104 protein-coding genes (2 of these 104 running past the window's edge) are annotated in these 115,343 nt (G+C 29.8%); 27 read left to right on the plus strand and 77 right to left on the minus strand.

Annotated features, from left to right (window positions below; translation table 11 throughout):
* The 7 genes from KQI18_RS03850 to KQI18_RS03880 form a co-directional block, all read right to left on the minus strand.
* On the minus strand, positions 1 to 202 hold the 5' end (the start) of the coding sequence (locus KQI18_RS03850; protein ID WP_216466365.1) for a DUF3793 family protein. The gene continues 434 nt to the left of window position 1, outside the view; only the first 202 of its 636 coding nucleotides appear in the window; the start codon lies at positions 200 to 202; the stop codon falls past the left edge of the window.
* Positions 203 to 209: 7 nt separating this feature from the next.
* The gene (locus tag KQI18_RS03855) at positions 210 to 626 is read right to left on the minus strand and encodes a flavodoxin (RefSeq protein WP_216466366.1); all 417 of its coding nucleotides are present in this window, start codon (positions 624 to 626) and stop codon (positions 210 to 212) included.
* 108 nt (positions 627 to 734) lie between these two features.
* Positions 735 to 1,454 (minus strand): MBL fold metallo-hydrolase, encoded by a 720-nt coding sequence (locus KQI18_RS03860; protein ID WP_216466367.1) that lies wholly within the window; start codon positions 1,452 to 1,454, stop codon positions 735 to 737.
* Between the two features lie 232 nt (positions 1,455 to 1,686).
* A complete protein-coding gene (locus KQI18_RS03865) occupies positions 1,687 to 2,670 on the minus strand; it encodes an NrtA/SsuA/CpmA family ABC transporter substrate-binding protein (RefSeq protein WP_216466368.1) in 984 nt (327 codons plus the stop codon).
* 16 nt (positions 2,671 to 2,686) lie between these two features.
* The gene (locus KQI18_RS03870; protein WP_216466369.1) at positions 2,687 to 3,418 is read right to left on the minus strand and encodes an ABC transporter ATP-binding protein; all 732 of its coding nucleotides are present in this window, start codon (positions 3,416 to 3,418) and stop codon (positions 2,687 to 2,689) included.
* A complete protein-coding gene (locus KQI18_RS03875) occupies positions 3,411 to 4,196 on the minus strand; it encodes an ABC transporter permease (RefSeq protein ID WP_236887636.1) in 786 nt (261 codons plus the stop codon). Before KQI18_RS03875 ends, KQI18_RS03870 begins: the two co-directional genes overlap by 8 nt.
* Positions 4,197 to 4,450: 254 nt before the next feature.
* Positions 4,451 to 5,011 carry a nitroreductase family protein gene (locus KQI18_RS03880; protein WP_216466370.1) on the minus strand — a complete coding sequence of 187 codons (561 nt, stop codon included), beginning with the start codon at positions 5,009 to 5,011 and terminating at the stop codon, positions 4,451 to 4,453.
* Positions 5,012 to 5,457: 446 nt separating this feature from the next.
* On the opposite strand from KQI18_RS03880, the gene ybaK reads away from it, so the two are divergent.
* The gene (gene ybaK, locus KQI18_RS03885; protein ID WP_216466371.1) at positions 5,458 to 5,928 is read left to right on the plus strand and encodes a Cys-tRNA(Pro) deacylase; all 471 of its coding nucleotides are present in this window, start codon (positions 5,458 to 5,460) and stop codon (positions 5,926 to 5,928) included.
* A gap of 145 nt (positions 5,929 to 6,073) precedes the next feature.
* On the opposite strand, the gene KQI18_RS03890 is transcribed toward ybaK, so the two are convergent.
* The 5 genes from KQI18_RS03890 to KQI18_RS03910 all read right to left on the minus strand — a co-directional run bounded on the left by KQI18_RS03890 (position 6,074) and on the right by KQI18_RS03910 (position 12,299).
* A complete protein-coding gene (locus KQI18_RS03890; RefSeq protein WP_216466372.1) occupies positions 6,074 to 6,556 on the minus strand; it encodes a C-GCAxxG-C-C family protein in 483 nt (160 codons plus the stop codon).
* A 54-nt stretch (positions 6,557 to 6,610) separates the two neighbouring features.
* Positions 6,611 to 7,546, minus strand: coding sequence for a TDT family transporter (locus KQI18_RS03895; protein ID WP_216466373.1), 936 nt, complete (start codon positions 7,544 to 7,546; stop codon positions 6,611 to 6,613).
* A 202-nt stretch (positions 7,547 to 7,748) separates the two neighbouring features.
* Positions 7,749 to 8,987, minus strand: a complete 1,239-nt coding sequence (locus KQI18_RS03900) for a diaminopimelate decarboxylase family protein (RefSeq protein ID WP_216466374.1) — start codon at positions 8,985 to 8,987, stop codon at positions 7,749 to 7,751.
* A gap of 64 nt (positions 8,988 to 9,051) precedes the next feature.
* Entirely contained in the window at positions 9,052 to 9,717 is a 666-nt protein-coding gene (locus tag KQI18_RS03905; RefSeq protein WP_216466375.1) for an ABC transporter ATP-binding protein, read from the minus strand.
* 11 nt (positions 9,718 to 9,728) lie between these two features.
* Positions 9,729 to 12,299, minus strand: coding sequence for an ABC transporter permease (locus tag KQI18_RS03910; RefSeq protein WP_216466376.1), 2,571 nt, complete (start codon positions 12,297 to 12,299; stop codon positions 9,729 to 9,731).
* 204 nt (positions 12,300 to 12,503) lie between these two features.
* On the opposite strand from KQI18_RS03910, the gene KQI18_RS03915 reads away from it, so the two are divergent.
* The 6 genes from KQI18_RS03915 (at position 12,504) to hcp (KQI18_RS03940) (ending at position 19,195) form a co-directional block, all read left to right on the plus strand.
* A complete protein-coding gene (locus KQI18_RS03915; protein ID WP_236887637.1) occupies positions 12,504 to 13,442 on the plus strand; it encodes a sensor histidine kinase in 939 nt (312 codons plus the stop codon).
* A 15-nt stretch (positions 13,443 to 13,457) separates the two neighbouring features.
* The gene (locus KQI18_RS03920; RefSeq protein WP_216466377.1) at positions 13,458 to 14,195 is read left to right on the plus strand and encodes a LytR/AlgR family response regulator transcription factor; all 738 of its coding nucleotides are present in this window, start codon (positions 13,458 to 13,460) and stop codon (positions 14,193 to 14,195) included.
* 521 nt (positions 14,196 to 14,716) lie between these two features.
* Entirely contained in the window at positions 14,717 to 15,610 is an 894-nt protein-coding gene (locus tag KQI18_RS03925) for an ABC transporter permease (protein WP_216466378.1), read from the plus strand.
* Complete coding sequence (locus tag KQI18_RS03930) at positions 15,597 to 16,352, plus strand: ABC transporter ATP-binding protein (protein WP_216466379.1); 756 nt, start codon at positions 15,597 to 15,599, stop codon at positions 16,350 to 16,352. Before KQI18_RS03925 ends, KQI18_RS03930 begins: the two co-directional genes overlap by 14 nt.
* Before the next feature lie 78 nt (positions 16,353 to 16,430).
* The gene (locus KQI18_RS03935) at positions 16,431 to 17,441 is read left to right on the plus strand and encodes an ABC transporter substrate-binding protein (RefSeq protein WP_216466380.1); all 1,011 of its coding nucleotides are present in this window, start codon (positions 16,431 to 16,433) and stop codon (positions 17,439 to 17,441) included.
* Positions 17,442 to 17,536: 95 nt separating this feature from the next.
* A complete protein-coding gene (gene hcp, locus KQI18_RS03940) occupies positions 17,537 to 19,195 on the plus strand; it encodes a hydroxylamine reductase (protein ID WP_216466381.1) in 1,659 nt (552 codons plus the stop codon).
* A 146-nt stretch (positions 19,196 to 19,341) separates the two neighbouring features.
* Here hcp (KQI18_RS03940) and KQI18_RS03945 read toward each other — a convergent pair whose 3' ends face one another.
* Positions 19,342 to 20,079, minus strand: a complete 738-nt coding sequence (locus KQI18_RS03945) for an alpha/beta hydrolase (RefSeq protein ID WP_216466382.1) — start codon at positions 20,077 to 20,079, stop codon at positions 19,342 to 19,344.
* Positions 20,080 to 20,097: 18 nt separating this feature from the next.
* Positions 20,098 to 20,955, minus strand: a complete 858-nt coding sequence (locus tag KQI18_RS03950) for a helix-turn-helix domain-containing protein (protein WP_216466383.1) — start codon at positions 20,953 to 20,955, stop codon at positions 20,098 to 20,100.
* 252 nt (positions 20,956 to 21,207) lie between these two features.
* Between KQI18_RS03950 and KQI18_RS03955 the strand changes: the two genes are divergently transcribed.
* From KQI18_RS03955 to KQI18_RS03965, 3 genes are read left to right on the plus strand one after another with little or no spacing between them, the layout of a single operon-like run.
* The gene (locus KQI18_RS03955) at positions 21,208 to 22,296 is read left to right on the plus strand and encodes a FecCD family ABC transporter permease (protein ID WP_216466384.1); all 1,089 of its coding nucleotides are present in this window, start codon (positions 21,208 to 21,210) and stop codon (positions 22,294 to 22,296) included.
* Positions 22,297 to 22,306: 10 nt separating this feature from the next.
* Complete coding sequence (locus KQI18_RS03960) at positions 22,307 to 23,065, plus strand: ABC transporter ATP-binding protein (RefSeq protein WP_216466385.1); 759 nt, start codon at positions 22,307 to 22,309, stop codon at positions 23,063 to 23,065.
* 32 nt (positions 23,066 to 23,097) lie between these two features.
* On the plus strand, positions 23,098 to 24,132 hold the full coding sequence (locus KQI18_RS03965; RefSeq protein ID WP_216466386.1) for an ABC transporter substrate-binding protein: 1,035 nt from the start codon (positions 23,098 to 23,100) through the stop codon (positions 24,130 to 24,132).
* A gap of 69 nt (positions 24,133 to 24,201) precedes the next feature.
* Here the strand turns inward: KQI18_RS03965 and arsM are convergent, their stop codons facing one another.
* The 6 genes from arsM to KQI18_RS03995 all read right to left on the minus strand — a co-directional run bounded on the left by arsM (position 24,202) and on the right by KQI18_RS03995 (position 30,863).
* The gene (gene arsM / locus KQI18_RS03970) at positions 24,202 to 24,960 is read right to left on the minus strand and encodes an arsenite methyltransferase (protein WP_420372062.1); all 759 of its coding nucleotides are present in this window, start codon (positions 24,958 to 24,960) and stop codon (positions 24,202 to 24,204) included.
* 284 nt (positions 24,961 to 25,244) lie between these two features.
* The gene (locus KQI18_RS03975; RefSeq protein WP_216466388.1) at positions 25,245 to 26,783 is read right to left on the minus strand and encodes an ABC-F family ATP-binding cassette domain-containing protein; all 1,539 of its coding nucleotides are present in this window, start codon (positions 26,781 to 26,783) and stop codon (positions 25,245 to 25,247) included.
* 567 nt (positions 26,784 to 27,350) lie between these two features.
* Complete coding sequence (locus KQI18_RS03980; RefSeq protein WP_216466389.1) at positions 27,351 to 27,905, minus strand: helix-turn-helix domain-containing protein; 555 nt, start codon at positions 27,903 to 27,905, stop codon at positions 27,351 to 27,353.
* A 290-nt stretch (positions 27,906 to 28,195) separates the two neighbouring features.
* Positions 28,196 to 28,798, minus strand: a complete 603-nt coding sequence (locus tag KQI18_RS03985; protein WP_216466390.1) for a ferritin-like domain-containing protein — start codon at positions 28,796 to 28,798, stop codon at positions 28,196 to 28,198.
* A 92-nt stretch (positions 28,799 to 28,890) separates the two neighbouring features.
* Positions 28,891 to 30,192 (minus strand): sensor histidine kinase, encoded by a 1,302-nt coding sequence (locus tag KQI18_RS03990; RefSeq protein ID WP_216466391.1) that lies wholly within the window; start codon positions 30,190 to 30,192, stop codon positions 28,891 to 28,893.
* The gene (locus tag KQI18_RS03995; RefSeq protein WP_216466392.1) at positions 30,189 to 30,863 is read right to left on the minus strand and encodes a response regulator transcription factor; all 675 of its coding nucleotides are present in this window, start codon (positions 30,861 to 30,863) and stop codon (positions 30,189 to 30,191) included. Before KQI18_RS03995 ends, KQI18_RS03990 begins: the two co-directional genes overlap by 4 nt.
* A 145-nt stretch (positions 30,864 to 31,008) precedes the next feature.
* On the opposite strand from KQI18_RS03995, the gene KQI18_RS04000 reads away from it, so the two are divergent.
* The 5 genes from KQI18_RS04000 to KQI18_RS14125 all read left to right on the plus strand — a co-directional run bounded on the left by KQI18_RS04000 (position 31,009) and on the right by KQI18_RS14125 (position 37,065).
* Entirely contained in the window at positions 31,009 to 33,396 is a 2,388-nt protein-coding gene (locus tag KQI18_RS04000; protein WP_216466393.1) for an ATP-binding cassette domain-containing protein, read from the plus strand.
* Between the two features lie 520 nt (positions 33,397 to 33,916).
* Positions 33,917 to 34,156 (plus strand): hypothetical protein, encoded by a 240-nt coding sequence (locus KQI18_RS04005; RefSeq protein ID WP_216466394.1) that lies wholly within the window; start codon positions 33,917 to 33,919, stop codon positions 34,154 to 34,156.
* A gap of 67 nt (positions 34,157 to 34,223) precedes the next feature.
* Entirely contained in the window at positions 34,224 to 34,742 is a 519-nt protein-coding gene (locus KQI18_RS04010) for a DUF4342 domain-containing protein (protein ID WP_216466395.1), read from the plus strand.
* A 96-nt stretch (positions 34,743 to 34,838) separates the two neighbouring features.
* Complete coding sequence (locus KQI18_RS04015) at positions 34,839 to 35,522, plus strand: response regulator transcription factor (protein ID WP_216466396.1); 684 nt, start codon at positions 34,839 to 34,841, stop codon at positions 35,520 to 35,522.
* Positions 35,512 to 37,065: a sensor histidine kinase gene (locus tag KQI18_RS14125; protein WP_236887640.1), complete on the plus strand. Its 1,554-nt coding sequence runs from the start codon at positions 35,512 to 35,514 to the stop codon at positions 37,063 to 37,065. Before KQI18_RS04015 ends, KQI18_RS14125 begins: the two co-directional genes overlap by 11 nt.
* Before the next feature lie 102 nt (positions 37,066 to 37,167).
* Here the strand turns inward: KQI18_RS14125 and KQI18_RS04025 are convergent, their stop codons facing one another.
* Positions 37,168 to 38,355 (minus strand): multidrug efflux MFS transporter, encoded by a 1,188-nt coding sequence (locus tag KQI18_RS04025; protein ID WP_216466397.1) that lies wholly within the window; start codon positions 38,353 to 38,355, stop codon positions 37,168 to 37,170.
* Positions 38,356 to 38,523: 168 nt separating this feature from the next.
* On the opposite strand from KQI18_RS04025, the gene KQI18_RS04030 reads away from it, so the two are divergent.
* Positions 38,524 to 39,093: a TetR/AcrR family transcriptional regulator gene (locus tag KQI18_RS04030; RefSeq protein WP_216466398.1), complete on the plus strand. Its 570-nt coding sequence runs from the start codon at positions 38,524 to 38,526 to the stop codon at positions 39,091 to 39,093.
* 132 nt (positions 39,094 to 39,225) lie between these two features.
* Here the strand turns inward: KQI18_RS04030 and KQI18_RS04035 are convergent, their stop codons facing one another.
* From KQI18_RS04035 to KQI18_RS04055, 5 genes are all read right to left on the minus strand, one after another.
* A complete protein-coding gene (locus tag KQI18_RS04035) occupies positions 39,226 to 41,250 on the minus strand; it encodes a Na+/H+ antiporter (RefSeq protein ID WP_330648035.1) in 2,025 nt (674 codons plus the stop codon).
* Positions 41,251 to 41,466: 216 nt separating this feature from the next.
* Positions 41,467 to 44,076: an ABC transporter permease gene (locus tag KQI18_RS04040; protein ID WP_216466399.1), complete on the minus strand. Its 2,610-nt coding sequence runs from the start codon at positions 44,074 to 44,076 to the stop codon at positions 41,467 to 41,469.
* Positions 44,063 to 44,749, minus strand: a complete 687-nt coding sequence (locus KQI18_RS04045; protein ID WP_216466400.1) for an ABC transporter ATP-binding protein — start codon at positions 44,747 to 44,749, stop codon at positions 44,063 to 44,065. Before KQI18_RS04045 ends, KQI18_RS04040 begins: the two co-directional genes overlap by 14 nt.
* Before the next feature lie 107 nt (positions 44,750 to 44,856).
* A complete protein-coding gene (locus KQI18_RS04050) occupies positions 44,857 to 45,885 on the minus strand; it encodes a sensor histidine kinase (RefSeq protein WP_216466401.1) in 1,029 nt (342 codons plus the stop codon).
* Positions 45,886 to 46,572 (minus strand): response regulator transcription factor, encoded by a 687-nt coding sequence (locus KQI18_RS04055; protein WP_330654352.1) that lies wholly within the window; start codon positions 46,570 to 46,572, stop codon positions 45,886 to 45,888. It abuts the gene before it with no gap.
* A gap of 143 nt (positions 46,573 to 46,715) precedes the next feature.
* Between KQI18_RS04055 and KQI18_RS04060 the strand changes: the two genes are divergently transcribed.
* Positions 46,716 to 47,756 (plus strand): YdcF family protein, encoded by a 1,041-nt coding sequence (locus tag KQI18_RS04060; RefSeq protein WP_216466403.1) that lies wholly within the window; start codon positions 46,716 to 46,718, stop codon positions 47,754 to 47,756.
* Positions 47,757 to 47,916: 160 nt separating this feature from the next.
* On the opposite strand, the gene hydA is transcribed toward KQI18_RS04060, so the two are convergent.
* The 5 genes from hydA to KQI18_RS04085 all read right to left on the minus strand — a co-directional run bounded on the left by hydA (position 47,917) and on the right by KQI18_RS04085 (position 53,947).
* Positions 47,917 to 49,284, minus strand: coding sequence for a dihydropyrimidinase (gene hydA / locus KQI18_RS04065; RefSeq protein WP_216466404.1), 1,368 nt, complete (start codon positions 49,282 to 49,284; stop codon positions 47,917 to 47,919).
* Positions 49,285 to 49,314: 30 nt separating this feature from the next.
* A complete protein-coding gene (locus KQI18_RS04070) occupies positions 49,315 to 50,535 on the minus strand; it encodes a Zn-dependent hydrolase (RefSeq protein WP_216466405.1) in 1,221 nt (406 codons plus the stop codon).
* 90 nt (positions 50,536 to 50,625) lie between these two features.
* Entirely contained in the window at positions 50,626 to 51,879 is a 1,254-nt protein-coding gene (preA, locus tag KQI18_RS04075; RefSeq protein ID WP_216466406.1) for an NAD-dependent dihydropyrimidine dehydrogenase subunit PreA, read from the minus strand.
* Positions 51,872 to 53,116, minus strand: a complete 1,245-nt coding sequence (locus tag KQI18_RS04080; RefSeq protein ID WP_216466407.1) for an FAD-dependent oxidoreductase — start codon at positions 53,114 to 53,116, stop codon at positions 51,872 to 51,874. The genes preA and KQI18_RS04080 overlap by 8 nt, the downstream gene beginning before the upstream one ends.
* 351 nt (positions 53,117 to 53,467) lie before the next feature.
* Positions 53,468 to 53,947 (minus strand): DUF1097 domain-containing protein, encoded by a 480-nt coding sequence (locus KQI18_RS04085; protein ID WP_216466408.1) that lies wholly within the window; start codon positions 53,945 to 53,947, stop codon positions 53,468 to 53,470.
* A gap of 797 nt (positions 53,948 to 54,744) precedes the next feature.
* On the opposite strand from KQI18_RS04085, the gene yjeM reads away from it, so the two are divergent.
* Positions 54,745 to 56,244 carry a glutamate/gamma-aminobutyrate family transporter YjeM gene (gene yjeM / locus KQI18_RS04090; RefSeq protein WP_216466409.1) on the plus strand — a complete coding sequence of 500 codons (1,500 nt, stop codon included), beginning with the start codon at positions 54,745 to 54,747 and terminating at the stop codon, positions 56,242 to 56,244.
* A 123-nt stretch (positions 56,245 to 56,367) separates the two neighbouring features.
* Here yjeM and KQI18_RS04095 read toward each other — a convergent pair whose 3' ends face one another.
* From KQI18_RS04095 to KQI18_RS04120, 6 genes are all read right to left on the minus strand, one after another.
* Complete coding sequence (locus KQI18_RS04095; protein ID WP_216466410.1) at positions 56,368 to 57,351, minus strand: lipoate--protein ligase; 984 nt, start codon at positions 57,349 to 57,351, stop codon at positions 56,368 to 56,370.
* The gene (gene lipA / locus KQI18_RS04100) at positions 57,348 to 58,235 is read right to left on the minus strand and encodes a lipoyl synthase (RefSeq protein ID WP_216466411.1); all 888 of its coding nucleotides are present in this window, start codon (positions 58,233 to 58,235) and stop codon (positions 57,348 to 57,350) included. Before lipA ends, KQI18_RS04095 begins: the two co-directional genes overlap by 4 nt.
* A gap of 249 nt (positions 58,236 to 58,484) precedes the next feature.
* Positions 58,485 to 59,291: a DUF169 domain-containing protein gene (locus KQI18_RS04105; RefSeq protein ID WP_216466412.1), complete on the minus strand. Its 807-nt coding sequence runs from the start codon at positions 59,289 to 59,291 to the stop codon at positions 58,485 to 58,487.
* Positions 59,292 to 59,299: 8 nt separating this feature from the next.
* Positions 59,300 to 59,959, minus strand: coding sequence for a methionine ABC transporter permease (locus KQI18_RS04110; protein ID WP_216466640.1), 660 nt, complete (start codon positions 59,957 to 59,959; stop codon positions 59,300 to 59,302).
* A gap of 54 nt (positions 59,960 to 60,013) precedes the next feature.
* Positions 60,014 to 60,817, minus strand: a complete 804-nt coding sequence (locus KQI18_RS04115; protein ID WP_216466413.1) for a MetQ/NlpA family ABC transporter substrate-binding protein — start codon at positions 60,815 to 60,817, stop codon at positions 60,014 to 60,016.
* A 67-nt stretch (positions 60,818 to 60,884) separates the two neighbouring features.
* Positions 60,885 to 61,847 carry a methionine ABC transporter ATP-binding protein gene (locus KQI18_RS04120; RefSeq protein WP_216466414.1) on the minus strand — a complete coding sequence of 321 codons (963 nt, stop codon included), beginning with the start codon at positions 61,845 to 61,847 and terminating at the stop codon, positions 60,885 to 60,887.
* A gap of 445 nt (positions 61,848 to 62,292) precedes the next feature.
* Here KQI18_RS04120 and KQI18_RS04125 point away from each other — a divergent pair, with 445 nt between their 5' ends.
* Entirely contained in the window at positions 62,293 to 63,123 is an 831-nt protein-coding gene (locus tag KQI18_RS04125; RefSeq protein WP_216466415.1) for an EFR1 family ferrodoxin, read from the plus strand.
* 237 nt (positions 63,124 to 63,360) lie between these two features.
* On the opposite strand, the gene KQI18_RS04130 is transcribed toward KQI18_RS04125, so the two are convergent.
* Both KQI18_RS04130 and KQI18_RS04135 read right to left on the minus strand, forming a co-directional pair.
* Positions 63,361 to 63,966 carry a TerD family protein gene (locus tag KQI18_RS04130; protein WP_216466416.1) on the minus strand — a complete coding sequence of 202 codons (606 nt, stop codon included), beginning with the start codon at positions 63,964 to 63,966 and terminating at the stop codon, positions 63,361 to 63,363.
* Positions 63,967 to 64,311: 345 nt separating this feature from the next.
* Positions 64,312 to 65,667 carry a peptide MFS transporter gene (locus KQI18_RS04135; RefSeq protein WP_216466417.1) on the minus strand — a complete coding sequence of 452 codons (1,356 nt, stop codon included), beginning with the start codon at positions 65,665 to 65,667 and terminating at the stop codon, positions 64,312 to 64,314.
* 1,270 nt (positions 65,668 to 66,937) lie between these two features.
* On the opposite strand from KQI18_RS04135, the gene KQI18_RS04140 reads away from it, so the two are divergent.
* Positions 66,938 to 67,561, plus strand: a complete 624-nt coding sequence (locus tag KQI18_RS04140; RefSeq protein WP_216466418.1) for a lactate utilization protein — start codon at positions 66,938 to 66,940, stop codon at positions 67,559 to 67,561.
* A 201-nt stretch (positions 67,562 to 67,762) separates the two neighbouring features.
* On the opposite strand, the gene KQI18_RS04145 is transcribed toward KQI18_RS04140, so the two are convergent.
* Together KQI18_RS04145 and cdr are read right to left on the minus strand one after the other, a co-directional pair.
* Positions 67,763 to 68,125: a C-GCAxxG-C-C family (seleno)protein gene (locus KQI18_RS04145; protein ID WP_216466419.1), complete on the minus strand. Its 363-nt coding sequence runs from the start codon at positions 68,123 to 68,125 to the stop codon at positions 67,763 to 67,765.
* Positions 68,126 to 68,244: 119 nt separating this feature from the next.
* Entirely contained in the window at positions 68,245 to 70,725 is a 2,481-nt protein-coding gene (cdr, locus tag KQI18_RS04150) for a CoA-disulfide reductase (protein WP_216466420.1), read from the minus strand.
* Positions 70,726 to 71,048: 323 nt separating this feature from the next.
* Between cdr and KQI18_RS04155 the strand changes: the two genes are divergently transcribed.
* Positions 71,049 to 72,491, plus strand: a complete 1,443-nt coding sequence (locus KQI18_RS04155; protein ID WP_236887641.1) for an MDR family MFS transporter — start codon at positions 71,049 to 71,051, stop codon at positions 72,489 to 72,491.
* A 105-nt stretch (positions 72,492 to 72,596) separates the two neighbouring features.
* Here the strand turns inward: KQI18_RS04155 and KQI18_RS04160 are convergent, their stop codons facing one another.
* Together KQI18_RS04160 and KQI18_RS04165 are read right to left on the minus strand one after the other, a co-directional pair.
* Positions 72,597 to 72,764 (minus strand): hypothetical protein, encoded by a 168-nt coding sequence (locus tag KQI18_RS04160; protein ID WP_216466421.1) that lies wholly within the window; start codon positions 72,762 to 72,764, stop codon positions 72,597 to 72,599.
* Entirely contained in the window at positions 72,764 to 72,913 is a 150-nt protein-coding gene (locus KQI18_RS04165) for a hypothetical protein (protein ID WP_216466422.1), read from the minus strand. The genes KQI18_RS04160 and KQI18_RS04165 overlap by 1 nt, the downstream gene beginning before the upstream one ends.
* Before the next feature lie 210 nt (positions 72,914 to 73,123).
* Between KQI18_RS04165 and KQI18_RS04170 the strand changes: the two genes are divergently transcribed.
* Positions 73,124 to 73,504, plus strand: a complete 381-nt coding sequence (locus KQI18_RS04170; protein WP_216466423.1) for a YxeA family protein — start codon at positions 73,124 to 73,126, stop codon at positions 73,502 to 73,504.
* A gap of 76 nt (positions 73,505 to 73,580) precedes the next feature.
* Here KQI18_RS04170 and KQI18_RS04175 read toward each other — a convergent pair whose 3' ends face one another.
* The 9 genes from KQI18_RS04175 to KQI18_RS04215 form a co-directional block, all read right to left on the minus strand.
* Positions 73,581 to 74,633 (minus strand): cell wall-binding repeat-containing protein, encoded by a 1,053-nt coding sequence (locus tag KQI18_RS04175; protein WP_216466424.1) that lies wholly within the window; start codon positions 74,631 to 74,633, stop codon positions 73,581 to 73,583.
* Between the two features lie 293 nt (positions 74,634 to 74,926).
* Positions 74,927 to 75,643, minus strand: a complete 717-nt coding sequence (locus tag KQI18_RS04180) for an amino acid ABC transporter ATP-binding protein (RefSeq protein ID WP_216466425.1) — start codon at positions 75,641 to 75,643, stop codon at positions 74,927 to 74,929.
* Complete coding sequence (locus KQI18_RS04185) at positions 75,631 to 76,296, minus strand: amino acid ABC transporter permease (RefSeq protein ID WP_216466426.1); 666 nt, start codon at positions 76,294 to 76,296, stop codon at positions 75,631 to 75,633. The genes KQI18_RS04180 and KQI18_RS04185 overlap by 13 nt, the downstream gene beginning before the upstream one ends.
* Entirely contained in the window at positions 76,297 to 77,124 is an 828-nt protein-coding gene (locus tag KQI18_RS04190) for a transporter substrate-binding domain-containing protein (protein WP_216466427.1), read from the minus strand.
* Positions 77,125 to 77,160: 36 nt separating this feature from the next.
* Complete coding sequence (locus KQI18_RS04195; RefSeq protein ID WP_216466428.1) at positions 77,161 to 77,700, minus strand: CD3072 family TudS-related putative desulfidase; 540 nt, start codon at positions 77,698 to 77,700, stop codon at positions 77,161 to 77,163.
* Between the two features lie 464 nt (positions 77,701 to 78,164).
* On the minus strand, positions 78,165 to 78,314 hold the full coding sequence (locus tag KQI18_RS04200; RefSeq protein WP_216466429.1) for an AgrD family cyclic lactone autoinducer peptide: 150 nt from the start codon (positions 78,312 to 78,314) through the stop codon (positions 78,165 to 78,167).
* Entirely contained in the window at positions 78,298 to 78,900 is a 603-nt protein-coding gene (locus tag KQI18_RS04205; protein WP_216466430.1) for an accessory gene regulator B family protein, read from the minus strand. Before KQI18_RS04205 ends, KQI18_RS04200 begins: the two co-directional genes overlap by 17 nt.
* A 24-nt stretch (positions 78,901 to 78,924) precedes the next feature.
* A complete protein-coding gene (locus KQI18_RS04210; RefSeq protein WP_216466431.1) occupies positions 78,925 to 80,130 on the minus strand; it encodes an ATP-binding protein in 1,206 nt (401 codons plus the stop codon).
* A gap of 331 nt (positions 80,131 to 80,461) precedes the next feature.
* A complete protein-coding gene (locus tag KQI18_RS04215; RefSeq protein WP_216466432.1) occupies positions 80,462 to 81,820 on the minus strand; it encodes a peptide MFS transporter in 1,359 nt (452 codons plus the stop codon).
* A 739-nt stretch (positions 81,821 to 82,559) separates the two neighbouring features.
* Between KQI18_RS04215 and KQI18_RS04220 the strand changes: the two genes are divergently transcribed.
* On the plus strand, positions 82,560 to 82,994 hold the full coding sequence (locus tag KQI18_RS04220) for a helix-turn-helix domain-containing protein (protein ID WP_216466433.1): 435 nt from the start codon (positions 82,560 to 82,562) through the stop codon (positions 82,992 to 82,994).
* A gap of 344 nt (positions 82,995 to 83,338) precedes the next feature.
* Here the strand turns inward: KQI18_RS04220 and KQI18_RS04225 are convergent, their stop codons facing one another.
* The 12 genes from KQI18_RS04225 to trkA form a co-directional block, all read right to left on the minus strand.
* Positions 83,339 to 83,836, minus strand: a complete 498-nt coding sequence (locus KQI18_RS04225; protein ID WP_216466434.1) for a CarD family transcriptional regulator — start codon at positions 83,834 to 83,836, stop codon at positions 83,339 to 83,341.
* A 397-nt stretch (positions 83,837 to 84,233) separates the two neighbouring features.
* Positions 84,234 to 85,079, minus strand: coding sequence for a YitT family protein (locus KQI18_RS14135; protein WP_330654353.1), 846 nt, complete (start codon positions 85,077 to 85,079; stop codon positions 84,234 to 84,236).
* 276 nt (positions 85,080 to 85,355) lie between these two features.
* Entirely contained in the window at positions 85,356 to 86,183 is an 828-nt protein-coding gene (locus KQI18_RS04235; protein WP_216466435.1) for a phosphoenolpyruvate hydrolase family protein, read from the minus strand.
* A 35-nt stretch (positions 86,184 to 86,218) separates the two neighbouring features.
* Positions 86,219 to 87,439, minus strand: coding sequence for a Tm-1-like ATP-binding domain-containing protein (locus KQI18_RS04240; protein ID WP_216466436.1), 1,221 nt, complete (start codon positions 87,437 to 87,439; stop codon positions 86,219 to 86,221).
* A 122-nt stretch (positions 87,440 to 87,561) separates the two neighbouring features.
* Positions 87,562 to 88,746 carry a phosphoenolpyruvate hydrolase family protein gene (locus tag KQI18_RS04245; protein WP_216466437.1) on the minus strand — a complete coding sequence of 395 codons (1,185 nt, stop codon included), beginning with the start codon at positions 88,744 to 88,746 and terminating at the stop codon, positions 87,562 to 87,564.
* A gap of 374 nt (positions 88,747 to 89,120) precedes the next feature.
* The gene (locus KQI18_RS04250; protein ID WP_216466438.1) at positions 89,121 to 89,555 is read right to left on the minus strand and encodes a hypothetical protein; all 435 of its coding nucleotides are present in this window, start codon (positions 89,553 to 89,555) and stop codon (positions 89,121 to 89,123) included.
* A 70-nt stretch (positions 89,556 to 89,625) separates the two neighbouring features.
* Entirely contained in the window at positions 89,626 to 90,690 is a 1,065-nt protein-coding gene (locus tag KQI18_RS04255) for a sulfurtransferase (RefSeq protein ID WP_216466439.1), read from the minus strand.
* Between the two features lie 315 nt (positions 90,691 to 91,005).
* On the minus strand, positions 91,006 to 92,415 hold the full coding sequence (locus KQI18_RS04260; protein ID WP_216466440.1) for a VWA-like domain-containing protein: 1,410 nt from the start codon (positions 92,413 to 92,415) through the stop codon (positions 91,006 to 91,008).
* A 7-nt stretch (positions 92,416 to 92,422) separates the two neighbouring features.
* Positions 92,423 to 93,553 carry an ATP-binding protein gene (locus KQI18_RS04265; RefSeq protein ID WP_216466441.1) on the minus strand — a complete coding sequence of 377 codons (1,131 nt, stop codon included), beginning with the start codon at positions 93,551 to 93,553 and terminating at the stop codon, positions 92,423 to 92,425.
* Between the two features lie 12 nt (positions 93,554 to 93,565).
* Positions 93,566 to 94,369, minus strand: a complete 804-nt coding sequence (locus KQI18_RS04270; protein WP_216466442.1) for a hypothetical protein — start codon at positions 94,367 to 94,369, stop codon at positions 93,566 to 93,568.
* Positions 94,370 to 94,591: 222 nt separating this feature from the next.
* A complete protein-coding gene (locus KQI18_RS04275) occupies positions 94,592 to 96,040 on the minus strand; it encodes a TrkH family potassium uptake protein (protein ID WP_216466443.1) in 1,449 nt (482 codons plus the stop codon).
* Positions 96,041 to 96,050: 10 nt separating this feature from the next.
* On the minus strand, positions 96,051 to 97,418 hold the full coding sequence (trkA, locus tag KQI18_RS04280) for a Trk system potassium transporter TrkA (RefSeq protein WP_216466444.1): 1,368 nt from the start codon (positions 97,416 to 97,418) through the stop codon (positions 96,051 to 96,053).
* A 166-nt stretch (positions 97,419 to 97,584) separates the two neighbouring features.
* Between trkA and KQI18_RS04285 the strand changes: the two genes are divergently transcribed.
* Positions 97,585 to 98,220 carry a hypothetical protein gene (locus KQI18_RS04285; protein WP_216466445.1) on the plus strand — a complete coding sequence of 212 codons (636 nt, stop codon included), beginning with the start codon at positions 97,585 to 97,587 and terminating at the stop codon, positions 98,218 to 98,220.
* A 78-nt stretch (positions 98,221 to 98,298) separates the two neighbouring features.
* On the opposite strand, the gene KQI18_RS04290 is transcribed toward KQI18_RS04285, so the two are convergent.
* From KQI18_RS04290 to KQI18_RS04305, 4 genes are all read right to left on the minus strand, one after another.
* Positions 98,299 to 98,586: a hypothetical protein gene (locus KQI18_RS04290; protein WP_216466446.1), complete on the minus strand. Its 288-nt coding sequence runs from the start codon at positions 98,584 to 98,586 to the stop codon at positions 98,299 to 98,301.
* Positions 98,587 to 99,063: 477 nt separating this feature from the next.
* Positions 99,064 to 100,425, minus strand: coding sequence for a Na+/H+ antiporter NhaC family protein (locus KQI18_RS04295; protein ID WP_216466447.1), 1,362 nt, complete (start codon positions 100,423 to 100,425; stop codon positions 99,064 to 99,066).
* A gap of 113 nt (positions 100,426 to 100,538) precedes the next feature.
* Positions 100,539 to 101,732, minus strand: coding sequence for a methionine gamma-lyase (gene megL, locus KQI18_RS04300; RefSeq protein WP_216466448.1), 1,194 nt, complete (start codon positions 101,730 to 101,732; stop codon positions 100,539 to 100,541).
* Between the two features lie 333 nt (positions 101,733 to 102,065).
* Positions 102,066 to 103,640, minus strand: coding sequence for a sigma 54-interacting transcriptional regulator (locus KQI18_RS04305; protein WP_216466449.1), 1,575 nt, complete (start codon positions 103,638 to 103,640; stop codon positions 102,066 to 102,068).
* Between the two features lie 284 nt (positions 103,641 to 103,924).
* On the opposite strand from KQI18_RS04305, the gene KQI18_RS14540 reads away from it, so the two are divergent.
* Entirely contained in the window at positions 103,925 to 104,167 is a 243-nt protein-coding gene (locus tag KQI18_RS14540; RefSeq protein WP_420372063.1) for a PhzF family phenazine biosynthesis protein, read from the plus strand.
* A 246-nt stretch (positions 104,168 to 104,413) separates the two neighbouring features.
* Here KQI18_RS14540 and KQI18_RS04315 read toward each other — a convergent pair whose 3' ends face one another.
* From KQI18_RS04315 to KQI18_RS04325, 3 genes are all read right to left on the minus strand, one after another.
* A complete protein-coding gene (locus KQI18_RS04315) occupies positions 104,414 to 105,817 on the minus strand; it encodes an alanine/glycine:cation symporter family protein (RefSeq protein ID WP_216466450.1) in 1,404 nt (467 codons plus the stop codon).
* Between the two features lie 516 nt (positions 105,818 to 106,333).
* Positions 106,334 to 106,669: a cupin gene (locus KQI18_RS04320; RefSeq protein WP_216466451.1), complete on the minus strand. Its 336-nt coding sequence runs from the start codon at positions 106,667 to 106,669 to the stop codon at positions 106,334 to 106,336.
* A 3-nt stretch (positions 106,670 to 106,672) separates the two neighbouring features.
* Positions 106,673 to 107,011: a cupin domain-containing protein gene (locus tag KQI18_RS04325; RefSeq protein WP_216466452.1), complete on the minus strand. Its 339-nt coding sequence runs from the start codon at positions 107,009 to 107,011 to the stop codon at positions 106,673 to 106,675.
* Between the two features lie 222 nt (positions 107,012 to 107,233).
* Here KQI18_RS04325 and KQI18_RS04330 point away from each other — a divergent pair, with 222 nt between their 5' ends.
* Positions 107,234 to 108,019, plus strand: a complete 786-nt coding sequence (locus KQI18_RS04330; RefSeq protein WP_216466453.1) for an EFR1 family ferrodoxin — start codon at positions 107,234 to 107,236, stop codon at positions 108,017 to 108,019.
* Between the two features lie 118 nt (positions 108,020 to 108,137).
* Here the strand turns inward: KQI18_RS04330 and pepI are convergent, their stop codons facing one another.
* Positions 108,138 to 109,019 carry a proline iminopeptidase gene (gene pepI, locus KQI18_RS04335; RefSeq protein WP_216466454.1) on the minus strand — a complete coding sequence of 294 codons (882 nt, stop codon included), beginning with the start codon at positions 109,017 to 109,019 and terminating at the stop codon, positions 108,138 to 108,140.
* A 458-nt stretch (positions 109,020 to 109,477) separates the two neighbouring features.
* Positions 109,478 to 110,419 carry a helix-turn-helix transcriptional regulator gene (locus tag KQI18_RS04340; protein ID WP_216466455.1) on the minus strand — a complete coding sequence of 314 codons (942 nt, stop codon included), beginning with the start codon at positions 110,417 to 110,419 and terminating at the stop codon, positions 109,478 to 109,480.
* Between the two features lie 373 nt (positions 110,420 to 110,792).
* Here KQI18_RS04340 and KQI18_RS04345 point away from each other — a divergent pair, with 373 nt between their 5' ends.
* Positions 110,793 to 111,209 (plus strand): pyridoxamine 5'-phosphate oxidase family protein, encoded by a 417-nt coding sequence (locus tag KQI18_RS04345; RefSeq protein ID WP_216466456.1) that lies wholly within the window; start codon positions 110,793 to 110,795, stop codon positions 111,207 to 111,209.
* Positions 111,210 to 111,435: 226 nt separating this feature from the next.
* Here KQI18_RS04345 and KQI18_RS04350 read toward each other — a convergent pair whose 3' ends face one another.
* The 4 genes from KQI18_RS04350 to KQI18_RS04365 all read right to left on the minus strand — a co-directional run.
* A complete protein-coding gene (locus KQI18_RS04350) occupies positions 111,436 to 112,680 on the minus strand; it encodes a radical SAM protein (RefSeq protein WP_216466457.1) in 1,245 nt (414 codons plus the stop codon).
* A gap of 352 nt (positions 112,681 to 113,032) precedes the next feature.
* Positions 113,033 to 113,224: a ferredoxin gene (locus tag KQI18_RS04355; protein WP_216466458.1), complete on the minus strand. Its 192-nt coding sequence runs from the start codon at positions 113,222 to 113,224 to the stop codon at positions 113,033 to 113,035.
* A gap of 97 nt (positions 113,225 to 113,321) precedes the next feature.
* On the minus strand, positions 113,322 to 115,037 hold the full coding sequence (gene hcp, locus KQI18_RS04360; RefSeq protein WP_216466459.1) for a hydroxylamine reductase: 1,716 nt from the start codon (positions 115,035 to 115,037) through the stop codon (positions 113,322 to 113,324).
* A gap of 282 nt (positions 115,038 to 115,319) precedes the next feature.
* A protein-coding gene (locus KQI18_RS04365; RefSeq protein WP_216466460.1) for a hypothetical protein crosses the window boundary here: on the minus strand, positions 115,320 to 115,343 show its end. It continues 423 nt past the right edge of the window; 24 of the gene's 447 nt are visible here — the last part of the coding sequence; the start codon falls outside the window, past its right edge; it ends in the stop codon at positions 115,320 to 115,322.

Below are 115,343 nucleotides of genomic sequence, written 5' to 3' on the forward strand. Positions count from 1 at the left end.
ATTTCAAATTAATTTCGGCAATAAAGTCTTTTCCATATCGTAACCATCTATTGTATAATATATCGTTTTTCTTCTTGATAGTTATAGTAGATGCAGGCTTTAATTTAGAAATAACCGGAGAAATTGAATACAGCAAAAACATTTCTATGTATTCTTTATCTGAGAGAGAGTTTAGCTTATCGTAAAAATTTAAATACTTCATATTTTACTTACTTAGCAATATCCCTTCCAAACTCTTTGCACTTCTCAGAACCTTCTGCATCTGGATCTTCATTTACAATTAGACCATCGTCAATTAAAATAGCTCCGTATCCAGACATTCTATCTTGCCATTCTCTCATCCATTGTCCATCTCCCCATCCATATGATCCAAATAAAGCAACTTTTTTGTTTGCAACCTTACTTGCAATGCTATCTATAAACGGTTCGAATTCTCCTTCTTCTAAAACCTCATCACCCATAGCTGAGCAACCTAGGATAACTATTTCTTCATCATCAAATATATCAGGATTTGCATCACTTACACTTATTACTTCTGCTTTTTTACCACTTTCTTCTATTCCTGATGCGATTAATTTTGCCATTGTTTCTGTATTTCCTGTTCCTGACCAATATACTATTTTCATAACATAGCCTCCATATTTATTTAATAATTAATATTGAAATTCATTCTCAAATACATTTTAAAGCAGATTTTTTAAATTGTCAATATAAATTTAAAATAAAAAAAGAATCTATATTCTTTTTATAGATTCTTTTATATTCTTTGCGCATTCTCCACCGTGATAACAAATTATTTTTTCAATATCATAATTTAGTAATTTTTTAGCAGATTTTTTAGCAAGTCTATTATCAATATTTGTTTTTGGATTTGCAGTTAAAATTCGCCCTTTATAAAGAACTAGCGCATCTCCAGTGACAAGAGTTTTACTCTCTTTAAGATAAACAGATATATGTCCCGGCATATGACCTGGAGTTGATATTATTTCTATACCACCACACCAGTCAAATGTATCTCCACCAGTTACACATCTATCTATATTAACTTTTTTAAGTATATTATATTTTCTTTTAGAATGCTCACTCATTGCCCTATCAGTTCTCGACATCGAATGTCTTCTCGCTCTGGCATTTACGACTCTTATTGAAGTTTCCTCTCCACTTATAAATCTCTTATCATAAGACGATGAAATAGTTTCAATATGTGGGTATTTCTCTTTAAATTCCGCTAAAGCACCAAAATGATCAAAATCATGGTGTGTAACTATGATCTTTGTAAGTTTACCTAAATCAATTCCTTTTTTTTGTGCAGCATACTCCAACAATTCTAAACTACCAGGATATCCACAATCTATCATTACCATTTCTTTATTATCGCTAATTATTGCAGGGAAAACTCTATCAACATGCTTATTTAGTATAAAGTCTAATTCTAAAACTGTAATTTTACTCATTTTGTCATCCTCTCAGTGATGTTAATTTGTACAAATTATTCATCTATTAAATTAATATTTATCTCTTAATCAGATTTACTGATTTAGAACTATTTAGTAATTAAAAATAGCCAATAATAAATTATATCACCTTTTATACAATATGAGCAATACTAGTAATACCAATAAGTCTGTTATTTTATTATCGATTTTTAAATTGCTTTTTTTGTTCAATTCAATCAATTTTTGTCTTTTATTTGTTTTTATATATTAATTTTTGAATATCTATCTCTTTATCTTGCATTTTGTTCTTTATAAGAAAATCTTGAGTATCTTCTAGCGACTTAATGTCTTTATCAGTAATATCGATATTAAAATCGTACCAAGAATACATTTCTTTTGTTTCCTCTACAGTAAGTCCGACTTCTTTTGATACTTTTTTAATTGCCTCTTCATTATTTTTATCCATATAATCTAAAGTTTCTTTTTCTACATTTTTAAATCTTTCTACTACCTCAGGATACTTATCAGCGAAAGTTTTGCTAACTGCAGTAACTATTACACCATCGACTAAACCTTCGCCACTTGTAACCATCTTTGATCCAGAGTTTAAAGCTTTTAGAGCTGCTGGTCCTGCGACAAGTGCAGCATCCACACTATCATCAGAAAGAGCTGCTGTTGCTTCTGGAATACCCATATTTAAATATTCTACATCGTCTATACTTTTACCATCTTTATTAAGTGCAGCAATTAAAACTTGGTGTAGTATAGTTCCTTTTGGACCTGCTACTTTTTTACCAACTAAGTCCTTTGCAGATTTAATTGAATCGTCATTTGTAACTATCATAAACCCTTTTGGTGATCTACTGTATGTATTTATTATCTCTAAATCAACTCCATTTGACGCTGCTATTATAGCTGATGTTCCACCTAGTGCGTGGAGAATGTCAATCTCACCTGCAGCAAGAGCTTGTGTTTGGTCTGGTCCTGCAGTTATTTCATGAAAATTTACTTTTATATTCTCTTTTCTAAACTCTTTCCCAAACAAATCATCTTGTTTTTGTAGTATAGATGGTACATTCAGGGGAGCTTTTACATATGTAACATTTATTTCTTTTGGATAAGATACTGTCTTTTCTACTTTTTCTTTATCATTATTCTCTGTCTTTGAACACCCTACTGTAACTACAGTAAGTGCTAATATTGTAATACCTGATAATATTTTCTTGAATTTCATATGAATCTCTCCTTTTTTATATTTTTAGCAAACTCAAGATTTCTTTTTTTAGATTTATAAAGTATTCATTAGTTAAATCTCTCGTGTAACTTTTATCTATATAAAACTCTTTAACCCAGCTATTTCCGGTAAAAACAATTATTTTTTTACCTATTTTAAGTGCTTCTTCAATATCGTGAGTAACAAAAACTACACCTTTGTCAGTTGTTTCGTGTACTTTTATTACCTCATTTTGCATGTCAATTCTTGTAAAATAATCTAGTGAAGAAAACGGCTCGTCCATTAGCAAAATATCCGGATTAAACGATAAAGCTCTTGCAATACTTACTCTTTGAGCCATACCCCCAGAAAGTTCATTTGGATATGCTTTTTTAAATTTCTGTAAGTTCATTATATCTAAGTACTTATCTAAATCATTATTTTTGTTTTTAAATTCTCTGTTCCTGTGAAACAAAATATTCTCGCTTATATTTAGCCAATCCATAAGCCTACTCTCTTGAAATACAAAACCAACCTTTGGTTTACACTCAATTCCATTTTTTATAAAAGATATTTTACCACTACTTACATCTTCCAAGTATGCTATGAGCCTTAACAATGTGGTTTTTCCACATCCGCTAGCCCCTAAAACTACAGTTATATCTCTTGTATCAATTTCTAAAGATAAATTATCTAAAACTACGTGAATTTCTCCATCTACTAAGTAACTTTTGCAAACAGAATCTATAAGATAGCCAGAATTAATCATATGAACCCACAGCCTTTCTTTTTCCAACCTTATTTACTAATCTAGTAAATACACGGTCAGTAATTATACCCAAAGCACCAATTACAATAATTCCAACTATTACAACATCTGTCCTAGACAATTCTTTGCCATCAGATATGAGGTAACCAAGACCAGAAGATGCCGCTATTAATTCTGCACCAATTATGGCTCTAAAGCTATATCCAAGTGATAACTTTAAACCTATAGCAATATCTAAAATTGCATTTGGTATTATTATCTTTAAAATTATTTGAAGATCTGAAAGTTCAAATATCTTACCCACTTCAATTAGCTTTGGATCACAGTCTCTAATTCCTTTTAATGTGTTCGTAAATATTGGGAAAAACGACGCTAAAACTATTATTATTATCTTTGACCCCTCACCTATTCCAAACCATAGTATAAGCATTGGAATCAACGCTAGTGGTGGCGTATTTCTGATAAAATTTAATAGAGGTCTAAAGTACTCGTAAGCTTTTTTATTTAAACCAAATAATATTCCAAGAGGAATTCCTAATAAAGCACTAATCAAAAATCCTATAATAACTCTTTTAAAGCTCACAAATATATTTATAATTAAACTACCATCAATTATCATATTTACAAAAGTATTAAATACTTTTTCTGGAGGCGGCAGTATATAGCTATTCCATATTCCCATAAAGGTAACAACCTTCCATGAGATCAAGATTATTATAAATACTATAGCACCTTTGAAATTGTACGAATATGATGAGCTTTTCTTTTTTTCTATCATAAAAACAACCTCCATTAGCCGACTATTTTTATAGTAAAATAAACTATGAATTATAACAAATTTATAAACAAACCATTAAACCGCCAATTATTTATACCCCTTTTATTTATTTTAAATTATTATTTCAAAAAATAAAAGTACCTAAAGCTAGTCTACAAATTGTTTCAACAAAGCTCTAGATACTTATATGCTTCTATAAATTAATCTTACTTTAATATATAAATCTAATAGAATAAAATAATATTGCTATTATATTATTTACAATAAAAAACTTTCGGTTCTTTTCTAACAGGTGGATCTAACTCTTTTTTCATATATCCCATTGTAAGAGTTGTAACTAGACTATAATTTTCAGGCACATTGTACTTTTCTTTAAACTCTTTAGTATCGCAAACATCTTCGGCAAAACCTATCCAACATGTAGCAATACCCATAGAATGAGCAGCGAGCATTATATTACTAGCAGCCAATGTGCAATCGTAAACATGCCAATGAGAATTTGTATTCCCGTAAATAAGCAATAAATAAGGACTTCTATACAATAGATCCATTTTAGGATTATGTAACCATGATTCATACTGTTTAAAATAAGGTAGATTCTCTAAATTTTCTGCTACATATTTCTTAATTTCAAGATTTAATTTTTCAATCTCTTCCTTATCTTTAATAATTACAAATCCCCAAGGTTGTTCATTTGATCCTGTTGCGGCTTTAACTCCAAGATTTAAAAGTTCGTTAAATGTGTCGTCAGTTATTTCTTGATCAGTATAAGAACGACCACTTCTTTTACTGCTAATGCACTCTAAAATATCCATAATTCACACCTCTTTACATTATTTATTTAGCTTTAAACCCTATATTTACTTAAATAAACTGCAAATATCTCTATGACAATTATATATTAGAAACTAAGAGTTGTAAAATGATTGCATACATATTTCTTGTAAAAATTTAGTACATTATAAAAAAATATGTATTATTCTCGAATGATTATACATATTTGATCAATTTATTTCGACTTTTCAGTTTTTTTGTCATGTTCCTATTTCACGATTGCAGTAGACTATACGTCTTAACTATTTATTTAATCGTCAATTATACTGATAATATCTTTATTGATCCGTCTACTGAATAGTGCTTATTAAATTGTTTATGATTTGCATAAGTTACTTTAATTTCACTTCTATTGAGATTTAAATAAAGCTGATATTGTGTATAATAGAAATATATAAATAAAGATGTTCTATTGGAGGTATTATATATGAATCAAAAGACAAATGTTATGAGATTATTAGATGGAAAGAAAATAGATTATAAATACCATACATATGTTGATACTGATGCAATAAGTGGTATTGAAGTTGCTACTGTGTTAGGACAAGATCCTAAATGTGTTTTTAAGACTTTGGTAACAGTAGGTAAATCTAAGCAAAACTATGTATTTGTAGTTCCTGTTGAGAAAGACCTCGATCTTAAAAAAGCAGCGCAAAGTGTAGGTGAAAAATCTGTAGCTATGATAAAATCAAAAGACCTATTAGGTTTAACAGGGTATATTCACGGTGGATGTTCTCCTATAGGTATGAAAAAATTACTCTCAACAGTAATTGATATTAGCTCAGAAAACCTTGAAACAATTATTGTAAGTGGTGGTAAAATAGGCTACCAGGTCGAACTTACTTTGGACGATCTAAAGAAATTAGTCAATTTTAAACTTTGTGATATTACTGATTAAACTAACTAGTTTAAATATACTAGTTAGTTTTTAATCCAATTTAAAGCTGTATAAATAAAAATAAAACAGTCCTAAAAACTTAAAATAATTTTTAGGACTGTTATATTTCAAATAATTGTATTCTATTTTCTGATACTACTATTTACTATTTTATTTCCATTTTTCCATCATCAATAAGCTTATCAGCAACCCATTCAGCTACTTGTCCAGTTATTTTTATACAATGTTTTTTTCTCTCTGGAGACATAAAATTATCACCATTCCACTGTTTAGTTATAACTCTACAACATGTAGCTCCATACTCTTTTTTAATAAAATCGTGTAGGTCTTTTGATAATTCAAACATTTTTGGATCCATAGCTTGACCGTGCACTCTTCCGTAAACTATACCAAGAGCCATCTCTCCTCCAGATACAGCACCACATAGACATTGTGCTTTACCTAAACCTATTGGGAAACTTGATGCCATTTTTGTTATTTCTGGACTGAAAGGTTGTCCCAAAGCATCGTTAACAGTTTGTAATACTGCTTCTGAACAGAAGAATTCCCCTCTTTGGAAATATCCTTCAGCTGTATTTTTAATTTCTTCTAAATATTTATCCTTTGAACATACTGCATTTGATTCCATTACATTACCTCCAATATTATATTTTTTGATTTATTAGCCTTGTTTTTATCTATATTACTTTGCCTTACTCTCAACCTTTTCAGTTTTAAGTAAACTTGACATATATAAAACAAATACATATAAAACTAGACAAATAGCCAAAATTTCCTGAAATTTGACTATGTATACAAGCCAGCTTATATCACTTCCAGATTTAACTAAAAATCCATTTAGTTGTTTTGTTGCAATAGCACTTATAACCATCGGGAATGTAAAACTTGAATAGCTAGGATAAAATTTAAGCTTTAATAACTTTGGTAAGTAAGTTAAAGCTAAAATATAGAACACTATTGAAAACGCGAACAGTATATATAACATTGCTGTACTTTTATTTTCAAAAGTATTTAAATAACCTGCCAATAATAGCGATCCCGGAGCTGCTAATATAATTAATGTAGGTAGTGAGGGCTCTGGCATTTCTTTTACAACCCAAACTCTTTTTAAAACAACTGGGATAAGAGCTAGATAAGTTATAAATCCAAACCAAAATGCAACTTTACCAACTGTTATTTGTCCAAAAACGGGTGCTGTTACACTTGCTACAACTATTCCAACATAAACTATAAACCACGATGGAAATACTTTTTTTATTGAGAAATTTGACAAAAATTTCTTACTAAACAATATCAAAAGTACTATATGGCCTATAACCCCAATCCACCATATAAAAAGTCCTATTGTTGGTGATAACGGCTTTACATAAGTAGCAAATAACATTGTAGCCATAGTTATTGTTAGAAATACACTCCCTATCAAAGGATTTTCTAACTGCTCTTTAACTCCCTTTTTAAGTACTATCAACTTGATGATATAAATCGCATACAAAATAAATCCTACAGCACCAATAACATTTCTAATTGAATCTCCATAGGATTGAAGCAGGTTTCCTAAAGCAAATAGCGCTAGTATTAAACCTGCTATAGGAATAGGATATTTCTTTAACAAATTCAAATTTTACCTCCTAATTTTTTAAATTTAGTTTATGTTTTGATTATAACAAATAGATATACAATAAAGTCGAATTAGATAAAAAAATAATGTATTATAGAAAATTACAATATACTATAATACATTATCGTTAGAAACTATATTCGATTTTGTCGAAAACATTGACTTTTTATATATTACTGATTAGTTTTTATCTGTTTTTACATTAAATAATTTCTCCACTCTTTGTTAAGAAGAACTCTTGAGGTACAATCATAGAAGCAAATTGTCTTGGTGATAATACAGCTGCATAACTTCCAGCATTGGTAACTACTAAGACATCTTCAATATTTATCGTTGGTAAATCAATATCATCTGCAATAATATCCGCTGATGTACACAGATTACCAACTAGTGTTACATTTTCTCGATCTACTTTGTCTTTGTGTTTAGTTTCTGCTGAATTAGCTAGTACTATAAAATCAAATGCATTTTTTTGTGTGAACAAGGGTTCATTTCCACTTGGATTTTCATCTTTTGAATAACTCATAATCAAATGTGCAAGTGATGGTCTAATAAATCCATTTAAAGTATTATCTAGTATTACGAACTTCTTTCCGTTAGAAGTCTTTATATCTAATACCTTCGTTGCATAAACACCACTTTTACAAACAGCATAACGTCCAGTTTCTATATATATCTTAACCCCTGCTAGCTTTTCTTTAAATTGTTCTAACAGTTCAGCGGTTTGTCTACCAAGTTCTTTTGTATCGATCTCTTCATCTTTCGAAGAATAAGGTATTCCAAGTCCTGATCCTAAATTAATGAACTTAAGTTGGATACCAAGCTTATCTTGGACACTGCACGATAAATTAAACATATTTGTATAATATTTTTTCATTACTTCAACATCTAACTCTTGGCTTCTCGAATGAACATGTATCCCAACTATATTTACTCCACTAAGACTATTTATCCAATCAAAGTGTTTATAAAAATCATCTTCATCTATGCCAAACTTAGATGGCAAGCCCCTGTCTGAATAAAATGTAAAGTTTGGATTTATTCTTACACCTATTTCCACAACAATGTTCTTATCATTTGCAATAGTATTAATTCTTTCTATCTCGGTTAAACTATCCGCTATAATAATTGATTTATCTATAGAATTTAAAATATCATTATCAGACTTTCCAGGAGCAGAATAGTATATTTCGTCTTTTGAAAGCCCTAATTTACTGCCTAATAACACTTCTCCAAGGCTTGCAGCATCAGCACCAAAACCTTGTGAAAAAACACTCTTAATAACATGTTTATGTGGATTGGCTTTAATTGAATATAATAAGTTTATATCTGGAAAATGCTCCTTTAGTCGTTGTGTATACTTTAGTATAGATTTTTCGTCATATAGATAAAAGCTATTGTATTTTTGAGCCTTATTTAAAACAGCCTGTTCATTAAACATAACATTACCCCTTTATTTAAGAATTACTGTAATTTTAACATAGATAAATAGATAACGTAATGATTTAGACAATTAATCTTCCATCAACTATATTTATAATTCTATCAGCACTTTTTGATATGTTTTCGTTATGAGTTATCATAATAAGTGTTTGATTGTATTTTTTTATTGATAATTTTAGTAATTCTACTACTTCTTGAGTAGTTTTTGTATCAAGATTTCCAGTTGGTTCATCAGCTAGTATTATGCTTGGCTTTGCTGATAGAGCCCTTGCTATTGCAACCCTCTGCTGTTGCCCACCTGATAACTGATTAGGCAAATGATTTTGTCTATCTTCTAATCCTAGAGTTTTAATAATTTCATCTAAATAGTCGTTGTCTATAGGTTTATTGTCAAGTTTTAGAGGAAGTTCTATATTTTCTCTGACATTTAAAACTGGTATTAGATTGTATTGTTGAAATATGAAACCTACTTTTTGTCTTCTGTATTTTGCCAGTTCTTTATCTGAAAGGCATGATATATCTCGTCCATCTACTTTAATTGTTCCGGCACTTGATCTTTCAAGTCCGCCTATTAAGTGTAGAAACGTGCTCTTTCCACTACCACTCGGCCCTACTACTGCCACAAATTCACCCTTGTTTACAGTTAAGTTTGCATTTTGTAAAGCCCTTACTGCTGTCTCTTTTTTTCCGTATATTTTACTTAGGTTTATTGTCTCTAATATAATCATAGTTCCTCCCCCTATTCTACTATATTTATAGATTCAACTATATCTACTTTTTTGATTTTTCTCGCTGGTATGTATGTGGCAAGTAGACCTATTATTATGTTTAATCCTATGATACCTAAATATATCTTGTAGTTAACAGTAAAATCTAATCCATATCCTTCAAATCCATATGTCTTGTACATGCGGCTTTGTATTATTAGACCTCCAATTACTACAAATATACTTGAAACGGCTCCATACACTACTCCTTCAAATCCTATTATTTTTACAAAATTTTCTTCAGTTATACCAACAGCTCTTAACATCCCAAATTCATTAGTCCTAGATAATATGTTATAACTTACACTATTAAATATATTAAATATACTTATAATGAAAATTACAGCTACTATTCCATAATTATATAACATAAGCTTCTGATCCATCTTTTCACTATTTATCTTATCCTCTACCATATCTATAGTAGATGTTCCTAAGGTTTTACTTCCTATTTTTCCAAGCTTCTTATTTATAGCTTTATGATCCGCACCTTTATCCATATCTGCAAATACTATATCATAATTCTCTATACCTGTTATATTCCTAAAATAAGTATCGCTTACAATAATATCTACACCTCCACTACCAGTATAAAATCCATCATCTGCATATGGATAATCTACAATTGCCCCGACTTTAAACTCATATTCATTGTATTTATAGTTATCTTCACCTCTCCAATATTTTTGCATATTTATTTTTCCTTTTGGAACTTTCACTTTTACAGTATCTCCTATATTTATATCTACAATAGGTTTTCCATTTTTTTTACTACCCGTTGTATAATAGTCTTTATGTAGTTCAAAAACATGCGGTATATAAACAACTGCAGTGTTACTGCTTTTCATTTTATTTGTGTCTATATTCCCTTCTACCAAATATTCATTTAGCGAATTTAACATATTTTTGTCGAATCCTTTTAGTTTTTGTTTGATCGTAACTTCTTCTTTGTTATTATCTTTAAGAGTCAAACCATTTAGTACAACCTTTTCATAACCATCTGGTGGAATGTTATTATAAAAATCCATATTTAGAATCTTATCTCTATTTAAGGTCATCCTTGAATACAATACTTTTCCAGCTTTCACTTGTTTTATACCATTAATTTTATTAATCTCAGCAATTGAGTTATCATCAATACCTTGACTTTTATCTATAGATCCATGAGCAGTTAGTACAAAATCGCCATTAAATAAAGTAAGCTTATTTTGTTCCTTTCTTACTTCTTCTTTTCCACTGAAAGAATAATCTTGCTTTATAATCATAAGTCCTGCAATACTAATAGATATAATTATAATTATAAAGCTAATCTTATTTCTAAATATATTCTTAAGTGAGATTGAAAATAAAGTAGGTAATTTACTTCCTAAGAATACGCTTAGTTTACCAATTTTAACTCTTCTATTCGCACCGAAATCTCTTCTTATTGCTTCAACTGGTGAAATTTTTCTTATTCTTAAATATGTAACTATGCTAGTAAACAATATTATAAATATAATACAGCAAACAGAAAGTAGTATCACATTAACCGGTATAACAAAAGGTGTAGTTTTTAAATCACCTTCAAAACTTATATTCCCAGACAATATATTAAAAATCTGACTACTTCCCATACCAAGTAGTATTCCTATTGGAATCGCTATAGCACTAAGCGTTGTAAGTTCTAATAAAATTAATCTAAAGACTTTTATATTTGTAGATCCAACTGCTCTTAATACTCCATACTCTCTTAATCTTTGAAATACTGAAATACTAAAAATACTATATACGACCAGTCCCGCAAACAAGCTGACCATAATAGCCGTATTTCTACTCTCATAGTCTATGCTGCCATTATTCTCAACTGAAGATATAAGCATTCTATTTATACCTATATTTTTATCAGGATTTTTTATCATTATATTTTTGGATATATTCTTTATATTTTCCCTGATGTCAGTACTTTCAAAAAATTCAACATTTACAGTCATTTTTTCTAATTTTTTATTTTCGAAAGGCAAAAATATCTCACATCTACCAATACTTTTATCTTTGTATCTATCCTGTAAAATACCTACAACTTTAAAAGTTTCTGGTTTATCTTTTTCATACAACTTAAAACTAATTTCTTGATTTAATTTAGGTTCTAAACCAAGACTATTTAAAATCCAACTTTCAACTGCAACTTCATGATCTTTACTAGGAAACTTACCTTTTATTATTTTGGAATCGCTATTTAAGTAATTTTGATCCGCATAAACAAAATTAATCGGTAACTTCTCTCCTATATCCGTAGAAGCATAATATGAATTCATACCTATGCTTTTTATATCTTTACTGTTTTCTATGATTTTGACTTGCTCTTTATTAATATCTTTAAAATAAACATGATAGCCGCCTAACTCTCTCTTCATCCTGTCAAGATCCGCCTGTTGAGCACTTCTAGCTAATGTCCCTACCCCAACAATAAGTGCAGTTCCCATAACCATACTTAAAATTATTGCAATAGATCTTGCCTTATAGCTTTTTATATATTTAAACACAAGATTTAAATCATTCTTCATTTGCCTCAAATCCTCCCTTCGTATTTAACTTAATTATATAAATTTAAAAATCTTTATCAAACTTCCTATTTGCTATATTTTTCAACCAATTTGTACTAAATCACCTAACTAAACTCAATAAACTGCACTGTACTTGTAGATTTCTACTTTTTACTTATTTTTTTATAAATGATATAATTCAACTATCTAATGAAAGCGGAGGTGTTGATAATTAACACACTTGTATATCCTCTATTGACATTGGCCTTATTTATTATTGTTGGACTCATATCAAATAGATTTACATTTTTCAAAAATTTTAGTTTTATGAAAAAAGCTTGTTTTAATACAATCATATCGTTGGTGTTTAGCAGTGTATTATCAAAAGTTTACTATTATATAATTGATATATTCAGTGGTAAACTATTTTTAATAGGTCAATTTCTCACTGTTATTATAATAGTTTTGATTTTTCTGTGCATATATATAGGGTTTAAATTTATATCTTTACTAGAAAACTTAAACAAAAAAGATTTATATCTAGAAAAACAAGAAAATAAACTTGAACACAAAGATAATATAATAGCGAAACTGCGAAGTCAAAAACACGATTATCTAAAGCATCTTCAAGTGGTTTTTTCTCTTATTAATACAGACTTAACAGATGACGCTAAAGTGTACATAAAAAATATATCTGACAACTTTAAGACACAAAAATCTCGCTACGGAAATGTATCGTATATTGATGCTATCGCTGCATTAAAGTACGAAGAATGTTTACTGAAAAACATAAAATTCGACATGTACACTCAAGATTTTATTGATAATTTAAGTATATCACCAAATGAAATGAGCTCTGTACTTATTAATATAATTGACAATGCTATTGATGCTCTATCTACTGTTCCAAAGGACAATAAATACATTAAAATTTTTATATACGAAGATGAATTTCAATACGTTGTATCTATTAAAAATAATGGTCCTAAGATTTACAATACTGAGGGTATTTTTGAAGAGGGGTTCTCTACTAAAGATGGTAAAGATAGGGGTTACGGTTTGTTCTCAATTAAAAATATTCTAGAAAAAAACGGTTACTATATTTATGTAAGTAGCGATGAATTTTTGACTGAATTTACTATCTTGCTTCCAAAATACATCTAACATTACGGAGGTATTATGATTAAAGTTTTAGTTTGCGATGATGATAAAATAGTAAGAGATGACATAGAAAACATAATAAAAGAATCTAAATTAATCGACTATGTAAAAAAGGTCGATGACGGTTTAAAGGCTATAGAATTTGTAAAATATGAGAAGATTGATCTACTTATAATTGACATTGACATGCCATATAAAAATGGGATCGATGCTGCAAAAGAAATCAAGTCTATAGACGATGATGTTCATATAATATTTGTTACAGGATTTTCTGATTATAGTTTGGAAAGTTTTAAGGTTCATCCAATAGATTTTATAGTAAAACCATTTACAAAAGAAAAAATTCTAGACTCTTTAAACATTGCAATAGATCATATCAATTCACATAAAATTGCTAAAAATACCGTTATTGAAGATAGCCTATTTGTTTATAAAATTAGAAAACAAATACATATGGTAAACTTCGATGACATAGTTATGTTTGAAAAAAAATCTAGGGTTGTAAATTTATACACTAAAGATGATGAAGTAGTAAAATTTTATGAGAACTTTGATGATCTTTCACAGAGACTTCCTCCAAACTTTTTTGCAACTCACAGAAATTATATAGTCAATTTAAAACTAATACACAAAGTTATACCAACAAATAAAAATTCTCTTGTAATACGTTTTATCAACTTCCAAGAATATGCTATACTAAGCAAAGTATTAGAAAAAGATTTTTTATACAGATTCTACAGATCGAAGAAATTTTAGGTTAATTTATCTTCTTATAGCCAAAAAATAATTGAATTTATATTGAATAATGCAGTTGTCAGACAGTTATAAATTTATATATTTTTTTATAATTTATTATTGACTTATAATTTTTTCTAGATTATAATAAGTCTTAACAAAAACGGCAACAAAGATTTGCCAATAAAATAAAAAATGAATGGAGGGTAATTATGAATACTTTAATAAACAAACAAGCACGATTTAGTTTTAATAGCCAATTTATATAGGGTTTGTAACTAAGTTATTATTTTTTAAAAAATAAGACATGGATACAAGCCCCTTATGACTACCAAATTATCGGGATTGTATCTGTGTTGGCTATTTGTTTATAAGGTTCATTTTTGCCCTATATAAAGTCACACGGACTACTGTGTGGCTTTTTCGTATTTAAAAATAAAGCCACACGATATTTGTACTATGTGGTTATATAAAACTTTGAAGCCACATGGTCCCACCGTGTGGCTTTTTTGTATTCAATTTTAAAAGGAGTGTATAAATTTATGACAGGAATTATTTCAGTACTCATTCAAAGTTTAATTTTATCTATAATGGCTCTTGGAGTTTATATTACTTACAAAATTTTAGATTTTCCGGACATGACTGCAGATGGTAGCTTTTCTCTTGGTGGAGCTGTAATTGCAGTATCACTTGCAGGTGGCATGTCACCGATAGTAGGAACAATACTCGCCTTTACATGTGGATTAATAGCAGGACTTATTACTGGTATTCTGCATATAAAGTACAAAATTACTAACTTGCTTTCAGGGATTTTAGTGATGGGTATGCTCTACTCTATAAATCTAGGAATAATGGGAAAATCAAATATGCCATTGTTCACATACCAAAATCTATTTAACAGTAAATTATCTCCGTTAATACTTGCAGTAGCTTTTGCTGTTGCTTGTAAAGTAATACTCGATTTATTTTTAAAAACAGGTCTTGGTTATACATTAAAAGGAGTTGGAGATAACCCTCAGATGATAAAGTCACTTGGAGTAAATATCAACATAATTAAAACCTTAGGTCTTATGATATCTAATGGATTGATAGCACTTTCCGGTGGGTTATTTGCACAGTTTCAAGGGTTTTCTGACGTAAATATGGGGATAGGAACACTAGTGCTTGGGATAGCATCCATCATTATAGGAATATCTTTGTTTAAAAAAGTTGTAGCAATCAAAGCTACTACGGCAATTATAATCGGAACTTTTATATATCAGTTCACTATCTATCTAGCTTTAAACTTCGGTCTTGTATCCGCTGATAATCTTAAGCTAATAACATCAGTTGTAATAGTCTTATGTTTAACTATCGGAAACTCAAGTGTATTTACAAATAAACGTGAAAAAGCTAGACAAATTGAGAAAAGAGGTGTCGCAGATGTTGCAAATTAAACATGTTACAAAAACTTTTCCAAATCCTTACGGTGAGCCAAATACAATATTTAAAGATATTTCGCTTAGTGTAAGCGAAGGTGATTTTGTAAGTATAATTGGCAGTAATGGAACTGGTAAATCTACACTCTTAAATATAATCTCTGGATATTTAAAAGAAACTAATGGAGACATTGTGCTTGATAATGAAAATTTAACTAAACTTCCAGAACATAAAAAAACTCAAATAATAAGCCGAGTTTTCCAAGATCCAGGTATGGGCACTTGCCCATCAATGACTGTAAGAGAGAATATCTCATTAGCTCTCAACAAAGGTAAATTACTCAACTTTAAAAAATGTCTTAGGCATAATACTGATATTATTGAAAAACTTTTAGAAGGTGTATCTCTAGATCTCAAGAGATTTTTAGATGTAGAGGTTAGATATTTGTCAGGCGGTCAAAGGCAAGCTCTATCCCTAATAATGTCAAGTATTACAAATCCAAAACTCCTACTTTTAGATGAACATACGGCAGCATTAGATCCTAAGACTTCAAATGAAATCATTGAGCTTACAGATAAAATAGTAAGAGAAAAACACATCACTACACTTATGGTAACTCATAACTTAAAACATGCCATCGAATATGGTAACAGACTTATAATGCTCCATAAAGGAGAAATTGTCTTAGATATAAGAGGTGACGAAAAGAAAAATATCACTATTGAAGAAATTTTAGATAAATTTGAATATGCAGTTTAAGGTAAACAAGAAAACTAATATAAAATTTAAAATAAATTAGTAATTAAAATAATCACAACAAAAATGGAGGGTAACTATATGAAGGTATCAAAAAAATTATCGAGTTTATTACTAGCTGGAACTCTTGGCATAACAGTGCTTACTGGATGTTCTAATAATTCATCAAATGGAGAAAAAAAGAATGGTAGTAAGGAAGTACAAACAATTGGAATAACACAACTTGTTGAACACCCGTCTCTTGATAAAGCTAGGGAAGGATTCATAAAAGCTTTAGAAGACAATGGGTATAAAGACGGCAATAATATAAAAATCGACTATCAGAATGCACAAAATGCTATTCCAACGACACAAACCATAGCGTCTAAATTTGTTTCTGATAAAAAAGATTTAATATATGCAATTTCTACTCCTTCTGCACAAGCAGCTTACAACGCGACTAAAGATATCCCTATTATGATAACTGCAGTAACCGATCCTGTAGAAGCTGGACTTGTAAAATCATTAGAAGAACCAGGCGGTAATGTATCTGGAACATCAGATTATATTTCAATAGATAAAAACTTAGAACTTGTAAAGAAATTCGCCCCTAAAGCAAAAACAATAGGCGTTCTTTACAACACAAGTGAAGTAAACTCTAAAATCCAGGTTGATAATTTGAAAAAATACGCAGCTAGAAACAATTACACTGTAGTTGAAAAGGGAGTTTCAGCTTCAAATGAAGTAAATCAAGCTATGTCGAGCCTAGTTGGTAAGATTGATGTTCTTTATGTTCCAACTGATAACTTAATAGTTTCATCAATGCCAATTGTTTCTAAAATAGCCAACAGCAACAAAATTCCAGTTCTAGCTAGTGAAGAGGGCTCTGTATCTAGTGGTGCTCTTGCATGCCAGGGTATTGATTACGAAAAACTTGGATACAAGTCTGGAGAGTTAGCTGTTAAAGTATTGAAAGGGGAGGACATTTCTAATATTTCAATTGCTACACTTAATGAAACTCAAATCATTGTAAATGAAGAAACTTTAAAAGCTCTTTCACTTAATAAACCAAAAGACGATAATTTTGTATATATTAAAACTCAAAACGAATAAGTTTTATAAAATACCTTAAATTCGATTATAAAATACCGAACAATTGGAAATACATATATATAAGTAAATTATTTAAAAGGAAGGTATATATATATATGGAAAATTCAATGTTTTGCTACCAGTGTGAACAAACCGTTGGTGGTAAAGGATGCACAAAAGTAGGTGTTTGTGGTAAAACTCCAAATATTGCAAATCTGCAAGATTTATTGCTTTATCAACTAAAAGGTATTTCATCATACGCAATGCTTCTAATCAATAAGGGTGAAAAAATAGACAAAGATGTAGTTTCATTTGTAGAAGATAGCTTATTTATGACTTTAACAAATGTTAACTTCGATGGCGACTCACATGAAAAAATGCTGAGAAAATCTCAAGAGATTAAGCAAAATCTTAGAGAAAAAACTGGAGAAACTTTAAGTGACAACGAATATGCGAGTTATAATTTAAGCGAAAGTAGAAGTCAAATGTTAGAAGATGCTGTTAGGGCTGGTATAATGTTTGACCAAAATTTAGATGCAGATATTCGTTCACTTAGACAGACAATTGTTTATGGATTAAAAGGAATTAGCGCTTACAGTCATCAAGCTAGACAACTTGGTTTTTATAGCGATCAAGTCGATGAATTTTTCTTTAGAGCATTATCAACAATCATTGATGACGATATTTCATTAGAAGATCTAATAACTTTTACTATGAAAACCGGAGAAATAGCCGTTGCTACAATAGAAAAACTAGATGAAGCTAATACAACTATTTATAAAAATCCAGAACCTCAAAAAGTAAATGTTAAACTTAAAAAAGGACCATTTATTGTTGTTTCAGGACATGATCTGAAAGACCTGGAAATGTTACTTAAACAAACTGAAGGAAAAGGTATAAATATTTACACTCACGGTGAAATGATTCCATGTCATGGATACCCTGAACTAAATAAATACAAACATCTTGCAGGAAACTATGGAGGTGCTTGGCAAGACCAACAAAAAGAGTTTGATAATCTGCCAGGATGCGTACTAATGACTACAAACTGCTTGATGAAACCTAGGGAATCATACAAAGATAGAATCTTTACAACTAGTGTTGTAGGCTGGGATGGCGTAAAATATATAGGCAAAAAAGAAGGCGGAGAGAAAGATTTCTCTGAAATAATAAATAAAGCATTAGAACTTGGTGGGTACGACGAAGATCAAGAACCACATGAAATACTAGTTGGATTTGGACACAAAGCAACACTTAGCAATGCACCTGCTATAGTGGATGCTGTGAAATCAGGAAAGTTAAGACACTTCTTCTTAATTGGCGGATGTGATGGAGCTAGACCTGGTAGAAACTATTACACAGACTTTGCTAAACAGGTTCCAGAAGATTGTATTATCCTAACACTTGCTTGCGGAAAATACAGGTTCAACAAACTTGACTTCGGTGAAGTTGCTGGTCTACCAAGACTTCTAGATATAGGTCAATGTAATGATGCTTACTCAGCTGTTAAAATAGCGCTTGCTCTATCAGATGCATTTGATACGGATGTAAATGGACTTCCACTTTCTATCATTTTATCTTGGTATGAACAAAAAGCAGTTGCTGATTTACTTGCATTGCTATCATTGGGCATAAAAGATATTTATCTTGGACCAACGCTACCAGCATTTATAAGTCCAAATGTTCTACAATATCTAGTAGATACTTTTAACTTAAATACAATAAGTACTCCTGAAAAAGATCTTGCTACTTGTTTAGGTGTACCTGCAAAATAATAATATATAAACAAATAAAATGGATATCCTATCAATTGTAAAATTGATAGGATATCCATTTTTTAGTACGGTAATTTCACTATTTCAAATTTCTGATTTAATATCCATTAAATAATTTGCTATTTTAATAAATATTAATTTATACACTAAAATTTACCTAAATAATTTATTGCCTTTTTGTACCTATTTAGTATATTTTCATTATGACTATAATTATCCCATTCAAGAGTTACGTTAAGTTTTCCTAATTTTGAACTAAATATCTTATACGATTTTTCAACACACTGAACAATATCTTTCTGAGCTGTGAATTTTTTGCTTCCTTCTTTTAGACCAGCAATCATAAAAATATTGATCTCATCGTTTAGTATTATATTATCCTCTATAAAATCAAGCCACCCTTTATACCACTGTGAGCCACATATACTTACAATTTTACCAAAACATGAGTATTTATAGATGGAAAACAAAGATATTAGTCCACCTAATGAGTATCCGATCATAGAGGTGTCCTCAACTAACGTGCTTGTATTAAAATTACTGTCTATAAATGGTTTTAATTCTTCAACTATAAAGGATAAATACTCTTCCCCTCCACCCTCAAAAGGTTTAAATTTTTCAACTAATGATGGTGCCTTCCATGGTGTGTATTCACTCAACCTATCTTTTGGTGATATTCCAACTATAATATGATCTTTAAAAAAATCATGTTTTTTATATTCTTCTATATCTGTCATAATTTCATTTAAAAGTTTTTTAACCGTATCCCCATCATGTAAATATACAACCGGATACCTCTTATCTTCAAATTTATTATAGGAATTTGGGAGATAAACAAAAATTTCTCTCCCAAAATCGTCGAAATCTATAAGTTTACCTTTCAATGTCTACACCTCTCAACCTTAATTGTGGTTTCTCTTTTTCACCTTACTAGGTGATATTCCAAAATTTTTCTTAAATAACCTACTAAAGTAAAACTCATCCGTATAACCAACCGCCTCCGACACTTTTTTTACTGAATAACCCTCTTGTTCCAAAAGATTTGTTGCTACACTCATCCTATATTTGATTAGATAGTCTATAGGTCTTGTTTTAGTGTACTTATAAAACAAATACGATATTCTACTTGATTTAACGCCAAATAATGTCTCCAATTTAGTTAGAGAAATTTCCTCCATATAGTTTTCAGTTATGTATTTAATTACTGATGATACAAGCGATCGCTCATCTGAATAATGTTTATTAGAAAATCCCTCAAATAAATCCTTTAAAAATATATTCACTCTTAATTGTAATTTAAGATTTGAAATAAGCTCGGGTTCATAAGAAATCTCTAAAATCTTATGTAATTTATCTATTATATCTATATAATTATCAACTTCCATTTCGAATACTGTGTTCATATAATTAGTTGTGGTTTTAGATCTAGGATCTGAACTGTAATAAATATTAATATGCTCGAATGGATCATCTCCTAATACTTCAAATGATATTTTTTTATTTGGGCACGCATGTATAAGTTTACCTGGCTCTGCGACATACTGTTCATTATTCAAAGTTATATTTGCTCGTCCACTAATTGGAAAAATAAAAGCAGATAAATTTGTATAGTAACTATTCCTATCTAAACTTTTTTTCTTCACAAAATAACCTACTCTAACAACTTGATATGGATCATTATTAAATTCTGCCAATATATCATGCGCTTTTTCTGAATAACTTTTATTTTGCTTTTTTATATACCTTATTTCTGTATTCATCTTTTTTCTAACTCCTTTCGTTAAGATATCATTAATCTATACTCTGTTATATTGAAACATTAAAAAATAGTCTATGTTTTTTTAATATTTGTCCATCTTTTTAAAATTGTTTATTCAAACTTAATACTTGGTGTACTATAATAATCTTTGTAATTGATAAACATTATCAAATATTTATTTGTGTAGATGATAAAGCTTATCATTTACTTATTATATTATACACCTTGTGTATATTCAAGAAGGGAGAAATTAATGGAAAACATTCAATCTGCATCATTTAAAACAAGCCAGTACAAAAAAAATATTTTTTATACATTGTTATTTTTCCTGGTTATAATCTTATTGATATCAATTGTAATCTCTGTTTCTAAAGGTTCTTTAAATATAGATCCATCAACCTCATATGATATTTTAAAAAATAAACTCTTTGGTCTTGGCAACGCAAATGATGTTATAAATGATGCAAATTATAACATAATCTGGATGATAAGATTTCCTAGGGTAATACTTGCACTTATTGTAGGAGCAGGACTTGCTCTTTGTGGAACTATTATGCAAGCTACAGTTCAAAACCCTTTAGCTGAACCATATATACTTGGAATATCATCTGGAGCTTCCCTGGGAGCAACATTTTCAATTATGTTGGGCATTGGATCTTTTAACTTACTCACAATAAATGGCACATCTTTTTGGGCATTTATAGGAGCTCTTTTTTCTGCAACAATGGTTTTACTATTGTCGTCACTTGGAGGTAAAATATCATCAGCCAAACTAGTTCTTTCAGGAACTGTTGTTAACGCTCTTTGCAACGCTTTATCTAATTTTATTATTTCTATGGCCAGTAATGCTGATGGTATGCAATCAGTAAAATTCTGGACTATGGGATCTCTTGCAGGGGCAAAGTGGGGAAATATTCTCTTTCCTTCAATAATAGTTGTTGCTAGCTGTCTTTTCTTCTTATTACAATCTAGAAATCTCAACTTATTACTTATGGGAGATGAATCAGCTATTACACTTGGGATAAATCTAGTATTTTATAGAAGACTCTACATGATAATAACCTCTTTACTTACAGGCGTTTTAGTGTCTGTATGTGGAATAATTGGTTTCGTCGGTCTAATCATTCCTCATATAACTAGGTCACTTGTAGGATCTGACCATAAAAAACTGACTCCTATCTCTATACTACTTGGGTCTATATTTATGATTTGGGCAGATGTATTAGCTAGAACTATAATTCCTAACTCCGAACTTTCAATAGGAATAATTACTGCTCTAGTAGGATCGCCATTCTTTGTATACATCCTGCTTAAGCGAAGTTATGGATTTGGAGAAAAATAGGAGGCTTATTATGAATTTACAAGTTAAAAACTTAGAGGTAGATATATCTACAAAAAAAATTATAAAAAACGTATCCCTTTCTGTAAAAGACAATGAATTTGTGGGATTGATTGGACCAAATGGAAGTGGAAAATCAACATTATTAAAATCTATATATCGTGTTCAAAAATATAATTCGGGATCAGTATTGTTAAATGGTAATGACATGAAGAAAATTAGTCCGAAAGAGATAGCAAAAAATTTAGGAGTTGTAAGCCAATTCAACAACATTAATTTTGATTTCAAAGTTTTAGATGTTGTATTAATGGGAAGAAGTCCTCATAAATCTCTTCTTCAAAGTGAAAATGAAGATGACCATAATATAGCAATTGATTCACTAAAGAAAGTTGGTATGGAAAACCATACAGATAGAAGTTTTTCCTCTCTTTCCGGTGGAGAAAAACAACGTGTCATTTTAGCTAGAGCTTTAACCCAAAAGCCTAAAATTCTTATACTAGATGAACCTACTAACCACTTGGATATTAAATATCAAATTGAAATAATGAAAGTCGTTAAAGATCTAGGTATTTCTGTTTTAGCAGCTCTTCATGACATCGGCTTAGCTTCTCAATACTGTGACAAAATAATTGTGTTAAAAGATGGAAATATAGTTTCTGAGGGAATACCCGAAAATGTAGTAACATCAGAAATGATCAAAAATGTATATGATATAGACAGTTATATCTACAAAAATCCAGTGACTGATACATTATCAATCACTTACTATTAAATTATAAATTATATAAAGGAGAAATAAACAACATGAAAAAACCAATAGCAATTCTAACTACTATGATAATTACTGCAAGTATAGTATCTGGTTGTTCAAATTCAACCAAAAGCAAAGAAGAAAACGGAAAAAATACAACAGCAGCAACTGAAACTGAATCACTAAAGACTTCTTATCCCCTTACTATTGAAGCCTTTGATGATGAAGGTAATACATTTGATCAAGTTTTTAATGAAGCACCGAAACGCGTAGTTACTAATAATCAATCTTCAACAGAATTGCTTTTAGATCTAGGGCTAAAAGACTCTATGGTAGGAACCGGAGATTTAGACAATAAAATACTAGATAGACTTGAAGAAGACTACAAGACAATACCAGTAGTGGCAGAAAAAGGACAAGTCGCTAAGGAATCGGTACTAGGAACAAATCCTGATTTAGTTATAGGTAGATCCGCTTCATTTACTTACGATAAATATGGTACTATATCAAGCTTAAACGACATGGGTGTCAATACTTATGTACAATTATCAAGTAAAATGGACACTGATCAATCATTAGATAATATTATCACAGATATTAAAAACATCGGAAAGATATTTGATATTCAGGAAAAAGCAAACAAATATGCCGACAATCTAAATGCTAAATTAGATAATATAAAAACTAAGGTCTCAGATTTAAATTCAGATACAAAGAATGTCATGATAATGGTTAACTACAATGATGGCCAGTTCGGAGTATTTGGAGCAAATGCATCTCTGCAAACTAAAATGCTTGAAACTATAAATGCTAAAAATGTCTCTGATAAAGGTGGTCAACTTTCAATAGAAAACTTGATATCTCTTAATCCAGATGCAATAGTTTATGTAAAAGCCAATAAAAATTCTAAAAATGATGAAACTGCTGTAAAATCTTTACTAGATAATAAATTAATTCAAAATGTTTCAGCTATTAAAGACAAAAATATTATAGAAGTTGAATACACTGAACTTATGGGGTATAGTTTTAGAAACTTTGATTGCCTAGAAAAAATAGCAAAAGGTCTATATCCAGATACATTTAAATAAAAATAATATTAAAAAAAGACGAGTTATAAATTTATAAATAGCTCGTCTTTTTTATACATCTATATATTTTTATTTATTTGCTACAATAATCGAAGACATTATGTATTCACCTACGTTTAGATTATGTCCCCATTTTGCAGCATACTCTTCTGATACTTCCTTAGTTTCTATTGCTATATTTTTAAATCCAGATTTGTTTAAATAAAACTCCAATTCTTCAACTGAAGAAGCTCCTGTAACTCAGCCACAATAAAGTTTTTCATCTTGCTTCATCTCATCAGTAAGATCTTTCATCAAAACTATATCTGATATCGCAATTCTTCCACCATCCTTAAGAACGCGATAAGCTTCATCATATACTCTTTGCTTGTTTGGAGAAAGATTTATAACGCAGTTTGAGATTATTACATCCACTACTCCATCTGCAACTGGAATATTCTCTACTTCACCAAGTCTAAAATCTACATTGGTATAATTGTTTCCGTAAGCATTCTCTCTCGCTTGGCTTAACATCTCTGGAGTCATATCAACACCTATGACTAAACCACTTTTTCCAACTTTCTTAGAAGCTATAAAACAATCAAATCCTGCTCCACTACCTAAGTCTAATACAATTTCACCTTCAGTAATATTTGCTACTATTTGTGGATTTCCGCAACCTAGACCAAGATTAGAATTCTTAGGAACTGTATCCATCTCTTTTTCAGAGTATCCTATACTTTTGGAAATTTCCTCACTCGAACGCTCTATATATTCTTCTTGAGTTACTATTTTTTTATATCCATCTCTGACAATATTTTTAAGTTCTTCATTGCTAAATTTGCTCATAATAGTTCTCCTTACATTTATTGTGTGTTTAGATATCATTTTCTATATAAATATATCTAATGTTGAATTCATACTATATTTTTAATTGACTATTAAATAAGTAATTATTTTATGGTTTTAAATATTGCCATTATTTAAATACTTATTGTTTATGTCTATATTATATAACAAAATACATTGATGCTTTCTATATTAAATTAAATTTAATAAAATTTAATAAAATAAAGAGCAGATCAAAAGCAAAATATTTTGCATTTGAAACTACTCTATTATCTCCTTTATACTTATTTTAATCCATGTTCTATATTTATAACTCTATCAACCCAACCCCTGTAGAACTTCTCTTCATGTGATACCAAAATAATACTCCCTTTAAATTCTTTTAAAGCATTTTGAAGTTCTTGCTTAGTCTCGCTGTCAAAATGATTTGTAGGTTCATCTAATATCAAGAAGTTACAAGGAGAAAGAATTAAACTACAAAGTTTTACTTTAGATTGCTCCCCTCCACTTAAGGCTGAAATTTCTCTTAACACATGCTCCTCTTTTAAACCACATCTAGCTAAACTTTTTCGTACCTCTTTTGAGTTCATTTTAGGATAATAATCGGAAATAATATTAAGTGGTGATTTATTAGGGTAATCCCATATTAAATCTTGTTCATAATATCCTTTTTTAACTTGATCTGAAAATTTAAAATCTCCAGATAAACCTGGTATTTCTTTAATTAATGTTTTTATAAATGTAGATTTTCCAATACCATTAAAACCACTTATAACAATTTTTTCACCGCCAGATATACTAAGGTTTATCTTTGGAAGTAAAGGATAATAATATCCAACTTCTAAATTTTTAACTACCAGTGCATTACTAGTAGATATATCTGTTTCATTAAATCTTATGGATGGTTTATCAGTAAAAGTGGGTTCTTTTATTCTTTCAACTCTATCCAACTGTTTCTGCCTTCCTCTTGCCATTTTTGAATTAACTCCAGCCTTATTTTTTCTAATAAAGTCCTCTGTCCTCTTTATCATTTTTTGTTGAGCCTGATACTGTCTTATATAATCTTCTCTTAAGTGTGATTTTTGTTTTAGAAATTCCGAATACTTTCCATTGTATTTTTTTATTGTTCCGAATTCTATATCTAAAATACCAGTTGATATTTTTTCTAAGAAATCAAAATCGTGGGATACAACAATAAATGCTCCTTCATAACCTCTTAAGTAATCTGCCAACCACTCGACATGTTCTTTATCAAGAAAGTTTGTAGGTTCGTCTAATAACAATACCTCTGGAGCAGATAGCAATAGTTTAGCTAATATTACTTTTGCTCTTTGACCTCCACTCAACTCTCCTATTTTGCTTTCTAAACCTATAGAATCTAATCCAAATCCATTAGCAACTTTATTTATTTTGCTATCGATAGAATAGAAATCATATAAATCCAATTCTTCTTGATATTTAGATGCCCTTGAAAGTTTTTTATCTTCTCCTGTAGATGCATACTCCTCATACAATCTATTCATCTTTATTTCCATCTCATAAAGTTCGGAGAATGCACCTTGTAAATAATTTAAAATCGTTATTCCCTTGTCTACTTCAGCATATTGGTCCAAATGACCTATGGAGACATTAGACTGCCATTTTATTTCTCCATCATCCGCAACTACACCCCCAAGTAGTATGTTAATAAGAGTACTTTTACCTGTACCATTCTGACCTACAACCCCAATGTGCTCACCTTTATAGATTTCAAAACCAGAATTATCATATAGGGATTTATCCATAAACGAATGTGATAAATTCTCAACTTTTAATAAACTCATTTTATATTCTCCTTTTTTAACCAAATTAATATTTAAAATAAAAAACAGAGGTAGTGCGCAAAATACGCCGACCTCTGTTAAAAAAAGGCCACAGACAAGCATTGTAGTCTGTGGCCTTTCAATCTATATATATATCTTTTCGATAAATGGGTTCAATTAATAAACATAGATGATCTACATTTTTAAAACGTATAGCATAGCTATACTCTTATCCCATTTACCGATGAAGATAAAAAGCTCTAAGCTCTAAGATTAACCTCTACACAACGCTTCATCGTATACATTTGTGCAGAGTCAAGTTTTGTAACAAATCTTAAATATGTTTTATTAACCATTATTCTCACTCCTAATATTTCATTAAATACTATATTACAATATATTTTTAAAATTTTCAACTAAACTTTTAAATGTAAAAAACTATAGACAAGTTTAGAATCTATAACCTAATACTAATATTATCTTATATTGTATACAAAATACATTCTATACAATACATATGTTTAATAATTAAATATGGAAATAAAACTTAAGTTATATTTAAGATTTTTATAATTTATTAAATAATATCTAGAATGTAGGTGGAGTTATAGCAAGTATAACTTCACAATAGTCCTCACTTATATTTTCCCACTTGTGATTTGTATGTGGAGGTATTTTTACACTGTCACCACAATTTAATTCAATTACTGAATTCATTATATAGAGCTTTACCGATCCTTCTGCTAAATATGCTACTTCTTCACCTTTGTGGCTAGAAAGCTCTTTTGAAGACGACTTATGAGGAGGAATTCTCATCATTGAAAACTCTATGGCCCCTTTTGAGTTTGGTGTTAAAAGTTCATATACAGAACTATTGTCTTCTGATAACTGTAACTTCCTTCTATTGTTACTTCTCACTACTAGATCTTCATTTGTATCATCGTTTATAAAAAAATTAAATATAGGTATATCTAGTGCATAAGAAATTTGTTTTAACGTGTTAATAGATGGATTTGCCGTTCCCTTTTCTATTTGACTAAGTAAAGATGGGGTTACTCCTGTTAAATTCGCAAGCTCTTTTATAGTCAAATCCTTCATTTTTCTGTACGTAGTAATATTTTTTGATATGTCTACTTCAACCATTTATAAACAACCTCATTTATATAAAATTTAACTTTCTACTATATTTCTACTATAATAAGATTATATCAATATTGGTTAATTTTGGCAATTATTGCCTCTTTGATGTATATTTTTTCCATTAAATTAAATTTAATATTTTTATTAATAAAAATATTAATTTAACAAACCTTTGATAGATAATTCTTTTATAACAACTTTAAAATAAAAAGGCTGTGTTAAAAAACACAGCAATAATTAAGACATAAATTCCCTTCCCAAAAGATTATTATTTTCATTTAGAATATGTAATTTTATTTAGTACAAAATCTTGCTATAGCAGTTTCGAAATTTTTAACATGCACCTCTTCATCCCTTATAATCCTTTCTAATATTTGTTGTATATAACCATCTTTTATCATAAGTATATGTTGTCTATAGTTTATTATTGTTTGACGCTCAGTCTCTAAATCCATCTGTAATTGTTCACATATAGTGTTACCGTATTTTACAAATCCTCCGTACCAATAGTCGCCATTCGTACTTGCTGATCCTCTATATACAGGCTTTCCACCAAGTAGGACTATTAATCTAGACAATGCTCTCATATGCCCCGATTCTACGGCTGCAATTTTAGTCCACATATTAATAAGATATGGATCTAAAGTTACAAAATCAGACGCGTGATATGTATATTGATTTACAGCTGTAAACTCACTTATGACACCAGCAAAATCATCCATTAAAATCTCTGCATAGTATATGTTAGGCTCTTCGACTCTTATTTCTGGATATGGGGCAAAAGCCTGGAAAACTTCTTCATTAGTTGCCTGTCCTTGAGGCCCCTGTCCACCTTGATTTGTACCTATAACTCCCTGATTAACTTGAATACCTTGAATTCCTTGACCATCTGCCATAAAGTATCCTCCTTTATAAAAAATATCTCTATAATTTATCTATCACTATAGAATATATATGTTATAAAGAAGGATTAAATACAAAGTTTATTTTATAATATGTCCAGCTTTTTTAATTCAACAATAAGTGTGGTTCCTGCTCCAAGCTCGCTTTTAATATAAATCTTACCCCCACATAGATCTATTATTCTCCTTACAAGCGAAAGTCCCAGTCCGTTTCCTTCACTAAGGCGTGACCTATCTCCCTGGTAAAACTTATCAAACATGTGTCTTATGGTCTCCTCATTCATACCAATTCCGCTATCTGATATTTCAACAACAACTCTTTCGTTTAAATCCTTGAGTTTTACAGAAATACGCCCTCCATCTTCTGTAAATTTTATTGCATTTCCGATTAAATTTATCCAAACTTGCTGTAAAAGATCTTCATTTTCTACTATATATACTTCGTCTAATTCTATGTCTAACGAAAGATTTTTTTGATTCCACTCCTGTTCCATAATAAGGATTGCACATCTAATCTGTTCATCGAGAGAAAACTTGACCTTTTGAGTGTTGATTTCCTGATTTTCTAGTTTAGATAACTTTAAAATGTTAGACGTGAGTTTTGACAATCTAATCGACTCATTTATTATGATGTCAGTAAATTCTTTCCTTTCATCTGCACTAAAATTATCATCTTGTAGTAATTTCGCAAATCCTTGTATTGAAGCGAGTGGTGTCTTTATCTCATGAGATACATTGCTGACAAAGTCATTTCTAAGAGTCTCTATACTATTTAATTCATTTACCATCTTATTGAAATTTTCTGTTAAAAAACCAAATTCATAATCTTTTGGTACTACTACTCTGACACTAAAATTACCTTTAGCTACTTCTTTTGTTGCTTTACTTAACTCTCTAACTGGTCTTAATACTTTCTCTGATATTAATCCAGATATAATAGTAGCTATTAATATTGATATAAGTATGGCTGTTGTTGATATTTGAAACATGCGTTGACTAACATTTTTATGACTTTTAAAACTTGATATCTTTAAATATTTATTATCCAATCTAAGTATTGTCTCTATATTTGCAATCCCTCTTCTTTTTATCTGAATGCATTCTCCATTTTTTATGGAACTTATGTCAACTTTATATTCTGCGGGGCTATCAACTTGTGTAACTTTATACATACTATTACTCGCCAAGTCTATAATTTTATTTAAAGAAAAATCCGTGTTAGCATCTAATTCTATAATCGACTTTGCAATTTCATTTTGAGTTTGAATAGCTTCTTTTTCTATACTATCACTTGTTATTAATAATAAAAATAAAACTGTAAGAACTCCAGAGATAAGCATCATAGACAATATAAGAGCGACTAATTTAACCCTTAAATTTTTAATCATACATTTCTTACCGCCTTATACCCAAGCCCACGAACGGTTACAATATCAAACTCTGCGCTCTCATAATATTTTTCACGCAATCTTTTTATGTGAACATCTACTGTACGCTCGTCTACTTCATTATCCATCCCCCAAATTTCATCTAAAAGCTGTCTTCTCGTAAATATAACATTCGGATATGACAGTAATTTAAAAAGTAAATAAAACTCTTTTTTGGGTAGCGTTACTCTCTGCCCTTTATTACTAACTGATATCTCGTTGTAATCGAGCACTATATCACCAAAAGAAAGTATGTGTTCATTGGTAATTTTCGCTCTTCTGAGTAGTGCCCCAACTCTAAGGACTAATTCTTCTATATCAACGGGCTTGACCATATAATCGTCTGCTCCTACATCAAACCCTTTTTTCTTATCGATAAATGTTTCCTTTGCTGTTACCATCAGAATTGGCATATCAAATCCTAATTCTCTAAGTAATTTAGATAAATCATATCCATCTAAGTTGGGCATCATAATATCTGATATTACTAAATCGATGTGATCTGACCCTACTATATTAAGAGCAATCTCTCCATCTTCAGCTACAATAGCATTGTATCCATGTTGTTTTAGTGTAGCTGATATAAGTTTTCTTAAATTTTTATCATCTTCAACAATTAGTATATTAAACACTTTATCACCTCTATTTATTTTGATACAAATATACTTAATATATATTAACTAAATATGAACTGGAATATTCTTTTTTATTTATTCATACTTGGTTCATATTTCAATTCTACAATTACATCACCTAGTAGTAAAGGAGGATAATAAAATGCTACAGTTAAAAGAAATTGTCAAAAGTTACACCACGGGAGAATTTACACAAGTTGCCCTAAATAAAGTTAGTTTAAAATTCAGAAAATCCGAGTTTGTTGCTATTCTTGGACCAAGCGGTTCTGGTAAAACAACTTGTTTGAATATTATTGGTGGTCTCGATCAATACGATCAGGGGGATTTAATAATAAATGGTAAATCAACTAAGAACTTTAAAGATTCAGATTGGGATGCCTATAGAAATAATAGCGTTGGTTTCATTTTTCAAAGCTATAATCTAATTTCACACCTTAGCATTATGGACAATGTTGAAATGGGCATGACTCTTAGTGGAGTTTCTTCTCAAGAAAAACATAAAAAGGCTATCGAAGTTTTAGAGAAAGTTGGACTTAAAGAGCATATACATAAAAAGCCAAACCAACTATCTGGTGGTCAAATGCAAAGAGTTGCGATTGCTCGTGCTCTTGCAAATGATCCCGATATTATTCTTGCTGACGAGCCAACAGGAGCCTTAGATACTCATACTAGTGTACAAATTATGGAGCTTATTAAAGAAATTTCAAAAGATAAGTTAGTAGTAATGGTTACACATAATCCTGAGCTAGCAAATGAATACACTGACAGAATTGTAGAATTTAGAGATGGTGAGATAAAATCTGATAGCAACCCATTTAAAGATAATCTAGACGTATCAGATTACAAACTTAAGAAAACAAATATGAGTTTTTTAACAGCTTTAAAACTTTCAGCTAAAAATATTTCTACAAAAAAATGGAGAACTGCTTTAACAGCATTTGCTTCAAGTATCGGAATAATTGGTATCGCACTTGTACTGTCTCTTTCTAATGGATTTGATAAACAAATTGGTGAATTTGAAAACAGTACACTTTCTGGATTTCCAATAACAATTAGCCAAAAGATGGCCAATATGGATGTAGACGCTATGAGAGAACAAAATAAAAATCTTGTAAATAAATCTGTAAGTAAAGACCAGTATCCAAATGTAGATCACATTTTCCCATATGATCCTAGTGAAAATAGTCTAGAACATACTAATAATTTTACTAAGGAATATCTGAAATATGTAAAAGATATTGATTCGGATCTGTTATCAGGTACATCTTATACAAGATTAGTGAATATGAATTTGTTAAAATCTGACAGAGAAACTGTAACTCCAGTTAATACATCTACTGTAAATTTTTCAACTTTTCCAAGTGGTAAAGGTTCTGATTCAACAGGATATTTAAAAAGCAACTACAACTTACTATCTGGCTCGTTTCCAAAAGATAAGACAGACTTAGTATTAATTGTAGACAGTTACAATAGACTTGATAAATCTATGCTAAAGACATTAGGCATAGATGAATCTAAAAATATAAAATATCAAGATATTGTAGGAAAAGAATTTAAGATAATCTTAAATAATGATTTCTATGATAAAAACGGAAATTTATTTATTAGTAAAGTAAACTCAGATAATCTTATAGATCATTATAATGACGATGATGCAATCACAGTTAAAATTTCTGGTATTGTTAGATCGTCAGAAGACTCTAAATTAGAAATTCTTTCACCTGGGCTATATTATTCAGATGAACTTTCAGAGTATTTTATAGAAGATGCTAAAAACTCTGACGTAGTGAAAGCACAAAAAGACTCTGATTTCAATGTATTGACTGGACAAGCATTCGGTGATGATACTTCAAGTAATATCTCTGCCCCTAGTAATTCACCTAGTATGATGTCTATGGGAGGTGTAAATGTAAATTCGCAAGCCCCTACTAAAGATCAAGTTTTATCACAATTAGGAGCAAACTCTACTCCAAATTCCATAACGATATATCCTAAAGATTTCACTACAAAAGATGATGTCTTAACGTATTTAAATAAATGGAATGACGGTAAAGATGTTGAAGATTCGATATTGTATACTGACTTAGCTTCTACATTTACCGATTTGTCCGGCGGAATTATGGACTCTATAACTCTAGTACTTATAGCATTCGCCTCTATATCATTGATTGTTTCGTTGATTATGATTGGTATAATTACCTATATATCAGTACTAGAGAGAACAAAGGAAATAGGTGTACTAAGATCACTTGGAGCTAGAAAGAAAGATGTCACTAGAGTGTTTACAGCAGAGACATTTATAATAGGAACATGCTCAGGATTGTTGGGTATACTAATCTCTTATTTATTAACATTCCCAATAAATAATGTGCTTAAAAACCTTACAGATCTTGATGGTGTTGCACAATTAAATCCAGTACACGCAATACTTCTCGTAATAATAAGCGTAGGTCTCACACTTCTTGGTGGTGCCTTACCTGCTAGAATGGCCGCTAAGAAAAACCCAGTGGAAGCTCTTAGAACTGAATAGATTGTCTGATTGTCGTGAAAGATATCACTTATTGAGTTCGCTCCACGGCAAAATTTTTGGTACGATTTTGATTGTCGCTCTCTCAATTAATTGATATCTTTCACTTGGTCAATCTTTGAGGTGGCTGTAGGAAGGAAAAATATTGAAATATTTTTCGATTTCTATTTAGAGCTATAAAAACTTAAGCTGTGGCTTAATAACTATTTATGTTATCAAGCCACAGCTTTTTTGTGCTTCTCCCTCCTCTTCAGAGTATTGACCAAACGAGAGTAGTTTTATAGCAGTGTCAACGACAATCAAAATCGTACCAAAAATTTTGCTGTGGAGCTAACACTACTATATTACTACTCTCTCAGCAACAATAATTTTTCTAATCTATTTCTAATGTTTCATTAATTTAGAACTAAGATTCTTTACATATAATAAGATTAACAACAACAGAATTAATAAAAAACAAAATACAAGAAGATATGATAAACTAAAAAGTTTATTTACATAAAATATCTTAAGGGGTGATTATATGGTTAGGTTTTGTGTCAATACAGCGAAGATTATAGGAATCATTATACTTATTGGTATCGTTGCAGGTTTAGTTGGGTCGACAATAGGATTTGTAGTTAAAATAGCTATTCCTATATTACTTATATATCTTGCAAACGAAAGAATATCAAAAAGTGGATTTGTAAACTTTACTTTACTTGCAGTTGGAATACTGATGTTATTAAGAGTTATTTTTAACTTTATACATTTTATATTCTAACTTGTAGATTTTAAAAATTAGATTTCTAAATAATAAATTAAATACCAAAAATTAGGAGGAACAAATTATGATAACAATAGAAATGATAGATGAATTAAGAAAGAGAGTAGATGTTAGTTTTGAGGATGCAAGAGATGCTCTTGAAAAAAATAATGGAGATCTTCTTGAATCTATAATATTCTTAGAAAAAAATAAAAGTGTTAAAGACAACAATAAGGGGTTTAACGATTTTAAAAATGAATTCAAAAAAGGATTTGATGATTATAAGAGGTCTGAGCACAAACATAATACTGGTGAAACTTTAACAGGAATTACAAGATGGATCAAAAAAGTAGTAAAGGTTGGTAATAGAAACCATATAGTAATCAAAAAAGAAGATAAAATAATCATGAATATACCACTTACTTTCTTAGCTATAGCAACAGTATTTGCCTTCTATATAGTAATCCCTCTACTATTAGTGGCATTGTTTACAGGACATAAGATAACCTTCCAAGGAAAAGATGTAGAAAAGACTTGTGTCAATGATTACAGTTCAAAAGTAGAAAATACTGTAAACGATATAAAAGTTGAGCTAAGAAAATAATATAAATGCAGATTAGATATTGAAAATATGTGTATTTTCAGTATCTTTTTGCTATTATAAGATATAAGAATAAAACTTAATATATTGGAGGGAGCTATGAAGGGAAATATCCTTATAGTAGAAGATGAGGTAAAGTTAGCACGATACCTAGAATTAGAATTAACATACGAGGGCTATACAATTGAGAAATCTGGTAATGGTAAAGAAGCACTAATGCTGTCTATTGAAAATAATTACGATTTAATTTTGCTTGATATAATGCTTCCAGGACTAAGTGGTATGGAAGTTCTTAGGCGACTTCGTGAACTCAAAGAAACGCCAGTTATAATGCTAACTGCCAGAGATGAAACTTTTGAGAAAGTAAGTGGACTAGATCTTGGCGCAGATGATTATGTAACAAAGCCATTTGAAATAGAAGAACTCTTAGCAAGAATTAGAGTTATTTTAAAGAGAAGAAAATCTACAGTAAAAGAGTGTAACTCTCTTTCACTAGGAAAATTAAATATAGATCTTGATAAATATATTGTTAAATATCAAGATGATGTAATTGAACTTACAAAGAGAGAATTTGATTTACTTAAGTATTTAGTAGAGAACAAAGACAGAGTATTATCTAGAGATATTATATTAGAAAAGGTCTGGGGCTTTGACTACTATGGAGATACAAATATTGTCGATGTGTACATTAGATACCTCAGAAGTAAAATTGACGATATTTACAATGAGAAATTTATTTACACAGTCAGAGGGGTTGGATATGTGATAAAGTATGAAGAATAAACATAAATTTGACGAATTAAAGTTTAAAACAGAACCCAGTAAAGCTTCTGTCGTAATGAAATTCCTAGCAAAAGAGATAAAAGAAATTGCTAGTAATGCATATCAGGCAATGCTTGAACGATTTAGATTATCTATAGTACTAAAATTAAATATTATGTACTTTTTTAGAATGTTTAGTGTTTTTATTACTCTAAATTTACTTATACTTGTTGTAACAGGTGCTTTTATAGTGGCTAGGACCGAACAAAGCCTTGATAAACAACTAAACTCCTACTCTAACTATATTGTTGAGGAGAAAATAACTTCAAATGAAAGTATAAAAAAGGAATCAAAAAAAGTATTAACTTTACTAAACAACTACGATTCAAACAATATTAGTATTTACGATAACAAAAATAAACTTATATATAAAAATAACACTATTACTGGTAATAAATTAGGGAAATCCCACAAGGTGTATAATGATAGATATATAGATATCTATGAAAATACTAATAATAAATACAACATTAACTTTTTATTCAAAAGAAATCTTTCAATCAATTATAAAGTTGTAGAAACTGTAAAAGTTGGAAAAAGTAATGTTACAATTGATATGTCGTATGATCTAACACAAGATATTTGGCTAATTGGTTCTTTGGTTCTTGTATTATTTATTATAGAAGGTGTTATTACACTAATCTCATTAGTTAAAGTGACTATTAAAACTAAAAAAATACTGAGACCTATTGATGATATGAATAGGACGGTTAAAGAAATCACTATAAACAACATAGATACTAGATTAAACATATTAGGATCACAAAATGAACTAAAAGACCTTGCAAATACTTTTAATGAAATGTTAGATAGAATACAAGAATCTTACGAAACACAAAATCAGTTTGTTTCAGACGCTTCACATGAACTTAGAACACCACTTACAGTTATACAAGGTTATGCTAAGATGCTTAATCGTTGGGGAAAAGATGACAAAGCTGTCCTTGATGAATCTATTACTGCTATTGAATCAGAATCAGAAAGCATGAAGGCTCTAATTGAGCAACTTCTGTTCTTAGCACGAGGAGATAAGAATACTCAAAGATTCAGCAAAGATATATTTAAGCTTAATGATCTAATTGATAATTTAGTTAAAGAAAGTAACTTAATAGATGAAGGAAGACATATTATAAAATGTGATGTTAATGATCCTATAAATATAAATGCTGATAGGAGTCTGCTTAAAGAAGCCCTTAGAGTATTTATTGACAACAGTATAAAATATACTAAATATGGTGGAGAAATCACACTTTCATCCTATGCGACTGGTGATAAAGCTACTATTGTTATAAAAGACACAGGAGTTGGTATGTCTAAAGAAGATCTCCCTAAAATATTTGATAGATTCTACAGAGCTGATAAATCTAGAGCTAGAGAAACTGGTGGAACTGGTCTAGGTCTATCTATCGCCAAATGGATTATAAACAAGCATGGTGGAACTATAGACGTAACTAGTAAAATCGATGTCGGTACCACATTTATGATTAAGATACCTATTGAATAAATTATGATAAAAAGTCCTGCGCAAATGCAGGACTTTTTTGTTAAATATTTTAAATAAACATCTAACCAGGATAAAATTTATACAATTAGTTTTTTAGCCACACTATCTACTGACTTTTTTATAAATAAAGTTATACACAATTACAGAGTTTATCAACAATAATCCACTAGTAACATAGAATATATATCTTATTCCTAAACTTCCTGCAATAAATCCTCCTAATAATGATCCACAGAATACACCTAGATACTGACAAGAAGTCCCTATACCAAAAACTCGTCCGACGTATTCTTCAGGTGTATTTTTTTTAGTAAGTGAACTTATCGATGGTGTCAATCCTGCAGTAGCCAAACCCAATAAAAATCTTAAAAACATCAACTGGTAAGGAGTATTTACAAATGCTTGTGGTATAAATACTATTGCTGCTACAATAAGGCAAATAAATATAACCTTCTCACTGCCTACTCTATCAGAAATTCTTCCTAACGCAGGTGCTGACATCATACTCGCCAATCCTGACGCGGAGAATACAACCCCTGCAATTAATGCAATATGGGTTGATGTTACAGATATTTGCGTAATGTAAATAGTTATTATTGGTTCTATAGAATATAGAGCTAATTGAAGAATAAAACCTGTTAAAAATAATGTAGCTAGAAAACTTGTATTAGGAATAGATTCCCATATCTTCTTGATTCCTGGCACTTTATCATACACAGGGACAAATTCTTCTTTTACAAATGCTAACGATGTTAGAAAAACTATAAACATTAGTATAGCTATAATCACAAACATCGGTCTTATACCTACTAATTCACTGAGATATCCACCAATTGATGGACCTAGTAGTGTACCTGCTATTGAAGATGTTGCCAAAGTCCCTAGAGCAAATCCAGAATTATCCTTATCAACTTGAGTGGCTATTAGTGTCGTACAAGCTGTAGTATAACCAGATATTACACCTTGAAGCATTCTTATAAACACAAGTTGATATACATTTTGTACTAAAGCCAATGATCCTATAACTATTGTCATACCTAAGCTGGCTCTTAAAAGCATGGGTTTTCTACCGTATTTATCAGCTGCTTTCCCCCATATAGGTGAGAAAATTGCCATTACAATAAATGTTCCACCAAATGTTAAGCCAGCTACAAATTCTACTGTTGCTGTATTGTGTACCCCTAATTCATTTATATAAAGCGGAAGTATGGGGGCTAATTGACTAGTTCCCACAGCTGTTATAAACATACCTACCCAACAAATGATTAAATTTTTCTTCCAAATTTCCATAAAATCACACCTTATTTAAATTTTCATCAACACAAAAATTCACACGTGTTGATTTTTATACTCGTGTTTATTATAATTAATTTAAATAATTGATTCAATAATCAATTTATCTACATATGTTGAAAATTGAACATCAATAAAATATTCGTTTATATTTGGAGGCTATTTATGAAAAAAGGATATGAAAGATGCAATATAAGAACAAGAAATTTATTTAAAAAAACTTTAATAGATTTAATGTCAGAAAAAGATTTTAATAATATTACTATAAAAGAGATCTGTGAAATAGCTGATTTAAATAGAGGCACTTTTTACCTACACTATCAAGATATAAACGACCTTTTGGCCTCTATAGAAGATGAGATATTTATTGAATTTGAAAAAGGGTTTAACAGATTTGATATTTCCGACTTAGAGAAGAATTTTTCATCGTTGTTTAAGTTTATTTTTGAATTTTTTTATAACAACAAAACAATATGTCAAGTTTTAATTATACAGAAAACAGATATTGCATTTCTAAGAAAGCTGAAAGAGGTGGTTAGAAAAAGCTTTATTAAGTATATGAATAACACATATAAATCAGTAGATCCTCAGACATATGATTACTATCTTTCGTTCTTAGTATCAGGATGTATTGGAATTATCAAAAATTGGATTTCAAATGACATGCAAGAGTCACCAGAGCAAATATCTAAAATAGTAGAAAGCTTTTTTACTGGATTTCGTCAAAATCTCTAAATGATATTATACATTTTTAGAATTTATATTTAAAAATCTAAGCTAACTACTTGAATACACCTATCCTAATATTGTCAATTCAATTGCTTAAATTCTTTTTCGATATATAGTTAGGTGTATTCTATTATCTATTTAACTCAATGTATCGCTCTCAATATAATTCAAGTTTTTTCTAAGCTCCGATGCAATACTCCAGCTTATAATTCCTTTTTCAAATAAACTTTGTATGGTATATCTCTCTATTTGTAAAGAAATTACTTCAATTTTTTTCTTTTCACTCTTATCAATCCTATTTATTATAGGTCTTCTAGACATTAGTTTTATACCTTTATAATAATCTATGACTTTTGTGTACAATTTTTTGTTATCTTCGGTAATGTTATTACTTAAATAGTTTATAATATATTCTGCATTTACAGCATTAGTATCGTGAATTGCTATAATCTTATTTTTATATTCAACTGTTTTTACTCTTTTTCTTCTTCTAAAAAACATTATCATTCTAGATACTCTTTTTAAGCTTACAGATAAAGCTGTAGTCAATGACTCAATCCTTATTTTGTTTTCTAAGATACTCTCACATTCAAAAGCTGTTTCTTCATCAATTATATTCTCTGCTAACATCCTCTGTGTATTTTCTATTTCCATTTTAAAACAGTTTATAAGTAATTTTTTCTCTTCTTTACTTCTAATCTCCCAACTTTTATAATAAGTGTTTCCTCTCTCAATCTGGCTGATTTGGTATTTATACTCTGCTATTGCCATACCGACATATGGATTATCTGACTCTCTTGATTTTAAAGTCTCGATTGTATCCTTCCATACTCGAATCTGTGCTTTTTTTAGTTTCTCTGAATAGTCAGCTTCTTCTGATGAATCCTTTTTAGCTAATAATGGCAAAATAAACGTTGCAATTAAAAGAGTTACTAATATTACACCAACTGCTAAAAATAAAATTAAATCTCTATTTGGGAATGGTTTGCCATTCTCAAGAGTAAGTGGAATTGATAGAATCGTCGCTAAAGTTACAGATCCCCTAACTCCAGATAAAGATGTAAGTAATGCATCATACCAGTTTACTTTAATACTTGCTTCATCTGATTTATCACCTATGCTATACATAAATAACACCCAAATAAATCTAAGGAACAATAGCATAAATGATATGATTAAAACATATAAAATTGCAATAGGGGTATTGATAGAAGCTTCTAAAAACGCTGTTGTAATGATACTTGGAAGCTGTATTCCTACTATCAAAAAAACAAATCCATTTAATATATATACAAGAACTGACCAGGTATTTTCTGATACTTCTTTAAGCCTTACAGCATCATATTTTGATTTGCTATTAGAAATTGTATTTACCATACCTGCTGCAACCACAGCTAGTACTCCTGATACATTAAATACTTCCTCTGAAATTAAATACACTACGAATGGGGTCAATATTTGTAAAAGTACCTCAACAGTTAAATCCTCCATTCCTAGACTGTTTATCCACTTCTCAAAGTTTATTAAAACCATCTGTAATATCAATCCAACAATAACTCCACCTAGTGCAACAAAAAAGAAATTGATTGTTGCATTAAAAATCGAAAATGTTCCAGTTAGAGCTGCTGCAAGAGCGAATTTAAAACATACGATACCCGATGCATCGTTCATAAGACCTTCACCCTCAATTATGTGAACAACTTTATTTGGTAGATCAATTTTTTTAGAAAGAGCACTCACAGCAACGTAGTCTGTTGGAGATAATGCAGCAGCTAGGGCAAATGAAGCAGCTAGAGATATTGGTGGGATTAACCAATTTATAAGTGCTCCTACAACCAATACTGTAGCAAATACTAATGCCAACGCCAATAATAGTATATTTTTTCTCTCCTTCCAAAGCGACTTTTTATCTACATGTTTTCCATCATAGAAAAGAAGTGGTGCTATAAACATCAATAAGAATGTATGTGGATCGAGTTCTATGTTAAATAACGGATTTATTATTACAATAATTGCGCCCATGGCAATCTGAATTATTGGAATAGATAAATATGGTAAAAATCTACTTATCACGTTTGAAAGTAGTATACAAATTAAAAGTATTAAGATATATGTAAAAATAATTATTCCTCCTTTGTTCCGTGTATCACTCTTTATTTTTATTTTAGCATATTATTAATAAATCATACATTTTCATATATAATAATGAATATTTATAAATTTAATATTTTTTATAATACCATAAAACAAATTCTAATATCTACTATTTAATATTTAAAAGTAATATGATAGTCTATATATTTTAATAAAAAATACAGATATTAATAAATTCCACATATGAATGTGGATCTACTAGTATCTGCATTTTTGATATAAATCTTAATCCGATATCCTAAGCCTATCAACTATACTATCTTTACTTACCATCTTATATCCAATTACAGGCACTGAAAGCATTAATATAGTTATTACCATTAAGCATATTGATACAGATATAATGTATAATTTAAAATTAAAACCGCCGTATATTGGCAGTACCATAGGGGCTAAATACGCGATAAAAGCTCCAAATGGAAGTATAATTAACATTGAAAACAATATATAGTACACTCCCTCAAACAATACCATCTCTTTAAGCTGCTTTTTAGTCATTCCTATAGATTCGAGCATAGCAAATTCAACTCGTCTCGCAAAGATTCCCGTAAACACTGTATTAATTATATTTATAGCACCAATTAAGCCTAACACAGCTGATATACTAATTCCAATAATCATAGCAATGAGCTTAAATTCTTGTAATGCATTTATGTAATAATTTTTAGAAAGATACTTTAGGCTGCTATTTCCTGTATCTAGAACTAGCTTTTCTATAGTTTTATCTGCATATTTTAAATTCTCATTTTCTTTCAAATTTATATTAATTCTACTTATACTATCTTCATAGTTTTTAAAAATACTTTTAAACGTCTTTTCATTTATATTGAACATTGAGATATCAAGCCCTACTGCATTTTCATCTTTTTCCCCATCCTCAACAACAGCGACTACGTTAAATTCTTTAGTTACTTTCTCTACATTTCCTTTAGTATCTCTCATTATAAAAGTAAGAGGAAGTTTTTTTCCCGCTTTTATAAATTTGCTTTTTCCAGTTTTAGTGTAGTATATCAAACTATCGTCATCAGTAAAATCTAAAATGTCTATCTTTCCATCTAAAACTTTTGCACCTTTTAGCTTTTCATCTAATTTATCATTCTCTATGGATTGTACACTTGTATTTATAAAATCAGATTTTTCTTTAGGATTTCTTTCTTCCGATTTAAAATATTCATTATATCCTTTATAGCCATCAATATCTCTATTGTTATCTATTTCATTTTTAAGTACACCATCTAAGACTATATCTACACCAAAGCTATAAATTTTTCCACCTACATTCGGTACAATTGCCTCATGTACTAACTCAACTTCATCTACAAAATTTAATAGTTTTATATCGTTAATAAAATTTTGAGTTACCGGGACAAATTTTTCAGTATTGTAAAAGTCATTATTTGTTATTGATATATCGTAATTCATTTGTTTATCGGCGTGTTTCTTAGGATCCATACCTAAGCTTCCGTTAATTGTAAATACTACTATTAGAGCGCTCAAAGATATCGATAAAATTGATAAAATGGCTCTTTTTCTACTTTTTAGTAAATTTGACCATGCCATTTTGTATATCTTAGCTCCATGAATTCCTTTTTTACTATCTCTTTTAGATTTTTTTAAACCCAAATCTTCAGATAAATATCTTACAGCTTCAATTGGTGATACTCTTCCTGCAATTTTACCAGGTTTTCTACAACTAATAAAAACTGTAGATAGTGAAAATACAATAGAAGCTAAGAATACATAAATATTAGGTTTTACTACTACAATATTACCAAATATAGTAAACTTAAAAGCCAGAGGTACTAATACCTTTGATAGTAAATATCCAAGCAGTAAACCTATTGGTATACCTATAATTGATAGTGTTAATGCTTGTTTTCTAATTATCTGTTGTAGTTGTTTTGATGTAGTACCTATTGTTTTTAAAAGCCCGTAAAGTCTTATATCTTTATTTACAGAAATGTAGAATATATTGTAGATAATAAGATATCCTGTGAAAATTACTAATAATAAACCAATGATAACTGCTACTGTAAAAGTCATTTTGTCTGATGACGATACTCTTGAGTCATCGTATTTTGGATGCGCTTTATATTTAGTAACTCCTATATCCTTTGCAATCTTTTCTAGTTTTTTTTGCACTTCTTTATAAGAAGTATTTTTATCTACATTTTTTAAAATCACAAATGCTGACCTAGAATTTTTCTCTTTTATAATACTTTTATTGTACTTATCGATAAATTCACTTGATACAAATACCCTTGTTCTACCAGTACCTCTAGGAACCAACGATTCATAGTATCCAGATAATTTAAATTTTATATTCTTAACCTTTCCACCTAAAACAACATCTAACTCTACATCTTCACCGACTTTTTTATCTATTCCTAGAATATCTAAAACCCACGTTGGCATAAAGACCTCATTTGATGAATTAGGCAAATCCCCTTCTATTGGAACTATTGACATGATATCCATCACATTTTGATCAGAACCTGCCTCTAAATAGACACCTTCATTGAGAAGTTCTTTATTTTTTAATTTATCATCACTAGCGGACTGTTCTATACCTACTTTTTTTATATCTTTATGTGATTTTAAATTATCTAATTCTCTATTTCCAAGAATATATCCATCCGAATCAATTCCGTAAGTACTTATAGTTTGATATTTTTGACTTGTAGAGTATAAAGTAGTTCCTGCCGTTATAGCACTTGTAATCATAAGAGTAGTAAGTGCAATTGCCATTACCGCAAAAACATTTCTCATTTTATTTTCTGTTAATATTTTTTTTGTGAGTTTATTAACTATGGATTGGTTATTATTTTGAAGCATTTTCACTACCTCCAAATATCTTCCCATCTTCTATTCGGATTACTCTATCTGCCATTTGCGCTATCTGTTCATTGTGAGTAATCATAACTATTGTCTGGTTAAACTTTTGACTAGTAATCTTTAAAAGTCCCAAAACTTCCTGCTCTGTTTTGGTGTCTAAATTACCAGTTGGTTCATCTGCCAGCATTATAGATGGTTTGGTGGCCAAACTCCTAGCTATCGCAACCCTTTGTTGTTGTCCACCGGAAAGATTATTTGGAAGTCTATCTATTTTTTCATCTAATCCCAAGGTCCTGATAATACTATCAACATATTCTACATCTATTTTATTTCCGTCTAATTCTATTGGTAAAACAATATTTTCGTATACATTTAATATTGGCATAAGATTATAACTTTGAAATACAAACCCTATATTTCTACGTCTAAAAACAGTAAGTTCATCATCACTCATATTAAATATATCTTTATTATTTATAATCACTTTTCCTTTAGTTGGTCTATCTAGCCCTCCGAGCATGTGAAGAAGTGTACTTTTACCACTTCCTGAAGTTCCGACTATACATACAAATTCTCCAGATTCAATATTTAAATCTACTCCATCAAGAGCTTTCACTAAATTTTCTTTTTCACCATAGTATTTTTCTAGACCTATAGTCTCAAGTATCTTCATTTCTATCCCTCCAACTTTTAGTAATTGTTATACTCTAATTTAGACAATAAATATAACAAACTAGTGTCTCAAATATAACGGTAATGACAGTTTTTGTTTGTATGCTTCTATATAGTTGGTAAAAATACTGAGAAAGTAGATCCTACGTTTAACTTTGAAGATACCTTAATAAACCCACCTTGAACTCTTATTATCTCTCTAGCTAAGTATAGACCTAAACCAATTCCCTCATTTTGATTTGAATTTTTACATCTATAAAATCTTTTAAATACATTGTTTAGTTCACTTTCATCAATTCCTATACCATTGTCAGTAATATCAATTCTATTAAATAATTCGTAAGAGATTATATTTATTTTTATTGATTTACCTTCTCCACTGTATTTGATAGCATTTTCCAAGATATTGACTATAGCTTCTTTTGTCCATTTTCCATCGTAATTTGATGTTGTATTTTTATCTCCTTCGATATGTATATCTATACTTTTATCCTCAGCAACTACAGTCACTTCATTTACAGCTCCTGTTATTGTATCTATTAACTTTGTTTCACTTATATCTGGAGAGATTATACCACTTTCTAGTCTAGACATCTTAATTAGAGATTGGATTAAAAAATTGAGCCTTTCTGACTGTAAATTAATGTCCTGTAATATATCACGACTGTAATCATCAATTTCATCATTTTCTAATATTAATTGGCTAAATAATACTATATTTGATATTGGCGTCTTAGTTTGATGAGATATATCTGCAACAAGTGTATGTATTTGATTTCGTTCTTTTTCAATAGCCGATTTATTATTTTGAGATACTTTTATGTACTTATAAAGCTTGTACTCTAATGAGGACAATAGTGTATCATCGTATGTTTTGACTACTAATTTTTCATTTATGGCATCTTCTACTATTTTTTCTAGTCTGATAATTACTTTTGAGAGCGTTTTTCTAATTGTAAATAAAAAGCATATTACCAAAACTATTGTAAATAAAATATATGACATACAAATTTTCTTAGTAAAATCAATTTCAAATTTATTCATTTTGATAATAAATATAAAAAATGCTGAACTTGCTATTAGGAATAAAGAAAAAAATACTATGTAAATATTTTTAAATTTGTAGTTATTTTTCATTTAATCACCACAATCGAATATATAGCCTATTCCATATATAGTTTTAATATAATTTGGATTTGATTTATCATCTTCTATTTTTTCTCTAAGTCTTTTTATATTTACAGTTAGTGCATTTTCATCTACAAACTCCCCTTCACCACTCCACACTCTATCTATTAATTGCTCTCTAGTTAGTACTTGATTTTTATTATTAGCAAGTATCTTCAGTAGCTTCTGTTCTGTCTTACTTAAAGTTAACTTTTTATTTTTTTTAAAATACTCTAACTTACCAAAATCTAATACCATATCCCCTATTTCAAATATTTCCACTTGACCTTTTTTCTTTTCTGATCTTCTAAGCGCTGCCATTACTCTTGCCCTTAATACCATAAGACTAAATGGTTTTGTTATGTAATCATCAGCTCCTAATTCTAAACCTGTTACAATATCTAGCTCAAGATCGCAAGCAGTTAGAAATATTACAGGAATATCTGATTTTTCTTTTATATTTTTACAGAAATCAAAGCCATCTCCATCCGGTAAATTTACATCTAAAAGAATTAAATCTACATTTCCATTTTTAAGAGTTTGTATCGCATCTTCTAAATTATAAGCCTGTTTTATTTCTATATCAGGTTGTTTTAATGTCAACAGTATTCCTTTATTTAAGGTTTTATCATCTTCAATTATTAAAATATTTTTCACTTTATCACCTTTTTCTGTAGATGTTGTTATTTGATTTAATATTAACATTTATATTGATATTTTGGAATTATCTTTATGTTATAATTTATCTACAAGGATGAAATCAACGTCCAAATAAAAATAAATAAAATGTGAGGGTTACTATGGAAATATCAATTATTATTACATTAATATCTTTTCTTATATTCTTTTTATCTTATAAAAAAGAACCAAGAAGAATTGTAAATGGACTTTTATTTAACATCTTTTTATTCTTTGCTCTTATTTCTTTAGCTCTAATATCTTACACTGTGCCACACCTTCAGATAATATTAGTACTTATGATGATAATTTTCTTATTTGTAGCTATTTTTGGTATAGTTATACTAATAGCATTTTGTCTATTAAATGCTAGAGTAGTCATGAAAAAAGAGAGTAAAAAATTACAGAATTTATTAACGCTCTTCCTAGGAGTTGGACTTCTTGTTTATTTGATACTAAGAGCATTTTTACCTCATAAAATGCTAGGACTCAATGTTGGTATGATCGCTAATTGGATTGATATGATTTTAGTATTTTACTTCTTTAGCGTATTTAATTTCTTATCAATATCGCTACTATATTCATTTAATAAAGCAAAACCTAACCAAGATTTTATAGTAGTTTTAGGAAGTAGGCTAATTGGAGATAGAGTTCCTCCTCTTTTGTCTAGCAGAATTGATAAAGCTATTGAAATATACAAAAGACAAGAAACAGTTACCACTCCACCTAAAATTATATTCTCTGGTGGACAAGGAAGTGATGAGTTGATTCCAGAAGCATTGGGAATGCAAAGATATGCGATTACTAAAGGTATCCCAATAGAGAATACCATATTAGAGGATAAATCTGTTAGTACGTATGAAAATATGAAATTTTCAAAGGATATTATGGATAGCGATTCTACTAATGGTGATTACAACAGTGTATTTGTTACAAACAACTATCATCTTTTTAGAGCTAGTTTATTTGCTAAAAAAGCTGGTCTGAAAAGTCAAGGAATTGGATCTAAAACTGCTCTATATTTTCTACCAAATGCTTTTATTAGAGAATACATCGCTATTGCTTCAATGAACAAGAAAAAACATATTATTGTAATTTCTTGTGTTGTGGGGTTCAGTATAGCAGTTTCTATACTAGATATGATTTTAAAAAACTTTATGTAACAACTATAAATTGTTTAAAAAATAAATAAAAATAGTAGATAAAACTATATCTAACTCTATTTTTTATTTATATTATTATAATATAAAAGCTCTTCATATTATGTTTTTTATCTAAAATATGAAGAGCTTTTATATTTATTCAACTTTATTTACAATAATATTATTTTCTTCCAACTCTTTTTACAAACTCACCATATCCAGGAGTACCTACAAATTCTCCATTATCATATACAAGTTTTCCACGTACAAATGTCTTTACAGGATATCCATGAACTTTTTTTCCTTCCCAAATTGTGTAGTCGTAATCTGAGTGCATATTATCTACAGAAATAGTAAAGTCTTTATCCTTATCGTAAATTACTATATCTGCATCCTTTCCAACCACTATAGATCCCTTATTACTACATCCGAAGATTTTAGCTGGATTAGTAGAACAAAGTTCTACAACTTTATTAAAACTAATCTTTCCATCGTTTGCAGCTGATAACATATAAGGATATAGATTTTCTACACCTGCACATCCATTTGGTATTTTAGTAAAGTCATCTTTACCCCAATCCTTTTCGTAACTTTGGAATGGACAATGATCAGTTGCAACAGTATCAATTGCGCCTGTTTTTATAGCATTCCAAAGAGCATCTTGACTTTCTTGACCTTTCATTGGAGGCGAACATACGAAATTTCTACCATCATCTCTCTTGTAAACATCACAAGTAAACTCTAAGTATTGTGGACATGTTTCAATATAAATATCGGCACCTGCACGTTTTGCATCTATAGCTGCCTCAAGACCTTCTTTATCAGCCATATGAACTATATAAAGTGGTGCATCTACGGATTTTGCCCAATGAACTGCTCGTTTATCTGCTTCAGCTTCTACAAATTCTGGTCTACTTAAATAATGATACCATGCTGAAGTTTTTCCTTCGCTCAAAAATTTCTCTATGTTCATATCTATAACATCCGGATTTTCAGCATGAATATTAGTTATTGCACCTGTTTCCTTTGCTTTTAATAATACTTTAACTAATGTAGCATCATCAACCATCATTCCTTCTTTTTTATAAACCAAGAAGCATTTAAAGCTTGGTACTCCATAATCTACTGCATCAGCAAATTCTTCTAAAATTGCTCCCTCATTTAAATCCGTTATACAGCAATGGAATGCATAGTCGACACACGCTTCTGGATCACACATTTCTCTTCTTGCCTTAACTGTTTCTATAATGCCGCTTCCTTTTCTTTGCATTGGATAGTCAAAAACTGTAGTAACACCGCCACATGCCGCGGCTCTAGTTCCAGCTAAATAACCATCTGCTGATACAGTTCCACCAAAAGGCATCGCTAAATGAGTATGTACATCTATAGCTCCAGGTAGAACTAATTTACCAGAAGCATCAACAACTTCAACCCCATCACCTGAAAGGTTCTCTCCGATTTCGCTTATTTTCCCGTCTTTTACAGCTATATCTGCTTTGTACATATCTGTAGCAGTAACTATTGTTCCGTTTTTAATAATTAGATCCATAATATTACCTCCAAATTAGTTTAGAATCTATTACTTCTTATCTACATCTAAAACTGTATGCAAAAGTACATTTGCACCTTTCCAACAGTTTTCTACAGGAGTGTATTCTATTTCACAGTGGCTGTGTCCATCCACACTCGGAACAAATATCATAGTTGTCGGAAGCACATCTGCCAAATATTGTGCATCATGTCCAGGCCCGCTGTACAATCTCATATTGCTGTATCCAAATTCTTTGGCATTTTTTTCTACGGAGTCTACTAATTCTTTATTAAAAGGAGTAGTTTTTCTTCTCCAATTTAATTTAAAACCTACTTCACATTTCTCAACTTCTTTAGGTATTTTTTCTACAATATCTACAACTTGTTGTATAACATCTGGATTTTGATGTCTTGAATCTAACGAAAAACTTACATCATCTGGGATAACAGTATGTACACCAGGTTTTACATCCATTCTACCTGTAGTGTAAACTAATTTGCTATCAAGTTTATCCAGCTCGTCATGTAGATACTGTATAACTTTACATGCAGCATAAAGTGCATCTTTTCTATATGGCATTGGTGTAGTTCCTGCATGGTTTGCTTGACCTTTAAAGTTTATTTCGTAGTTTACCATACCTACTACACCTTCAACTACACCTATGTCTTGTTTCTTATCCTCTAGTACAGGACCTTGCTCAATATGTAGTTCTAAAAGCGCTCTGTACTTATCGACTGTCATTCTATTTGATTCATCGCCTTTGTATCCACTGGCTTCTAGAGCTTCTTCAAACGTAGTTCCTTTTTTATCCGCAGAAGCCATCATTTTAGCCTTATCGAATTTACCACTTATAACTCCAGACGACATCATAGCTGGTTCAAATCTAGCGCCTTCTTCATTTGTCCATACTACAACAGTTATAGGATGGCGATGTGGTATCTTTTCAGTAACGATAGTTTCAGCTACTTCCATAGCTGTGAGTACACCTAAAACACCATCATAATTACCACCTTGAATTACAGAATCAAGATGAGATCCCATAGCTATCGCTGGAAGTCCTTCTTCTCCAGGAATAGTAGCATAAATATTTCCCATATCATCAGTTTTTATTTCCATGCCAAGGGCTTTGCATCTCTTGCAAAGTTCTTCTCTGGCCTGAATTGCTTCTGGTGACAGCGACAGCCTTGTTATTCCACCTTTGCCTGTGTCACCAAATTTACTAAAGGTAACTATTTTGTCTTCCATTCTTTCTTTACTGCAAGTTATCATGCTAAGCACCACCTATATAAAGATTAATTTCAGAATTACCATTTTTTAAAACTTTTGATTTTTAATATTATGCATTTCAACTGTTATTTATTAACCATAAATTTCTTGAAGCTTCACGTCTCTTACTTCTCTTCCCTCTTTAAATTTGACTTCTCCTGGAGTTATACATCCAAGTACTGGACAGACATTTAAACATAAGTGACAACCTACACAGTTATCATTTATACTAGGCTCCCTATTTTCAGAGTTCCAGTCGATTGCTTGGTGTCCTGCATCATAACATGATACATAACATCTACCACACTCAACACATTTATCTTTATCTATCTTAGGGACTACCATAAAATCTCTATCTAATTCTTCTGCTGGAATTATGTTAGGTAGTGCAGCCCCTACTAAGTCTTCAAGTTTGTCTACTCCTCTTTCTTCCATATAATAAGACAGACCGCTTATCATATCCTTTACAATTCTATATCCATACTGCATAACGCTTGTAGTTACTTGGAGATTTGAAGATCCTACAAGTAAAAACTCTAATGCATCTTGCCAAGTCTCAATTCCACCTATTCCACTTATCGGAGTATCTTTAGTCTCAGGGTGAGTTGCTAGATTTGTCACAAATCTAAGTGCGATTGGCTTTATAGCTGCTCCTGAGTATCCAGATATAGATGATTTTCCGTTTACTACTGGCATAGCAGTCATATTTCCTAATTCTAAATTAGTAATCGACTTAACTGTATTTATTGCTGATATAGCCTTCGCTCCACCCTTTATAGCCGCAATTGCAGGAACTTCCATATTACCTATGTTTGGAGTCATTTTAGCTACTACTGGTAAATGAGTTTGACTTACTACTGCTTTAGTATACTTATAAACTAAATCTGGGTCTTGGCCTACATCAGAACCCATTGCACTAGTAGTCATCTGAGGACAGGAGAAATTACATTCTATAATATCAGCTCCAGCTTCAGTTACTAATTTAGATAGTTTTTCCCACTCTTCTACTGTACTTCCCATTATACTTACAGCCATCACTTTGTTAGGATAATCTTTTTTAAGTCTTGAAATGTACTCTAAGTTTACATCAAGTGGCTTATCAGATATCTGCTCCATATTTTTAAAACCAGTCCATACAGTAGACTCTTTGCTACTTATATCAAAACGTGGAGAACATTCATCTGCTATAAATATCCCAATAGTCTTATAAAAAACTCCTGCCCAACCTTCATCAAATGCCTTAGCAATCATATCGTAATTGCTACATACTGGAGAAGATGATAAGAAAAAAGGATTTTCGCATTTGACACCTAAAAATTCTATAGATAAATCTTTTTTACTAGCCATATACTTTTACCTCCTTTTTATCTAAGTAGTTTTCTATTTCTGAAGCCACAGCCTTACCTTCTGCAACAGCTTGAACTACCGTATCACCAGAATTCACAAAATCTCCTGATGCAAATATTCCCTCTTCTAATTTAAAATCTTTAAACTCTTCTGATACATCTTGTCCAATTGCTACTATTAATGTATCTGCTTTTATATTAAGTTCTGAATACTCATCTCTTGATTTAAAATTTAGACCAATTAATTTTCCAGATTCTGAGATTGTTTTTTCTGGTCTAAAAGGAGTTATTATTGATACTCCCATACTTTGTACTATATCTAGCTCATCTATATTGGCAGGAGCTTCAGCAATACTTCTTCTATATACAATAGATACATTTTTCGCCCCTATTTGCTTAGCTGTCATAGCACAGTCCATGGCTACGTCTCCACCACCTATAACTACAACATATTCGCCTATATCTATTTTTCCGTCGCTTTCTCTTGCATCTTTTAAGAATTCAAGTGCACTTATAACACCTTTTGCACTGTAGTCTATATTACTCTCATCAACTTTTTTAGATTCTGACAGACCCACACCAATGTGAATCGCATCAAAGTCATTTTTAAGATCTTCAATTCCCTGTTGACCATCTATCTTTTTATTCAGAACAAAATTTACACCTAGAGATTTAATTTTTTCAATATCAAAGTCTACTAATTCTCTATTAATTCTAGATGGATTTATTCCGTATGTAAGTATACCTCCAATTTTATGCTCTGCTTCAAACACAGTTACTTCATAACCTTTTAATGCAAGCTCTGCTGCACAAGTTAGAGAAGCAGGTCCTGAACCTACACAGGCTACTTTTAAATCTTTTTTTACTTCTGGTGATTTCAGTATTTCCATATCGAATAATTTCTCTTGTTCAATAGCAAATTCTTGTAATTTGCCTATTTGTATCGGTTTATCAATTCCTGTTCTGCTACATGCACCTTCACATAACTTGTCATGCGGACAAATCAGGCTACAGCTACCTCCTAGAACATTATTTGTCCTAATTGTTTCTGCTGCACCCTTAACATTTTTAAATCTTATTGATTGAATAAAACTTCCTGGATCAGTTTCTGCAGGACAACTTTTGCTACATGGTGCATCATGACATAACAGACAACGTGATGCCTCTTCCATAGCTGTCCTAGTGTTGAATTTTTCAGTCAAAGACTCTTTGTACTTTAGATCTAATACTTTTGACATTCTAATCCCCCTTATTATAAGATTTTTCTATATCTTAAAATATAGGACCTGTCTCCAAAAATATTACTAATAAAAAATAATCAAATTCAAACAAAACATTTTACTGTTAATAGACAGTTCCTAAATATTTTATATAGCAACTATTTGACTTGGATCTATTCTTAGAATATTTATAAATCTTTATAGATTTTGTAGATATGTTCCTCGATGATATTCAAAACGTTTGTATTTTACTTTGTTTTTCATTTTTATATATTATAGATAAATCTAATATTACAAATTACTAAATACTTATTTTTGAATAACCTGTTGATTTTGATAGATATGTAGTTTATTGATATTTTATTGCATTTAATCTGCTTCTTTAGGTGTATGTTCTGCTTTCCCAAACATTGCATATAACCAATCTCCACTCTTGTCACATGCGATTCCTAATATAGCACCACAGATAAGAGTAATAACTAATACTTGCCAATTTCCATCAGCTGCAAATGTTGAAAAACAACCAACGAAACTGCCTGGTATAAACGCTAGGTACTTAAATCTTCCAGCTATACACATAACAAATGTTAATAGACCACTAAATACCATTAAAGATCCCGCAAACGGGAACAAATTGCATAAAGTGATTATAGCCATACCACATAATACACCAAACATATTTTGTCTAATGGTAGTTAAAACTCCTTCTAATCCATGTTTTCCTGAAGCAAAATAAGTCGTACAACCTGCAAATCCTATCCATGCCAATAATCCAATAGGACCACTTATGTACGACCATACCCCACATAGGATTCCCGTCGTGATACTTAAAGCCATTAATTGAGTCATTTCTACATCCTCCTTAATATTATTTTTGAGTGTAGCAACTTTCAAAATATAAGCTAAAATTTAATGTTTACATAATTTAAATAATCTAATAATTACAAATATAACAAATTTATTAGTTAATTATAGCACATCCATATCTAATTATCCAAGGCAAGTTGTTAATTTTTTATTACTAAAAATTCGTTATGTATTTTAGATTGTTTTAACAATACTACATACCATTTGTAGCTTTATAATATATAAAATTTATATAAAAATACTTAAAAAAATTAAGTTTTAAATTTTTTTATATATCATATTCTACTGTATACTGTATTCTATTATCCATTGAAAAATTCTATATATTAATTTAAATTTTTTTACCAATCTAGCAACTAATTAATTATCAATTTCTTTAAGTGTTGCTACAAAAAATCAGATAAATTAAGTGTTAAATATTATTGGTTATTAATTTTTTATAGTTATACTTAAAAATTTTTTCACCAATATTAGAAAATTTAATACAAATTTAAATATTAAATCTTTTTGGCTTATTTACATTGTTTACAATTACTATTTCTGCTGATATAATTTAAATAAATATACGATAGTGTAAAAACACTACAATAAATTATTCACATGCCATAATGAAATGGGTACAAAAATAAAAAGGAAGTGATGATAAATATGGTGGATAACGTTTTCTTCATTTAATTTAATCTAGGGGATTTATTTAAGATTCAAAAGATTTGTTTAAAATTTAATCATAAGTATTATATTAAGTTTGAGAAGATAATCTCAAATGGAAGGAGTATATTATGAACGATAATGAGAAAAAACTTACCTTAATGTCATTAATTTTAATGATATTTACATCTGTATTTGGCTTTACAAATATAACTAGAGCCTACTTCCTAATGGGATACTCTGCTATTCCATGGTACATCCTTTCAGCACTTACATTCTTTATACCTTACGCATTTATGATTGCTGAATTTGGTGCTGCTTTTAGAAAAGAGACTGGTGGTATTTATTCTTGGATGAATAAGTCCGTCAACTCCAAATATGCATTTATAGTTACATTTATGTGGTACACATCTTATATAATTTGGATGGTTAACGTTTCAAATGGTATATGGGTTCCATTTACAAATCTAATATTCGGTCAAGATATGACATCTAGTTTTGCTTTTATAGGATTATCTGCACCAAAAGTAATAGCTTTACTAGCAATTCTGTGGATGCTAGCCATAACATTCATAAGTAGTAAAGGACTTGATAAAATACAAAAAGTAACAACAGTTGGTGGTACTTTCGTCGCACTTATCAATGTTGTTTTAATTGTCGGGGCAATTTTAGTACTTATATTTAATAAATTTGAATTAGCTCAGCCTATAACAGCTACTGCATTTACAACTTCTCCTAACGCAGCTTATCAAACACCGTTGTCAATTTTCTCATTCTTGGTGTTTGCAATATTTGCTTATGGTGGTCTTGAAGTTGTCGGTGGTCTTGTTGATAAAACAGAAAATCCAGAAAAAACTTTCCCTAAAGGTATAACTCTAGCAGCTATAGTAGTTGCTGTTGGATATTCAGTGGGTATACTATGTGTTGGTTTCTTCAGTAATTGGAGTAAAGATTTATCTGGAGATACTATCAACATGGCTAACGTAGCATATTTAACTGTTGGTAACTTAGGATATTATTTAGGAGATTCTCTAAACCTAAGTCAAGGCGTTTGTCTACAATTAGCTATGTGGTTCTCTAGATTTGTTGGACTTTCAATGTTCTTAGCACTTACAGGAGCATTCTTTACACTGATTTACTCTCCTATAAAACAACTTATTGAAGGTACTCCTAAAAAAATATGGCCAGAAAAATTAATAAAACTGGATAAGAATGGAATGCCAGTAAATGCAATGTGGGTACAATGTTTTATAGTTGTTATAATCATCGCCATAACATCATTTGGTGGAGATACTGCTTCTAAATTCTTGGATTCTTTGATACTAATGTCAAACGTAGCTATGACTCTACCTTATATATTTATAGCTCTTGCATTTATTCCATTTAAGAAAAAAGAGGATCTAGACAGACCTTTTGTAATATTCAAATCAAAAGGTACTGTACTATTTGCTACTATAATAGTAGTTATTACTATAACATTTGCCAATGTGTTTACCATTATTCAGCCGGTACTAGAAAATGGAGACTATTTCTCTACTATACTCCAAATAGCTGGCCCAGTTATATTTACTGTAATTGCATTATTGCTTTACGGTAGATACGAACGTAATTATTTGAAAAAACAACAATAAAATTAATTGTTAAATATCCTAAAAAAGAGCCAGATTATTTTATAGTAATCTGGCTCTTTATATATATGTATTTATCCTTGTATATATTATAAACAGGCTCGCTTCATAAAAAGCAGTATAATATTAAATTAAACAATTTAGTATTTCATTACTGCTAACACCATGAATATAGTATCCAGCATTTAATTCATCTAGCCTTAATTCTAATTCATCTTTTTTATATTTGATTCCGACTAAACCATCTTCTAAATTTTCAACATCTCTTACTGAAAAAAAATCACCATATATTTTACATTCTTTTATAATTCCATTTTCAATATTTAAGTTGAACTCTACTTTTCCACCTTTAAATCTACTTGCTCTTGATATTGAATACTTTGGTGATTTACCATAATTCCATTCCCAAGTATTAAATTTACTATCGTATAATTGTTTTATAGATTCTTTATCATAATCAGTTAAACTATATATATAAAAATCACCGTCTAATAATTCATCTAACATAACAGATTTAAATTCATCTGGAGTTAACTTAATATCAATAAAATCAGATATATTAGCCACTCTAGACCTAATTGACTTAACCCCTTTAGAGGATATCTTTTCTTTTGACACCTTAAGACCATAGGTCATAGCATCGATATCTGCATCAAATAGGATAGATCCATGATGTACCATGCTTTTAGATTTCATAAATTGAGCATTACCACAAATTTTTTTGTTATTTACTAAGATATCATTTCTTCCTGTTAATTCAGCCCTAACACCAACTTTTTTAAGTGCTTTGATAACAGGATCTACAAAACTTTTAAAATCTATATTTTCCCTTTCATAGTCTTTTACAATAAAAGAAAACTGCCAAACTCCTGGATCGGTATAGATTGCACCCCCACCTGAATTTCTTCTAACTACTTGCATGTTATTTTTATCTATATATTCTTGATTTATTTCTTCTACAGTATTTTGAAATCTTCCAATCATGATAGTCGGATTGGTTCTCCAAAACATAAACATAGCTGGAAAGTCAATTCTATCACTTGTCGCTAGATACTCCTCAAGAGAAAAATTGTATAAAGGATCTAGTGAGTCACATGGAACGTAGATCATATTAAATTCTCCTCTTTATTTCTTATTTCAAGAGCTTCAGCAGCATTATACGAACTTCTAACAAGCGGACTACTTGCAACAAATTTAAACCCTCTCTGCAGGCCTTCGGATTTATATATCTCAAACTTCTCTGGAGTAACATATTCAACTAAATCAATATGTTTTGATGATGGTTGTAAATATTGGCCAATTGTAAGGATGTCACAGTCAGTTTTCAATATATCATCCATAAGTCCATAAACTTCATCATCTTTTTCTCCAAGTCCGACCATGAACCCTGTTTTTGTAAGCATGTTGGGATCTTTCTTCTTGACGTAATCGAGCACAAAAAGAGACCTTTCATAGTTTGCTTCAGGTCGTACTGTATCATAGAGCCTTTTTACTGTTTCTACATTATGATTAAGCACATCTGGCTTTGCATCGACGATCATATCTAAACTTTCTATATCTCCCTTTAAATCAGGTATTAGTACTTCGATAGTCGTATCTGGACATAGATGCCTAACTGCTTCTATCACTTTTACGAATTGATCTACACCACCAAATTTCAAATCATCCCTTGTGACACTAGTAACAACCACATGCTTTAAATTTAACTTCTTCACGGCCTCAGCGACATGAATCGGTTCCATAGGGTCTACGTCTACTGGTAGATCGTGAACCACATTACAAAATCTACAATTTCTAGTACATTGACTTCCCAGGATCATAAAAGTAGCAGTATTTTTCTTATAACATTCCCCCATGTTTGGGCAATTTGCTTCTTTACATACAGTATTTAATGATAACTGATTCATTAAATTTCTAACATTACGGACAGCATTATGATTGTATTTAACCCTAAGCCATTCAGGTTTTCTTTCCCTATTATTTGTATTGCGCATTAACATCCTCCTTCTACCTATATGGCATTTAAATTATTATCTATATATATTATAATATATCAATTTTTTATTTTCTGCTTCTATACTAAAAAAAGTTTCTCAACTAATATATTTTATCCATTGGTAGTATCGTAACATAAATAAACATTATAATACTGTATATTTAAATTGCAAAGTATGTTGTCTAATAATATAAAATAAAAGACCTAGCAGAAATATTCTCTAGGTCCTTACTTTATATTAATATAATTATTCGTCTTTCTTCAGTGTATATACATTTCTATAGTAGTTTTCATTTAATCTAATCTCAATCCCATCAGAATTAACATTGTTACCCTCTAGGCTCTTAGATATTAATTCCTTTTTATTGTTTGGCTCTACAGCATTAAGTGTCCCAATAACACCTTCTATAATGTCATTTAAGAAATGAAATGGAAAGCCTACACCCATTTCCCCTTCATCCCATCCACCTACAGCTCTTGTTCCTGAGCAAAGAAGCGATAAATTAATAGTGTTCTTTACATACGGAACTGCTGTTAACTCTGAACAATATGCTTGATTTCCTGAAATAGTGAAGTTATTGTGAATCCCATTATTAAATGTATGAGCTTGTACAATTCTCATAGCTATATATGGTGTAACCACCATAAGTACAACATCAGGATCTTCTTCAAACTCGGACAGTGGACCAACTGCAAAACCTCTAACTTTGTGATTACAGAAAGTAATTTCGTTTGCTACTTTTTTGCTTATCAATAAGTTTTTGTATATATTTAAATTTCTTCCGTATTCTCCTGACTTAAAATCGTCTGATATTTCCATAAGGCCTAAAGCTCTGGCCGCTCCAGGGCAATTTATATTCTTGATTGTCGCTTTCATCGCAAGTCCTGATGTAATTGCCTTCTTAACCATAAGGCAGTAAGTCATTCTTCCCTTTACTTCATCGCACTTAAAATTATTGTAATCATCATCATTTACTAAAAACTTCACAGCGATTGGCGATCTTTCCAAATCAAGTAGTGAAGATAGCAAATTAGTCTTTTCTCTAATACTCATAAAATCACCTATTTCAACTTTTTATAAACAAAATTTCCTGTCAATTGTATAGCTTCTACCAGAATTAAGATAATAAATACTGAAAAATACAGTATGAAGTTATTAAAACTTTGGTATCCATAATTTAATGCGACCGATCCCAAGCCTCCAGCGCCTACTGCACCTGCTAATGTACTAGCAGTTAGAAAGTTGATAGTACATAGAGTTATTCCTGAAAGAATTGCCGGAAGTGATTCTTTTATCATGTAGTGTACTATTATTTGAATATTAGTTGCACCAAATGATTTTGCCACTTCGATAAGCTGTTTGTCTACTTCAAGCAGACAGTTTTCAATAACTCTTGCAATAAATGGTATTGCAGCTATGGTAAGTGGAAATATCGCTGCTTTCTCTCCAATAGTGGTACCTACAAGAATCTTTGTAATCGGTGAAATAGCGACAATTAAAATTATTATCGGAAACGCTCTTATTATATTAATTAAAAAATCTAATATCTTATATACTTTTGGTCTCGGTTTAAGTCCATTATTAGGTCCATATAAAACTAATATTATTGCTAATACAAAACCAAATATGCACGCAAGAACCATAGAAATCATAGTCATTCTAATAGTAGCTCCGACTGATGGTAAAATTATTTTTTGTATATAATCCATCCAAAGTTCCATCTTACTCAATTTTACCACTCCTAATCCTTACAATTTTTTTAAATTTGTTTAAAATTATTTATTGTATTGTACTAATGTTCCATCGTACTCTTTTTCAAACCAAGTTTTGAATTCATCACTAGAAATATATTTTTGAGCTTCTTTAACCCAGTCTTTATCTTTATTCTCTTCGTTAACTGTAAGCCCTACAGGGAAGTCTATTGTTGTCTTATCTTCTTCTATAAAACTATTTGGATCTAATCCAGCCTGCTGTACTCTTATTGCAGGACATATTACTGCATCAACATCATTTAAGCTTCTTGCTATAGTAGCTACATCAGTCTCATAGAATTTTATATTTTTAGGATTTTCCTTTATATCTAGAATTGTATAGAATTCACCTTTTTTCTCACCAAGTTTTAATAAACCTAGATTTTCTAAGAATTTCAGTGAGTTTTCTGTATTAGTCGGATCATTTGCAATACCTATAGTCATATTTTCAGGAAATTCATTTACATTTTTGTATTTAGAAGAATACATAGCAAATCTGTAATATGCTATATGAGGATCAACAACTGTAAGTTTAGAGTTGTTTTCTTTATTAAATGTATCTATCCATGGTTTATGATTGTGAACAAAACCAGATAAATCACCATCTTTTGCCGCTATTGCTGCAGCATTATTTGCATCGAATAAAACAGTCTCTGCAGTAAAACCTTCTTTATTTAAATGATCTTTAATCTTTGTTACTATTGGTTCAGTTGTGCTCATAGAACCTAGTGTTATCTTCTCTTCTTCTTTTTTACCACAAGCTGTTGCTGTTACCATAACTGCTAATGCAAGTACAAATGTTAAAACCAAGCTTAATCTTTTTTTCATGTCTTTTTCTCCTATTCTTTTAATGTTTTATTTTAAATTTACTTAATAATTTACTAACTCAAAATTACTAAACCGCTATACTAAATTGTATTCCTTTGTCTTCAAGATACTTACTAAGCACATTTAGATCATCTGAATTTAGGTTAATTATAAATGATCCATTTACTTCATCTCTATACTTATCCATTGAGCCCCATACGATTCTATACCTTATATTTGTATCTCTTGATATATCAGAGATAATATACTTATCTTCTGAATTTTTAATGACAATCTTCAAGTTGATACCATCATCCGGAAGAATCTCATTGTCATCTTTGCCAAGTAATTCTCTAAGCTCTTTTGGTTCATTCATAAATACATCAGTAACTTCACCATTGGTAATAAGCTCTCCATCTTTAAGCAAGGCCATCTTATTGCATACCTTTCTTACAACTTCCATTTGATGAGCTACTACAATAACAGTAAGTTCAAATTCTTCATTGATTTTACGAACTAAGTTTAATATAGAATTCGCTGTATTGGGGTCAAGTGCTGATGTTGCCTCATCAAATAAAAGTATCTTAGGATCAAGAGTTAAGGCCCTGGCGATAGCTACTCTTTGCTTTTGACCTCCACTTAGCTCTCTAGGTCTACTATCCATCTTTTCGGTCAAACCTACTAATTCCAAGAGTTCCTTTACCTTTTTATCTATAACATCTTTATCGTATTTACAACACTTCATTGGCAGCGCAACGTTTTCATACACTGTTAACCTCTCTAAAAGTGAAAATTGTTGAAATACCATACCAATGTTTTTTCTAAACTCCATTAATTCTTCAGCGTTTAAGTTCTTTAAATCGACATCATCTACTATAAGTGTGCCGCTATCGTATTCTACTAAACCATTTATACATCTAAGTAGAGTTGATTTTCCAGCACCACTCACTCCAACGAGCCCATAAATATCGCCCTTTTCTATATTAAGATTGATATTTTCAAGAATTACATTATTATCATATGATTTTTTTAAGGCCGCAATTTTTATCATTTAAAACCCCCCTTAAACAAGCAACTGCCTTATTTATAATATCACACTAAACTTGCTGTATATTATAATTTATTTCTATATAACAAATCTTCTGAATAGATTTTGACTATATATCAGTATATTAATAATTTTTGGGGATTTTGGTTTAAGATTTATATTCCTGAACGAAAGCAATTGCAAGGTTTGTAGTATTTTGTCGACTTTTTATTGTATTAAGAGTAATTTTTTTATTAGGTTTTAAAAACAGAAAATTTAAATAAATTTTTTATTGGTAAATTTATACAAATAAATAAAAATAATTAAATTGAACTTATAACTGTTATCTAATCAAATTTGTGATATACTTTCATCAAATAATTATAAAAATTAAAAAGGAACAATTTGTAGTTAAATTAAAATTATTATTATTTATATTAGATACATTTTTTAATTCAAGGAGGCTAAAATGCAAATTAAAAGAGTACTTTCAGTATATTTTAGTGCGACAGGTACGACAAAGAAAGTAGTATCGCAAATAGCAGAAAACTTAGCAATATATCTTGGCGTAAAATGTGAAACATTTGACTTTACTTTAGCAAAAATGCGAACTATTGAAATAAAAATCGAAAAAGAAGATCTTGTAGTATTTGGAACGCCAGTTTACGCTGGAAGAGTACCTAACGTACTTCTTAAGTACTTATCAACCATCGATGGAAATGGTGCAGTTGCAGTTCCAATTGTAGTGTATGGTAATAGAAATTATGATGATGCCCTTATTGAGCTTAGAGATATACTTGAAAAAGGAGATTTTAAAACCATAGCTGCTGCTTCTTTTATTGGAGAACATTCTTTTTCAAAGGTACTTGCAAAAGGTAGACCTGATAAAGAAGATTTGAATATTGCTTTGGATTTTTCAGAAATGCTTTTAACAAAAATCAATCAAATAGAAGATTATGAAGATATCATAGATCCAATAAATGTGAATGGCTCAGATTATCCTTATAGAGGATACTATCAACCAAGAGATAGATTCGGTAATTTGATAAATATTTTAAAAGTTAAACCCAATACAGCTGACAATTGCAATGACTGCAAGTTATGTGTAAAAGTATGTCCTATGAACTCTATAAATTATGATGATGTTAGAAGTTTTAATGGTATATGTATAAAATGTGGCGCTTGCCTTAAAATATGTCCTAAAAATGCAAAGTACTATGATGATAAAGGTTACTTGTACCATAAGAAAGAGCTGGAAGAAATGTATTCCAAGAGATTAGAACCTGAAATTTTTATATAAATAATTATATCATGAGCTTGAATAATCATATAAATAAAAATACCAAAGCCTAAAAAGTTTGAATCAATATATTTTAGATATAAACTAGATTCTGATTTTTTAGGCTTTGTGTATTTAATTACTTTATAAAACTTTTACAGCAGTCTCATATGTAAATATTTCATCTACTTGCTTTTTACCAACAACTTCCATTCTATATTGAATTGACAATTTATAACTGCATTCTCTGTAAAGAATCTATTTTCTTCCTTTAGTCCATCTCATATTCCAATTAAAAGCCTTATCCATATCTTGGTGACCTTTAAAATACCTAACTACTTTTTCAATTCCAAATGTCCTATCTTCTTCATTTGTGACCATCGCTATTGCACACATATTATGTCCATTTTTGCATTCATCTAGCTTAACAACTAAATCTGGCCCATCTTGTTGTTTTAGTGTTACAACACCATTAGTTTCAGACCAATTTGCAATCCCCTGATATATAAAAGTATATATTAATATTCTTTTTATATCTGAGAGCTTATTGCCATTTATTCTAAGGTTTTCTCCTAATGTATTTGAACCAGTTCTATCATCTCCATCTAATTGTATATATGGAATGTTGTTTAGCGAACCAAATGCATTTCCTAAAGCTTGCACACATCCTTTCTCGCCATTTTTTAATTCATATAAACATCCAAGGTCCAAATCTACCCCTTGATTTCCCATCAATTTACCAAAAATACCCTTAGGCTTTTGTGGTGTTTGGTCCCAGTTTAAATTAACTAGTATTTCACCTAAATCCTTGTTAGCTGCTTTAGTAAGATTTACTTTACTACCCTTTTTAAGTTCTATAGCCATACAATCCCTCCTTATTCTCATTTAATATATATTTCAACTTTTTTATACATATTCCTTTTATATGTTACATTTTATTATAAAATCAAACATAAAAAAGGGATTACTCGATTGTTAAATCAAATAATCCCTCTTATTTTATAAGTAATCAATCTCTAAATGGTGGGTACTAATCATAGAAACGACCTCTATGACCTAATTTGATACTTATTAATACTGAAATTTTTCTGTATAACTTTTTACAAATTTATTACCCTTGTAAGAGTTAACTCTTAAAATTTTATTGTTGAAATAAAATTTAAATATTCAGGTGAATATAATTGTATATAAAGACTTAACTAATTTTTCTTAGTTTTCTTCTTCAACAAGTTTGCTTAATGTCTTATCTGATACGAAAAGTATTGCAGCTGCAACAAATAGTATTACAGGTATTATAGTATATACTTTAATCATATCGAATTTTAGAGTGAAAGCATATATATATCCATATCCTTTACCAGCTAAGAAAGTAGCAAATGTCCAAACTCCCATAAGTACTCCTAAGTATTTTTTAGGTGCATACTTACTTACAAATGAGTTTCCAAGTGGTGAGAATAACATTTCTCCTATACTTAAAAGTATACCAAAGAATACTATCCAAATTATACTAGCTTTAGCTGTGTCTGGGGCACCTATTCCTCTAGTTAATTCTGCACCAACAAGCATTAGGAATGCAAGTCCTAAGAATATTAATCCAAGTCCTGTTTTCCTAAATAAACTTATATCTCCTTGTGGTCTACTAGCAAGTTTAGTCCAAACTACTGCTAGAACTGGTCCTAAAACTATACAAACAAGTGCATTTAATGAGTCAAACCATGCAAGTGGAACTTCAAATCCTCCAACAAACATGTCAACAAATGCTGCACCATAATCATAAACCGCTAAGTAAGTTAAGTACCAGAACAACCAGAATATTACAGAGAATACAGATACAAGTATAATTGCCCAAATTCTTTTTTTCTCCATACCTGAAAGTGGAGCACTTGAAGAAGCGTCTTCTGTCTTTTCAGAAACTATTCCTTCTTTAAATGGTCTTTTACCTGCATCACCTAAGAATCTCCATCCTATGATGAACCAAATTCCACCAATAACACATAAAAGAGCCGCTATAAAGAAACATTGAGAGAAACCAAGAACTCCATTTTCAACAAATGTCTTTGCATATAAAATACCAACTGCTGTAGTACCTATGAAAGATCCTATATTAACAAAAGAGTACTGTAATGAGAACGCCGAATCAAGTTGATCTTGATCATCGAATAACTGACCATTTACAGCTGATACATTTCCCTTAAAGAATGCTGTTCCTATAGAAACAAGAATTATCATTATATTAACCATTGAAACTGAAGTAGCTATTGACCCAAAGTAATAACCAGCTCCCATGATAAACATACCTACTGGAATAGTGTATCTAGCACCTATCCATCTATCAGAGATATATCCCCCAATGATTGGAGCAAGATATGTGAATGCAACAAGATTTGCTTGCATTATCGCTGCTTGTCCTTGATCTATTCCTAGTCCACCTGTAGCTATAGAAGCAGTAAGGAATATATAGATAAGGAATTTAGCAGAATAGTAAGCTGCTCTTTCGAATGAAAACGTTGTTGCACAGAAATAAAACCCTATTGGATATTTCTTTTTAACTGTTTGTGTGCTCATAAGTAATGTCCTTTCTAAAATTGAAATTAAAATTTTATTATATTTTTTTAATCCTTAGCTAATTTAATATTAGCTATTTTAGCAAACCAACTTAAAATAACGTAAAATAATTGCATATAACTTGAATCATATTATTAAATAATTTTTACAAAAATAAATTAAATAGACTCAGGTTTGATAACTATACAAATTGATTTGCTATTATATAGTTGATTGTGCATTTAACTTCGCATCTTACTACTAATATTAACGAAACTTAATTTCATACTTAAAATATTGAACTTAAAGAGCCAAATCGTATGAAATAGCAACGTTTTCCTATTAAAATTTTATAAAATATATCCTACTATTTGTATGTAAGTATACTTTATAATATCAGCAAAAACTCAGTTACTGTAAGTTTAAGTCTATCTTTCCAGATCGTATCCACCAAGTCTTCATAATTACAACTCTTATGTTTTTGCTTAAATTTACGAAGTTTAAATTAATGAGAATTACTTGATACTCATATGCAAGTATTCCATTTTTCAGAAAGTTTAAAATAGGAGCTATTATTCATTTAAAACGTTGTAAATAGCAAAATTTTAATCTTTCCTTGATTTTTTGAAAAATGTCTTTCACCATCAAAAAATCTTTTCATGAATTTACAATAAACGATATCTTTTATTAATATAGACTTAAAACATCATCTATGTAAATCTCAATTTAAAAGCTTTTACTTTCTAGTGATTCCTTAAAATATCTACTTTATTTTAACCAACTCGCAATAGATCAAATCGTTGTGATATCTAGATCTAATAGCTTTTGAGGTTCAAATATTTTTAATAAATATTTTTCTTTATCACCCTAATATTTATTCCAACATTGTAAATGATACCACAATGTAAATTTTTATACAATATAAAAACGAAAAATGTAATAATTATTCGACAATAATATTATTTTATACTTTATTGCATTATTTCGACTATATATACTGAAACAAAAAAGAGATGTAATAAATTTACATCTCTTCCTTTATCAAGTAAAATTTTTAAAAATAATAGATACTATCATCAATGTTTAACTATTAAATTCATTAATATATAGTATTATCTATCACTAATATTTGTAAAATATAATAAGGGGGGTAAATTATTATTAAATTAATTAGAAAAATAATCTCCCTACTTTAATTATAACATGTAACTAAAATTGAAAATAGACTGTTTCATACCAGAAATAACCTATATAATTATCTCAGATTACTATAAATATATGGAGGTATTATATGAACTATAAGAAAACTTATAATGCATTATTAGCAAATAAAGTTATTAGAGCTTTAGAAAACAGAAATATAGAAGGCTTCTACTTTAGTACAAAAGAGGATGCTTTAAAAAAGATACTTGAAATAATTCCTAATAACTCTGTGGTATCCTGTGGAGGCTCTAGAACACTTTACGAAATTGGCCTTCATGATGCTCTAAATAATGGTCAATATAATTTTCTAGATCCAAATTCTGTAAAATCAGCCTCAGAAAAGGAGATAATTGCTCATAAAGCTTTAGGTTCAGATTACTATCTGATGAGCTCTAATGCTATCTCTGCAACAGGAGAGCTGGTAAACATCGATGGTATTGGAAATAGAGTAGCATCACTAATGTTTGGGCCCAAATACGTAATAGTAGTAGCAGGAATTAATAAAGTTGAACAAAACTTAGACGCAGCTGTACTCCGTGCAAAAAGTTATGCTACTTATATGACATTATTATTATTTAATCAAGACTACTCTTCATATGAAGATCTAAATGAGGCTTCAAAACACGTAGGTAAACAATTTGTAATAACTAATGGTTCTACAGTAAAAGGTAGAATTAAAGTGATGCTTATTGATGAGAATCTTGGTTTCTAGGCTAGAATTAAAATATATAAAATATACATGCAATCAAAGCATACTTTAAATATAAACGGTTAATTGTAATTTAATTGTATTGTATTGATATATTGATATTTCTTTAGGTCTTATTTGATGGTTTTTATAAAAAAAGAACTGCCTCAATTTTAATTTGAGACAGCTCCTTTTTCTTATTTTTTAATTATTGTTCTGTTTTGGCTAATTACACAAAATTTCATTTAATGCATCATACGTAAAATTAATTATCTCATCACAACCAACTCTACTTCTTTTTAGGTCAGCACATATCTCTGTGTTGTATTTTTCCCTTACCTTATTCATTAATTCCCTAGAATATTTTCTTGCTTCATTTTGATCAAGTTTGTCATTTCTTCCTTTTAAATACCCTATAATAACAACACCTGCATTTACTGCTCCACATACGCTACCTACTGTCATTCCAACACCCATTCCGCTACCTATCGATACTGGAATGTCTGAGTTATGTTCTTCGTTGTAGGACTTTATTAACGCTTCAGCACAGGTATACCCTTGTTTATGATATTCCGACGGTTTTGTCATATATATTGCTCCTTCATTGTTTTAGATTAATTTAAATTATTGTATATTTTATATTGAGTAGTATGTTTATTTGATTATTCTGATTCTAAAAGTGACTTTTGACTTATCACATCATACTATTATATAAATAAATTAAGACCAGAATCTTCAGTCGCACCTAAATACGAAGCAACTCCGCCAATTTCAACTCCATCAATAAACTCTTCCTTTTTTATTCCCATAAGATCCATACTCATTGCACACGCAACTACTTTAACACCCATATTTATAGCATTTTTAATTAAGGTATCTAAATCATCAACATTGTTCTTCTTCATAATTTGATTTATCATCTTTGGACCCATTCCCCCCATGTTCATTTGAGAGAGTGGCAACTTCCCTGAATGAGAAGGTAGCATAAAATCAAACATTTTTTCCATAGTATCTTTCGAAACATTAGGTTTATCTTTTCTTTTTAGCACATTAAGTCCCCAGAATGTGAAAAACATAGTAACTTCTTTTCCCATCGATGCTGCACCAGTAGCAATTATAAATGATGCTATAGCCTTATCTAGATCACCACTGAATACGACTAATGTAGCCCCATTTTTATCGCTCTGTTCGATACTACATGATTTACTGAGAATTGCATTTTTCCCTTTTCTTATATAAGCAACAAATGCTTTTTTGGATTTATCGAAATCAGATTTAATTAATGTATTCCCAGTTTTATCGCACCAAGCTTCGATATCCTTACCAAATCCAGGATCACTTGCTCTTACTTCCAAGATATCATATTCTTGCATCTTGTTCATTTCTTCAAATACTCTTCTTATTGGTCCAGGACATTGAAGTCCACATGCATCTAATGTCACATTCGTTTCTATATCATCTTTGTATATCATTTCATCACCTAATTTACTATTTGTCAAAGACTCTGGATGTTTTTCACCTTGCTTTTTTAAAGATTCAAGTCCTCTTTTAACAGCTAGGTATGTCTTTACTCCTCCGTCAATATTGGTACACTTAAGACCATTTTGTTCTAGTATTCTACATGCAATATAACCTCTTAAACCAACTTGGCAAGTTACATATACTTTTTTATCCCTTGGTATTTCATTTAATCTTTCTCTAAGCTCTCCTAATGGTATATTAATTGAATTTGGCATTGTACCTGAAATTAACTCAAATTCATCTCTTACATCTATAATTACTCCACCATTTTTCTGTATTTCATCTACTTCACTCCACTGTACAGTATCTAACATACCCTCTATAACATTACTTGCATAGTATCCTAACATATTTACTGGATCTTTTGCCGAATTATAAGGAGGTGCATAGCATACTTCTACATCAGGTAAATCGAAAACTGTAAGCCCACCTTTTATAGCTGTAGCTAAAATATCTATACGCTTTTCGACACCATCTATTCCAACTCCTTGAGCTCCAAATATCTGTCCTGTATTAGGATCAAAAGTCATCTTTATATAAATTGGAAAAGAACCTGGGTAATAACCAGCATGAGAATTCGGATGAATGTGAACTACTTTATATTCGATACCTAATCTTTTTAAGATTTTCTCATTATTACCTGTAGTAGCAACAGTATAGTCAAACACCTTAGCCACTGATGATCCTAATGTTCCTTTGTACCTTACATCTCTTCCGCAAATATTATCTGCCACCAATCTTCCTTGTCTGTTTGCTGGCCATGCTAGAGGTATCATTGTAGGTTTTTTATTTACAAAATCTATAACCTCTATAGCATCACCAATTGCGTATATATCCTTATCTGAAGTTTTCATGTGGTCATCAACTACTATAGCACCACGGTCATTTAATTTAAGTCCAGCATCTTTTGCTAACTTTGTTTCTGGCTTTACACCAATAGAAAGCATTATTAAATCTGTATCTATTTCTCTTCCACTTGTTAATACTACTTTTTTTCCTTTATTTTCAAATGAATTAACTCCATCACCTAATATTAACTGAACACCCTTGCTTACTAAATGCTCATGAATTACACTTACCATTTCTACATCTAACGGTGCCATAACTTGATCACTCGCTTCAACTAAAGTTACCTCTATACCCCTTTGATGCAAATTCTCAGCCATTTCTATACCTATAAATCCACCGCCTATTACAATAGCTCGATTTGGTCTATTACTATCAATATACGATTTTATCTTATCAGTGTTTGGTATATTTCTAAGTGTAAATAAATTATCGCATTCATTTATTCCAGGTATAGGAGGTTTTATAGGATTTGCTCCCGGAGAAAGCATTAAAGTGTCATAGCTTTCTTCGTATGTCTCACCTGTTTTATGATCTTTAACAAATACTATTTTTCTATCTCTATCTATACTTATAACCTCACTTAGATTTCTAATATCTAAGTTGAATTTAGAACTCATTGCTTCTACTGTTTGAACAATTAATTTGCTTCTATCATTTATTGTTTCACCTATATAATAAGGTAAACCACAGTTCGCAAAAGATATATATTCACCCTTTTCAAACATAATAATCTCTAAATTTTCATTAAGACGTCTTAGCCTTGCTGCAGCAGATGCTCCACCTGCTACACCTCCAACAATGATAACTTTTTTATTCATATATAAGCACTCTCCTAATCTTAAAATTAATATGATATAAATTTAACTTGTATAAATCTTATTTAAATCATAATTCATATGAATAAAAATTACTGTAACTTTATCACATATCCAGAAATTAGGTATAGCTATTTTATATAGACGACATATAGATAATTTATTTACTTTAGAAAACTTGAACATTAAAAAGATTTCATGTATTATAGTTGATAGGCAATTCGTACAGATAGTAATATTACTGATAAGAGAGGCGATTCCTACCTAGGTAGGAGTGGCTTCTTTTTTGCGTAGTTTTACTAAAAAAATAAAGGAGAGTGTTTTTTTTGAATAAAACAAACAAAGTCAACAATAAACTATTCCTTGCCATCTTTGCGACAGGAATTATGACATTTTGCGGTGTATTAATTGAAACCGCTATGAATGTTACATTTCCATCATTGATGGAGGAATTTAATATTTCAATATCAGATGTACAATGGGTCACTACAATATATTTACTTATTATTTCTATCATTGTCCCAATTTCGTCATTCTTTAATCAAAAGTTCAATAAGAAAAAACTATTTATAACATCAAATATTATTTTTATTGCTGGTGTAATTATTGACTGTATATCTCCAACTTTCTCTATTCTACTAGTTGGAAGATTATTACAAGGATTAGCGACTGGAATTGCACTTCCTCTAATGTTTAATATAATTTTAGAAGAAGCACCTCAGGAAAAAAGAGGTACTATGATGGGGTTTGGTGTACTGACAACAGCTATAGCACCCGCTATAGGACCAACTTTTGGTGGATGGCTAACTACGGAATTATCTTGGCGTTACATTTTTGTCTGCCTTATGCCTTTACTACTTTTATCTTTATTCATAGGTATCTATGCCATATCATCTAAAAAGGAAAATAAAACTACTGCTACGCTTGATTTTTTATCTGTATTTTACATTACACTTACATTTGGTGGATTACTATTTTTCTTTAGTCTTATAGGAGAAAATGGTATTTTATCATGGAAACCTTGGATATATTTAGGTTTAGGTATTCTAGGACTATTATTATTTATAAGACGCATGAAATTATCATATAAACCTTTAATTAATTTTAATGTCTTTAAAAATGTTGGATTTGATTTATTGTTAGTGAGTTTCTTAGTTTACCAATTTCTATTATTAGGACTATCATTTATTATTCCTAACTACCTCCAAATAGTACAGTTAAAATCTGCTTCAATATCAGGTATGTTTATGTTGCCTGGGGCAGTAATTGGTGCAATGCTTGCCCCTATTTCTGGAAGAATGCTTGATAAACTAGGTCCAAAGAAACCAATACTAATTGGTCTGATTCTTTCGACGTTTGCTTTAGGTATAATGACTTTATTAATTAAGACTAATATACTTATATTTATTATTATTTCTCACTGTTTATTTATGATTGGAGAAGGAATAGCTTATAGTAACTTAATGACTACTGCACTAAATCAATTGCCAGCATCTCTCGAAACTGATGGTAATGCTATCTTCAATACGCTACAACAGTTTTCAGGTGCTGTTGCGACTTCTATCATTGCAACTATTATTGCTTCATTCCAAAAAAATAGTACTACAAAAGACTATATTTTAGGTACAAAGATTGGTATACAAGTCGCTCTTATATTCTTACTAATCTTATTTGTTATTGGCCTTATCTGTTCAGTTAGATTTTTTATTAATCAACGTAAAATCACATATAATCATGACGAGTACGAATACGATGTAGTCAACGAATAATAATATTTATAAAAATAAAAAGACCTGAATTTCAATTCAGGTCTTTTTGATTATATAGTTATCACATCATTCAATAAATGATACAATAAATTAATTGTTTATAGACTAACAACTATCTTCTTTTATATATAATTCTAAAACACCAATATTATATAGACTTTCATCTATAAACTCTAATCCTTTTTCATTTAAATAAACATAGAGGTTGTTTAATTCGAACTTCTCTTGTATAAACTCTAGATCATCAATTAGTTGTTCTATTGTCATTTTCATTATTGATCATCCTCTAGTTCACTTTCAAAGAAGTTTTGTAAATCTCCAATATTTTTAAGTGCTTCATCTAAATTATGTTCAATTGTTATAAAATGCTCTATGTCATCTATGATGTTTAGCACATCTTTTATATCTTCTTTACTAACCAAAATTAACACTCTCCTTTTTAATAGTGTTGATTTTAATCTAAATATTATAATAGTATCTTTTACAAATTAAACTATAAAATGGGTATTTAAATTTTTGAAACGATAACCCGTCTTTATTCAAAAAAGTTTTAAAAATTTTAAAGGTATAAATAACAATATTGTTACTGTCATTAAAAATTTATTAGTGCTAAAATAACATTGGTGATGAAAGTGAAAAAAATAAAAAGAATGAATAAAAAAGTGTCAATAGCACTGTTTATTATATTAATTTTCTGTTTTGGATTTAAACTATACAGAAATAAGTATTGTGGGGATGTTTACTACACAAAGATCCAAGTTATACCAGATAAAAGAACTGAGGAAGTCTCACGTGGTAATTATAAATGCTGTTATGATTATGTAAAAAACGTATATAGCGAAACCAAGGAAATAAAAACTGTCTATTTTAAAGAACATAGTGATTATCCATTAAAATTAGGTACATATCTAAAGCTAGAAGTAAACAAAGAAAATAAAGTGATCTCTTTGAAAGAGGTAGATAAAGACGATATTCCTCAAAAGGTATTGAAACAAATGGGATCAGAAAATTAAGCATAAAAAATGGGACTCAATAATTTGAGCCCCACTTTTTATTTTTAGTACATATTACTAAATTGTAACTTTCTATTTATTTTCCTATTGTTTTATCTAGTTGTGATAGTCTTTGAGATATCTTTACAGCTGTTTCAAATCTATCAACCCCAGCAACTCTTTCCTTATTATCTACTCCTAAGTTCTCTTCAATACTCTTAGATACAGACTTATATCCTCCACCTATTAGTATGTTCTTTATTGACCAATCACTAATTTTTCTTTCAGTTCTCTCTGAAAGATCGTTTGGAGTTGTTAGCATTATTGGCGCTTTAAATTTAGATGCTAAACTGTTAATTGTTATACCATCAGGGAAGTCAGTACCATCTACCAAGATCAAATCATCGTGATTTCCAGTTAACTCTCTAACTTTTTCTCCAACTAATTCTGCTGTCTCATATCTGTCAGCTCCACCTATTCTACTTACATTTGATACTTCAAGATTATCTTCTATATCTTTAGATACAGAGTCATAACTTCCACCAATCGTTGTATTATTAATATTCCACTCTTTCAATGTATCTTTTGTTGATGCTACTAATTGATTCGGTTGAGTTAATAAGATCGGTGCTCTCTTTCCAGATGCTAAAGCAGAAATTGTGATTACATCTGGGAAATTTGTCCCATCTACTAATACTGCTTCTTCTAGATTTCCAGACAACGCTCTTACTTCGTCGCCTATTTTAACAGCAGTTTCGTATCTATCTTCACCTGCTATTCTTCTAACATTGAAGGCTTTGCTAAGCTTATTTTCAACATTTTCTGAAACTGAATCAACTCCACCAGATATTATAACTTCTCCAACTTTTAATCTCTTTATCTCATTCATAGTTTTTTGATCAACATAATCTTGAGATGTTAAAAGTATCGAACAATTTTTTTCATTTGCTAATACTGTAGCAGTTAAAATATCTGTATACTTTTCTCCACTAGCTAAAATAACTGTCGATTTTTTACAGTTGTTTTTCACTATTTTTTTATTTGTGCTTAAATTTCCAATTTCTGCAGCATTAACTGTATTTGTCATAAGTAATCCACTTATAACTACTGAACCTGCCATTAAAACTGATATGTACTTTTTAATATTCATTTAAACTTTTCTCCTCCTTGATTGATAAAAAAATTACTCAACAGATACTATTATGAAATTATTAACACCTGTTATATAATTATTTTTATATTTTCATTTAAATTTATACTAACATAAATACATTCTATTTTTCACTGTTAATATATGCTAACATTGTTATGTTTTGTTTTAATGTGTTATATCTACTAAAAATATTTGTATATAACAATTTACACTTACATGTGTGTACTTTTTTTATACTATATGTATTTAACTTATTTGCCAAAATAAAAAAGTCAGCATACACCGACTTTTTATTTATAAACTTCTAAAAACTTCTGAAGTTTTTCATTATTAGTATTTAAAAACGACTCTTTATTTCCGTCAAATTCAATCTTCCCTTTATCCAGGAATACAATCCTTGTTGATACTTCAATCGCCATTTTAATATGATGTGTAACAATAATCATAGTGTAGCCATCATTAGCTAAATCTTTAATTGTTTGAAAAACCTCATGTGATAACTGAGGATCTAGTGAAGAAGTGGGTTCATCAAACAAAATAATCTCTGGATCCATAGACAATGCTCTTGCTATAGCAAGTCTTTGTTTCTGTCCACCGGATAGTTGGCTTGGATAAACATCTGCTTTATCAATTAACTTGACTTTTTTCAATAACCCTGAAGCTATTTCTTCAGAATCTTCCTTTGGTACCCTTCTAATATGCCTTAATGGCTTTATAATGTTATCTAATACAGTATAGTGCGGAAATAGATTAAAATTTTGAAAAACCATACCTACTCTTCCTGCCACTCCTCTATAATCCCTGACTTCTTCTCCATCAAGATAAATATTTCCCTCTTGAATTTGCTCTAATCCATTGATGCATCTAACTAGTGTACTTTTACCAGAGCCACTCGCTCCAATTAGTGAGATTACTTCTCCTTTGTTTATATCTAGTGAAACACCTTTTAATACTTCTAAATCTTTATAGCTCTTAAATATATTCTTGATAGATATTATAGGCTCCATTTAGAACTTCTCCTTTCTATTGCTCTGGACAAAATTGATATTGTATATGTCATAACAAAATAGAATACAGCAATAGTTAAGTATACTTCAAAAGGTCTAAGAGTTCTTGAATATATTTGATTTCCAACTCTTGTAATTTCCGCTATTGATATTACAGATACTAAAGATGTTTCCTTAATTATACTTGCAAAAGAATTCATAAGTGACGGTAATGCGATTCTAAGAGCTTGCGGTAATATTATATTTATGTACATAGAAAATTTTGAGTATCCTAATACATAAGATGCCTCATATTGACCTTTATCAATAGACAAAATTGATCCTCTTATTACCTCAGACATATACGCAGTAGCATTTAGTGACAATCCAATGATTGCAGCTGTCATGGGCTGAAAATTTAAACCAAATGCTGGCAGGCCGTAATATATCAAAAATAGCTGAACTAATAAAGGGGTACCTCTAAATATTTCAACATACGATGATAATACAAAATTTACTATTTTAGGAAGTTCATAAGTTCTCAAAAATCCTATTAATACCGATAGTATTGCGCTAATAATAAAAATAATTACTCCTAATTGTAGAGTTATCTTAGATGCCTCAAAGAACTGATGTAAATATGGTAATAGAAACTCAAAATTTAAATTATACATTTATTTTATTTCCAACCATTTCTTAACACAGTCATCATAAGTACCTTTATCTTTAACAGCTTTCATAGCCTCATTTACTTTTTTTGTCAATTCATCAGCACCACCATTCATAACTACAACAAGATCACATACTTGAACTGGATCATTAACTATTTTAAAATCTTTGTTCCCATTTAATTGAGATACTGCGTATGCATAACCTACTATAACTGCATCAACTCTATCATTTTGTAAATCTAATATCGCTTCTGGAGTCCTATTAAACTTTCTTATTTCTTTAACCTTGATTCCTTTTTTGGCTAGCTCTTCTGCTGCAACATCACTACTAGTTGACGCTTGAACTCCTATAGTTTTACCTTCTAAATCTTCCTTACTAGTAATGTCTGTATTTTTACTGTTTACTACTATGATATCGCTTAACTTATAATATGGATCGCTCATGCTTACATTATCAGATGCCTGCGTTGCCTCTTGTGGAGACATTGCAGATATTATCATGTCGTGATCTCCCTTTTGCAGTCCTGCTACTAACCCCTCCCATGGAGTATCTTTAAAAGTTACCTTTAGATCTAACTCTTCAGATAATGCCTTTGCAAAATCAACATTAAAGCCTTCAACATCTCCTTTTTTGTCTCTCATTGCAAATGGTGGGTACTCTGGACACATTGCAACAACCATTTCACCCTTTTTTTGTACATCAGACCAAGAAGTATCCGCTTTTTCTGGCTTTGAACTATCCTCTATATCTCCATTAGAACTACATCCTACTGCTCCTACACATAAAATAATTGTAACGATAAATAAAAACGTTTTCCTGATATTGTTCATAAAATCCTCCTCTTAAAATGTAATAATTATTTCTCTTTAAATATTAGTACAAAATACTTTTCTTAACTTTTTAATGCTTTCTTCTGGACATTCTTCGTTTAATCCTACAAAGGTTAAGTCTAATCCAAAATTTTTTGCTCGATTCTTTATTGCTTTCATTAACATTCCAGATCCCTTTTGAGTTCTGAAATTGTCAAAGGTTATATTCTCACCTCCACAATTCCCTGTACAAGTAAGATCTACACCACATGTTGGACTTCCATCTATACCTATTACATACTTTATTTCATATCCATTTTTAGTATAGTTTCTTACCATATTGACTATATTAATGGCAATTTTATCACAGTGTTCCTCATAGAATGGATTGTCGTATTGGTCAATTGATTGTCCCCATCGTTTAATTCCCATACAAGTTAGCTCTGGACATTCCATTTGTATGATCCCAAAATCACTATCAAGCAAATAGTCAACAATATTTCTTACACATGCAGTAGAAGTTGCTAGACCTTCAACTTTTGAATTAACATTTAATAAACAGTGAGATACCAATACCATTTTTTTTGACCTTTTCACACGAACTCTCTCCTTTTCATACATATTTTTACAAATTCATCTATATTATACAATAGATAATAGATTATTTATTATTCTAATTTTCTATAATTACAATGGTAAGTAATGTAAATTTCTATTCATAATTACTAAATATATTTTAAAGTTATCCACATATTCTCCTATTATTGTTATTAAGTCAATTCATTAGAACGATTATTTGCAGCCACTTATAGAATTAAACTTAGTCTCATATGTATATTCTTCTATTGTTAAAACAAAAAACACATTGATGAAAGTATCAATGTGTTTTTAAATCCCCTTAATTTTTTCTTTTCTATATAGGCATTAATTGATATGAATACTAATTGATTAAGTAAAAAAGTCAGCATACGCTGACTTTTTAATAATAAACTTCAAAATCTTTAAAAGATAGATAGCCTCTTTTGAAATTGTAAAACAAAATAGCTTTTATTACATATTTATTAATAATTTTTTTTAAACTTTTCGATACCTTTTGGGACCTTTGCCTGATGCGATATAACAGTACAAGTAGTATTAGCTGACACTTTTAATGTGTTAATTGCTAAATTACATACTTTCTCTAACAAAACTGGTTTAAGATTCTTTTCCATAAACTTTGCTCACCCCTTCCTTTATAATACCTAATATTAACATTATAAAAATCCATACAATAACAGATGATAAATACATTCCATACTCATATGTTATTGATAAATTAATACCTATAAAAGAAATTACTAATAGAATAGTACTTAAATACTTAACGATTTTTTTATATTTTTTCTTTTCTTCAATGCTTAGTGGATTATTTCTATGTTCTTGAGGGACCAAAAATGGTATTACTATGTAACTTATAAATGCCATCACCACTATAGGCGTAGTTAGCTCTAAGCTGATTAATTTATCTATTACAAGTATATTAACTATATATATTGACAAGAAAACCAACAGACATCTTGTATAATTTTCAGCATGAAAGCCACCTGCAAACTGTCTTATAGGACAATAGAATACTAAAAATAGCAATGTTTCAGTAAACCTATTAAATAGAGCCCCTATAATTAATATAATTATTATATTTCCTATAGTAGATATTAAAACCTCAAAAGCATATGAAAAAAGTTCATAATCATTATTTTCAATTTTTTCATTATCGACTAAATATGTTGTCATTTTATTTGCATAAGATTTTACCATTTAATCCCTCCAAATCGTTTATTTTCAAATATTAACCGTTTTATACTTTCTTGTTAAAGGTATTAGTATCGTTGTTGTGATTACGTTATCATTATAGTCAAGAACAATATCGCCATTATATTTATTCAAGGATTTTTTTATACTATCTAGATTTATACCAGGAGGACTATCTCTTTCAACAGTAATAATATTTTCATCATTAATTATTTCATATGATTTAGAGCTCTCACATTTTATTACATAGTATTTACATACTTTTTTTCCTGAAAGTTTAATATTTCTTTGAGCAGCTTTTACTTTTATATTTTCACATTCTTCTATAGAATTATCCAATAAATTTGAAAATATATTGCATATATCCATTGTTTCGATAAAATCACATTTAGAGAAATCAATAGTTGCATTAAAATCAATTTTGTTATCATCACAAATAAATTTCTTTTCACTCAATATTACATCTAATGCTAAATTATTTGTTTTATACAATGTTCTTAATTGTGTTCTTTGTAATTGTGAATAGTATTTAAAATCTAGTCTTTCCTTAATTTTAATTATACTGTTCTTCACTTTTGTATCATTATTCTTTATCAAATTTGATACAATTAGAATTAATGATAGATTTGAAAGTATCAATACTAATGAAGCTATAAAAGCCAATATTCGTTGCGATTGTGTTGATATTGAAAACAATAAACTGAGAATTAGTATAATACTAATTAAATTCACAAGAATTGGAATAATTATTTGTATATATTCTTTTTTACTTATTTCAACCCTTAGTTTAATTCCTCTAATTATAGGGATCAAAAATAATAATAATGATTTAGATAAAATTGTTATTTGTAAGTTTATTATATTATTTCCTATCATTAAACTACCATCTGTTACTTTATTTATTAAAATTACCAGAGAACCCGATATTGTGTCTACTCCTGCTAATAGTAGAAAATAAAACAGAGTTATAAATAGACATTTTAATACTGTTGTCTCATAGTTTAATTTATATATTGCAAAGCCCATAATCAAACCAATTATTAATTTCAAAACTGGTTTTAGTCCAATTGCAGTGAGTAAAATAAAAACACAAACAGGTACTAAAAAAATCAGGTTTAGAAATAATTTATTATTCTTTGAATGACTAGCCTCATCAAGAACATACTTGAATATATACCATTCAATTAGACCCGATGTTATTGTAATGAGTGACCAAAATAAGTTTGATTCTAACATAAGGTAACCTCCTCTTAATATTTAAAAACGATTGATTAAACATATTAAGATGCTAAATACTACAAAAATTAAATTCTGTAATATTTTATACTATATTTATATATATTCGATAAATTATTATGAAATCCTTCAATAACTCAGAAAAAAATTTCACGGACTTTGACAGTTCTAGAAGTTTATAGGTTATTTAATATTTTTTTGTTAAAATAAAAAACACATTGATAAAAGTATCAATGTGTTTTTATTTTATTTAAATATTAATATAAATCTCAAAATTTTATTTATATCTAATTTATAATAATAAATATATTAATTTACCTTCAAAATTGAATTAATCTTCTACAAGTCTATTTAATTTCTTATCCATAGCCCATAATATTACACCACATACAACAACTATTGCTCCAACTATAGCATATGCAGGTGCAAATGAGTATTTTGATAAGAATTCATATAAATAACCATAAGCATATCCAGCAATAAATATTGCAAATGGCCATACTCCCATCATTAAACCCAACACTTTTGCAGGTGAGAATTTACTGATGAATGAGTTTCCAAGTGGTGAGAATACCATTTCACCAAGTGACATTAATATACCAACAAGTACTATCCACATCAAGTTTGCTTGACCAGTTCCTCTTATTACTTCTGCAAATGCCATTACACCAAATGCAGCTCCAAGTAATAACATACCTAATGCAGTTTTTTTGAACATACTAAGGTCGCCTCTTTTAGATCTTGCAAGTTTAGCCCAAAGCGCAGCCAACAATGGTCCAAGTATTATACAGCAAAGCGCATTTAGAGAATCAAACCAAGCTGATGGTACTGTAAAATTACCAATAACCCAATTAGCTTTGTTTGCATAATCGAAGTCTGGTCCCCAGTGATATAATATTGGCATGTATGTTAAGTACCATACCACCCAGAATACTATAGAAAATATTGTAACAAGTATGATTGCCCAAACTCTTCCCCATTCTTTTTTAGTTAGTGGTTCATCATTAACTACTTCTTCTTTAACTTCAGAATTAACTCTAACCTCATCAACTTTAAATGGCTTTCTACCTACATCTCCGAATGAGGCTTTTCCTCCGATTATAAACCATATTGTATCTAAGAATAAAAGTAATGCACAGATTAGGAATGTTCCTCCGAATCCAATTGTAGAGTAAGCTATAAATGATACTGCAGTTGTTCCGATAAACGAACCTATATTAACAAAAGAATACTGTATAGTAAACGCTGAATCAAGAACTTCTTTATCATCGAAAAGTCTACCATTTATACCAGACACATTTCCTTTAAAGAAGCCTGTTCCTATTGATACGAGAGCTATCATCAAATACACTAACATTTTTGATGTTTGTAAAGATGCTTGCCAACCGCAAACATATCCAAGTGCCATAATTAATGTCCCTATAGGAACACACAACCTCGGACTTAACCATCTGTCTGCAATCAACCCTCCAAGAATAGGAGTCAAGTAAGTAAATGCTACTAAGAATGAAGTCATTTTCGCTCCATCAGCAGGCTCTAATCCCAGTCCACCTTTTGCCACTGCTGCAACTACAAATATTCCTATTAACCATTTTGAAGAATAGTATGCCATACGTTCAAGTGTGAAAGATAAAGCACAAACATAGAACCCAAAAGGATACTTCTTTTTACCTCTTACTGTGTTTTCCATATTTTCCCTCCATAAAAATATATTTTTTGCTATGTTTTAAACCAACCTTATTCTTCTAATAAAAATGAAGGAAGATTGGGTAATACATAAAAAATTATGGTATCTATTAATACAATTAGTACATTTTTGTTACACTAACAGATCTGTTTTATATATGTATTACTATAAATAAATTATGAATTGGCCAAATTCATTGTTTATAGCTAATTATAGAATCCTTTTGGATTCATATAATACTTTTATATAGGGTTAAATTTTATAGTGTCCTTTGGATGATAGAAGTGATTTTGAAAATTATGATATATTTCTGATTATATTGTCAATAATTATATTTTTACCCCCCACTGTGAAATTTATCAGAAAACGTTTATCATGTCAATATAAATACCGTATATAAAAAAATATTTATTTATATCTAAAATAATTTCATGAAAACGCTTTAAATAAGGCTCTAAAATAAAATTAAGCTTATGTAAATTGTATCACCATATAACCGATTTTGCAGTATTGTTATTTTATATAACTTATATAATATTATATGCTATGAATTTATTTGTTAGTAAAATAAATTCATTTTTTTAAAGCCTTAACTCCATAAAATATAGGCATAATTTGTGACAATAAATAATTATCACTATAAAAAAGAACTTTTAAAGTGCATTTAGAAACTACGGGTTTATTTAACAATAAAAAATTAATTGATATAATAAAAATATATAAAAGTAGAGGAGGTATAAATATGAAAACAAGCGTAAAAATTGCAAAAGCAAGAAGTGAAATTAATCTAACACAAGATCAATTAGCAGAGCTATTAGATGTTTCAAGACAAACTATATCAAAGTGGGAGTTAGACATATCACTTCCAGATACTTCGAAGTTAGTAAAACTCTCAAAGGTACTAAATCTAAGTATCGATTATTTACTTAATGAAGAAGAAAATAATTCTAAAATTAAAGCATCAATTACTCAAAGTGATTCAGGCTATGAAATAGATTGGGCACAGGTTTGCCCTATATTAACTCAATATGAAAAAGAAGTTAATTGTGAGCATTACTATAAAATTTTTAATACAATGCTAGATGAAGTAGAGAAAACATATAAATATTCATCAGAAGATTCGATCGTAGTTTTAAAAGATTTACTGTATAAAGCATACTTATCAAAAAACGCATAAAAAAACAAGTAGCTTTAACAAGAACTTGATTGTAAAGCTACTATTTTAAATTAGTTTTTTTAAATAATAGATATTAATCTATTATCCCTTATATTAATAATTCATTAATAGACCAGTCTTTTATTTTATTAACAGTTACTTAATTTAAATTATTTGGTTCAATAAGTATTGGTTTAAAATTTCTAAATGGGGCGAAACATATATGCTTTAGCTTATATTGGGATATATAGTCTTCTTTCAACAACAACAAAATAAAAAGATATTATCTTTTAGCCTATTTTTTAGTGAATTTATTATAGTGGAACGATTTGTAAATTCCATATCAACGATTATTTTTATATTAATTATTGTGGTATATGACTTGATATATATGAAGTAACCTCATTTGGAGGAATATCTAAAATAATTGCAAATTCTTCATGTAATAATCTTTCTGCTTCTTTCATAATTTTTTCGTCAACATTGTGTAATTTTTTACCTATAGATTGTATGTATTCCTTATTACAGCATATACTTCTTATTAATTTAATAAGTTCCTCACATTTACCGCTTTTAAGCATTGTGTTGAATTGCTTGTTTCTTATTTTTTCATCGTCAATCCATATGGTTTCCATATTAGGAATATCATTTATCAGTGAAGTAACATTAACTTTTGAGATTATCTTTCTCATTGGAATTTGCTTATTATCTACAGGGGTTTTTATTATTGTATTCTCAGAATAAATAGGACTTAATACATAATAATCTCTTTTTTCCCCATTTGCAAATTTCTCGTTTGTTATATCTATAACTTTACATACTCCTGTCATACCATACATTATATAATCATAAACCTTAAACATTAAAACCTCACCATCCTTCATCAAATAAAAAAGTAGTTTTGACAACTGGACTTACGTAATCAAAACTACTCGCTGTATATATCTATTGTACCATATTCTAATATTTAAATCTAAGTAAAATAACTATTTATATTTAATACACGTTCTTCTAGGTGATTTCTATACCATATACATTCTTTAAATGATATTTTTATTTTTAAATAGAATAAGAGTACCATTTTTTAAGTAAACAATACTCTCCTTTTAATTTTATGTACTTTTTTCGTTTAAACTAATTAGATTTATATTATAAAAATAATGAGCTTAATTAAGTCCTCAGCTACTTAAATTTTTAAAAAACTACTTTAATAATTGATGTTTAAAAAATTCTTATCAGTTGAAATTATGTCATTAGCTACTAAAGTAACTTTGTCTTAAATCCTCCACCTCTTACTTCATCTACATTGTTAATAGATACAAAAGCTTTATTGTCTTTTTTATAAATCAATTCTTTTATCTTTGCTACCTGATTGGTTGAAATAATACAATAGAGTAACTTTCTCTTTTGATTTGTATAACCTCCTTCTGCCTCTAAAAATGTAACTCCTCGTTTTGTTATCTCCATAATACCTTGTGCGATTTCTTCATTCTTATCAGAAACAAGCAATATGAACTTCTTTTTGTTAAAGCAATCTTTCGCTACTTCTAATACCCTAGATGTTATATACATAGAAATTATTGTATACATTGATAATTTTGCACCAAACAGTACTCCACCGATACAAACAATTGCCCCGTTTATAGCTAGAAAAGTAACACCTAAAGGTATGTTATACTTTATTTTAATAACTGCTGTTAAAATATCCATACCGCCAACTGATGAGTTTGCTTTAAATATTAAGCCTATACCAGCACCTATCATTATTCCCCCAAAAATTGACTGTATCATAATGTCATCAATAACTATGTATTTATATAGATCCTTAGTTGCTCCTAGTAAAAAAGAATATATAAACATGTTGATAAAACTACTTACTAAAAAACTTTTATCTACATATTTTCTTGCATATAAAAATATAGGAATATTCATTAATAAAATTAATAAACCTTGATTTATACCAAATACGTAGTCAATAGCGACAGCGATTCCGGCTAAACCATTTGTAAGTAGTTTAGCTGGGGTTAAAAAAGCATTAATACCTATAACATTTAATATAATACCTGTAATAATTAGTAATACATTAGTAATTTTTTCTTTTTTCACGACTCCGACCTCCTCTTAATTATTTTTAATAAAATATCATTTGTACCTAACGAAAAAAATTAACCTAAAATAATACTATAGAGCTTTGAATAAAAGAGAATACATTACGACATATATAGAGTATCCTATAAATGAAATAGATACAAGTAAGCAGTACGTTATTTTATATTTAATAAAAAAGGGGTTGTCTAAACTATTTAGACAACCCCTTTTTTTAATCAATTCTCTAGGTATAAATAACTATTATTACACCCATTTAAAGTTAATATTATAAATTTATTTTTTTACATTTTTAAATGCTTCTGCTTGATTTTTTATGCCTACCTCTGTTGCAAATCTTTCTATACTTGACGCTCCAAAGAATCCATCTACACCAGTGGTTCTAGCCATAACGTACTCTACATCACTAGGCTCTGCTATCGGTCCACCATGACATATTACCATAATATCTGGATTTACTGATTTTCCTGCATCTGCTATAGCCTGAACTTTTTTAACACTTTCATCTAATGTAAGAGCAGTTTTGGCACCTATTGTTCCCTTAGTAGTTAAGCCCATGTGTGCAACTAGAATATCAGCGCCTGCTTTTGCCATTTTTATTGCTTGCTCCTCATCAAATACATATGGTGTAGTTAACATATCAAGCTCATGAGCCATTCTAATCATTTCTACCTCTAAATCATAGCCCATTCCTGTTTCTTCTAAATTAGCTCTAAACACACCATCAATTAAACCTACTGTTGGAAAGTTTTGAACCCCTGCAAAACCTTGCTCTTTAAGTTGTTTTAAGTAAACTTCCATTACTCTAAACGGATCTGTACCACATACACCAGCAAGTACTGGTGTATTCTTTACTACAGGTAATACTTCTCTTCCCATATCAACAACTATTTGATTAGCATCACCATATGGTAAAAGTCCAGCTAATGATCCTCTACCAGCCATTCTGTATCTACCTGAATTGTATATAATTATTAAATCAACTCCACCAGCTTCTGCACTTTTGGCAGATATACCAGTTCCTGCTCCTGCACCAAGTAATAAATTTCCATTTGCAACTTCATTTTTTAATTTTTTTAATACTTCATCTCTTGTTAGTATCATATTGTACCTCCTTAACTTTCCTATCATAACTTAATTTATTTTGACTTTGATTCATCCATTAACTCAATTAATTTTTTAGCTGCTGCTAATGCAAACTCTTCATCGTTTATATTATTATTCATTTCTATTATGTCAACGTTTTCCGAATTTATATTAGATTTCAATGTATTGAATAGCATCTCATCTTCTTCTTTTCCATAGAAAACTTCACCTTCTGCGTCTATCATGGATACACCTTTTAATGGTAACATTAAAGTAGCATTAGACTTTGCCATATTTAATTTACTTGCTATTATTTCACCTAGTTGTTTATTTTCTTCAACAGTAGTTCTCATTAAAGTAATACTTGGATTATGTTTATAAAGATTTCTGTCTTTAAACTTTGCTGGCACAGTATCTATTGCACCAAAATTAACCATATCCAAAGCTCCTACTGAAACAACTTGAGGCACATTACACTTTGCTGCTGCTTCTAGTCTCTTTGGACCTGCATTTAAAATTCCGCCTACTAATTCATCGCACCACTCTGTTGTAGTAAGATCTAATACACCTTCGAAAAATCCTGATTCCACAAGACTTTCCATAGTTTTTCCACCAGTACCAGTAGCATGGAATACTAATACTTCATATCCTTGTTTTTCTAAGTATTCTCTTGCAGTATCTACACAAGGAGTTGTTACTCCAAACATCGTCGCTGCTATTAAAGGCTTCTCTATTTTTTCTTGTTTTGTTTCAAATTTAACCATTCCACAAATCGCAGTGGCTGCATTTGTAAATATTTTAGTAGATATTGAATTTAGACCTGCCACATCTACAATTGATGGATACATTATAATATCGCTAGTGCCTACATATTCAGAAACATCTCCTGAAGCAACTGTTGAAACTATAATTTTAGGTACTCCTATTGGCAATTCTCTCATAGCAGGGGCTATTAGAGAAGTACCTCCACTACCACCGCAAGATATTATTCCATCGAATCTTCCTTGGGCGTAAAGTTTTGGTATAATATTCTTCATACCTTTGCATAAAACTTCTGTGGCTAGTCCTCTGTCTTTTTTGTTTGCAATCACTTTTATGTCATATCCTGCTTCTTTAGCTACTTCTTCATTAGAAATATCTGGTGTAAACACAGGATCAAATACACCACAATTTATTGTCAGTGTTTTTAAACCTAAGCTTTCTATTACATTTTTGATAAATAAATATTCTTTACCTTTTGAATCAAAAGTTCCTGCTATAGCTATTGTTTTCATTGACATTCCCTCCTTTAATGTTAGGATTAAATTTATTTAATTTCCGCAGTTATTAAATTAATATTACTATTATTAAGCTTCAAAGTATATGTATATATGTATCATTTACTTTTATATTTGTACTATTTTGTATATTTTTTAGGTGATATACCTACTTGTTTCTTAAATACTTTACTAAAATGTGCATAATCTTTATACCCTACCAAATCTGCAACTTCTTTTAGTTGTATCTTCTCTTTTTTTAATATTTCTATTGCCTTGTTAATCCTATATCTTGATAAATATTCAGAAAAAGTACATCCTACCTCATTATTAAATAGACGACTTAAATGAGTTCGAGATATATGTACGACTTTTGCCAGTTCAGTAAAACTTATATCCTCCATATAATGAATCGATACATATTCTTTTACAAATTCTACATAATCATAATGCTTATTTACTCCCTCTAGCATTTTATTTAATAACTGATCATCTTTAAATCTTGATGTAACTTTAAATTCCTTGGTTTTTTGTGTTATAAACTCTTCAGATGGTATTCTTTCAAATGTTGAACCTCCAAAATAACCCATCGTATCAGTATTATCATACATATATTTTAGGTCTCTAGATGAATTTACAGGCCCGCCATATATAACCTTTATTATATCTCGTTTTGAATTACTGCATACTTCAAAAACTTCATTTGCCAACTTAACAGCAGCTTCAAGAGATAGTATCTTTTTAGCACCTAATGCTCCTCCCTTAGTTACTCCAAGGTGAGCGCAAATAACATCCGCACCAGCATCAATCATCTTCTCTGCTTCTTCTTTACTAAATACAAATGCAATTGTAAATATATTATTGCTACTAGCTATTTTTATTGCTTCCACCTCTTTATCATAAGAAAATCCCTCATCTTCTAGTGCCTCACCATACAAACCATCAATCATACCTATTGAAGGATAGTTAACTATTCCAGCAAAACCTATATTATAAATATTTTCAATGTATAGGTCTAAGTTAATAGTAGGATCTGTAGCACATAAGCCAAATACTACAGGTATATCTCTTATTGTAGGTAAAATTTCTCTGGATGCAAAATCCATAACTAATTCATTTGCATTATAATAGGGCATCATACCCCCTAATGAGCTAACCCCCATCTGCCTAAATTTTCCTGAGTTTAATGCTAGTATCAAATCTGCTCCACCTTTAGCAGCATATTTTGCTATTATTCCTGCCCCTAGAGATACTCCAATAATATTTCCATTTATTATAACCTGTGACCTTAAGTCACTGATGATTTTTTCTCTAGTAAAAAACACTTTTTTACCTCCATAAAAAATTCAACTTTAATGATTTGATTTCTGTAAATATTTTAATAACATTTATAAGTGTTTTCCAAACTATTAATTTTTGAAATTCTCTCTCTTATGTTATGTATAAATGACTTAAATATTTATATTGATTGTCCTAAATATAATTATATATCAAAAACAGATAGGTCTCTTAAATAAATTAAAAAGTAATAACAGATTTTAAATACAGAAAGAGCTAGTATAATTAAATAAACTAGCCCTTTTTAAACTCATATTTTATTTTAAACTATTTACCTATAGATAAACTTACATTAGATAATCTTTGAGATTTTTTTTACTGCTGTCTCATATCATCTGATTTAAGGTTTTATTTTTTTGAGCTATTTTTCTTTCTTACATAAAATTACCGCCACGAATGTTTTAATAATTTGAATTAATGCTGCAACCCCTAACATAAAACTCATGTAATAATATGCGTTCAATTTTTCTGTAGAATATAACAATATAAATCCTATATAAAAAAGTCCAAGCACAACCATAAAAATATTCATAGGTAATACAATATTTTTTAGTGTTTCCTTCTTTTTATTATAAAGTACAAGTACTGATATCATCAATATTACCAGTACTATAATTGTAATAAAAAGTAGCAATACTATCGGATATTTATCTTCCCATACGCTATTCTTGTGTATAACATGTCGTAACATCCCCATTTTTGTAATTGTAAAGTAATTCACAACGTATGCTCCGATTAATAATAAAACTTCTATTAATGTAGCTATTAAATAAAATAGTTTATTTACTTTTCTCATTAAATATTAACCTCGTTATTTTCAATTTAAATAAGTACCGCAATTTAATACGGTACTTATCATATATAAATTATTTTGCAGCTTTATCAGTTGATAATTCGCCTACTGTAGTGTACACACAATCATCACTCTTTGGATCTCCTACCTGTACTGGTAGATCCTTATCCATCTGCCATTGATACCATCCACCATCATAAAGAGTCATTCCTTTCATTCCGGCTTCATAGCAAATTAACCAAGGGATTGTTGCTCTCCAGCCAGTTCCACAATAGAATGAAAGCTCATTATCCTTTGTAAAATCACAGTCTTTCCATAATTCCAACATTTCTTCATATGTTATATAAGTTCCATCTTCATTTGTATAATCTTCCATATGATATGGATCACTTCCAGCATGTCCCCATACAGCACCTTTAGGTTCACCCGCTCTATCAATATATGTATATCCGCTCGTTTCACCTTTAAACTCAGCTTCACTTCTAATACTAACTAAACGGAAATTAGAATCATTTTTCAATTTTTCTTGAGCATCCTCTATTGATAGCCAGTACTCAGGGTGAGCTGGAACAGTCGTTCCAAAATCCTTTGCAGCTGTTGCTTTTTCTATTTTGGTATCCTTACTATACCCTGCTTTTTCCCATTTTTCGAGACCACCATTAAGGATTTTAACATTTTCTACTCCAGCCCAAAGATAAGCATACGCTACTCTTGCTGTACCCGATACATCAGAACCGTATAAAATCACTGTTTTATCTTTTGTTATTCCCATATCTAACATACCTTTTTCTACTACTTCTGGTTTAGATATATTCCAATTCGGTTCAGATTCTACACTTGCAATATCAACATGTATAGCTCCAGGTATATGTCCTTTTGTGTATGTCGGGCTATCTTTGTATTTACCCCATGAAACTTCTAAAATAGTATAATCATCAGATTCAGGTTGATTCCCATCTATCACACTTTTTACCCATTCCGGCGACACAAAAACTTTATTCTTCTCCACTTTCTCTGCTTTTACATTCGATTTTGCATCTTCGTTTTTAGAGTCATCTGAAGTCTTATCACACCCTACTAATACTAGAGTCATCATTAAAACTACTAAAATCATTGCAGTTATTCTCTTAAATTTCATTGCAAACCCCCACATTATTGTATTTTTCGCTAATTATATTATATACCTAAACCTTCCGATAATTTTATCGATTATATCTATACATTAAATATTTCAAATAGTTTTTGTATATAATCATTACAATGATTTTTATTGAAAATACTAAGAACCCAATTTTTTTATCATATTTATTTAGTAAAATAATTTCAATTAAATAATCTATTTTTAAATTGCGTATAATTTATTTACAATAAAAAAGATATCAACATATTTATGTCAATATCTTATTGTGAGCTAATAGGTATTAATAAAATCAAAACAAAACTACTAATATATTTATAAAATTGGTGCTTGACTATTCATTGAATATCCATCATTTCTAACATCACCCATATCTATTCTATCGCCTTTTGATTTGACTTTGCTAAGTTTTTTAACTGCTCCATATGACTCTTTTAATGAAATATCATCTCCTCTTCCGGAAATAACCCATAAAACTTTATACCCTCTAGGTATTACTTGTAGCTTATTTTCACCTTTGCCATCAGTAAAATAAACCAATAAATTGATATTTTTATTATTAGCATAGTCAAAAACTGGGGTAAATTTAGTCCCTCTACCATTACTGATTCTATCTTTTACATCCTTTGCAGATTTGACTTTATATACTCGTCTAATTTCGTTATCGCATTCTAATATTGTGATTTCATGATTATAATTTTTTACTATATTGAGAATTTCTTTAATAGCTTGCTTAAATTCTTCATCGCTAATACTTCCACTTATATCAATTGCGACAGCTATCTCTGCCTTATGACTTCTAAGCTCTCCCCTTAAATCTAATCTATTAGGCTGTCTTCTATTTCTTCTTGTTATAGTCTTCTTTTTATTGCTTTCAACAGTTCCCATTAATCTATTTAGATATAAATTCCAAGGCAATTCACCTTTACTATTTTTGAGTATTGATATCATATCTTCTAAATACGCTGGATTAATACCTTTTTGCGAATTATCTATAAATTTTTCTGTGAATTCTTTAAGTGTTTGTTTATCTATATCATCGAAATCTTCCCAAATGTCATGGGTTTTTTCTGGACTAAATTCATTTTCTATATTTTTAGATTCACTATTATCGACTTCTTCGCCATCTTTATCTTTTTCTCTTAAATCTAATTCAGTTTGTATCTTTTCTACATAGTATTCAAAAGGCTCATATGGTTCAAGTTTTAAAGAATATTTTATATTTACCCACTCCAGAGTAATAGCGTATGGCGGTAAATTATTTAAATATTTATTTACTACAATGTCCATTGCCATATTAATTGCCAATGTGCTATATCTACTTTTTAACTCTTTCGCCCTTACTAAATGCATCGATACTATATGGAGGATTTCATGCTTAATAGTAGTTACCATTTGATTTATGTCGAGATTTAAAAAAATCATAGGATTAAAATAAATAACATATTTAGCACCTTTAAAATTCACCGCTGTAGGGCTGCTTATATCAAACCTTATTTCCCTTGACATTTGAAACAAAAAATATCCATAAAAATTATCATTTTCTTCCATAAGACTTAAATTAACTTTATCAACTAAATTAAAAAAATGATCTTTAAAATCTTGAGGTATATCTACATCAAATTTCTCATTAGCTCGATTTGCCTTTAGTATAGAGACAGAGTTAATAATTTTAATTGCTTCATCATAAAGCTCTTTTACTTGTTTATTAAAATAATTTTGCATATATTATCTATCCCCTTATTAAACTATAAGACTTAAAATATAACTCTACAAACTCTTCATTTTCTATAGCTCTTTTGTAAACTTCACTATAGCTATTTTTAATATCTTTCATAATTCCAACCATTAGATCTACAGGATATATTTTTAAATACTCAATAAGTCTATTAATATTAAAGCTTGATTCAGACTTACCATCTTTCATATTAGATTCTAAGTTTTTTAGTATATTCATTGCCGATAGATAAAGTCTCGTATGAGTTTCACTTTTTACCCTTCCGATAACAGATTCACTAAGAGTATCCCCTAAAAAAACATCTTCATAAGATATCAATAGACTGCGTTCTGATTCTACGAAACTTATAAACTCTTCTGCTATAACCTTACCTACATTTCCTTTAATCACATTTAAAAAAACTGCTCTCGGTATTGAATCTGCATTATCCTTATAAATTTTATAACCCTTAGAAATTCTTTCGTAACTTCTTGGAGTTGCCCTAACATCATCTTCATTTGTTTTATTAAGATATTCTGGGAAGGTAGAAATAAACTCTATGACCTTTTGTTCAATTCCTACGTCTATTGCCCATTTTAACCATTGTACATAATCACTTTCCATATTCAACCAAACAAATCTATTTTCTTGCGCTGCATCCATATCCACAACTTGATAATCAAAATCAGAACCATATTTACTTGAAGGATTCATTGCTGCTAATATTTTTACATCTTCGTGTAAATTGTATCCATTGATTTCTCTATTTAATATTAAATTCATAAGTTCCTGCTGAACTGTATGCTCACATCGATTAATCTCATCTATAAATAAAAGAACTGTATTTCCTTTTGATATTTCTTCATCAATTTCTTTTAACTTGTTATGAACAGCATATACTGTCATCTTTTTTTCTATCTTATTTCCATCGGAGTTTATCCCTGTATAAGATACTATAGTTGGAAGGCCACCTATTTCACCTTCTTTAAGTAAATTTCCATCGATAACTATTAAACTCCAATCATTTTCTTTAGCAAGGTTCTTTGCTAAAGCAGTCTTACCTATACCACTTTCCCCAACTACTAAAGGTACTTCTCCAGTTGATAATACTAAATCAACACTTTTTAATGTATCTGTAAAATTCATTTTGTCTCTCTCCTAATTCATCTTTAACTTTTCATCTACAGCTATTTTTTTTGCCTTTTTACTTCCATATTTGTATATGAACATTATCTTATCCATTGGCATTATGTCGCTATTTCTATCTATAGTTGTAGAATTTATAAAATCTCTAACGTATTTTTCTTCGACATCTTCCTCTGATAATACTTGTATTAAAACTGCTTTTAATTCATCCTTAGATATTTCTTTTACAATATATTTAAAAACTAAGATGTTTGCCTTTAAAAATTCTAGCATTTTATTCTTATCCAAATCTTTTATAAGATTAATAGCCGCCTCATCATCCTTTATAGCTATAAGCTCTGCATTATGTGAAGGTGTATCTATATATCTTAATGCAATATAATTTATTTTAACAGCCTCTTCTTGTACACTATCATAAGGCTCATTTATATACTTTAGTGAATCGTAATTTTTTCTCACTGCTAATAATTGTAACTCCTCACTTGGATTTTTAATATACTGAATAGCCCATCCAGCTTGATTTATGGCTAATTTAACAACCTTATCAGTTGGATTTTTAATATATTCTAAGTTACTCCATCCATCATTTATTACTTTTATCATCATATCCTCTGTAGGATTATCTATAAGTGTAATTGCACTGGCATTATTTTCTATAGCTAACTCTTTCATCTGCCAAGTTGGATTTTCTATATATTTTAATAAAAGTCCATCTTTTTTTATGGCCAATAATTTCATTTCATCAGTTGGATTTTCTATGGTTTTTATAATAGAAGGATTCCATTTTATCTTTTCAATAAGTCTTAATTCTTCCATAGTATACCTCCCCATCTATTATTATTTTTAATTACTATTTTAAATTATACCTTATTATATAAATATACTATTAATGTCAATTTAAAACAGAATAATTATACCAATAAAATAAAATCCTAAAAGTATATCTTATTAGATCTTATTTCATTAGAGATAAATACAAAAATAAGAACTCTAATAATAGAATTCTTATTTGTCTTTGTATCTTTGCTTTTGTATACACTAAAATTTTCTTCTCCATAAGTTAGGCGAAAACATAATCAAAAAAGGGAACAATTCCAAACGGCCTGCCAACATGTTGAAACACAACACTAACTTTGAAAATATCGAGAAGTTATAAAAACTTTGAGTAGGCCCTACCCCTGCTACCCCTGGTCCGACATTATTTAAACAAGTAAGTACAGCACTAAATGTAGTAGAAAAGTCGAAGTTTTGAATCGAAATCAAAATCACTGATAATATAAAAATAAAAGTATAAGCTATAAAATATATGTAAACACCGCGAATAGTGTCATCGTCCACTCTTTTTTTATCTATTCTTACAATTCCTACAGATTTTGGATGAAGGATGTGTTTAATTTCTTGTTTTACTGTTTTGATAAGAATAATTAATCTAGAAACTTTAGTCCCACCACCAGTTGACCCAGCACAAGCACCAATCACCATGATTGCAAGTAATATAGATTTTGAAAACTGTGGCCATAAGTCAAAATCTGCAGTCGCATAACCAGTTGTTGTGATAATAGAAGCCACTTGAAATACGGCATATCTAAATGCCTTTAATGGGGTTTCGTAAATACTTAAAATGTTAAACGCTATTGCAAGAGTCGAAAATATAATAATTCCTAGATAAACCCTAACTTCTTCACTTTTAAATAATGTGGTAAATTTCTTAATAAGTATGAAATAAAACATATTAAAATTAATCCCGAACAGTATCATAAAAACAGTAATAACTGCCTCAATATATGCACTATTATAATATCCAATACTCGCACTTCTATTAGAAAATCCTCCTGTACCTGCTGTACCAAACATGTGAATTAAACTGTCAAACAAAGACATACCTCCACACATCAATAATATAGTCAAAACTACAGATAAAATAATATATATCCCATATAATATCTTTGCTGTTGATCTTACTTTAGGTACAAGTTTATCCACCGTAGGTCCTGGTACTTCTGCACGCATCAAATGCATAGAACGTTTATCAGTCAATGGAATAAAGGCCAAAACAAATACCAAAACTCCCATTCCACCTATCCAGTGTGTAAAACTTCTCCAAAACAACATTCCTTGAGATAAAGATTCAATATCATTTAATACAGTAGCTCCTGTTGTTGTAAAACCTGAAACAGTTTCAAAAAATGCATCTATATAATTTGGAATACTCCCGCTAATCACAAAAGGGATCGATCCAAACGCAGACCATAGTATCCATGCTAAGGCTACAATCACAAATCCTTCTTTTGCATAAATTCCTGTTTCTCTAGGCTTTTTTCTAACAAAAATTAAGTATAACAAAGATAAAATCATCGAGGTAATAAAAAAAGCAACTGCACTTTTATTTTCCCCATATAAAATGGATACAATTCCAGGTATAAGCAATAACAGTCCTTCAATTCCAAGCATCTTCCCCAATATATATACTATCATTTTTTTATTCATAGTTTATTTCCTATCCTTCTACTTTAAATATATCCCTTAAATCCTTAAAACGATGACAAGTTGTAACAATAATAACACTGTCTCCAACCTTTAACAATTCCTCTCCGTCTGGGATAATAATTTTTCGTTTTCTAACTATACAAGCAATCAGTAGATTATCCTTGAGTTTCATATCTTTAATTGGTGTATCAGTGTACGACGTATTTTCTCTAATAATAAACTCAACAGCTTCTATCTTTCCATTGATCAAACGGTATACAGTTTCTATATTTGCACTAGCCAAGGAATTCTGCATAGCCCTTACATACCCTAAAATGGTATCTGCAGTAACAGTCTTAGGCGATACAAGTGTTTCTATGCCAAGATCATCCACTATACTTGTTAATGCCTCTCTATTAACTTTCGTAACTACTTTAGATACATTTCTAGTTTTAGCATACATTGACATTATGATATTTTCTTCATCAATACCAGTTAAAGCAACAAAAGCATCTACTCGATCAATTCCTTCTTCTTCCAATAATTCATTATCTGTTGCATCCCCATGAATTATAGTTACTTGAGGAATCAATTCACACAACTCCATGCATCTATCATAATCTCTCTCTATGATCTTAACTTGTATACCCATACCGCTTAATTTCTTTGACAGATAATATGATACCCTACTACCTCCACAAATTATTACTGTAGAAACTCTGTTTTTAAACTTCCCTGTAACTTTAAAAAACTTTTCTACACCTTTATGAGAAGAAGCTATATAAATCCTATCTCCAGCTCTAAGGTTAAAGTTCCCCCCAGGAATAATTACTTCCTGATTTCTCTGTACTGCACAAATAAGAACAGAGTGTGAGTATTTTTTAGACAGTTCTTCAAGGCTTAATCCATTTATTGAACTTTCCTGATCCACTTTAAACTCCACTAATTCTACTTTGCCTTTCGCAAATGTTTCGATCTTACTAGCAGATGGGAAAATCAATACTCTTGAAATCTCTTCTGCTACTTCAAGTTCTGGATTTACAGCCATACTTAACCTTAAATCATCTTTTATCAAATACATTTGCTTATAATATATAGGATTTCTAACTCTGGCTATAGTTCTATCTGCTCCTAAATTTTTAGCAAGCAAACAACACATCATATTCATAGAGTCAGATGAAGTACAAGCTATTGCTAAATCTGCATTTTCTATTCCAGCCTCTATTAATACTTCATGACTTGCTCCATCGCCTTCAATTCCAATTACATCTAACTCATTCATTGAGTTCTTCAATTTTTCAGATTTATAGTCTACCAAAACAATATCATGATCTTCTTCTGACAACTGCTTTGCTAACTTATGTCCAACTTTTCCATCTCCAATAATTACTATTTTCATTTCAATTCCCTCTCATCAATTAATAGCTCCTTAATAATATAAATATAGCATATGTAAGGTATTGAAACAATTGCAAGGAGTAATTAAATAGTGCAACATGTTAAAACCTCTATTGTATTATTAAAATATTCATCATATAATCAAATCTGAAAGTGAGGTATAAACTATGAAAACTAAAAAAGAAAATACAGCTATTGACTATTTAGGTTATGCACTTTATGCATTTGGAGGACTTGGACTTGAAATACTACTGATGATGATTGAAACAAGTGTTTTTGGAACAGTAAGCAATGAATGGACTATCGCTCAAAGTATCATTCATTGGGTTTTGACTTGTGTTATTTGGGGTTGCATTGGATTCTTGCTTATTAAACAATTACCACAAACTAAACATAAAATCACTTTTACAAATTGGGCTATAACAGGAATCGTATTTATAACTTCTATTATCTATACTTCAATTACATGGGGAGGTTTTAAACCAGCGCTTGAATTTGCAACTAATGGTACATCAAGATTTATCTTCCAATACATCTATTACGTATTTGAGGGATTGTTAATTACATTAATTATAGCTCATGGTCAGAAAGCGTTTGAGTGTTGGTTCAAAAGTATAAAAATTGTTCCCTTCGGTGGAATTTTATTAGCTGTTACATGGGGATTGATTCACATATTGACACAAGGTAATTCAACTGGGCTTTACGCGTTTATTCAGGCTCTATTATACGGTGTTATTTACCTTTCACTAAACAAAAATTTCAAACTTTCTTATGTAGTTATCACTTTAATGTTCATGTTATAATCCCCTCTATGGAGGGGAAGACACTATTCCTCTCTTAAATAGTTTTTGAATACTAACCAAACATATTTAGAGCTAGCCTTAAGGCCTATTTTTTTTGTAAATTTTAAGCGCCAAAATTGTAATAACAATTTCAGCCAATATTAAAAATATAAAAAGTACATTACCATTAAGGCCAAATTCATCTACTAGTATTGCAGATTGATATGTGTTAACTATTGTAATAATCAGAGCTATCAATGAATTTATTAAATATGAATATGGTTTTATTAATTTTTTAAATAAAAAATATGTGTTTAAAATAACACTTCCAAAAGCTATAACTGAATATATATCCCAATAATGGAAATCAATAAGTACATTTGCCATACAATTATTATCTCCTTTACATGTATTATTCCATGTTTTATCATTATTTATTTTAAATAATCTCTCAGAATTGATTCTTATCTCAATATTATATTAACAAAAAATTTTTATAAATATCAATATAAATAGATTTTAGTTTTTCCTTTTATTTTTATGCTTTGATTAATATAAAAATTATGAAAGGATGCGGATTACTATTATTGATAGCCATGAGTAACATTTTTACAACAAAGGAGAAGATATAGTAGGGTTTGGCTTTCCGAAGCTTGCTCAGGCTATTAAAGAGACACAGTGGGATGTTTCTTTAGATAGAGATAACATGTTAAATAAAATAAAGATGTACATCTAGAGAGGAATATCTAGCAATGTACATCTTTTTTATATATTTATATAACATTTAAAAGAAAGATATTAATTAAATAATAAATAGTTTTTTTAAAATCGAAAATAATAATGTAATAATATAATTTATAGTATTTACTGATTTACAGTTTTTTGTTGTTTATTTGTTTTTCTCTTTGCTATTAACTCTGGAAAATCAATAGTAATAGAAATTATACCGAAAATAAGTAGGAAAATTGGGTAGTGCAAGTATTTAATAACTGAAACAGCTGAAACACCAGCTATACCTACAGCTGTAAGTATTTGTGCACCGTATGGTATCATACATTGCCAACATGAGGCAAATATATCTAGAATACTAGCTATTTTTCTTGGATCCAAGTCGTATTCTTTACCAATATCTTTAGCTAAAGGTCCTGCCGTAATTATTGTAATAGTATTGTTTGCAGTACATAGATCTATAATACTAGCTAAAATTGCTATACCAAACTTTGCACCTCTCTTACTCTTAATTTTGCTTGTTACATAATTAAGAATAAAGTCCATACCGCCATTGTGTTTAATTAATCCGATAACTCCTCCGACCACTAAAACTAGTAGACATAATTCCTGCATACCTGCCATACCCTTCGATATAGCTTCAATAAATTCCCACATGCCAAGAGAATTTGTAAAGAAACCGATTGCCCCAGCAAAAATTACTCCTCCAGCTAGTAGCATAAAGACATTTAGTCCTGATAGTGCTCCAACTAATACTCCAATATATGGTAAAACCTTTATAAATTGAAATGGATGGTCTGCTCCTGGAACAGTTTGAACACCTGAAGTCATTACAAGAATTATTATTAAACTTATAAGGGCAGAAGGAAATACAATAAAGAAATTTTTAATAACTTTATCCTTCATTTGGCAACCCTGAGTACTTGCAGCAGCTATAGTAGTATCTGAAATCATCGATAAGTTATCACCTACCATAGCTCCACCAACTATAATAGCAACTAAGAACTCTAATGGTATTCCCGTTTTATGTGCTATTCCTATACCTATTGGTGTTAATGCAGAAACAGTACCAACTGATGTTCCCATAGATATAGATATAAAACAAACAACTAGAAAAAGTCCAGCTACTAGTAAATTTGGTGGAAGAACAGATAAACTCATGTTTACTGTAGAGTCTACAGCTCCCATAGCTTCTGCAACGCTTCCGAAAGCTCCTGCTAATAAAAATATAACCAACATGATTACTATATTACTATCCCCAGCACCTTTACAGAAGACTTCCATTTTTGTATCAAAAGAATCTTTTTTACCTTTTGGATTTATCATAAAAGCAATTGCTGCTGCAACAATAAAAGCTATTAAAGCCGGCATTTTATAAAAATCGCCCGTTGCTATACCACAACCCATAAATAGTAATAAAAAGACTGCAATTGGAGCCAATGCAATTGCATTCCCTTTATTTGTTTCTGTACCTACTTCTTTATTTGGTTCTTGCATAATTATGGTCTCCTTTTAAATTTTATGTACAGTAAAGGAGAAGATATTGATACAAAAACACCTTCTCCTTTTATTATTTTTTAAATGTCAGTTTATAAATGTATTTCTAAATATTATAATCTATCAAGACCTTGTTTTAAGTCAGCAATTATATCTTCTGCATCTTCAAGACCAACAGATATTCTTATTAAACCTTCAGAAATACCAGCTTCAGCTCTTTCTTCTGGAGTGTATGGAGAGTGAGTCATTGAAGCAGGATGTTGTATTAATGTTTCACAATCACCTAAGCTAACTGCTAATGTACATAACTCTAAAGAATTTAAGAATTTTTTACCAGCTTCTAATCCACCTTTAACTTCGAATGCTATCATTCCACCTGGTTTATCCATTTGCTGTTGAGCTAACTCATATTGAGGGAAGCTTTTTAGTCCTGGATAATTAACTAGAGTAACTTTTTCATGACCTTCTAAGAATTTAGCAACTTCCATTGCACTTGCACAATGTCTGTCCATTCTTACTTGTAGAGTTTTCATACCTCTTATGATTAAGTATGCATCGAATGGGCTTAAAACAGAACCAGTCATGTCTTTGATTCCGAATAATCTTACTTGATTTATGAAGTCTAGTTTACCAGCAGCAAATCCAGCTACAACATCACCATGTCCGTTTAAGTATTTAGTAGCAGAGTGAACTACAACGTCAGCACCTAATTCTAACGGTCTTTGTAAGTAAGGAGTACAGAAAGTGTTATCAACGAATACCATACAACCTTCTACTGTATGAGCAATTTCAGAAACAGCTTTGATGTCTATTAGTTTTAAGTCAGGGTTTGCTGGAGTTTCTAAGTAAACAACTTTTGTGTTTGGCTTCATAGCAGACTTAACTTCTTCTAAATTTGAAGCATCAACGAAAGATACTTCAACGCCGTATCTGCTTATACCATGATTAAACATAGCATATGTACAACCATATAGAGTTTTACTTGCTACAACATGATCTCCAGCTTTAAGAGCTGACCATAATGCAGAAGTTATAGCACCTATTCCAGATGCAGTTGAAACACAAGCTTCAGCTCCTTCTAGTAAAGCAACTTTTTCTTCTAATTGAGTATTAGTTGGGTTACCTAATCTTGAATAGATATATCCACCTTCTTCAAGAGCGAATCTTCTACCACCTTGTTCAGCACTATCAAATACGAAAGTAGAAGTTTGGAATATTGGAGTAGTTAAAGCTCCTGTTCTTGTGTCTCTTTCATAACCGCCATGTACAGTTTTTGTTCCAAATTTAGCGTTTTTTATGTTTTCCATTATAAGTTCCTCCTTAAATTTTATTTACACTATTTATATGAGCAATTCCCATACCAACTTTTATATTTTTACACTGTAAATAAAATTAAACTCGAAAAACGTTGAAAAATCACTATTTATGAAAACATTTTCTCTATGATATTACGGCTTTTTTTTCAACTAAATTTTATGTTGTAAATAAATGTTTACGTTTTCCCGTTTTATTGTAAACATTTATTTACTTTTGTAAACTTTTGTTTACACATTGTTTTTTTGTAAATTATTCTATTTATCATTTAAATTAAGTTTATTATGTTTCAATTCAATTTATATTTTAATTATTAATAGCTTATACTATTCATTTATTTCCTTTATATTGTACTTTTTAATTTTATTCATTACTGCAGTGTGTGATATCCCAAGTATTCTCGCACTTTCTCTATAACTTTTCTTGCTATTGTATACTTTCATAATTATTTCTTTTTCATACTTATCCATTTCTTCTTTTAATGATTTATACTTTATCTCTTCTTTTTCAACAAAATTGTCTATAATATCTTCATTTTTATACACAAAATCATTAACAATTTCTTGAGTAGTTAAAATATCTCCATTACATAAATTCATTGCTCTCTCAATTAAGTTTTGAAGTTCTCTTACATTGCCTGGCCAGTCATAACGCATTAGTTCTTCTATAAATTCTTTGTTAAAACCTTTTATATTTTTCTTTAACTTCTTGTTTAGTTTATTAATAAAGAACTGTACTAATATAGGAATATCTTCTTTTCTTTCATTTAAACTTGGTATCTTTATAGGAATTACATTTAATCTGTAGTATAAATCTTCTCTAAACTCTCCCTCTTTTATCATTTTTTCAAGATTTTTATGAGTAGCTGCTATAACCCTTACATCTACTTCTTCTTCCTTACTACTTCCTATCTTTCTTATCTTACCTTCTTGAAGAACTCTAAGTAGTTTTGCTTGAAGAAGCATTGATAACTCCCCTATTTCATCTAAAAATAAAGTTCCACCATTAGCTTCTTTAAATAAACCGTCTTTACCACTTTGCATAGCTCCTGTAAAACTTCCTTTTTCGTAACCAAATAGCTCACTTTCTAATAGGCTATCTGGTAAAGCAGCACAGTTAATCACTACAAATCTATCATTATTTCTATCGCTCAATTTGTGTACAGCATTAGCAAATAATTCCTTTCCTGTCCCACTATCTCCTCTTAGTAAGACAGTAGAATTACTTTTAGCTATTGCAGTTGTGACCTTCTTTACTTTTTCTAAACTTTTACTACTGCCAATTATATCTTTAAAAGGTCCATCATTGTTTGTATTTATTATTTTGACAAGCTGTCTAGCTTTATTAACATCTTTTATAGATATAACTGCACCTTCAGTTTCATCAAAATCATTAGTTATTCTTCTTCCGGTAGTAATATAACTACTAGTAGTATCATCATGCTTTAAACTAGCTTTTATATTTTCATACTCTATACCTTTATTTACTAGTTCTACTATTGCATCATCTTTACCTATAATATCTCTGATGTCTCTTCCTATTACTTCTTCTTTCTTGTAGTTAAATAATTCTTGGCAGTAGTTATTAAATATATTAATTTTAAAATCTTTATCTATAGCTATAATTCCTTCATCTACAGAGTTAATAACAGCAAGAAGTTGTCGTTCATTTTTTTCATAACCTAATAACTGTATTTCATTTACTGATATTACATCTTTTATATTGCAAATAGCTTCTTTCAATATTTTTTTTGTTTTTATATCAATATCATTTATTTTTATACAAACCTGTTTTGGAAATACCTCCATAGATACTAAGTCTATATTTTTGTTATAAAGCTTGTACAAAATCTCGGTAGTAATACCAAATCGATCTCTTGTATCTATTTCAAATCTAATCATACAAACGTCTCCCTTATATTAAAACTACTTACTTTTTATAGACATTATTAATCTCATTATATTCTATTCAAAATTTAAAAGCCAGTTAGGGTTTAGTCCTCTATATTAATTTAATCCCATTATTTTCAAGTTACTTTTTATATAAATTTTAGTTTATATCACATTTTTAGATTTATTACTTTCATACTAATTTTTATACTGCTATGATATAATTAAGTTTAATTAATACATAAGGAAAAAGAATTATTATACAATATAACACAAATGGGGGTTATTTTAATGGAATACTTTTTACTAGATATCCCGCAACCGGAGCCGCCAGTGGACCTTTAGGTGTATATTTAACTAAATACTATTTTAATAATAGTATCCCTAATACTAGTCAAAGTATTGTAAGTTTACAAGGAGTAGATATTGGTAGACCTAGCAGGATATCTATTAATGTTGGAAAAAATGATCAAGAAATTACTAGCGTATCAATAGCAGGTACTTCAGTAATTATGGGTAAAGGTCAATTATTTTTATAAAAATAAAAACAAGAAAATAAACAGTCAATTATAATCCAATAATATTATTAGGTTTTATAATTGACTTTTATTCTTTATTTATTAATTCTAGTTACTTCTATTATTATTTAAATCAGTATTATAAACATAAAAGCTTAAATATAGTTTGAAAAATTTATATAAAACTCTATATACATAAAAAAGCACCCCCATCTTTTCTATAAAGACAGGAGTACTCTATAACCATATTATCTATAATTTAATATTCTAAGCTGTAGGATTTTTCTTTTTCTTCTTAGAGCTTATTCCACCATTTTTCTTAATGTAATCATTATGTACAGACTTGACAGTTCCAGTGAGAGCGAGTAATGCAACTAAGTTAGGAATAACCATAAGTCCATTAAACATATCTGACATTGTCCACACAATAGACACTTCTCCCAATGTTCCAAGTAACACACAAATACATACTAATATTCCGTATATTTTAACAGCCTTTGTTCCAAATAGATATTTTATATTTGCCTCTCCGAAGAAGTACCATCCAATGATAGTAGAAAATGCAAAGAAGAACATACAAATAGCTATAAATATATCTCCAAACTTACCATATACTGATGAAAATCCTGCTTGAGTAAGTGCAGTACCTATAAGAGAAGCATCTGGAGTTACTGAACGAGTCGTAATAATAACAAGAGCTGTTAAATTTAATATAACAAAAGTATCTATGAAAACTCCCATCATAGCGACAAATCCTTGTTCTGATGGATTATCAACTTTTGCTACTGCGTGAGCATGAGGTGTAGAACCCATACCAGCTTCATTTGAGAATAATCCACGTGCAACCCCTTTACTCATTGCCTTTTGAATAGTAGCCCCAACAACCCCACCCGCTATTGACTGAGGTGCAAATGCGCCTACAAATATTTCTTGAAATGCTAAAGGAATATTCCTAAAGTTTACAAATATAACAATTAAAGAACCTATAATATAAAATAATGCCATAATCGGAACAAGTGTTTCCGTGACTTTAGCTATTCTTCCGATACCACCTGAAAATACTACATAAGATAATAATGCTAAAATAATACCAACAATAAGCGGATTTATACCAAATGCAATATCAAACGCAGCTGCAATAGAGTTTGATTGCACTGCATTTCCCATAAAACCTAAAGCTAGTATAATAAATACTGCAAATGAACCCGCCAAAATTTTACCAAACTTACCTTTAAATGCTCCTTGTATATAATAAACTGGACCGCCTGTTACTGATTTATCTTCTCCAACTTGCTTATACTTTTGCGCCATTGTAGCTTCTGCATAGATCGTAGCCATACCGAAAAATGCACTGATCCACATCCAAAATATGGCACCAGGCCCACCAACAGCAATTGCTGTAGCTGCACCAGCCAAGTTACCAGTACCTACTTGAGCTGCTACTGCAGTAGCTAATGATTGAAATTGTGACATCCCATCTGCACCGGCCTTCTCACTTTTCTTGAAAAGGCCTCCAAAGGTTCTTCTAAACCCTTCTCCAAAACCTCTTATCTGGATAAATTTTAATTGAAATGTATACCAGATACCTGTTCCAACAAGTAAAAATAGTAGGATATTTTTATCCCATAAGATACCATTTACTGCATTTACAATTTTCGTGATTACTTCCATTACAAACGCCTCCTTGTTATTGAATCTAGTTTTTCTGAGTTTGTGTTTAAGTACTCAGCTGACTTATATTTATATCAAAGAATTTTTCAATTATATCTAGAAAACCCTGTGATAACATAAAAACTAATATTCTATAACCTAATGGACTACTTTGATGAGTTTACTTATGAAGCTAAGCCTAAGTTACCTTCTTTGGATGTGACCTTTTGATCATTTTTGAATTGATAAATTATTTGTTAAAAAATTTACATATATTTAACATTGTATACACTATTTTCAATATAAGCAATAGAAATATAGATATTATCTATATGTCGAAATACTCAGAAAATATTTACAATCTTACTATATACAATTTATATCCTTTGTTAATTAAGCAAATATACTAAAATAAAAATAATGGTAACTTAATTGATGTACATTTAGAAAGTTATTTGAATTAAATTAACTTCCTGTTGTATTTCAATTAAGTTACCATTTTTAAAGCTTTTATTCCTCAAAAAATTGTATAATCTCTTATGATTTTACCAATATATTAAACAATTTAACATCAGTCAACGCTTCAATACCGTAATTTATATTAGCTTCCATTGCAATAATATCACCTTTATTTATTACAGCTTCATCAGATTCATTATATAAAACTTTTGCACTACCTTCTATCATTACAAACAATGTTTCCATCTCATAATACTCTTTATCTATACTTTCTCCACTAGCAAATGAAAAAAATCTTATCTCTGTATTATCATTATCTATTAATGCTTTACTCGCTATAGTATTTCCTGTATGACTTATCATATCAGTCATAGCAATAGCTTCATTTGGTTTTATATTTCTTAAATATCTCATAAGCTAGTCCTCTTTAACAACTACTAAAAGCATTTTCATATCTTCTTTTGCTGTTACCTGATGTGGAGTATTGGCTGGCATTATAACTAATTGTCCTTTTGTAGCTTCTATTGTTTCTTCTCCTATTTTTACAGTTGCAACACCTTGGTGGATATATATTAAAGCATCCCCTTTAGCTGCATGAGGTCCTACCCCTTCTCCTTGCCCAAATGCTAGTGCAGTTACTCCTACTCCTTTTTTCTGAGCCATAGTTACTGTTTCTATTTGTCCTTCTTTACAACTTACCAAACTGTCGAAGTCTATTGATTTTGATTTTTCAATGTTTCTTATTAATTCTTGCATTTTATTTCCTCCCTTTTTTAGTTATTATTTTAATAGTTAGATTTAAGTCAATAATCTATTATTTCCTTTCTGTATTTAATAAATTCATCAATATTTATATCTCAAATGCCAATGTTTCCTTTATAGACTTAATTATATATCTAATTAATATGTTTTAGTATTTAGATAAGCTATGATAAAATAACTTTAAAAGAGATTATTTTATTTATGGGGGGTATTTTTTTGAATAAAGTATGTATATTTTACTTCTCTGGAACAGGCATGACAAGATACATTGTTAATAAAATGAAGAAAGAGTTTGAAGACCTACAAGTTTATGTAGATTGCATAAAAATTGAAAATATCAATGGATTTGATATTCAATTATTACAATATGATGCAGTAGGAATAGCTTATCCAGTTCATTCTTTTAATGCGCCTCAAATTGTGTTAAATTTTGTGAAGCGATTACCAAAGATAGACTCTATGGAAACATTTATAATCAATACAGCCGGAGAAGACCACCCGATAAATTACGCTTCATCAAATTTACTCATCAAAAATTTGAATAACAAAGGATTCAAAGTATTTTATAATAAGCTGTTTGCTATGCCATCAAATTTTGTAGTTAAATATGATGACAAAAAAATAAAAGAACTAATTAATGATGCAGATAATAAAATACCTCTTACTGTACGTAATCTAATAGATCGAATTTCATACATTCCAAGTAGTAGTATCTTAGTGAAAATCTTAGCTTTCGTGGGTAGATTAGAGTGGTATGGCGCTCATATTTTGGGTAAGTTTTTTTATGCTAAAAATAGTTGTACACGTTGCGGTAAATGTGTTAATAATTGTCCTAATCATAATATAGATATTACCAAAGGTAAGGTTAAATTTAACTGGAATTGTGGTTTGTGCATGAGGTGTATATATAATTGTCCTGAACAAGTAATTGACATCCATAAACCATTTAATTTTCTCCATTTTGATAATTGGTATGATAACAATATCTTCACTAGAAGATAAACAAACTCTGAAGCAAAGATTAAATTAAAATGGGAACCTAGTTGGTAATCTCCTTGTAATAAAAAAGAGATTAAACATATAATGCTTAATCTCTTTATTTATATAAATTTATATAATTTTAGTCATTCTCATTTAACCATTTATTTAAAACTTCTATATATTTATCATTTTCTTCTACAAACGGCATATGTCTTGAATATTCAAATAGTTCCCACTTGCTATTAGGAATTCTATCATACATAGTTTTTGCAATATATGGAGAACTTAAATCTATCGCCCCATTAGTTATTAGACAAGGTTCCTTAATTTCATGCAGCCTGTCTGTAAACTCATATCCAGAAAGAGTACCTGTAGGAGAAAATTCATTGTGTCCCCATCCTACAATATATGCTTCAGAACCTGCTTTTTTAGGTCTTCTTAAGCATTCAGGAGAATCTTCAGTTACCTTACCTGCACAGTATCTTTCCATAAACTTATCTAATGCTTCACTGTATTCCTTGCTAGAGTAATCTCCAGTTTTTTCTGCATCAAGTAATGCTTTTTGATCAGCTTCGTCCATATATGATATTTTTCTTTTTTGCTCTTTTTCCCAAAGCTTTGCAGATGAAAGAGTAGATGAAAGAATATATGACTTAATCCCTTTTGGTTTGTACTCAATTGCATACCAAATAGCCTGCATTCCTCCCCAAGATTGACCTAATAAATGAATTTCTTCAAGTCCTAAGTGCTTTCTTAGTTCAATAAGCTCTTTTATCCAAGTGTCAGCATTGAATAACTCAGGATGACCTTCCACAAATGAATTACCACATCCAATTTGATCATACATTATTACTTGTCTACCACTTTCAGCTATCTTGTCTAATACTTCAAAATAGTTATGTGTAGATCCTGGTCCTCCGTGAAGTAGTACTAATGGTTTCTTTCCTTCTGTTGCTTCACCTACTATACGGTAATAGGTTTTATAACCTTCAAAAGGCATGTATCCTTCAGTAATTTTCATGTTTACCCCTCCAATTCGGCATTAGGAACATAATTAGTTCCTTAATAAGAATGTTTTAAACTTAGCCATATTCAATATGTATTTAAATCTCTATACTAGCTTTCATAAATAGTATAACACAAAACTAAAATCCGACAATCAAATTATACTAACTTTATAATATTATTTTCTTCTGTCTTTGAATGCTGATATTAACGTAGTTTTGCTTTATGTACAGGGTTCTCGGCACTCCAAGTCTACTGTATTTCTGTATTGTATCTAATATAATATTATCACCTATAAATTCCTTAATAAAGAATACACTAATTGTAATAAATCTTCAGTTTCCTGTGATATAAATTGCATTGCAGGTTAATATTATTTTTTATGAATTTGTATTGGAGAAACAGGATAGCTGAAAGATTATTAAGTTAAATAATAAGGCATACATATTCGTATTTATCACTGTTCGACTTATTTTAAAGGTTATTATAATATTGAGATAATTCAGATAGTCGCTCATGTATCAGATTTTTTAGTTGTATGGGATAGATAGTCTTAATAAGTTTTCCGTATGAGATGAAATAATCAGCAATAAACTTTTCCTCTCCTATATTGTAGAAACCCTTAATTACATATTGCCCATTTATTTTCAGTAGTTGCATAGATGGATAGTTTTCTTTATAAAACAAATCTGCTCCTTTAGATAAAATCTGAACTTCAAAGTCAGTAGCGTCTGCGGACTTGAATATATTAGTTGAATAATCAAGAAGTTCTTTCATTGGTCTGGCTTTATAAATATAACACTCTGAAACATCAACTATTCTATCACTACGGAATACTTGAACTCTTTTTATATCATAATCAAATCCTGTAGCATACCATTGTCCAAAAGACGATGAAATATCGAAAAACTGTACATGAAAAGTTTTTTTTATTTCTTCTTTTTTATAGACAATTGTACACACTTTATCTTCTATTGTCGCTTGTAATATATCATTTAGAAATGGACTACTATTATAGTGTTTTGTTACTTCAAATCTTAGTACATTCTCCATTTTATGTATATTACTGATAAGTTCACTCGACAGGCAGGTCTCAAACTTTTGCTTCAATCTTTCAACACTCAAATGGAATGGTGTTGATTCATAGGCTTTTAACGTAAGCATAGCAAAGTACAAAGCATACATTTCATCAACAGTAAAAATAATAGGTGAAAGAAGTCGGTTTTTTAAGATGCCGTATCTTCCATTTCTCCCCGATTCAGAAAATATTGGCATACCTATTTCTACCAACGCTTGTATATCTCTAATTGCGGTACTTTTAGAGATTCCGTATTCTTGCATTATATCTTTTAGATTAAAGTAACTATTATCATTAAGAAAAATCATCATGTCATTCAGACGTGTAGATTTATGCATTTGGCTATTCCTCCTAAAAATATAAACGGTGTCATGTTTTGATACCTTTATATATTATACTATGTATGTATCGAGAACAGGTATCTCAAAATAAATCTATGAAAAGTTTTCTGATAAATAACTAGTACACTTGACAACGAGCCTTCATCATTTAGCGTTCTGATATAAAAAGCGCAGCAAACAAGCGCGTCAGAACAGCCATCGTATCTCAACGATTCTCATTGTAAGTGTTCGCTTCGCCGCCTCAGATAACACATCCAGTACTTTTAGAGGGAGACAGCGAAAAACAGTCTCGATACCTTATACATCAAGGGTTAGAAAGTTATCACGGATTTATATTTTGAATTAGCCGAAAACAAAAGGAGGAATTTTTATGGATACATTAAAAGAATTTAAAAGAATCTTGGAAGGACAAACGGAAATTGCTTTAGCAACCAGTGTTGATGAAGTTCCAAATGTTAGGATTGTAAATTATTATTTCAATCCAGATAATAACATTTTATATTTTGCAACTTTTAAAGGTAACGATAAAACAAAAGAAATAAAAGCAAATCAAAATGTTGCATTTACAACGATTCCACACAAAGAAAACGAACATGTAAAAGCAAAAGGAATTGCTTCCAAGAGTAAGCAAACTATTTTTGATTTAACAGATTGTTTTGTAAAAAAAATACCTGGTTACCAAGATACAATAGATTATGCTGGAAAGTCCTTGATAGTATATGAAATAGCCTTTGATACAGCAATTGTTACTTTAGATTTATCTACTATAAAAACAATAAAATTATAAAGAATGGAGGGCTATTAGTCCTCCACTTCTGCTGTCAGTACACTCTTTAAGTTATTTTTACTTTTCAGCTTCATAAACATACTGACCACCTCCTGAGTTTTTGACTGATACAAACGAGTATGACATATTTGGTGTACACGTCAATATTTTAGACTCATACTTTTTATATGAAAAGTTCGGCTAGGCTACAATTTTTCTAATAATTGTTTAACTGAGTAATAAATCCTCAATATAAGTCTATTTCATCAGGCCACGATGTTTGTCCACAAATTTGCCATGTCTTGTCTATATATTGATGAGTATAGTGTTGCTCTACTAAATGATATAAATATATACCAAATTCCGTTAATTTATATCCATTTTTAGTTTTCTTAATTATCCCTAAAACTCTAGATAACAATAATTCTATTTTAAAAATGTTTTCGATATCTTTTTTAAATATTTTTCTAAAGTTATCGTTATTAAATTCTAATGTGTAAGCATTCCAAAAACACCAATATAAAGCTCTTAGTCTTTCAGTGAAATCCATTGTTAAAGACTTTGGATTATTATCATTATTCACTGCAGAGATATACTCTTCGACTGAGAAAGTATTTATTTTAAAATACTTCTTTGTTAGTGAAGCTGCACTTGTTCCAAATCCTATATAAGCATCTCTAGTTATGGAAGAATATTTAGGAACTGATTCCTTTCCAAATGTCCATACTGAGGTTCTTTTTAAATTCAACTCCTCTCTTAGAGTCTCTAAAGAATTAAGAAGAACTTTTTTCTCTTTTCTTCCTAAGGGTTTATTTCTATTGTTTGCATACGAAAAATCAATAAATGGATAAGTAGATACCTGAGTCGCTCCATTCTCAAAAGCAGTGATAAAATCCTTTTTAAGATCTTCAATAGATTGTCCGTTAATTCCAAATATTAAATCTACATCTATAACTTTAAATTTTTCATTTTTTAAAATTGTTACTTTTTCATCACCATCTATAAATTCACGTCCTAAAGTTTTAAGCTCTTTTTGCTGAAAAGATTGGATTCCAATGCTAACCATAGTAAAACCTATATCTTTAAGTTTTTTAGCCAAATCTTTTGTTATATCGCTGGGATGCAGTTCTATTCCTATATCACAGTTGATATTAAATACTTCTTTTAAAGTAATAATAATATCATTCAATTCTTCTATCATTAATGAAGGTGTACCTCCTCCAAAATAAATACTAGTAATATTTCTTTTTTTATAATAATCACCTATTAAATGTATTTCTTTTAGTAATGCATCTTTAAATCTTAAAGATAGTGCTTCATCATATTTAACCTTATTGTAAGGACAAAATGAGCATAATTTTTTACAAAAAGGTATATGTATGTAGATGCCGATATCTTCAACATCGTTATCAATGTATTCAGCATTAATCTTTGTAAATTTTAATGGCTTAAAGCTCCTTGTTTCTATTATTCTAAATATATTACTAAACATTATGTCCCCCTATACATATTTTAAATATGTCTTTAGCATATCAAAAATAACTTTAAAATTACCTTTACATAATAACGTAAACACATTAACAAAAAGATAAGCACATTTTTCGCAAAGCCCTTCAATTTCAATTGGTAATGTTACCATCTTTCCAAAGTAAAGTTTCTCCACCACAAAAGAATAGTATTCTTATTCCATTATCATATAATGACTGCATAAATTACAATTATTTATTAATTATAACAAAATAAGCCCGTAGAATCTCTTCTACAGGCTTATTTTTAATTTATTAAAAATAAATTTATCCACTTTAGTATCTCTTTTAATTTTAATACTCATTAAAAATGGTATTTTATTCTTCAATGTTAATTACTACAACAGGGCAATAATCAGCAGCATCTCTTGCTGAGTCTTGTAACTCAGATGGGAGGTCTTCTTCTATTACCTTTAACTTCCCATCGTCCTTCGTATTAAAGACTTCTGGGCAAATACCAACACATGCACCACATCCTATACATGTATCTTTGTCTACATATGCTCTCATTATAATAAATTCTTTCTAATATTACTTAGTTCGATTATTAGACACTCACTCTCAGAATAAAACTATCATTATCTATATGAACGGTTTTACAATAAGCCTAGTCTAAAAAAATCTTTAAATCATCTTCCACATTAGTTATTCCAGCTATACCAAAGTTCTCAACTAAAACTTTAGCTACATTTGGTGATAAAAACGCTGGTAGTGTTGGGCCTAAATGGATATTCTTAACCCCTAGGTATAATAATGATAGTAATACTATTACAGCTTTTTGCTCATACCAAGCTATATTAAATGCTAAAGGTAAATCGTTTATATCTTCAAGCTCAAATACCTCTTTTAATTTAAGTGCTATAAGTGCTAAAGAATACGAATCATTACACTGACCTGCATCTAATACTCTTGGTATTCCATTTATATCACCTAAATTTAATTTGTTATACTTGTATTTAGCACAACCTGCAGTTAATATTACAGTATCTTTTGAAAGTGCTTTTGCAAAGTCTGTATAATAGTTTCTTGATTTTGCACGACCATCGCAACCCGCCATTACAAAGAACTTCTTAATTGCACCAGATTTTACTGCTTCTACAACCGTATCCGCAAGTTCAAATACCTGATTATGTGCAAAACCACCTATTATCTCTCCAGTTTCTATTTCTACTGGTGGTTTACAGTTTTTAGCATGTTTAATTATTACAGAAAAATCTTTATCATCCTCACTATTTCCTTTTATATGATGACAGCCTGGATACCCAGATGCACCTGTAGTGTATAATCTATCTTTGTAGCTATCTTTTGGTGGTACAACACAGTTTGTAGTCATAAGTATTGGCCCGTTGAAACTTTCAAATTCTTCTTTTTGCTTCCACCAAGCATTCCCGTAGTTACCTACAAAATGAGAGTACTTTTTAAATGATGGGTAGTAGTGAGCAGGTAACATTTCTGAGTGAGTATACACATCTACTCCAGTACCTTCTGTTTGCTTTAGTAACATTTCTAAGTCTTTTAAGTCGTGTCCTGATACAAGTATTCCCGGATTTTTTCTTACACCTATGTTAACTTTAGTTATTTCAGGGTGTCCATAAGATCCTGTATTTGCTCCATCAAGTAAAGCCATTGCGTCTACCCCAACTCTACCAGTATCTAAAGTCAATGCTATCAATTCATCTATTGTTAACTTATCATCTAAAGTTTTAGCTAGAGTGGATTGCATAAATGCATTTACTTCTTCACTGTCATAACCTAAGGCATTGGCATGCTTAACATATGCAGACATTCCCTTTAATCCATATATTATAAGTTCTCTTAAACTTCTTATATCTTCATCTTTTGTTGCAAGAACCCCTACACTAGTTGATTTATCATCTAATACATCTTTTAATGCCACTTCTTCTTTTGGTAATATCATATTTTTTAACTTTTCTAAAAGTCCAACTTTTTGATCTATCTCTCTCTTACTTGAAGCATTCCAAAGTGCTGCCTCTGATAAATTATTTTTATTCTTTAATTTAGCTAATAAACTTTTCTTTGTATCTAAAGTTTGCTTTACCCTTGCATAAAATACTTCATCGTTGAAGTTTGCATTAGTTATTGTTGAGAATAAGTTTATTGTTATCAAGTGATTAACACTACTATCAACAAATTGACCTTCACTTCTAAGTCTAGTTGTTACTTCAGATATTCCCTTTGTAGTATATATCAATAAGTCCTGCATTCTTGATAAATCTGGTGATTTTCCACACACACCAAACTTTGTACACCCTGTACAACCTGCTGTCTCTTGACATTGAAAACAAAACATTTTATTTTCCATCATTTATTCCTCCGATTTATTTTAAAATTATTATTAATTGATTGTTTCACATTCAAAACATAAATTAAGTTTAACTTAACTCAACATTATTTTCTGTAACATAAGTTACAGTTTATAAATTTATGAAACTATTTTAAAAAGTTACAAGAGCTATGTTGGTAAGCAATATTTTAATTGTACCTATATAAAACTAATCCGGCGTTAGAAAATTTATTTTAGCAATATGATTTTAAATAAATAAAAGGTGTAGCTGTTTTGCTACACCTTTTATTTATATGTTAATTATATTTCTTTTTTTATATCTTC

This window comes from Metaclostridioides mangenotii (assembly GCF_018917235.1).
Classification (GTDB): domain Bacteria; phylum Bacillota; class Clostridia; order Peptostreptococcales; family Peptostreptococcaceae; genus Metaclostridioides.

Excerpts from the sequence above, each read along its gene's own strand:
- KQI18_RS03855 (WP_216466366.1), bottom strand. The coding sequence starts at position 626 with ATGAAAATAGTATATTGGTCAGGAACAGGAAATACAGAAACAATGGCA.
- KQI18_RS04160 (WP_216466421.1), bottom strand. The coding sequence starts at position 72,764 with ATGAAAATGACAATAGAACAACTAATTGATGATCTAGAGTTTATACAA.
- KQI18_RS04340 (WP_216466455.1), bottom strand. The coding sequence starts at position 110,419 with ATGCATAAATCTACACGTCTGAATGACATGATGATTTTTCTTAATGAT.
- KQI18_RS03925 (WP_216466378.1), top strand. The coding sequence starts at position 14,717 with ATGACAGGAATTATTTCAGTACTCATTCAAAGTTTAATTTTATCTATA.
- KQI18_RS03980 (WP_216466389.1), bottom strand. The coding sequence starts at position 27,905 with ATGGTTGAAGTAGACATATCAAAAAATATTACTACGTACAGAAAAATG.
- KQI18_RS03960 (WP_216466385.1), top strand. The coding sequence starts at position 22,307 with ATGAATTTACAAGTTAAAAACTTAGAGGTAGATATATCTACAAAAAAA.
- KQI18_RS04140 (WP_216466418.1), top strand. The coding sequence starts at position 66,938 with ATGAACTATAAGAAAACTTATAATGCATTATTAGCAAATAAAGTTATT.
- ybaK (WP_216466371.1), top strand. The coding sequence starts at position 5,458 with ATGAATCAAAAGACAAATGTTATGAGATTATTAGATGGAAAGAAAATA.
- yjeM (WP_216466409.1), top strand. The coding sequence starts at position 54,745 with ATGAACGATAATGAGAAAAAACTTACCTTAATGTCATTAATTTTAATG.
- lipA (WP_216466411.1), bottom strand. The coding sequence starts at position 58,235 with ATGCGCAATACAAATAATAGGGAAAGAAAACCTGAATGGCTTAGGGTT.
- pepI (WP_216466454.1), bottom strand. The coding sequence starts at position 109,019 with ATGAAAATTACTGAAGGATACATGCCTTTTGAAGGTTATAAAACCTAT.
- KQI18_RS04355 (WP_216466458.1), bottom strand. The coding sequence starts at position 113,224 with ATGAGAGCATATGTAGACAAAGATACATGTATAGGATGTGGTGCATGT.
- hcp (WP_216466381.1), top strand. The coding sequence starts at position 17,537 with ATGGAAAATTCAATGTTTTGCTACCAGTGTGAACAAACCGTTGGTGGT.
- KQI18_RS04305 (WP_216466449.1), bottom strand. The coding sequence starts at position 103,640 with ATGATTAGATTTGAAATAGATACAAGAGATCGATTTGGTATTACTACC.
- KQI18_RS04005 (WP_216466394.1), top strand. The coding sequence starts at position 33,917 with ATGGTTAGGTTTTGTGTCAATACAGCGAAGATTATAGGAATCATTATA.
- KQI18_RS04085 (WP_216466408.1), bottom strand. The coding sequence starts at position 53,947 with ATGACTCAATTAATGGCTTTAAGTATCACGACGGGAATCCTATGTGGG.
- KQI18_RS04325 (WP_216466452.1), bottom strand. The coding sequence starts at position 107,011 with ATGCAAGAATTAATAAGAAACATTGAAAAATCAAAATCAATAGACTTC.
- KQI18_RS04260 (WP_216466440.1), bottom strand. The coding sequence starts at position 92,415 with ATGCAAAATTATTTTAATAAACAAGTAAAAGAGCTTTATGATGAAGCA.
- KQI18_RS03880 (WP_216466370.1), bottom strand. The coding sequence starts at position 5,011 with ATGGATATTTTAGAGTGCATTAGCAGTAAAAGAAGTGGTCGTTCTTAT.
- KQI18_RS04080 (WP_216466407.1), bottom strand. The coding sequence starts at position 53,116 with ATGTCAAAAGTATTAGATCTAAAGTACAAAGAGTCTTTGACTGAAAAA.
- KQI18_RS04205 (WP_216466430.1), bottom strand. The coding sequence starts at position 78,900 with ATGGTAAAATCTTATGCAAATAAAATGACAACATATTTAGTCGATAAT.
- KQI18_RS04040 (WP_216466399.1), bottom strand. The coding sequence starts at position 44,076 with ATGCTTCAAAATAATAACCAATCCATAGTTAATAAACTCACAAAAAAA.
- trkA (WP_216466444.1), bottom strand. The coding sequence starts at position 97,418 with ATGAAAATAGTAATTATTGGAGATGGAAAAGTTGGACATAAGTTAGCA.
- KQI18_RS03900 (WP_216466374.1), bottom strand. The coding sequence starts at position 8,987 with ATGTTTAATGAACAGGCTGTTTTAAATAAGGCTCAAAAATACAATAGC.
- KQI18_RS03870 (WP_216466369.1), bottom strand. The coding sequence starts at position 3,418 with ATGATTAATTCTGGCTATCTTATAGATTCTGTTTGCAAAAGTTACTTA.
- KQI18_RS04180 (WP_216466425.1), bottom strand. The coding sequence starts at position 75,643 with ATGGAGCCTATAATATCTATCAAGAATATATTTAAGAGCTATAAAGAT.
- KQI18_RS04250 (WP_216466438.1), bottom strand. The coding sequence starts at position 89,555 with ATGAGAAAAGTAAATAAACTATTTTATTTAATAGCTACATTAATAGAA.
- KQI18_RS04095 (WP_216466410.1), bottom strand. The coding sequence starts at position 57,351 with ATGATCTACGTTCCATGTGACTCACTAGATCCTTTATACAATTTTTCT.
- hydA (WP_216466404.1), bottom strand. The coding sequence starts at position 49,284 with ATGGATCTAATTATTAAAAACGGAACAATAGTTACTGCTACAGATATG.
- KQI18_RS04000 (WP_216466393.1), top strand. The coding sequence starts at position 31,009 with ATGCTACAGTTAAAAGAAATTGTCAAAAGTTACACCACGGGAGAATTT.
- KQI18_RS04255 (WP_216466439.1), bottom strand. The coding sequence starts at position 90,690 with ATGAAATTTAAGAGAATAACTGCAATGATTTTAGTAGTTTTAATGATG.
- KQI18_RS03920 (WP_216466377.1), top strand. The coding sequence starts at position 13,458 with ATGATTAAAGTTTTAGTTTGCGATGATGATAAAATAGTAAGAGATGAC.
- KQI18_RS04295 (WP_216466447.1), bottom strand. The coding sequence starts at position 100,425 with ATGCAAGAACCAAATAAAGAAGTAGGTACAGAAACAAATAAAGGGAAT.
- KQI18_RS04290 (WP_216466446.1), bottom strand. The coding sequence starts at position 98,586 with ATGGCAAATGTACTTATTGATTTCCATTATTGGGATATATATTCAGTT.
- KQI18_RS03935 (WP_216466380.1), top strand. The coding sequence starts at position 16,431 with ATGAAGGTATCAAAAAAATTATCGAGTTTATTACTAGCTGGAACTCTT.
- KQI18_RS04240 (WP_216466436.1), bottom strand. The coding sequence starts at position 87,439 with ATGAAAACAATAGCTATAGCAGGAACTTTTGATTCAAAAGGTAAAGAA.
- KQI18_RS04350 (WP_216466457.1), bottom strand. The coding sequence starts at position 112,680 with ATGTTTAGTAATATATTTAGAATAATAGAAACAAGGAGCTTTAAGCCA.
- KQI18_RS03950 (WP_216466383.1), bottom strand. The coding sequence starts at position 20,955 with ATGAATACAGAAATAAGGTATATAAAAAAGCAAAATAAAAGTTATTCA.
- KQI18_RS04345 (WP_216466456.1), top strand. The coding sequence starts at position 110,793 with ATGGATACATTAAAAGAATTTAAAAGAATCTTGGAAGGACAAACGGAA.
- KQI18_RS04200 (WP_216466429.1), bottom strand. The coding sequence starts at position 78,314 with ATGGAAAAGAATCTTAAACCAGTTTTGTTAGAGAAAGTATGTAATTTA.
- KQI18_RS04235 (WP_216466435.1), bottom strand. The coding sequence starts at position 86,183 with ATGATACTAACAAGAGATGAAGTATTAAAAAAATTAAAAAATGAAGTT.
- KQI18_RS04315 (WP_216466450.1), bottom strand. The coding sequence starts at position 105,817 with ATGGAAGTAATCACGAAAATTGTAAATGCAGTAAATGGTATCTTATGG.
- KQI18_RS04285 (WP_216466445.1), top strand. The coding sequence starts at position 97,585 with ATGAAAACTAAAAAAGAAAATACAGCTATTGACTATTTAGGTTATGCA.
- KQI18_RS04215 (WP_216466432.1), bottom strand. The coding sequence starts at position 81,820 with ATGGAAAACACAGTAAGAGGTAAAAAGAAGTATCCTTTTGGGTTCTAT.
- KQI18_RS04175 (WP_216466424.1), bottom strand. The coding sequence starts at position 74,633 with ATGAATATTAAAAAGTACATATCAGTTTTAATGGCAGGTTCAGTAGTT.
- KQI18_RS04045 (WP_216466400.1), bottom strand. The coding sequence starts at position 44,749 with ATGAAGATACTTGAGACTATAGGTCTAGAAAAATACTATGGTGAAAAA.
- KQI18_RS04270 (WP_216466442.1), bottom strand. The coding sequence starts at position 94,369 with ATGGAAGAATTAAGACTTATTGAAAAGATAAAATGGAATCCTTCTATT.
- preA (WP_216466406.1), bottom strand. The coding sequence starts at position 51,879 with ATGGCTAGTAAAAAAGATTTATCTATAGAATTTTTAGGTGTCAAATGC.
- KQI18_RS03875 (WP_236887636.1), bottom strand. The coding sequence starts at position 4,196 with ATGATAGAAAAAAAGAAAAGCTCATCATATTCGTACAATTTCAAAGGT.
- KQI18_RS04025 (WP_216466397.1), bottom strand. The coding sequence starts at position 38,355 with ATGGAAATTTGGAAGAAAAATTTAATCATTTGTTGGGTAGGTATGTTT.
- KQI18_RS04015 (WP_216466396.1), top strand. The coding sequence starts at position 34,839 with ATGAAGGGAAATATCCTTATAGTAGAAGATGAGGTAAAGTTAGCACGA.
- KQI18_RS04120 (WP_216466414.1), bottom strand. The coding sequence starts at position 61,847 with ATGATAAAAATTGCGGCCTTAAAAAAATCATATGATAATAATGTAATT.
- KQI18_RS14125 (WP_236887640.1), top strand. The coding sequence starts at position 35,512 with ATGAAGAATAAACATAAATTTGACGAATTAAAGTTTAAAACAGAACCC.
- megL (WP_216466448.1), bottom strand. The coding sequence starts at position 101,732 with ATGGAAAACATAAAAAACGCTAAATTTGGAACAAAAACTGTACATGGC.
- KQI18_RS03865 (WP_216466368.1), bottom strand. The coding sequence starts at position 2,670 with ATGAAATTCAAGAAAATATTATCAGGTATTACAATATTAGCACTTACT.
- KQI18_RS04225 (WP_216466434.1), bottom strand. The coding sequence starts at position 83,836 with ATGTTTAAGGTTTATGATTATATAATGTATGGTATGACAGGAGTATGT.
- KQI18_RS04135 (WP_216466417.1), bottom strand. The coding sequence starts at position 65,667 with ATGAGCACACAAACAGTTAAAAAGAAATATCCAATAGGGTTTTATTTC.
- KQI18_RS04220 (WP_216466433.1), top strand. The coding sequence starts at position 82,560 with ATGAAAACAAGCGTAAAAATTGCAAAAGCAAGAAGTGAAATTAATCTA.
- KQI18_RS04125 (WP_216466415.1), top strand. The coding sequence starts at position 62,293 with ATGCAAATTAAAAGAGTACTTTCAGTATATTTTAGTGCGACAGGTACG.
- KQI18_RS03985 (WP_216466390.1), bottom strand. The coding sequence starts at position 28,798 with ATGGCAGATGGTCAAGGAATTCAAGGTATTCAAGTTAATCAGGGAGTT.
- KQI18_RS04210 (WP_216466431.1), bottom strand. The coding sequence starts at position 80,130 with ATGTTAGAATCAAACTTATTTTGGTCACTCATTACAATAACATCGGGT.
- KQI18_RS03905 (WP_216466375.1), bottom strand. The coding sequence starts at position 9,717 with ATGATTATATTAGAGACAATAAACCTAAGTAAAATATACGGAAAAAAA.
- KQI18_RS03860 (WP_216466367.1), bottom strand. The coding sequence starts at position 1,454 with ATGAGTAAAATTACAGTTTTAGAATTAGACTTTATACTAAATAAGCAT.
- KQI18_RS03955 (WP_216466384.1), top strand. The coding sequence starts at position 21,208 with ATGGAAAACATTCAATCTGCATCATTTAAAACAAGCCAGTACAAAAAA.
- cdr (WP_216466420.1), bottom strand. The coding sequence starts at position 70,725 with ATGAATAAAAAAGTTATCATTGTTGGAGGTGTAGCAGGTGGAGCATCT.
- KQI18_RS04145 (WP_216466419.1), bottom strand. The coding sequence starts at position 68,125 with ATGACAAAACCGTCGGAATATCATAAACAAGGGTATACCTGTGCTGAA.
- KQI18_RS04030 (WP_216466398.1), top strand. The coding sequence starts at position 38,524 with ATGAAAAAAGGATATGAAAGATGCAATATAAGAACAAGAAATTTATTT.
- KQI18_RS04115 (WP_216466413.1), bottom strand. The coding sequence starts at position 60,817 with ATGAAAAAAAGATTAAGCTTGGTTTTAACATTTGTACTTGCATTAGCA.
- KQI18_RS04185 (WP_216466426.1), bottom strand. The coding sequence starts at position 76,296 with ATGTATAATTTAAATTTTGAGTTTCTATTACCATATTTACATCAGTTC.
- KQI18_RS04060 (WP_216466403.1), top strand. The coding sequence starts at position 46,716 with ATGGAAATATCAATTATTATTACATTAATATCTTTTCTTATATTCTTT.
- hcp (WP_216466459.1), bottom strand. The coding sequence starts at position 115,037 with ATGGAAAATAAAATGTTTTGTTTTCAATGTCAAGAGACAGCAGGTTGT.
- KQI18_RS04190 (WP_216466427.1), bottom strand. The coding sequence starts at position 77,124 with ATGAACAATATCAGGAAAACGTTTTTATTTATCGTTACAATTATTTTA.
- KQI18_RS03990 (WP_216466391.1), bottom strand. The coding sequence starts at position 30,192 with ATGATTAAAAATTTAAGGGTTAAATTAGTCGCTCTTATATTGTCTATG.
- KQI18_RS04070 (WP_216466405.1), bottom strand. The coding sequence starts at position 50,535 with ATGATAACTTGCAGTAAAGAAAGAATGGAAGACAAAATAGTTACCTTT.
- KQI18_RS04010 (WP_216466395.1), top strand. The coding sequence starts at position 34,224 with ATGATAACAATAGAAATGATAGATGAATTAAGAAAGAGAGTAGATGTT.
- KQI18_RS04105 (WP_216466412.1), bottom strand. The coding sequence starts at position 59,291 with ATGAGTATTAGAGAAAAGACTAATTTGCTATCTTCACTACTTGATTTG.
- KQI18_RS04110 (WP_216466640.1), bottom strand. The coding sequence starts at position 59,959 with ATGGAACTTTGGATGGATTATATACAAAAAATAATTTTACCATCAGTC.
- KQI18_RS03890 (WP_216466372.1), bottom strand. The coding sequence starts at position 6,556 with ATGGAATCAAATGCAGTATGTTCAAAGGATAAATATTTAGAAGAAATT.
- KQI18_RS04265 (WP_216466441.1), bottom strand. The coding sequence starts at position 93,553 with ATGAATTTTACAGATACATTAAAAAGTGTTGATTTAGTATTATCAACT.
- KQI18_RS04320 (WP_216466451.1), bottom strand. The coding sequence starts at position 106,669 with ATGAGATATTTAAGAAATATAAAACCAAATGAAGCTATTGCTATGACT.
- KQI18_RS04275 (WP_216466443.1), bottom strand. The coding sequence starts at position 96,040 with ATGAATAAAAAAATGATAGTATATATATTGGGGAAGATGCTTGGAATT.
- KQI18_RS03930 (WP_216466379.1), top strand. The coding sequence starts at position 15,597 with ATGTTGCAAATTAAACATGTTACAAAAACTTTTCCAAATCCTTACGGT.
- KQI18_RS03965 (WP_216466386.1), top strand. The coding sequence starts at position 23,098 with ATGAAAAAACCAATAGCAATTCTAACTACTATGATAATTACTGCAAGT.
- KQI18_RS04050 (WP_216466401.1), bottom strand. The coding sequence starts at position 45,885 with ATGAAAAATAACTACAAATTTAAAAATATTTACATAGTATTTTTTTCT.
- KQI18_RS04130 (WP_216466416.1), bottom strand. The coding sequence starts at position 63,966 with ATGGCTATAGAACTTAAAAAGGGTAGTAAAGTAAATCTTACTAAAGCA.
- KQI18_RS03975 (WP_216466388.1), bottom strand. The coding sequence starts at position 26,783 with ATGAGTTTATTAAAAGTTGAGAATTTATCACATTCGTTTATGGATAAA.
- KQI18_RS03910 (WP_216466376.1), bottom strand. The coding sequence starts at position 12,299 with ATGAAGAATGATTTAAATCTTGTGTTTAAATATATAAAAAGCTATAAG.